Annotated in this window: 108 protein-coding genes (2 of these 108 cut by a window edge); 34 read left to right on the top strand and 74 right to left on the bottom strand. The window is 61.8% G+C overall.

All coding sequences use genetic code 11. The features are described 5' to 3' along the window. From GC425_RS05875 to hisD, 17 genes are all read right to left on the bottom strand, one after another. A protein-coding gene (locus tag GC425_RS05875) for a hypothetical protein (protein WP_151844345.1) crosses the window boundary here: on the bottom strand, position 1 shows a 1-nt sliver of it. Its footprint begins 308 nt before the window's first position; only 1 of the gene's 309 nt is visible here; its start codon straddles the left edge of the window (only 1 of its three bases is visible, at position 1); the stop codon falls past the left edge of the window. Position 2: 1 nt separating this feature from the next. Further along, positions 3-1,424, bottom strand: coding sequence for a pyruvate kinase (pyk, locus tag GC425_RS05880; RefSeq protein ID WP_192930400.1), 1,422 nt, complete (start codon positions 1,422-1,424; stop codon positions 3-5). Between the two features lie 10 nt (positions 1,425-1,434). Further along, positions 1,435-2,301: a prolipoprotein diacylglyceryl transferase gene (lgt, locus tag GC425_RS05885; protein ID WP_151844347.1), complete on the bottom strand. Its 867-nt coding sequence runs from the start codon at positions 2,299-2,301 to the stop codon at positions 1,435-1,437. 1 nt (position 2,302) lies between these two features. Next, positions 2,303-3,079 (bottom strand): tryptophan synthase subunit alpha, encoded by a 777-nt coding sequence (trpA, locus tag GC425_RS05890; RefSeq protein WP_151844348.1) that lies wholly within the window; start codon positions 3,077-3,079, stop codon positions 2,303-2,305. After that, the gene (gene trpB, locus GC425_RS05895) at positions 3,079-4,332 is read right to left on the bottom strand and encodes a tryptophan synthase subunit beta (protein ID WP_151843123.1); all 1,254 of its coding nucleotides are present in this window, start codon (positions 4,330-4,332) and stop codon (positions 3,079-3,081) included. The genes trpA and trpB overlap by 1 nt, the downstream gene beginning before the upstream one ends. Positions 4,333-4,368: 36 nt before the next feature. Further along, a complete protein-coding gene (gene trpC / locus GC425_RS05900; RefSeq protein WP_151843122.1) occupies positions 4,369-5,181 on the bottom strand; it encodes an indole-3-glycerol phosphate synthase TrpC in 813 nt (270 codons plus the stop codon). A gap of 37 nt (positions 5,182-5,218) precedes the next feature. After that, positions 5,219-5,902 carry a TIGR02234 family membrane protein gene (locus GC425_RS05905; protein ID WP_192930401.1) on the bottom strand — a complete coding sequence of 228 codons (684 nt, stop codon included), beginning with the start codon at positions 5,900-5,902 and terminating at the stop codon, positions 5,219-5,221. A gap of 27 nt (positions 5,903-5,929) precedes the next feature. Beyond that, positions 5,930-7,435 (bottom strand): anthranilate synthase component I, encoded by a 1,506-nt coding sequence (locus tag GC425_RS05910; protein WP_151844350.1) that lies wholly within the window; start codon positions 7,433-7,435, stop codon positions 5,930-5,932. Positions 7,436-7,457: 22 nt separating this feature from the next. After that, positions 7,458-7,826, bottom strand: a complete 369-nt coding sequence (gene hisI / locus GC425_RS05915; RefSeq protein ID WP_151844351.1) for a phosphoribosyl-AMP cyclohydrolase — start codon at positions 7,824-7,826, stop codon at positions 7,458-7,460. Beyond that, on the bottom strand, positions 7,823-8,587 hold the full coding sequence (gene hisF / locus GC425_RS05920) for an imidazole glycerol phosphate synthase subunit HisF (protein ID WP_257822485.1): 765 nt from the start codon (positions 8,585-8,587) through the stop codon (positions 7,823-7,825). The genes hisI and hisF overlap by 4 nt, the downstream gene beginning before the upstream one ends. Then, a complete protein-coding gene (locus GC425_RS05925; RefSeq protein WP_151843117.1) occupies positions 8,584-9,528 on the bottom strand; it encodes an inositol monophosphatase in 945 nt (314 codons plus the stop codon). Before GC425_RS05925 ends, hisF begins: the two co-directional genes overlap by 4 nt. Next, positions 9,525-10,277, bottom strand: coding sequence for a bifunctional 1-(5-phosphoribosyl)-5-((5-phosphoribosylamino)methylideneamino)imidazole-4-carboxamide isomerase/phosphoribosylanthranilate isomerase PriA (gene priA, locus GC425_RS05930; protein ID WP_151843116.1), 753 nt, complete (start codon positions 10,275-10,277; stop codon positions 9,525-9,527). The genes GC425_RS05925 and priA overlap by 4 nt, the downstream gene beginning before the upstream one ends. 63 nt (positions 10,278-10,340) lie before the next feature. Further along, positions 10,341-10,997: an imidazole glycerol phosphate synthase subunit HisH gene (gene hisH, locus GC425_RS05935; protein ID WP_225723595.1), complete on the bottom strand. Its 657-nt coding sequence runs from the start codon at positions 10,995-10,997 to the stop codon at positions 10,341-10,343. A 10-nt stretch (positions 10,998-11,007) separates the two neighbouring features. Further along, a complete protein-coding gene (locus tag GC425_RS05940) occupies positions 11,008-12,108 on the bottom strand; it encodes an MFS transporter (protein ID WP_231699743.1) in 1,101 nt (366 codons plus the stop codon). 41 nt (positions 12,109-12,149) lie between these two features. Next, positions 12,150-12,749: an imidazoleglycerol-phosphate dehydratase HisB gene (hisB, locus tag GC425_RS05945; protein WP_151843113.1), complete on the bottom strand. Its 600-nt coding sequence runs from the start codon at positions 12,747-12,749 to the stop codon at positions 12,150-12,152. A 3-nt stretch (positions 12,750-12,752) separates the two neighbouring features. Further along, on the bottom strand, positions 12,753-13,847 hold the full coding sequence (locus GC425_RS05950; protein ID WP_257822489.1) for a histidinol-phosphate transaminase: 1,095 nt from the start codon (positions 13,845-13,847) through the stop codon (positions 12,753-12,755). Between the two features lie 9 nt (positions 13,848-13,856). After that, the gene (gene hisD / locus GC425_RS05955) at positions 13,857-15,164 is read right to left on the bottom strand and encodes a histidinol dehydrogenase (RefSeq protein WP_257822491.1); all 1,308 of its coding nucleotides are present in this window, start codon (positions 15,162-15,164) and stop codon (positions 13,857-13,859) included. Positions 15,165-15,194: 30 nt separating this feature from the next. On the opposite strand from hisD, the gene GC425_RS05960 reads away from it, so the two are divergent. Continuing rightward, the gene (locus GC425_RS05960; protein WP_257822493.1) at positions 15,195-16,589 is read left to right on the top strand and encodes a hypothetical protein; all 1,395 of its coding nucleotides are present in this window, start codon (positions 15,195-15,197) and stop codon (positions 16,587-16,589) included. Between the two features lie 48 nt (positions 16,590-16,637). On the opposite strand, the gene GC425_RS05965 is transcribed toward GC425_RS05960, so the two are convergent. After that, positions 16,638-17,120 carry a hypothetical protein gene (locus GC425_RS05965; RefSeq protein WP_257822495.1) on the bottom strand — a complete coding sequence of 161 codons (483 nt, stop codon included), beginning with the start codon at positions 17,118-17,120 and terminating at the stop codon, positions 16,638-16,640. 16 nt (positions 17,121-17,136) lie between these two features. Beyond that, positions 17,137-17,808: a hypothetical protein gene (locus GC425_RS05970; RefSeq protein WP_257822496.1), complete on the bottom strand. Its 672-nt coding sequence runs from the start codon at positions 17,806-17,808 to the stop codon at positions 17,137-17,139. A 23-nt stretch (positions 17,809-17,831) separates the two neighbouring features. On the opposite strand from GC425_RS05970, the gene GC425_RS05975 reads away from it, so the two are divergent. The 4 genes from GC425_RS05975 to GC425_RS05990 are packed head-to-tail and all read left to right on the top strand — an operon-like array spanning position 17,832 to position 20,457. Continuing rightward, entirely contained in the window at positions 17,832-18,293 is a 462-nt protein-coding gene (locus GC425_RS05975) for a TetR/AcrR family transcriptional regulator (RefSeq protein ID WP_151844361.1), read from the top strand. 10 nt (positions 18,294-18,303) lie between these two features. Next, positions 18,304-19,035 (top strand): BRCT domain-containing protein, encoded by a 732-nt coding sequence (locus GC425_RS05980; protein WP_151844362.1) that lies wholly within the window; start codon positions 18,304-18,306, stop codon positions 19,033-19,035. A gap of 32 nt (positions 19,036-19,067) precedes the next feature. Then, positions 19,068-19,544, top strand: a complete 477-nt coding sequence (locus tag GC425_RS05985; protein WP_151843105.1) for a hypothetical protein — start codon at positions 19,068-19,070, stop codon at positions 19,542-19,544. Beyond that, a complete protein-coding gene (locus GC425_RS05990) occupies positions 19,522-20,457 on the top strand; it encodes a hypothetical protein (protein ID WP_308240243.1) in 936 nt (311 codons plus the stop codon). Before GC425_RS05985 ends, GC425_RS05990 begins: the two co-directional genes overlap by 23 nt. On the opposite strand, the gene GC425_RS05995 is transcribed toward GC425_RS05990, so the two are convergent. From GC425_RS05995 to dnaE, 4 genes are read right to left on the bottom strand one after another with little or no spacing between them, the layout of a single operon-like run. After that, positions 20,447-20,794: an RNA-binding S4 domain-containing protein gene (locus GC425_RS05995; RefSeq protein ID WP_257822500.1), complete on the bottom strand. Its 348-nt coding sequence runs from the start codon at positions 20,792-20,794 to the stop codon at positions 20,447-20,449. The genes GC425_RS05990 and GC425_RS05995 overlap by 11 nt on opposite strands. Next, positions 20,791-21,021, bottom strand: a complete 231-nt coding sequence (locus GC425_RS06000) for a hypothetical protein (protein ID WP_151843102.1) — start codon at positions 21,019-21,021, stop codon at positions 20,791-20,793. The genes GC425_RS05995 and GC425_RS06000 overlap by 4 nt, the downstream gene beginning before the upstream one ends. 10 nt (positions 21,022-21,031) lie before the next feature. Further along, complete coding sequence (locus GC425_RS06005; RefSeq protein WP_257822502.1) at positions 21,032-21,649, bottom strand: YigZ family protein; 618 nt, start codon at positions 21,647-21,649, stop codon at positions 21,032-21,034. After that, a complete protein-coding gene (gene dnaE, locus GC425_RS06010; protein WP_257822504.1) occupies positions 21,649-25,218 on the bottom strand; it encodes a DNA polymerase III subunit alpha in 3,570 nt (1,189 codons plus the stop codon). The genes GC425_RS06005 and dnaE overlap by 1 nt, the downstream gene beginning before the upstream one ends. 77 nt (positions 25,219-25,295) lie before the next feature. Between dnaE and GC425_RS06015 the strand changes: the two genes are divergently transcribed. Next, a complete protein-coding gene (locus GC425_RS06015; protein ID WP_151843099.1) occupies positions 25,296-26,453 on the top strand; it encodes an amino acid deaminase/aldolase in 1,158 nt (385 codons plus the stop codon). Here the strand turns inward: GC425_RS06015 and rarD are convergent. Genes rarD through lspA form a run of 4 tightly spaced genes read right to left on the bottom strand, consistent with a single transcriptional unit; the run spans position 26,446 to position 29,372 of the window. Further along, on the bottom strand, positions 26,446-27,324 hold the full coding sequence (rarD, locus tag GC425_RS06020; protein ID WP_151844368.1) for an EamA family transporter RarD: 879 nt from the start codon (positions 27,322-27,324) through the stop codon (positions 26,446-26,448). The genes GC425_RS06015 and rarD overlap by 8 nt on opposite strands. Continuing rightward, positions 27,321-27,944 (bottom strand): hypothetical protein, encoded by a 624-nt coding sequence (locus GC425_RS06025; protein WP_151844369.1) that lies wholly within the window; start codon positions 27,942-27,944, stop codon positions 27,321-27,323. Before GC425_RS06025 ends, rarD begins: the two co-directional genes overlap by 4 nt. Then, positions 27,937-28,854, bottom strand: a complete 918-nt coding sequence (locus tag GC425_RS06030; RefSeq protein ID WP_151843181.1) for an RluA family pseudouridine synthase — start codon at positions 28,852-28,854, stop codon at positions 27,937-27,939. Before GC425_RS06030 ends, GC425_RS06025 begins: the two co-directional genes overlap by 8 nt. Before the next feature lie 20 nt (positions 28,855-28,874). Continuing rightward, entirely contained in the window at positions 28,875-29,372 is a 498-nt protein-coding gene (lspA, locus tag GC425_RS06035; protein ID WP_374707635.1) for a signal peptidase II, read from the bottom strand. A 40-nt stretch (positions 29,373-29,412) separates the two neighbouring features. On the opposite strand from lspA, the gene GC425_RS06040 reads away from it, so the two are divergent. Further along, complete coding sequence (locus tag GC425_RS06040) at positions 29,413-30,333, top strand: DUF6263 family protein (RefSeq protein WP_231699744.1); 921 nt, start codon at positions 29,413-29,415, stop codon at positions 30,331-30,333. Positions 30,334-30,351: 18 nt separating this feature from the next. On the opposite strand, the gene GC425_RS06045 is transcribed toward GC425_RS06040, so the two are convergent. Then, positions 30,352-31,008, bottom strand: coding sequence for a hypothetical protein (locus GC425_RS06045; protein ID WP_151844372.1), 657 nt, complete (start codon positions 31,006-31,008; stop codon positions 30,352-30,354). A 74-nt stretch (positions 31,009-31,082) separates the two neighbouring features. On the opposite strand from GC425_RS06045, the gene GC425_RS06050 reads away from it, so the two are divergent. Next, complete coding sequence (locus GC425_RS06050) at positions 31,083-32,090, top strand: asparaginase (protein ID WP_151844373.1); 1,008 nt, start codon at positions 31,083-31,085, stop codon at positions 32,088-32,090. On the opposite strand, the gene GC425_RS06055 is transcribed toward GC425_RS06050, so the two are convergent. The 22 genes from GC425_RS06055 to GC425_RS06160 all read right to left on the bottom strand — a co-directional run bounded on the left by GC425_RS06055 (position 32,062) and on the right by GC425_RS06160 (position 58,589). Continuing rightward, positions 32,062-33,336, bottom strand: coding sequence for a DNA polymerase IV (locus GC425_RS06055; protein WP_231699745.1), 1,275 nt, complete (start codon positions 33,334-33,336; stop codon positions 32,062-32,064). The genes GC425_RS06050 and GC425_RS06055 overlap by 29 nt on opposite strands. Before the next feature lie 34 nt (positions 33,337-33,370). Continuing rightward, complete coding sequence (ileS, locus tag GC425_RS06060) at positions 33,371-36,553, bottom strand: isoleucine--tRNA ligase (protein WP_151844375.1); 3,183 nt, start codon at positions 36,551-36,553, stop codon at positions 33,371-33,373. A gap of 238 nt (positions 36,554-36,791) precedes the next feature. Continuing rightward, positions 36,792-37,868 (bottom strand): DivIVA domain-containing protein, encoded by a 1,077-nt coding sequence (locus GC425_RS06065; RefSeq protein WP_151844376.1) that lies wholly within the window; start codon positions 37,866-37,868, stop codon positions 36,792-36,794. Between the two features lie 296 nt (positions 37,869-38,164). Further along, positions 38,165-38,461: a YggT family protein gene (locus GC425_RS06070; protein ID WP_151843090.1), complete on the bottom strand. Its 297-nt coding sequence runs from the start codon at positions 38,459-38,461 to the stop codon at positions 38,165-38,167. Between the two features lie 3 nt (positions 38,462-38,464). Beyond that, the gene (gene sepF / locus GC425_RS06075) at positions 38,465-39,001 is read right to left on the bottom strand and encodes a cell division protein SepF (RefSeq protein ID WP_151844377.1); all 537 of its coding nucleotides are present in this window, start codon (positions 38,999-39,001) and stop codon (positions 38,465-38,467) included. A gap of 58 nt (positions 39,002-39,059) precedes the next feature. After that, positions 39,060-39,767 carry a YggS family pyridoxal phosphate-dependent enzyme gene (locus GC425_RS06080; protein ID WP_151844378.1) on the bottom strand — a complete coding sequence of 236 codons (708 nt, stop codon included), beginning with the start codon at positions 39,765-39,767 and terminating at the stop codon, positions 39,060-39,062. Then, a complete protein-coding gene (pgeF, locus tag GC425_RS06085; RefSeq protein WP_225723591.1) occupies positions 39,764-40,498 on the bottom strand; it encodes a peptidoglycan editing factor PgeF in 735 nt (244 codons plus the stop codon). Before pgeF ends, GC425_RS06080 begins: the two co-directional genes overlap by 4 nt. Before the next feature lie 62 nt (positions 40,499-40,560). Further along, positions 40,561-41,817: a cell division protein FtsZ gene (ftsZ, locus tag GC425_RS06090; protein ID WP_151844379.1), complete on the bottom strand. Its 1,257-nt coding sequence runs from the start codon at positions 41,815-41,817 to the stop codon at positions 40,561-40,563. Positions 41,818-41,934: 117 nt separating this feature from the next. Further along, positions 41,935-42,612, bottom strand: a complete 678-nt coding sequence (locus GC425_RS06095) for a cell division protein FtsQ/DivIB (protein ID WP_151844380.1) — start codon at positions 42,610-42,612, stop codon at positions 41,935-41,937. After that, the gene (gene murC, locus GC425_RS06100; protein ID WP_151843084.1) at positions 42,613-44,064 is read right to left on the bottom strand and encodes a UDP-N-acetylmuramate--L-alanine ligase; all 1,452 of its coding nucleotides are present in this window, start codon (positions 44,062-44,064) and stop codon (positions 42,613-42,615) included. A 50-nt stretch (positions 44,065-44,114) separates the two neighbouring features. Then, a complete protein-coding gene (murG, locus tag GC425_RS06105; protein ID WP_151844381.1) occupies positions 44,115-45,227 on the bottom strand; it encodes an undecaprenyldiphospho-muramoylpentapeptide beta-N-acetylglucosaminyltransferase in 1,113 nt (370 codons plus the stop codon). A gap of 3 nt (positions 45,228-45,230) precedes the next feature. Next, positions 45,231-46,688 carry a putative lipid II flippase FtsW gene (gene ftsW, locus GC425_RS06110; protein ID WP_257822532.1) on the bottom strand — a complete coding sequence of 486 codons (1,458 nt, stop codon included), beginning with the start codon at positions 46,686-46,688 and terminating at the stop codon, positions 45,231-45,233. Between the two features lie 134 nt (positions 46,689-46,822). Then, positions 46,823-48,304, bottom strand: coding sequence for a UDP-N-acetylmuramoyl-L-alanine--D-glutamate ligase (murD, locus tag GC425_RS06115; RefSeq protein ID WP_151844383.1), 1,482 nt, complete (start codon positions 48,302-48,304; stop codon positions 46,823-46,825). A gap of 30 nt (positions 48,305-48,334) precedes the next feature. After that, the gene (gene mraY, locus GC425_RS06120) at positions 48,335-49,435 is read right to left on the bottom strand and encodes a phospho-N-acetylmuramoyl-pentapeptide-transferase (RefSeq protein WP_151844384.1); all 1,101 of its coding nucleotides are present in this window, start codon (positions 49,433-49,435) and stop codon (positions 48,335-48,337) included. A 17-nt stretch (positions 49,436-49,452) separates the two neighbouring features. Then, positions 49,453-50,952, bottom strand: a complete 1,500-nt coding sequence (murF, locus tag GC425_RS06125) for a UDP-N-acetylmuramoyl-tripeptide--D-alanyl-D-alanine ligase (RefSeq protein ID WP_151844385.1) — start codon at positions 50,950-50,952, stop codon at positions 49,453-49,455. Beyond that, entirely contained in the window at positions 50,949-52,541 is a 1,593-nt protein-coding gene (locus GC425_RS06130) for a UDP-N-acetylmuramoyl-L-alanyl-D-glutamate--2,6-diaminopimelate ligase (RefSeq protein ID WP_151843078.1), read from the bottom strand. Before GC425_RS06130 ends, murF begins: the two co-directional genes overlap by 4 nt. Positions 52,542-52,622: 81 nt before the next feature. Beyond that, entirely contained in the window at positions 52,623-54,377 is a 1,755-nt protein-coding gene (locus GC425_RS06135) for a penicillin-binding protein 2 (protein ID WP_151844555.1), read from the bottom strand. A gap of 245 nt (positions 54,378-54,622) precedes the next feature. Then, on the bottom strand, positions 54,623-55,510 hold the full coding sequence (locus GC425_RS06140) for a hypothetical protein (protein WP_192930402.1): 888 nt from the start codon (positions 55,508-55,510) through the stop codon (positions 54,623-54,625). Positions 55,511-55,543: 33 nt separating this feature from the next. After that, positions 55,544-56,596, bottom strand: a complete 1,053-nt coding sequence (gene rsmH / locus GC425_RS06145) for a 16S rRNA (cytosine(1402)-N(4))-methyltransferase RsmH (protein ID WP_151844386.1) — start codon at positions 56,594-56,596, stop codon at positions 55,544-55,546. 206 nt (positions 56,597-56,802) lie between these two features. Beyond that, complete coding sequence (gene mraZ / locus GC425_RS06150; RefSeq protein WP_151843076.1) at positions 56,803-57,234, bottom strand: division/cell wall cluster transcriptional repressor MraZ; 432 nt, start codon at positions 57,232-57,234, stop codon at positions 56,803-56,805. Positions 57,235-57,619: 385 nt separating this feature from the next. Continuing rightward, the gene (locus GC425_RS06155; RefSeq protein ID WP_151844387.1) at positions 57,620-58,012 is read right to left on the bottom strand and encodes a DUF3040 domain-containing protein; all 393 of its coding nucleotides are present in this window, start codon (positions 58,010-58,012) and stop codon (positions 57,620-57,622) included. A 172-nt stretch (positions 58,013-58,184) separates the two neighbouring features. Further along, the gene (locus GC425_RS06160) at positions 58,185-58,589 is read right to left on the bottom strand and encodes an SAV_6107 family HEPN domain-containing protein (RefSeq protein ID WP_151844388.1); all 405 of its coding nucleotides are present in this window, start codon (positions 58,587-58,589) and stop codon (positions 58,185-58,187) included. Positions 58,590-58,818: 229 nt separating this feature from the next. Here GC425_RS06160 and GC425_RS06165 point away from each other — a divergent pair, with 229 nt between their 5' ends. Further along, the gene (locus tag GC425_RS06165) at positions 58,819-59,439 is read left to right on the top strand and encodes an N-acetyltransferase (RefSeq protein ID WP_151844389.1); all 621 of its coding nucleotides are present in this window, start codon (positions 58,819-58,821) and stop codon (positions 59,437-59,439) included. Here GC425_RS06165 and GC425_RS06170 read toward each other — a convergent pair. After that, positions 59,421-60,389, bottom strand: a complete 969-nt coding sequence (locus GC425_RS06170) for a methylenetetrahydrofolate reductase (RefSeq protein WP_151844390.1) — start codon at positions 60,387-60,389, stop codon at positions 59,421-59,423. The two genes, GC425_RS06165 and GC425_RS06170, sit on opposite strands and share 19 nt — an antisense overlap. 108 nt (positions 60,390-60,497) lie before the next feature. On the opposite strand from GC425_RS06170, the gene GC425_RS06175 reads away from it, so the two are divergent. From GC425_RS06175 to GC425_RS06185, 3 genes are all read left to right on the top strand, one after another. Beyond that, positions 60,498-61,652, top strand: coding sequence for a polyprenyl synthetase family protein (locus tag GC425_RS06175; protein WP_151843071.1), 1,155 nt, complete (start codon positions 60,498-60,500; stop codon positions 61,650-61,652). Between the two features lie 72 nt (positions 61,653-61,724). Then, positions 61,725-63,407: a phytoene desaturase family protein gene (gene crtI, locus GC425_RS06180; protein ID WP_151844391.1), complete on the top strand. Its 1,683-nt coding sequence runs from the start codon at positions 61,725-61,727 to the stop codon at positions 63,405-63,407. Next, complete coding sequence (locus GC425_RS06185; RefSeq protein ID WP_151843069.1) at positions 63,404-65,026, top strand: alpha-(1->6)-mannopyranosyltransferase A; 1,623 nt, start codon at positions 63,404-63,406, stop codon at positions 65,024-65,026. Before crtI ends, GC425_RS06185 begins: the two co-directional genes overlap by 4 nt. Here the strand turns inward: GC425_RS06185 and GC425_RS06190 are convergent. Continuing rightward, positions 64,929-65,297: an Rv2175c family DNA-binding protein gene (locus GC425_RS06190; protein ID WP_225723604.1), complete on the bottom strand. Its 369-nt coding sequence runs from the start codon at positions 65,295-65,297 to the stop codon at positions 64,929-64,931. The genes GC425_RS06185 and GC425_RS06190 overlap by 98 nt on opposite strands. A gap of 188 nt (positions 65,298-65,485) precedes the next feature. On the opposite strand from GC425_RS06190, the gene GC425_RS06195 reads away from it, so the two are divergent. Continuing rightward, entirely contained in the window at positions 65,486-67,606 is a 2,121-nt protein-coding gene (locus GC425_RS06195; RefSeq protein ID WP_151844392.1) for a Stk1 family PASTA domain-containing Ser/Thr kinase, read from the top strand. A 35-nt stretch (positions 67,607-67,641) separates the two neighbouring features. On the opposite strand, the gene GC425_RS06200 is transcribed toward GC425_RS06195, so the two are convergent. The 7 genes from GC425_RS06200 to GC425_RS06230 form a co-directional block, all read right to left on the bottom strand. Continuing rightward, positions 67,642-69,030 carry a class II 3-deoxy-7-phosphoheptulonate synthase gene (locus GC425_RS06200; protein WP_151843067.1) on the bottom strand — a complete coding sequence of 463 codons (1,389 nt, stop codon included), beginning with the start codon at positions 69,028-69,030 and terminating at the stop codon, positions 67,642-67,644. Positions 69,031-69,120: 90 nt separating this feature from the next. Continuing rightward, positions 69,121-69,642 carry a polyadenylate-specific 3'-exoribonuclease AS gene (locus GC425_RS06205; RefSeq protein ID WP_151844393.1) on the bottom strand — a complete coding sequence of 174 codons (522 nt, stop codon included), beginning with the start codon at positions 69,640-69,642 and terminating at the stop codon, positions 69,121-69,123. A gap of 5 nt (positions 69,643-69,647) precedes the next feature. After that, positions 69,648-70,376: a 1-acyl-sn-glycerol-3-phosphate acyltransferase gene (locus GC425_RS06210; RefSeq protein ID WP_151844394.1), complete on the bottom strand. Its 729-nt coding sequence runs from the start codon at positions 70,374-70,376 to the stop codon at positions 69,648-69,650. 9 nt (positions 70,377-70,385) lie between these two features. Then, positions 70,386-71,387 (bottom strand): ROK family protein, encoded by a 1,002-nt coding sequence (locus GC425_RS06215; RefSeq protein WP_231699747.1) that lies wholly within the window; start codon positions 71,385-71,387, stop codon positions 70,386-70,388. Between the two features lie 66 nt (positions 71,388-71,453). After that, positions 71,454-72,671, bottom strand: coding sequence for a glycosyltransferase family 4 protein (locus GC425_RS06220; protein WP_151844395.1), 1,218 nt, complete (start codon positions 72,669-72,671; stop codon positions 71,454-71,456). A gap of 16 nt (positions 72,672-72,687) precedes the next feature. Beyond that, positions 72,688-73,821 (bottom strand): NlpC/P60 family protein, encoded by a 1,134-nt coding sequence (locus tag GC425_RS06225; RefSeq protein WP_231699748.1) that lies wholly within the window; start codon positions 73,819-73,821, stop codon positions 72,688-72,690. 160 nt (positions 73,822-73,981) lie between these two features. Further along, on the bottom strand, positions 73,982-74,590 hold the full coding sequence (locus GC425_RS06230) for an NlpC/P60 family protein (RefSeq protein WP_151844396.1): 609 nt from the start codon (positions 74,588-74,590) through the stop codon (positions 73,982-73,984). A 459-nt stretch (positions 74,591-75,049) separates the two neighbouring features. Here GC425_RS06230 and GC425_RS06235 point away from each other — a divergent pair, with 459 nt between their 5' ends. Next, the gene (locus tag GC425_RS06235) at positions 75,050-75,697 is read left to right on the top strand and encodes a PolC-type DNA polymerase III (protein WP_231699749.1); all 648 of its coding nucleotides are present in this window, start codon (positions 75,050-75,052) and stop codon (positions 75,695-75,697) included. 129 nt (positions 75,698-75,826) lie between these two features. Here GC425_RS06235 and GC425_RS06240 read toward each other — a convergent pair whose 3' ends face one another. The 4 genes from GC425_RS06240 to GC425_RS06255 form a co-directional block, all read right to left on the bottom strand. Continuing rightward, positions 75,827-77,461, bottom strand: coding sequence for a cytochrome bc complex cytochrome b subunit (locus GC425_RS06240; RefSeq protein ID WP_151843061.1), 1,635 nt, complete (start codon positions 77,459-77,461; stop codon positions 75,827-75,829). Further along, positions 77,458-78,663 carry a ubiquinol-cytochrome c reductase iron-sulfur subunit gene (locus GC425_RS06245; RefSeq protein ID WP_151844397.1) on the bottom strand — a complete coding sequence of 402 codons (1,206 nt, stop codon included), beginning with the start codon at positions 78,661-78,663 and terminating at the stop codon, positions 77,458-77,460. Before GC425_RS06245 ends, GC425_RS06240 begins: the two co-directional genes overlap by 4 nt. After that, positions 78,660-79,556, bottom strand: coding sequence for a c-type cytochrome (locus GC425_RS06250; RefSeq protein WP_151844398.1), 897 nt, complete (start codon positions 79,554-79,556; stop codon positions 78,660-78,662). Before GC425_RS06250 ends, GC425_RS06245 begins: the two co-directional genes overlap by 4 nt. An 82-nt stretch (positions 79,557-79,638) precedes the next feature. After that, positions 79,639-80,250 (bottom strand): heme-copper oxidase subunit III, encoded by a 612-nt coding sequence (locus GC425_RS06255; protein ID WP_151843058.1) that lies wholly within the window; start codon positions 80,248-80,250, stop codon positions 79,639-79,641. A gap of 250 nt (positions 80,251-80,500) precedes the next feature. On the opposite strand from GC425_RS06255, the gene trpD reads away from it, so the two are divergent. Further along, entirely contained in the window at positions 80,501-81,601 is a 1,101-nt protein-coding gene (gene trpD / locus GC425_RS06260) for an anthranilate phosphoribosyltransferase (protein WP_151843057.1), read from the top strand. Positions 81,602-81,745: 144 nt separating this feature from the next. Here the strand turns inward: trpD and GC425_RS06265 are convergent, their stop codons facing one another. Continuing rightward, positions 81,746-82,177, bottom strand: coding sequence for a cytochrome c oxidase subunit 4 (locus GC425_RS06265; protein ID WP_151843056.1), 432 nt, complete (start codon positions 82,175-82,177; stop codon positions 81,746-81,748). 32 nt (positions 82,178-82,209) lie between these two features. Further along, a complete protein-coding gene (locus tag GC425_RS06270; RefSeq protein WP_151843055.1) occupies positions 82,210-83,301 on the bottom strand; it encodes a cytochrome c oxidase subunit II in 1,092 nt (363 codons plus the stop codon). A gap of 363 nt (positions 83,302-83,664) precedes the next feature. On the opposite strand from GC425_RS06270, the gene asnB reads away from it, so the two are divergent. Beyond that, the gene (gene asnB / locus GC425_RS06275) at positions 83,665-85,602 is read left to right on the top strand and encodes an asparagine synthase (glutamine-hydrolyzing) (RefSeq protein WP_151844399.1); all 1,938 of its coding nucleotides are present in this window, start codon (positions 83,665-83,667) and stop codon (positions 85,600-85,602) included. A 132-nt stretch (positions 85,603-85,734) separates the two neighbouring features. Here asnB and GC425_RS06280 read toward each other — a convergent pair whose 3' ends face one another. Next, the gene (locus GC425_RS06280) at positions 85,735-86,079 is read right to left on the bottom strand and encodes an iron-sulfur cluster assembly accessory protein (RefSeq protein ID WP_151843053.1); all 345 of its coding nucleotides are present in this window, start codon (positions 86,077-86,079) and stop codon (positions 85,735-85,737) included. Positions 86,080-86,300: 221 nt separating this feature from the next. On the opposite strand from GC425_RS06280, the gene GC425_RS06285 reads away from it, so the two are divergent. Beyond that, positions 86,301-87,023: a DUF3043 domain-containing protein gene (locus tag GC425_RS06285; RefSeq protein WP_151843052.1), complete on the top strand. Its 723-nt coding sequence runs from the start codon at positions 86,301-86,303 to the stop codon at positions 87,021-87,023. A 12-nt stretch (positions 87,024-87,035) separates the two neighbouring features. Continuing rightward, positions 87,036-88,028, top strand: a complete 993-nt coding sequence (locus GC425_RS06290) for a nicotinate-nucleotide--dimethylbenzimidazole phosphoribosyltransferase (RefSeq protein ID WP_257822581.1) — start codon at positions 87,036-87,038, stop codon at positions 88,026-88,028. A gap of 79 nt (positions 88,029-88,107) precedes the next feature. Here the strand turns inward: GC425_RS06290 and GC425_RS06295 are convergent, their stop codons facing one another. Then, positions 88,108-89,226, bottom strand: coding sequence for a branched-chain amino acid aminotransferase (locus tag GC425_RS06295; protein ID WP_151844401.1), 1,119 nt, complete (start codon positions 89,224-89,226; stop codon positions 88,108-88,110). A gap of 60 nt (positions 89,227-89,286) precedes the next feature. Here GC425_RS06295 and GC425_RS06300 point away from each other — a divergent pair, with 60 nt between their 5' ends. Further along, positions 89,287-90,951 (top strand): leucyl aminopeptidase, encoded by a 1,665-nt coding sequence (locus tag GC425_RS06300; RefSeq protein ID WP_374707637.1) that lies wholly within the window; start codon positions 89,287-89,289, stop codon positions 90,949-90,951. Between the two features lie 57 nt (positions 90,952-91,008). Here the strand turns inward: GC425_RS06300 and GC425_RS06305 are convergent, their stop codons facing one another. Beyond that, positions 91,009-91,404, bottom strand: coding sequence for an oxidoreductase (locus GC425_RS06305; protein WP_151844403.1), 396 nt, complete (start codon positions 91,402-91,404; stop codon positions 91,009-91,011). Positions 91,405-91,764: 360 nt separating this feature from the next. Here GC425_RS06305 and sucB point away from each other — a divergent pair, with 360 nt between their 5' ends. The 5 genes from sucB to GC425_RS06330 all read left to right on the top strand — a co-directional run bounded on the left by sucB (position 91,765) and on the right by GC425_RS06330 (position 97,073). Continuing rightward, positions 91,765-93,594, top strand: a complete 1,830-nt coding sequence (gene sucB, locus GC425_RS06310) for a 2-oxoglutarate dehydrogenase, E2 component, dihydrolipoamide succinyltransferase (RefSeq protein WP_151844404.1) — start codon at positions 91,765-91,767, stop codon at positions 93,592-93,594. Positions 93,595-93,698: 104 nt separating this feature from the next. Beyond that, entirely contained in the window at positions 93,699-94,412 is a 714-nt protein-coding gene (gene lipB, locus GC425_RS06315; RefSeq protein WP_151843046.1) for a lipoyl(octanoyl) transferase LipB, read from the top strand. A 106-nt stretch (positions 94,413-94,518) separates the two neighbouring features. Beyond that, a complete protein-coding gene (gene lipA / locus GC425_RS06320; protein WP_151843045.1) occupies positions 94,519-95,562 on the top strand; it encodes a lipoyl synthase in 1,044 nt (347 codons plus the stop codon). 23 nt (positions 95,563-95,585) lie between these two features. Continuing rightward, on the top strand, positions 95,586-96,359 hold the full coding sequence (locus GC425_RS06325) for a DUF4191 domain-containing protein (protein ID WP_151843044.1): 774 nt from the start codon (positions 95,586-95,588) through the stop codon (positions 96,357-96,359). Between the two features lie 57 nt (positions 96,360-96,416). Further along, the gene (locus GC425_RS06330; RefSeq protein ID WP_151844405.1) at positions 96,417-97,073 is read left to right on the top strand and encodes a LysE family translocator; all 657 of its coding nucleotides are present in this window, start codon (positions 96,417-96,419) and stop codon (positions 97,071-97,073) included. 30 nt (positions 97,074-97,103) lie between these two features. On the opposite strand, the gene GC425_RS06335 is transcribed toward GC425_RS06330, so the two are convergent. Continuing rightward, positions 97,104-97,637, bottom strand: coding sequence for an RDD family protein (locus tag GC425_RS06335; RefSeq protein ID WP_151844406.1), 534 nt, complete (start codon positions 97,635-97,637; stop codon positions 97,104-97,106). A gap of 275 nt (positions 97,638-97,912) precedes the next feature. Between GC425_RS06335 and glnA the strand changes: the two genes are divergently transcribed. The 3 genes from glnA (at position 97,913) to GC425_RS06350 (ending at position 102,103) form a co-directional block, all read left to right on the top strand. After that, positions 97,913-99,349: a type I glutamate--ammonia ligase gene (gene glnA / locus GC425_RS06340; RefSeq protein WP_151843041.1), complete on the top strand. Its 1,437-nt coding sequence runs from the start codon at positions 97,913-97,915 to the stop codon at positions 99,347-99,349. A 107-nt stretch (positions 99,350-99,456) separates the two neighbouring features. After that, positions 99,457-100,656 carry a hypothetical protein gene (locus GC425_RS06345; RefSeq protein WP_231699751.1) on the top strand — a complete coding sequence of 400 codons (1,200 nt, stop codon included), beginning with the start codon at positions 99,457-99,459 and terminating at the stop codon, positions 100,654-100,656. A 7-nt stretch (positions 100,657-100,663) separates the two neighbouring features. After that, positions 100,664-102,103: a multicopper oxidase domain-containing protein gene (locus GC425_RS06350; protein WP_151844407.1), complete on the top strand. Its 1,440-nt coding sequence runs from the start codon at positions 100,664-100,666 to the stop codon at positions 102,101-102,103. 39 nt (positions 102,104-102,142) lie between these two features. Here the strand turns inward: GC425_RS06350 and GC425_RS06355 are convergent, their stop codons facing one another. The 3 genes from GC425_RS06355 to GC425_RS06365 all read right to left on the bottom strand — a co-directional run bounded on the left by GC425_RS06355 (position 102,143) and on the right by GC425_RS06365 (position 106,058). Further along, complete coding sequence (locus GC425_RS06355) at positions 102,143-103,345, bottom strand: hypothetical protein (RefSeq protein ID WP_151843039.1); 1,203 nt, start codon at positions 103,343-103,345, stop codon at positions 102,143-102,145. Positions 103,346-103,411: 66 nt separating this feature from the next. Continuing rightward, positions 103,412-104,869, bottom strand: a complete 1,458-nt coding sequence (gene thrC, locus GC425_RS06360; protein WP_151844408.1) for a threonine synthase — start codon at positions 104,867-104,869, stop codon at positions 103,412-103,414. A 412-nt stretch (positions 104,870-105,281) separates the two neighbouring features. Next, positions 105,282-106,058, bottom strand: a complete 777-nt coding sequence (locus tag GC425_RS06365) for a hypothetical protein (protein WP_151844409.1) — start codon at positions 106,056-106,058, stop codon at positions 105,282-105,284. 372 nt (positions 106,059-106,430) lie between these two features. Between GC425_RS06365 and GC425_RS06370 the strand changes: the two genes are divergently transcribed. Next, a complete protein-coding gene (locus tag GC425_RS06370) occupies positions 106,431-107,282 on the top strand; it encodes an ATP-binding cassette domain-containing protein (RefSeq protein WP_151844410.1) in 852 nt (283 codons plus the stop codon). A gap of 3 nt (positions 107,283-107,285) precedes the next feature. Beyond that, positions 107,286-109,292, top strand: coding sequence for a YhgE/Pip domain-containing protein (locus tag GC425_RS06375; protein ID WP_151844411.1), 2,007 nt, complete (start codon positions 107,286-107,288; stop codon positions 109,290-109,292). A 44-nt stretch (positions 109,293-109,336) separates the two neighbouring features. On the opposite strand, the gene GC425_RS06380 is transcribed toward GC425_RS06375, so the two are convergent. Continuing rightward, positions 109,337-109,597, bottom strand: coding sequence for a DUF2249 domain-containing protein (locus GC425_RS06380; protein WP_151843035.1), 261 nt, complete (start codon positions 109,595-109,597; stop codon positions 109,337-109,339). Positions 109,598-109,857: 260 nt separating this feature from the next. On the opposite strand from GC425_RS06380, the gene GC425_RS06385 reads away from it, so the two are divergent. Both GC425_RS06385 and GC425_RS06390 read left to right on the top strand, forming a co-directional pair. Further along, entirely contained in the window at positions 109,858-110,340 is a 483-nt protein-coding gene (locus tag GC425_RS06385) for an SRPBCC family protein (RefSeq protein ID WP_231699752.1), read from the top strand. After that, a complete protein-coding gene (locus tag GC425_RS06390) occupies positions 110,337-111,581 on the top strand; it encodes a hypothetical protein (protein WP_151844412.1) in 1,245 nt (414 codons plus the stop codon). The genes GC425_RS06385 and GC425_RS06390 overlap by 4 nt, the downstream gene beginning before the upstream one ends. A gap of 43 nt (positions 111,582-111,624) precedes the next feature. Here the strand turns inward: GC425_RS06390 and GC425_RS06395 are convergent, their stop codons facing one another. After that, entirely contained in the window at positions 111,625-112,053 is a 429-nt protein-coding gene (locus GC425_RS06395; RefSeq protein WP_151844413.1) for a hypothetical protein, read from the bottom strand. A 161-nt stretch (positions 112,054-112,214) separates the two neighbouring features. On the opposite strand from GC425_RS06395, the gene GC425_RS06400 reads away from it, so the two are divergent. From GC425_RS06400 to GC425_RS06410, 3 genes are all read left to right on the top strand, one after another. Beyond that, complete coding sequence (locus tag GC425_RS06400; RefSeq protein ID WP_151844414.1) at positions 112,215-114,029, top strand: HtaA domain-containing protein; 1,815 nt, start codon at positions 112,215-112,217, stop codon at positions 114,027-114,029. 64 nt (positions 114,030-114,093) lie between these two features. Then, positions 114,094-115,164 (top strand): hemin ABC transporter substrate-binding protein, encoded by a 1,071-nt coding sequence (locus GC425_RS06405; RefSeq protein ID WP_374707643.1) that lies wholly within the window; start codon positions 114,094-114,096, stop codon positions 115,162-115,164. A gap of 41 nt (positions 115,165-115,205) precedes the next feature. Then, on the top strand, positions 115,206-115,343 hold the 5' portion of the coding sequence (locus GC425_RS06410) for an HtaA domain-containing protein (protein ID WP_151844415.1). It continues 963 nt past the right edge of the window; 138 of the gene's 1,101 nt are visible here — the first part of the coding sequence; it begins with the start codon at positions 115,206-115,208; its stop codon lies off the right edge, out of view.

The raw sequence follows: 115,343 nt of genomic DNA on the forward strand, positions 1-115,343 counted from the left end.
AGTTAGATCCGCTTGCGCTCGGCACCCAGCAGGTGAACCTGGATCATGTTGGTGTTGCCCTGGATGCCCGGCGGGGAACCGGCCACCACAACCATCATGTCGTCGCGCTTGTACTCCGACTGCGCCAGGAGCATCTTATCCACGGTCTCAATCATCTGGTCCGTGGACTTCACATCAGGGGTGTGGAACGTCTCCACGCCCCACGTCAGGGCGAGTTGGCGGCGCACCTCCTCGTTCGGGGTGAACACCACCATCGGGATATGCGAACGCAGCCGTGCCACGCGCTTGGCCGTATCGCCGGAGGAGGTGAACGCCACCAGGGCCTTCGCGTTGAGGCGCTCTCCGATGTCCTTCGCGGCATAGGAGATCACGCCGCGGCGAGTGCGTGGGCGGTGCGTCAGCGGCGGAACCTCGCCGTCGATCTCGGCAGCCTGCACGATGCGCGCCATGGTCTCCACCGTCTGGAGAGGATACTTACCCACGGATGTCTCACCCGAAAGCATCACGGCATCCGCGCCGTCCAGCACAGCGTTAGCCACATCGGACGCCTCGGCACGGGTGGGGCGAGAGTTCTCGATCATGGAATCCAGCATCTGGGTGGCCACGATCACGGGCTTCGCATTCTCGCGGGCAATTTGGATGGCGCGCTTTTGCACCAGGGGGACGTCCTCCAGCGGAACTTCCACGCCCAGGTCGCCGCGTGCGACCATGACAGCGTCGAAGGCAAGAATGACGGGCTCCAGGGCATCCACGGCCTCCGGCTTTTCCAGCTTCGCGATCACGGGAACGCGGCGGCCCTCTTCCTCCATGATGTCGTACACCAGCTCCACGTCGGAGGGGGAACGCACAAAGGACAACGCGATGAAGTCCACGCCCAGCTTCAGGGCGAAGCGAAGATCGCGGATATCCTTCTCACTCAGCGCAGGAACGGAAATATTCATGCCCGGCAGAGACACGCCCTTGTTGTTGGACACGGGGCCACCTTCGGTGACCTCGCACACCACGTCGTTGCCATCGACTTCCTTGCACACCAGTGCAACTTTGCCGTCGTCCACCAGCAGGCGGTCCCCCGGGCGGGCATCCCGCGCCAGCTGCTTGTAGGTGGTGGACACACGATCATGCGTGCCCTGAATATCGTCTACGGTAATGCGAATGGTCTCGCCGGTGGCCCACACCGTGGCGCCCTCAGCAAAACGCCCCAAGCGGATCTTGGGGCCCTGAAGATCGGCGAGGATTCCCACTGCCCTGCCGGTTTCTTCCGACGCCTGGCGTACCCACGTGTAATTCTGCTCATGGTCAGCATGCTCGCCGTGGGAAAAATTCAAACGGGCGACGTTCATTCCCGCGTCAACCAGGCCACGGATCTTATCCTTGGACGCTACCGCGGGGCCGAGAGTACAGACGATCTTTGTTCTTCTAGTCACCCGCCCCATCTTATTCCCTTTGCGGAGACGCTGCCACGCGGGGCTGCTTACGGCCGGTCCACACGAGCAACGCCACGGCGCTCAGGAAGATCACCGCGGACACCACAGAGTTGATGCGGATGCTGCCGAACACGAGCGTGGCCTCGTCCGTGCGCAGGAGTTCGATGAAGAAACGCCCCAGGGTGTAGCCCGCCACGTAGAGCATGAACAGGCGGTGCCCCTCCAGGGAGAAACGCTTCTCCGCCCAGACCAGGAACGCTGCGAGTGCGAGGCAGAAAAGGAGTTCATAGAGGAACGTGGGTTGAACGCTCGCGATGACCTCGCCGGTGGAGCGTCCCGCCAGCTGGTCCGTGTAGCCGTTCTCATCCACGCGGCGATAAATCTCCAGTGCCCAGGGCTTGTCCGAAGGGCCGCCGTAGATTTCCTGGTTGAACCAGTTACCCAGGCGCCCGATGGCCTGCGCCACGGGAAGGGCGGGCGCCACCGCACCCGCGAACATCGGCACGGACACCTTCTTCACCTTGAGCAGCGCATACACGGCGAGACTGCCCACAATAATGCCACCCCAAATGCCGAGGCCCCCGTTGGTGATCTTGAAAATATCCGCCGGGTTGCGCCCCTCGCCGAAGTACTTCTGGTGATCGGTGAGCACGTGATACGCACGGGCACCGATAATGCCGGCGGGCAGGCCCACCAGCAGGGCGTCCATGACCACGTCTGGATCGCCGCCGCGCTCCTGATACCGCTTCTTAGTCCACAGGTAGGCCACCACCACCCCTGTCAGGATGCACAGAGCGTAGGCGCGCAGTGGGAAGCCACCAAGGTGCCACACACCCTGCGGCGGGGACGGAATCGCAGCGAGAACAGTCGTGGTCATCTTAGGCTCCCTTTCGCACTCCCGCTGCCAGCTCTTCGGCGAGCTGCTCCAGGTGACCTTCGTCCGCGGCCTGGATGAGGGCGGAGCCCACAATCACGCCATCGGCGAAGGCCGCGATGCTGGCGGCCTGCTCACCGTTGCGCACGCCCAGGCCCACGGCCACCGGAAGATCCGTCGCCTGGCGCACGCGGGCGACCAACTCCTCAGCGGAGCTGGACACCGACTCCTGCGCACCCGTCACACCCATGTGGGACGCGGCGTACACGAATCCGTCTCCGGCAGACACGGTGGTGACCATCCGCTCCGCAGTGGTGGACGGCGCCACCAGGTACACCGGCGACAGATCATGCTTCTGGCACGCCGCGGCCCAGCGGTCCGCCTCTTCAGGCAGCAGGTCCGGGATGATGCTTCCCAAGCCACCGGCCGCGGCCAACTCCTCGGCGAACTTCTCCGGCCCATATTGCAGAATCGGATTCCAGTAGGACATCACCACTGCATTGGAGCCGGCCTCCACGACGGCGCGCACGGCGTCGAAGGTATCCTTCACGCGGAAACCCGCATCCAGCGCAGTATCCGCAGCAGCTTGAATGGTCGGTCCATCCATCATCGGATCGGAAAAAGGAATGCCCACCTCCACCAGATCGGCGTGGCGCGCGAGCGCGGTCATGAGCTCACGGGATTGCTCGTTGGTGGGGAAACCCGCGGGGAGATAACCGACGAAGGCAGCGCGTCCCTCGGCGCGGGCATCGAGGAAAACCTGTGCTAGACGTGATGGCATTACTGATCCTCTCCCTCTGTCAGGCCGAACCATTCATTGGCAGTGGCCACATCCTTATCGCCACGGCCTGAAATATTAACGATGATGGTGCTTCCAGGCTCCCGCTTCGCCACCTTCACCGCCGCAGCCACAGCGTGCGCCGATTCGATGGCAGGGATGATCCCTTCCGTCATGGACAGCTGCCGGAAGGCATCCATCGCCTCCGTGTCCGTGATGGGCAGGTACTCGGCCCGCCCCTCGCTGTGCAGCCGGGAGTGCTCCGGCCCCACGCCGGGGTAGTCCAGGCCGGCAGAGATGGAGTGGGACTCGATGATCTGGCCGTCCTCGTTTTGCATCAGGTCAGCATAGGCGCCCTGGAACACTCCCCTGCTGCCCACGGTAATGGGTGCGGCATGGCGGCCGGTCTCCACTCCGTCGCCAGCAGCTTCCGCACCGATGAGCTTCACGCCCTCATCGCTGATGAAACGGTGGAACAAGCCAATGGCATTAGAGCCACCACCCACGCAGGCGATGACGGAATCCGGAAGTTTTCCTGTTTCGTCCAGGATCTGCTGGCGAGCCTCCACACCGATGATGCGCTGCAGATCGCGGACCATCTGCGGGAACGGGTGCGGACCGGCGGCCGTGCCGAAAGCGTAGTACGTGTCATCCGCGTGAGAAACCCAGTAACGCATGGCCTCGTTGATCGCGTCCTTCAGCGTGCGCGAACCGATCTTCACGACCTCCACCGTGGCGCCCAGCAGGCGCATGCGCGCAATGTTCAGCGCCTGGCGATTGGCGTCTACCTCGCCCATGTAAATGCGGCAGTCCAAGTCTAGGAGCGCACACGCCGTGGCGGTGGCCACACCGTGCTGGCCGGCGCCCGTCTCCGCGATCACCTGGCGCTTGCCCATGCGCTTGGCCAGCAGCACCTGGCCCAGCACGTTGTTGATCTTGTGGGATCCGGTGTGATTCAAGTCCTCACGCTTGAGCCACACTTTCGCGCCCACCTCCGAGGAGAAATTCGGAGCGAAATACAGTGGGGATGGTCGGCCGGTGTATGTCCGGTGCAGCTCATCGAGCTGATCCAGATAAGTCTGATCGGACTTCGCCTTGTTCCATGCATCGGTAATCTCGTCGATGACGGCCATCAAGGCCTCGGGTACATAACGACCGCCGAACTCTCCCCAATGGCCCCGGTCATCGGGTTCGTGGTGAGTTGGGGTGGCGAGAACCTCGCCCACGGTAGGTAATGTCACAGACTCGTTATTCACAAGTCTCGATAGTACCTGCCAGCGTAGACATCACGTTTAGTCACCCTTGTTTGGACACGAGGGATGTTGCCCTGCAGCCACCAGTGCCTTGCAGGCAGCGCCCGGGTTACCGGCAGTGACCAAACCTTCGCCCACCAAAATAGCGTCCGCTCCAGCGCCAGCGTAGGCCAGCAGATCCCGCTTATCGCGCACTCCGGACTCCGCCACCTTAATGACATCATTCGGCAAGGAAGGGGCGATCTCGGAGAACACGTTCATGTTAACCTCCAGGGTCTTCAGGTTTCGGGCGTTTACGCCGATCACCTTCGCCCCGGCCTCCACGGCTCGCTGTGCTTCCTCTTCGGTGTGGACCTCCACCAAGGCGGTCATGCCCAGGGACTCCACGCGGTCCATGAGGGAGACCAGACGCTCCTGCTCGAGCGCCGCCACGATCAACAGCACCACATCGGCACCGTGCGCACGCGCCTCGTGAATCTGATACGGGTTCACGATGAAGTCCTTGCGCAGCAGCGGAATGTTCACCGCCGCGCGGACCTTGTCGAAGTCCTCCAGGGAACCGCGGAAGCGTCGCTGCTCTGTCAGGCAGGAGATCACGCTGGCACCGTTCGCGTCATAGGCCGCGGCGAGCACTTCCGGCTCCGCGATCTCAGCAAGGTGTCCCTTGGAAGGGCTTGCGCGCTTGACCTCAGCGATGACCTTCACATTGGGGCCAGACAACGCCGCATAAGCATCGAGCGCCGGAGGGGCGTCTAAAGACATGGCTTTGATCTCCGCATAGGGAATCTTGGCCTCGCGCTGCGCTTGATCCTCAAGCACTCCCGCGATGATCTCGTCCAACACACTGCTCATGCTGTCTTGTCCTCCTCAAGTAACGTTCCACTAAAGGTTAGCGACGGGATGTCTTTGAGGGAAAATCACCATCATCCGTGGGGTCGACATCCGTGGGGTCTACCCCCGAATCCAACGCGTCCCACAGCACGCGCGTGGAGTCCGGGTTCTGGCGCAGGTCCTCCTCTACCCCCTCGCGGCGGGCCTCCGGGGTTTCGTAGCGGCTATGGCCGCGCGAGCTCTCCCCCGGCTTCATCATGATGAGCACTCCTCCACACACTCCACACGCTGCCGCCGCAATGGCCAAGGCGACGGGGAAGGCGTGCACGTGGGCGTCGGTCACCATGGCCCACCCGGATACCTGCAACGGGTCGGATTGCTTTTGCGTTCCCACCCCCGAGGTCAGGATGTCGTGGGCGCGCCGCAGGTCCACCTCGGTGGTGAGCAGTTGCACGGAACGGAAGCTCGCGGTGCCGGCCAGTACGGCGATGATCACGCCGAGCACACGGCGAAGCACCACAGGCACCGCCAGCATGGCGATCAAGGACGCCAGCATCGCCAGCGCCAGCGGAGTAGCAGCTGGATCCCACACGGATCCCACCAGGTCCTTCACAGAGTCCCCGGCCTTGTCGTCCGAAATGTCCACCGTGAGGTAGGTCATTCGGCCAGCCAACCACAGGCCTGCAGCAGACAGCACCACCAGCGCCAAGGCCACGGCGCGTACAGAGCGCGTGTTCTTCATCAGTTCACCTTTTACTTGTCACAGCGGTCAGTACAGGGTCTCTGCCGCAGCCACGGCGCGCAGCACCGCCGCGGCCTTGTTGCGGGTCTCGAGGTCCTCCGCATCCGGATCGGAATCAGCGACAATTCCCCCGCCGGCTTGGACATACACGGTCCCGTCTTTGTACACGCCCGAGCGGATGGCAATAGCCTGGTCCGTGTTGCCCGCGAAGTCGAAGTAGCCCACGGTTCCGCCGTACACGCCGCGCCGGGAATCCTCGAGCTCGTCAATGATCTTCATCGCCGACGGCTTCGGCGCGCCAGACAGCGTTCCGGCCGGGAACGTTGCGGCAAAAGCATCCACCGCGGTCTTACCCTCGGCCAGGTACCCGGACACGCCCGAGACCAGGTGCATGATCGCCGAATAGCGCTCCACATGCCGGAAGTCGTGTACCTCCACCGTGCCGGGCACGCTCACACGCCCCAAGTCATTGCGCCCCAGATCCACCAGCATCAGGTGCTCCGAGTTTTCCTTCTCATCGCCCACCAGCTCCTTTTCCAGCAGCTGGTCCTCCTCCACGTTCGCGCCGCGCGGCCGCGATCCCGCGATCGGGAAGGTCGTCACCTGGCGGTCACGCACCTGTACCAAGGACTCCGGGGAGGAACCCACGATCTGAAAAGCCGTCTCGCTGAAATCCTCATTCGGCACGTTCAGCAGGAACATGTACGGGCTGGGGTTGGAATGCCGCAGCATGCGGTAGATGTCCAGCGCAGGCACGGTAGTGTCCACCTCAAAACGCTGGCTGAGCACAATCTGGAAGGCATCCCCCGCGCGGATGTGTTCCTTGGTTTCTTCGATGCGTCGTTTGTGGTCGTCCAGGCTACGCTGGCGGCGTGGCTGCGGTGCAGGCGTCTCAAAATCTTCGACGCCCACCGCCAGCGACTCACCCAATCGCGCGACCATGGCGTTGATGCGTTCCACGGCCTCGTCGTAGACCTCGTTCGCCCGCGCCTCGGAATTATCCCAGTTGATGGCGTTGGCGATGAGAATGATCGTCCCCTCATGGTGATCGACGACCGCCATGTCCTCCACCAGCAGCTGCACCATATCCGGGATGTCCAGATCATCCACGCAAGTGTTGGGGAGATCCTCGATGTAGCGCACCATGTCGTAGGCCATGTACCCCACCAAGCCGCTGGTGAGCGGAGGCAGCTCCGGATCGCGTTGCGTATGCAGCGCCTGCAGGGTGTTGGTGACCGCTTCCAAGGGGCTGTCACCCAGATCGATGTCCACCGGCGGGGTGCCGATCCACCGCGCCGGGGAGTCCTTCGCCACGAGCGCGCAGCGCGCGCCCGTGCCGATGAAGGAATAGCGGTCCCAGGATTGTCCGTGGGCCGCGGACTCCAGCAGGAATGTGCCCGGCCGTCCGGCGGCTAGTTTTCGGTAGGCGCTCAGTGCAGTTTCGTGGTCTGCCAAGACTGTGCGCACCACCGGTACTACTCGGTGGGTTCGTGCGCGTCGCAGGAAGTCGTCACGACTGGTTACCGTAGTCATGCCGTCTATTGTGCCACGGCCGCTACTCGAGCAGACCGTCGGCGTCGAAACAGGTCCACGTCCCGGTGTGGCACGCCGCGCCACGCTGCTCCACCTTCAGCAAAATGGTGTCCCCGTCGCAGTCCAGCCGCACGTCAACGACCTTTTGAGTGTGCCCGCTGGTTTCTCCCTTGATCCAATAGGATTCGCGGGAGCGCGACCAGTAGGTTCCCTTGCGGGTGGCCAGGGTGTGTGCCAGCGCATGGTCGTTCATCCACGCCATCATCAGGACGTCTCCGCTGGTGGCATCTTGCACCACCGCGGGCACCAGCCCTGCCTCATTGCGCTTCAGGCGTGCTGCAATGGCGGGGTCCAAAGGGTAGTCTGCTGGGGATTCCCCGGCCGAGCTCATAGGCGCACCTCGCTGCCGGCTTCGGCCATGGCCTGCTTGACGTCCTTAATCTCCACCTCACCGAAGTGGAAAATGGACGCCGCCAGCACCGCGTCGGCACCCGCCGCAACCGCCGGTGGGAAGTCCTTGGCGGCACCCGCGCCGCCCGAAGCGATGACGGGAATCGTCACCACGGCTCGCACCGCCTCGATCAGTTCGATATCGAAGCCCTGCTTCGTGCCATCCCCATCCATGGAGTTCAGAAGGATTTCGCCCACGCCCAGCGCTTCGCCCTGCTTGGCCCACTCGATGGCATCCACGCCAGCGGATTTCGTTCCACCATGGGTGGTGACTTCGAAGCCGGAGGGGTAGCCCTCGGCGCGGCGGGCGTCGATGGACAACACGATGCACTGCGCGCCGAAACGCTGGGACAGCTCCCGCAGCAACTCCGGGCGGGCAATGGCCGAGGAGTTCAAGGACACCTTGTCCGCGCCAGCGCGCAGCAATGCATCCACGTCCTCTTCGCTGCGCACTCCCCCGCCCACAGTCAGCGGGATGAACACCTGATCGGCGGTGCGACGCACCACGTCCAGAATCGTGCCGCGCCCATCCTTCGACGCCGAGACGTCCAGAAACGTCAGCTCGTCAGCCCCCTCGCGATCGTAGCGCTGGGCCAGCTCCACGGGATCACCCGCATCGCGCAGCCCTTCGAAGTTCACGCCCTTGACCACTCGGCCGTTATCGACGTCCAGGCAGGGAATCACCCGCACGGTCACGCTCATCGAATGCCTCCTCGGTCCCTAATATCCTGCAGGTTTCTAGCGGCGGTTCCAATTGGAACCGCCTGGATGTGCTGAAGCAAGGTGGAATGAACCTCCGGCTCACCCGCCACCAAGCCGGACACCCCAGGGCGCCATGGATTGCCGGCGAAGTCCGTGGCGATGCCGCCGTTTTCTTCCACGGCCAGGATGCCCGCGGCGTTGTCCCACAAGTTCGGGCTGAAGGTCACCGTGCCACCAAACACACCGGCGGCGGTGAACGCCAAGTCAATGCCCACCGAGCCCGTCACACGCATGCGCGGGTAGGACTTACCGATTTCGTTAAGCATGTCCTGCCGGTAACTGATCGGCAGGTTTCCGCGACGCTGCGAGAGAATCGAGCCGAAGCTGATCTGCGTCACACCAGGATCGGAGTGCGGCATGGGGCGTGCAGGCATGCCGTCCACGCTCACGCCGTGGCCCTGGCGTGCGGTAATGCGCTTGCCCAGCAGAGGCATTTCCGTGACCGAGAGCAGCGTCTGCCCGCGGTGCACCAAGGACACCAAGATGCAGGCGAAGGGGTTGCCCACCGCGTAGTTGGCGGTGCCGTCAATCGGATCGACCACCCAAAACGTCTCGGGCAGATCATTGTTGCGCGGTGGGGCCGCGAGCTGTCGACGGGGGCCGTCCAGACCGTCCGCCAGGGCGTCGTTGGCATTATGCTCCACAACCTGGCCGGGCATGACGGTCCCGAACTCCTCGCCATGAACGGGCAAGCCCGTGTACTGGGACAGCAAGGTGCGCAGGTGGCGCTCCACGTTCAGGTCCGCTTCCGTGGCGAAATCGCCGGGAGCTTTCATGACCTCCGGCTGGGCGCCGACCGCGGCAGTGAAGATGGTTTCGGCTTCATCGACCACTGCCTCGGCGATCGCCAGCAGTGACCTTGTATCTAATTCGTCGTTCATGGTCGGGACGCCTCCAAGGCTTCTTCCAACGTGAACTTGCCGGCATACAGCGCCTTGCCCAGAATCGCAGAATCCACGCCTTCGTGGACCACCGCAGCCAGAGCGCGGATGTCATCCAGGCTGGAGATGCCGCCGGAGGCCACGACTGGTGCCGACGTTGCAGCGGCCACGTCACGAAGAAGATCAATGTTGGGGCCGGTGAGCATGCCATCACGGGACACGTCAGTCACCACCAAACGAGATACGCCCTGGGAATCCAGGCGCTCCAGAACCTCCCACAGCTCGCCGCCATCGGACGTCCAGCCGCGGCCGCGCAGGCGCCACTCGCCATCCACCTCGCGTGTATCCAGGCCGATGGCCACGCGATCCCCGTAGCGCTGGATGACGGATTCGCACCACTCGGGATCCTCCAGCGCGGCCGTGCCGATGTTCACGCGGCGGCAGCCCGTGGACAGTGCGCGCTGCAGGGACTCGTCGTCACGGATACCTCCGGAGAGCTCCACATTCACGTCCAGCGTGCCGGTGACCTCCTTGAGCAGCTCAAAGTTGGATCCACGGCCGAAGGCCGCGTCCAGGTCCACCAAGTGCACCCACTCGGCGCCGGCGTTCTGCCAGGCCAGGGCCGCGTCCAGTGGAGCGCCGTAGCTGGTTTCGGTTCCCGCTGCACCCTGTACGAGGCGCACGGCCTGACCATCGGCCACGTCAACGGCGGGGAGAAGGGTCAAGGGCTGCGATGCGGAAGAGGTCATGTCCGAAATCCTAACGTGAAGTGATTCTTTAACTAGTAATCAGAATAAATGAGGGCGCGTGGTTTACAGGGTAGAGACCCAGTTGCGGAGCAGTGCCGCGCCGGCGTCGCCGGACTTTTCCGGGTGGAATTGGGTGGCCCACAACGGCCCGTTTTCTACCGCTGCGACAAAACGCGAGCGCCCGTGCTCTGCCCAGTGTACTTTCGGCGCTTCGGTGCGACCATCAGTGAAGAGCTCCCATTCGCGCACACCATAGGAGTGCACGAAGTAGAAGCGTTCCTGCTCCACGCCGGCAAACATGGTGCTACCGTCCTGGACTTCCACCGTGTTCCAGCCCATGTGCGGCAGAACATCGGCATCCAGCTTGTCCACGGTTCCCGGCCATTCACCACAGCCGTCGGTGCTGCCGTGGTCACCGTGGTCTGCGAACTCCACACCGTGCTCGAACATGATCTGCATTCCGACGCAGATGCCCAGCACCGGGCGGCCACCGGCGAGCATCTGGCCGATCATGCGGTCGCCGTGCACCTCTTTCAGCCCCTTCATGCACGCTGCGAACGCACCGACGCCCGGCACCAACAGACCATCGGCCTTCAGAACAACCGTGGGGTCATTCGTCACGATAACCTGCGCACCGGCGCGCTCGACAGCGCGCTGTGCGGAACGAACATTACCGCTGCCGTAATCCAGCAGCGCAACCGTGGGTTGAGTCTCAGCCATAGGTGACATATTACTTCCCTACCTTTGAGAATGCCGCTGCACCCAACGCTAAGACGATAATGAGGCCGGATGCCAGGAACGCTCCCTGGTAGGCGAAGCTGGTGGCCACCACGCCGAGCAGCAGTGCACCTGCGCCGGTTCCGGAGTCGAAACTCATGTTCCACACAGCCGAGGCCACGCTGGCCTTCGAGCGTGGCAGGCGGTGGAACATGAGCAGCAACGCCTCGTTTTGCACCGCACCGAAACCGGAACCGAACAGGGCTGCTGCCAGGATCGCCAGTGCCCAGGAGTGCTGCCCGTTGACGATCATCCAGGTGGCCACGCCCACGCCGGCCGCGCACAGGACGAGCGCCGGGACCAGGGCCTTGCCCGGGTAGCCCACCCGGTCCGCCAAAGTTCCCGCCACCAGGCGCGAGCCCATTTGCATACCACCCAGCACAGACAGGACAACGCCACTGATAGCAGCCGACGTCGCCGGGGCCATAAACGTGGAAAAAGCAGCGAAGCCGGTCGCCGCGGCACCGATGGCCACGCCGGGTAGCAACAAAAGCCTCCACGTGCTCGTGCCTTCGGAGGAGCGCTTCTCCCGATCCGCGGCCTTGATGGACGGCAGCCCCAGTGCGGCCACGGCTCCGACCACAGCTCCGATCACCGCAATCCAGAACACGGCGTCACCGAAGGCCGAATGGACCCATAATCCCACAGGAAAGGCGAGAAGCTGGCTGGATCCCACCGCCAGCCCGTACACGCCTGAGGACCGACCGATCAACTCCGGTGGCACCAGCTCTGAGATCAATGCCGCCTCAGTCACCGTCACCGCACCAAAACCGACGCCGCGCACGATCGCCACGGCCAGCACCACCCAGGGTTCAAAGCTCAGCAGGTGCATGGCCGCCGGGAGGCCCAGCATCAATCCACTCAGCATCAGCACTGGCCTGAATCCGACGGTGCGCAGCAACCACGGCGTGAACGCCTGCGTGATCACAGTGGACGCCATGAACACAGCGGTCGAGAGCCCCGCCAGGGAATCCGAACCGCCATTGTCGATAATCGCCAGCGGGATCACAGGCAGGAGCAGTGACCAGCCGCCAAAAGCACAGAAAACCGCCACGAGCGTGGCGGGTAGTCCGGGGGTCTTCAGTAATTCCTTGATTACAGGCTTCCTTTCGTCGATGGGATTCCAGCCACCCGCGGATCGTCTTCCACCGCCTCGCGCAGTGCACGGGCAACTGCCTTAAACTCCGCCTCGGTGATGTGGTGAGGATCCCGACCATACAGGCAGCGCACGTGCAGCGCGATGCGAGCGTTGAAGGCCAGGGACTCGAAAAAGTGCTGATTAATCACCGTGGCATAGTGGCCACCGATCACAGCGTTGATCATGCTGTCCGGCTCACCGGTACCAACGTAATAAGGACGGCCGGACACATCAACAATGGCGTGCGCCAGGGTCTCATCCATCGGAATATATGCGTCGCCGAAACGGCGCACTCCGCGCTTATCCCCCAGCGCTTCTGCCAGGGCCTGCCCCATCACAATCGCGGTGTCCTCCACCGTGTGATGCGCGTCGATCTCCACATCTCCTGTGGCGTGCACCGTCAAATCAAAACTGCCGTGGGCGCCGAGTGCGGTGAGCATGTGGTCGAAAAACGGCAGGCCCGTGTGGATGTCGGTCTTTCCCGTTCCATCGAGATTCCATTCCACCGTAATGTCAGATTCCCGAGTGGTGCGGGTGACTTTTCCAATGCGACTCATCCGTTATGTCTCCTTAAAAATCTTTGCCGTGGCCGCCAGGAATGCGTCATTTTCCTGTGGGAGCCCAATAGTGGCGCGCAGCCACCCCGGAACACCTACGTCGCGAATGAGCACGTCGTGATCCAAATACTGCTGCCAGATAGCGGCGGCATCGTCCACAGGGCCGAAGAAAATAAAATTCGAATGGCTATCGATCACGCGGATTCCCGCGGCACGCAGCTCCGCGACCACACGATCGCGTTCCGCCGCCAGCGTCGCGACCGTCGCCAGGGTATCCTCGCTGTGCCTCAGCGCCACCCGCGCCGCAGCCTGGCTCAGGGTGGACAGGTGATACGGCAAACGCACCAGCATCACAGCTTCAATAAAAGCGGGGTCGGCCACGAAATAGCCCAGTCGGCCGCCGGCGAAATCAAATGCCTTGGACATCGTCCGGGAGACCACCAGCTTATTTGGGAACTCCTCCAACAGCGTTAATGCGCTCGGAGAATCGGTGAACTCCGCATAGGCCTCATCCACAATCACGATGCCAGGGGCAGCCTTCGTCACCGCGCGAATATCATCCAGAGGAGTGAGGTTTCCGGTCGGGTTGTTGGGCGTCGTAATAAAAACGACATCCGGCGAGTGCCTGTCGATTTCCTGCAACGCCGCAGCCACGTCAATGGCAAAATCGTCCGATTCCTGGCGCTCCACCGCAATGAATTCCGTGTGCGTACCCGCGCACAAAATCGGGTGCATCGAATAACTCGGGACAAATCCCATCGCGGAGCGCCCCGGCCCACCGAAAGCCTGCAGCAGCTGCTGCAGCACCTCGTTGGATCCGTTGGCGGCCCACACCATCGATGCATCGACGGTCACGCCCGTCTGCCGGCTCACGTACGCCGCAAGGTCCTCTCGCAGATCCACGCAATCGCGCTCCGGGTAACGGTTCAAGGTGCGCCCCAGCCGCGCCACTTCCTGGGCGATATCGTCAACGATCGCCTCCGATGGAGCAAAAGGGTTTTCGTTCGTGTTCAGCTGGTTTGCTACGTGCAGCTGGGGTGCGCCATAGGCGGATTGTCCCCGCAGCTCGTCGCGCAGGGGTAGATCGTGCAATGCCATAACTACTCCTTAGTGTTCTTCGAAGCGTGCCTTGATGGCCTCGCCGTGTGCGGGCAGTCGCTCGGCCTGGGAGAGCGTGATGACTGTCTCGGAAATCTCGCGCAGGGCGTCCTTGGTGTAGTTCACCACGTGTACCGATTTGAGGAACGTGTGGGTGGACAGGCCGGAGGAATGGCGGGCCGTGCCGCTGGTGGGCAGCACATGGTTGCTGCCCGCGGCGTAGTCACCGAGGGGGACGGGGCTGTAGCGACCCACGAAAATTGCGCCTGCGTTGGTGATGCCCGCTGCGTCGCGCTGCGCATTCGCCGTGTGCACCTCCAGATGTTCTGCCGCGTACGCATCTGCCACCCGACGCCCAGCCTCCATGTCATCGACCATCACAATGCCTGACTGCTGCCCGTTGAGCGCTTCCGCTACGCGGTCTGCATTGAGAGTCTGCTCATAGCGTGCTGCGATTTCCTTCTCCACGGCATCTGCGAGCTCGGTGGAATCGGTGATCAGCACGCTTGCGGCCATGGGATCGTGCTCGGCCTGACTGATGAGGTCATAGGCAACCTCCACGGGGTCCGCCGTCTTATCGGCCAGGATGGCGATCTCCGTGGGGCCGGCCTCCGAGTCAATCCCCACCACCGAGCGGACCAGGCGCTTAGCCGCCGTGACGAAGATATTGCCGGGGCCGGTGATGATGTCGACCGGCTCCAGGTCCTCATCGCCGTAGGCCATGAGGGCCACGGCCTGGGCGCCGCCCACGGCCCAGACTTCATCCACTCCGAGGAGCTTGCAGGCAGCCAGCACAGTGGTGTGCGGCCACCCGGTGTCCTGCGGCGGGCTGGAAACCACCAGGGACTGCACGCCAGCTTCCTGGGCGGGCACAACATTCATAATCACCGACGATGGGTACACGGCCTTACCGCCCGGCACGTACAACCCCACGCGCTGGATCGGGATCCAGCGCTCGGACACCACGCCGCCCGGCGCGATCTCCACGTCGTGGTCTTGGGGAACCTGGGTAGCGTGGAAGGCGCGGACTCGGCGAATGGCCTCCTCCAGGGCGGTGATTTCGGCGGCTGGGAGTGCGTCGACGGCGGCGTCGATAATAGACTGCGGCACCTGGATGGCTTCGGGGCGCACGCCATCGAACGTCTCGCCGTAGTCCAGTGCGGCGGCGGCTCCGCGCTCCCTCACCGCATCCACCACAGGTGCTACCTGGGGAATCACAGAATCCACATCCGTTCCCCCTCGGGGTAATACTCGACGGAGCTGGGAGGTGGACGGGACGTTTCCGCGAAGATCGGTGCGACGCAACTGGATAGACATGCCTAAAGTCTAATCTCTAAAGTGTAATTTATGCACACTACCCTGGAGTCGCTCCTTCGCTCGTCAGCCCAGGCCGCCAAGGATGGCCGGACTGCTGAGAGCTGGCGCATCATGCACCAGTACGCCACACAGTTCTGGTTGGAGGAGCCCACGGAGCCGCTGGGTGAGTTTTATTCTCTGCGCGCCGGCGCCGCCGACTGCCTGGGTATGGCCGATGAGGCAGTACACGCGCTGCAGGAGATGCAGTCCTGGGCCGAGACCCACGATCCGGCGGTTGCTCTCATCGCTCGGGCGCACCTCGCCTATCAATCGATCAACGGAGAAACCCAAACCGTCGAGCTTCCCGACGCCGGCGCGATGTTGGAGGAGTTGGCTCAAGACCTAACGGAGTATGCGAATTCTGAGTGGGATAGCACCACGGCGGGCAAGCTGGTGCTGGCGAGTACCACGGCCTACACCGTGGCATCCAACATCGAGGGCGCGGCCCTGGCTCCCCAGTTTGCCGAGTTCGTGCGAACGTTTGGCACGCGGGCGCCCTCCGAAGCCGATCGTCAGTTATGGTTCGCGCAGGAGGCGTGGACCCAAGGCCAACCAGAGAAGGCCAGAGCACTGGCTGAGGAGATTCTTCAGAAGTTTCCGGACAATGCGATCACGCGTTTCGAGGCCTATGACATGCTCGCGCACTTCGATCTGATGGAGTGCTTGGCGAACGAGGATACGTACTCGGAGTCCATCGCGGAACACTGGGAGACCTGCGCATACATCGCCTGCGAGCTGAACGCCCCACTGATCGCGCTGCGCCGCACGGAGCTTGCCTGCCGGGGCTTCATGGCCTGCGGCAAGGAGGAGAGGGCCTACCGCCTGGCCCGCACCATGCTGGATGAGATGGAGGCTGCACCGATAGCGCCGGCGATTCTTGAGCTCAGCGCGGCCTGCGCCGAGGCGGCCTACGAGATCGAGGACTTCAACTATGCGCTCACACTAGCCCGAGGCACTGCCGAGTGGTGCGAGATGAACGGCGACTTAGATAATGCGGTGCAATGCTACACCGTCGCGTCCCTGTCGAGCATGTATCTGGGTGAGCCCACCGTCGAACTCCAGGAACGACGAGCCGCGGTGCTGGTTCGGCTGGAAAACTACATCGCGGCAGCTCAGGCTTATTTCGCACTGGCCATCGACTCGAACGACATTGAGTATGCCCACAAAGGCTGGGACATCCTGCGCAAGGATCCTGCTCACCCGGATTACCTCTGGGTAGTTGCCGAGGCACACCTCACGAACGCGACCGTTTTCTTGAATAATCGAGAACTGGAGTTCACCGATAAAGCACTCGACATCGCCGAGGACCTGGTCACGGCTCTGCCGGATGCAGAAGATCTTGAGGTGATGTTGCAGGAGCTCAAGCAGCGGCGCGACGAACTCTAGTCGGCGTCGCCGACATCGAACTCTAGTAGGCGACGCCGGCAACGAACTCTAGTCGGCGTCGTTGGGGTTCCCGGCCATCATCACGTTCGCTGAGATCCAATAGCAGCACAGCGCAATCGTGGGGGCAGCCAACAAACCAACGGAAGGGCGCACCAGGGTGGCGACCTCCACCACGGTCCCCGGAGCGGGCTTTCCCTCCACGAGTGGGTGGAACACATCCACCAAGTACGAACCGAAGAACAGGAACCACCAGGTGGCAAACGCCACCACCAGCGTGGTCCACAGCATCGGCCACACACCACGCCTCTGGGATCTAAACACCCACAGCGCAGTGCCCAGCCCTAACACCGTGGTTGCGACAACGAAGCGGACAAACGCGGAAAAGCCCGCTCCTTCGGTCCCGGGGATGCTCTCCGCACCATGGGAAGGCGTCACCAGAACCTCAGTAAGCGGGTAGGTCCACGCCCACACTGCAGCGCCGAGGCTAAACACCACGCAGGTAACCCACAGCACCAACGCACTTTGTTTCATGGACACCTAGCGTTGTTTAGGAGGATGGGCAGAGCTTCCACTGCCCATTTTCACGGGCGAACGGAAGATTGTCCGACGCTCCAGCGGCGGAGACGTTCGCTGTCGCGTGATCACCGTTGACCTGAATGTCATTGACGGCGAGTTTCGGCATGTTGCTATTCACCTCGACGAACTGTTGGTTTGCAGACGCGGCAGCAATCGACTGCTTCACTGCTCCGATACCACCATTGCGCTCCAGGAACGGGGTGCAGGCGTTATCCGCGGCGGCGTTCAAGTAGTTCTCCACGGTGCCGCCGCCCAGCTTGTCCACCACTGCCGTGATTTGCTGCCGATCTTCATCGTTTGCAGGCTGACCACCCTCAATGGGCTTCACCACGCCGCCACCGATCGCTGGAAGGGCAGGTCCTCCCGGTGCCGTCTCCTCCCCTTCTGCAGGGCGTGGCTGCCCCTCAGCAGGCTGCTCGCCCTCGGCCTTCTTCGCGTCTTCAGCCTTTTTCGCTTCGTCTGCCTTCTTGGCTTCCTCGTCCTGCTTGGCCTTGTCTCCCTCTGGAGCGTCTGTAGACGACGTAGAGGCAGAACTGCTCTGCTTCATCGAGGCATTCTGGTCGGCCTCATCATCGGAACCACAGGCGGTCAACAACATCGGGACCGCCAGAACAGCGGCAACTAAAGACTTGCGATAATTCATGTTCCTAAGACTACCCTTAAAGAGTGCAATTACACAGAGCTTTGATCCTCGAAACCGCCACGGGTATCCTCCGCGAGTACGGTTTGGCCGATCTCACGATGCGCCGCCTAGCCCGTCAGCTCGGGGTGGCACCGGGCGCCCTCTACTGGCATTTCCCCAGCAAGCAGGCACTTTTGGGGGCAATAGCAGACACGCTCATCCAAGGAATTAACCACACCGAAGAGGATCTCGAGACATATTGCGTGGCGCTATTCACCGCTCTGTGTTCACTCCCGTCCGGGGCTGAAATCACACTCGCCGCATCGGCCTCGGGAACGTTGGAGCACGATCCCAGCAACCACCTTCCCCCGGCAGTGTGGCATTACGTCCTCGGCGCGGCGATGGATCACCAAGCACGCGAGGAAGCCGCGCAACGGCTGGGCGTCGACGAACCACACAGGATCGACGTGATACCCGGCGTGCGCGCATTGTTGAGCAACCACTAGGCTGGGGCACATGCACGCGCGCGGAGCAGACATCCAGATCACACCCGACCACATCAAGGTCACACGCACGGGGCTGGCGAACAGCCTGTGGGATAGCGCCACGATTCCGGCGTCTTCACTGATCGGCTGGTATAAAAAAGCACCGGATACCCACTCCCCCGGCCACATCGACCTGCTGCACGACGGGGATCCGGTGCGCATCAATTTCTCGGCAGGTCGCGCAGATGACTTTCGTGTGATCGATGGGCGACTGACCGCGCTGCAGGCGGGCTATCCTCTCGACGAGGTTCCTGGCGACCCGGCGTCGGTAGGATCAGACTCCGCACGGCCTGACTCCACTGGACCTAACACTGCTGGCCCCAGCGCCGAGGAATGGGTGGCGGAGGCAACAGAGTCCGGCAGCTCGCGCACCTCGAAGACCCCCACGCGAGCCCCATGGTCGAAGGTCGCCACCCCAGACGTGGTGCCTGAAACCAACACGGACGCGGACATCGACGGGCAGATCTACGGCCAGGTGGTGTGCGTCACCGGCGACGTGGAACCCTACTCCAAGGGTGACGTGTGGAACATGATTGCCCAGGCCGGAGGTAAGGTCTCCAAGTCCGTCACGAAGAAAACCACGATGCTAGTCGTCGGCGAATGGGCCAGCGTGACCTCCAAAGAAAAGCGCGCCAGGGAGCTCAAAGACAAGGGTCAAGAGATAAATATCGTCAGCTTCGCAGATTTTTTGACGATGGTGTGAACCTTTTCAGGCGCCGCGGAGTCTAACAATGCATGTTAAGACTCACTGACGCACCCTTTGACCTCTTCACCCTGCCGCCCCGCGTGGGTATCGGCGACGACCTCAACGTGGAGATCCCCGACGGCGCCGGAATGCTGCGCGACCGCTGGGATGTCGCCGCAGACAAGCTCTTCGAGACGCTCATTAGCCTCGCGGACGATGGGCAGTATCTCCAGTACGCATGGCTGGATGATCACACCACCGCCCGCGTACGCATCATCAACGACGCGTATCCCGCAACGCACACGCTCACCCATCCCAAGCTCATCCGTTTCTTGCGCACCTCCCTCACCGCCCTGTTCGGCTGCGAGCCCGTGATTTACGTCCAGGGTGATTTGATCTGCGCTCGGCCTCAATACCTGGCCGGAACCATCAAGGAGTGGAAGGGCCCCTATGAGATCTCCACCGGGTATTGCCTGCAACCCCCGCAATGCAATAATGACAAGAATGAAGCATCTCCACGACTATGATGCCTGGATCGCCACTCATCGTGACTATGTAGAGCACCTGCGCCGCCGCGTCATTGACGAGTTGGACGACGCCGGCCTCGCTTTCGACCAGGTGACCATCCGCATCAAGGATCGCGAGAGCTATGCCAAGAAGATCGCCAATCCTGCGCTGCCCGACTACAAGGACTTCCGTAGTGCCCACGACATCATCGGAATCCGTGTCATTACGTTCCACTCTTCCCAGATCCCGCAGCTGGTGGATGTGTTGAGCGACCTCTTTGATGTGGTCTCTGTGATTGATAAGGCCGCCGAAACGGCGAAGGAAGGCCGCTTTGGCTACGCCTCACAGCACCTCATTGTGCAGGAGGACGGGCAGCTCATCGAGATTCAGCTGCGCACGGTACTTCAACACGCGTGGGCGGAGTTCGAGCACGACGTGCGCTATAAGAACCCACAGCACGATGATCCCCAGATCGCGCGCGCCTTTACGCTGGCTGCGGGCTTGATTGAGTTGGCGGATCAGCAGTTCGACAAGGTCGCCGACATCGTGGAATCCGTGCGCGATGGCCGCGCGAGCGGAACGTTGGAAGCCTCCCACCTGCCGAAGCAGATCACCCGGCTGGTCGGCGAGGACTACCCGATGTCGCGGGCGGATTATTACACTTATGCCATCGACATGTTGGCGGCCCACGACCTCACCACCGTGGATGACCTCGCTGATCTCCTCGCGCCGGAGAACATCACGCAGCTCACCACAGCGATGGGCTACCGCTTCAAACCGGGCCAGGTGCGCCTGGTCGATGACATGCTGCTGTTCACCTACGGCCGGGAGCACATCCGCAAGACCGTGCACATTGGGGAGACCACTGCCAGCCGGCCGGGGCGTCTGGGCACTCGCTGGCAGCAGCTAGGCCAGCGGACGATTAACGAATAAACTTCTCCAGCTGCCGGCGCTCGCGCTTCGTCGGCCGTCCCGCACCGCGGTCGCGTCGAGGCATCGAGGGGATCAACGGCGGTGGCGGCGAGTGGTCAATGTACGCCGCCCGGGCCAGGGGCGCGCCCACGCGCTTACTCAGAAGCTGGGTAACTTCCAGAACGTACTCGCGGTGGTGGGCCCACACCCGCACCCTGTCCCCCACCACAACGGACTGCGAGGGCTTCACCGTCACATCGTTGATCTTCACATGCCCGGCGCGGCACGCTTCGGCGGCGGCGGTGCGAGTTTTGAAGATCCTCACCGACCAGACCCAGGCGTCGATCCGGGTGCTCACCACTCGTCCTTGTGAGAAGCGATGGCACGGATCTTAAAGTAGCCCACGCCGCATACGGCCACGGCGATGAGCGGAACGATGAAGAGAAGGAAGTTGTTGCTCATCACAGCTCCGGCGATGAGGGAGGCCACGGCCACCACGATGGTCACCAGGCTCACCCGTGCGTACTTGCGCACCTCCGCCTTGCGTTGTGCAATGATGTCGCCGTTGTAGTTATCCATGCTCATGCCGGTTAGTCTAGTCAATCCAGACTGTGGCATCACCACGCACATCCACCGTTCCGCCTGTGGCTTGTGCCACCACAGCCTCCAGCGCCTCCGGTGCCGTGGTAGCGACCGTCATCGTGACATGTTCCGCATAGTCCACGTTCGTGATGGTATGCCCCGCGTTGCGGATCTCCGCCTCCAGTTTCCCGGCCTGTGCGTGATCGACGTCGATGAAGCGCTCATGAACTGAGCGGCGCGTGGTGATCGTGGCGGTGTCCAGTGCGGCCTTGGTGGCGTCGTGATAGGCCCGGACCAGCCCGCCGGTGCCCAAAAGCACGCCACCGAAGTAGCGGACCACCACGGCGGTAATATCCATGTATCCGCGCAGCACATCCAGCATCGGCTGCCCGGCGGTGCCGGCGGGTTCGCCGTCATCGCTGGAGCGTTCGATCGGCTGCGCATCGTCCTGGTGGATGATGAAGGCACTGCAGTGATGCCGGGCGTCCGGGTAGCGCGCGCGAATGTCCTGGATGAACTGCCTGGCTTCGTCCTCCGTTTCGGTCCTGCGGATAAAACCGAGGAATTGCGAGCGTTTAATCTCCAGTTCGGCGCTGTATTCTTCCGGGCCGGGGCGTCGGTAGCTCTCCATTAGGACAGCACGCCTTCCCAGGTGGATGCCTTCAGCGCACCAATGAGGCCGGAGGATTTATCCACACGCATCTCTGGCGCCAGGAGGAATTGGACGGTTTCGTCGCCATCAAGCAAAGTCAAATACACGTCGGAATCGCCCTTATGCTGGCTCAGCACACGCTTGAGGCGTTCCATATTCGCCGGCGTGGCCTGCTCCACGCGAATATTCAGCCGCAGCGGAATACCGGATCCCGCGCCCACGCTGAGCTCCGCGGAACGGAGATCTTCGCAAAACAGGCTCATGCGATCATCTTTGTAATTCACGCGCGCCTTGGCCAGCACAATATTGTCCTCGACAATCTGCGGCGCGACCATTTGATAGGTCTTCGCGAACACGAGGAGCTCCACCTGCGCGCCGTGCTGGTCCTCCAGCGTGGCGATCACCCAGGTTTGTCCGTTGCGGTCCACGCGCCGGTCCACGCCGCTGATAATGCCGCCGATTTTCACTTCCTTCTTGTTCGGAAGTTCGCGGGAAAGCACCGCGGTCAGCGGCGTATCCACCTGCGCGTCCAGGGCATCCTCAAAACCATCCAGCGGGTGGCCGGAGACGTACAGCCCCAGCATGTCGCGTTCCAGGGACAGCTGATGCTTGCGCTCCCATTCCTGTTCCGGGACGTCCACGCGGAATGCCTCCGACGCCGCCGCGTCGTCCCCCAGGCCACTAAACAGGTCGAACTGTCCCTTCGCGGCAGCTTTTTTGGTGCTGATGACGGAGTCCACAGCTTCCTCGTGGACGAGCATCAGCCCCTTGCGAGAGTGCCCCAAAGAGTCGAAGGCGCCAGCCTTGATGAGGGATTCCGTGACGCGTTTAGAAGCGGCGACCACATCGATTTTGTCCAGGTAGTCGGAGAAGTCCTTGAAGTGGCCGTGCTTCTTGCGAGAGGCGATGATGGATTGCACCACGTCTTCGCCGACGTTGCGCACAGCACCCAGTCCGAAGCGGATGTCCTCCCCCACGGATTGAAAGGTGTAGGCGGATTCGTTGACATCGGGCGAGAGCACCTTGATACCCAGGTGACGGCAGTCTGCCAGATAAATGGCGGATTTATCCTTCTTATCGGACACGGAAGTCAGCAGAGCCGCCATGTATTCCGGCGCGTAATTCGCCTTCAGGTAGGCCGTCCAGAAGGACACCAATCCGTAGCCTGCCGCGTGGGATTTGTTAAATGCATATCCGGCGAAGGGAAGAATGGTTTCCCACAGGGTGTTAATAGCCTCAGTCGAGTAGCCATTGGCCTTCATGCCGGACTCGAAGGTCACGAATTCTTTTTCCAGCACCTCGGGCTTCTTTTTACCCATGGCTTTGCGGAATCCGTCTGCCTGACCGGCAGTGTAGTTCGCGACCTTTTGAGAGATCCTCATGATCTGCTCCTGGTACACGATCAGACCATAGGTTTCCTCCAGAATGTCCTTGAGGGGCTCCTCCAATTCTGGGTGGATCGGAACAATGGGTTTGCGGCCATTTTTGCGGTCGGCGTATTCCCAGTGCGCGCCCACGCCCATGGGGCCTGGGCGGTAGAGGGCCAGTGCGGCGACGATGTCGTTGAACTCGGTGGGCTGCATGCGGGTCAGCAGCTCCTGCATACCGCCGGAGTCCAGCTGGAACACCCCCAGGGTCTCGCCGCGGGCCAGCAGTTCATAGGTGGGCTTGTCGACGATGTCCAGGCCCTCGAGGTCCAGTTCGAAGTCCCTGTTGCTCTTGATGTTATCCAGGCAGTCGCCAATTACCGTGAGGTTTCGGAGGCCCAGGAAGTCCATCTTCAGCAGGCCGATGGCCTCGCAGGCAGGGTATGGCCAGCCGGTGATGAGGGCACCGTCGTTGGGGCGCTTCCACATCGGGATGCAATCCATCAGTGGCACGGAGGCCATAATCACGGCGCAGGCGTGCACGCCGGCTTGGCGGATCACGCCTTCGAGCCCCAGCGCGTCCTTGTACACCTTGGCGACGTCGGGGTCCGTTTCGATCAGTTGGCGGACCTCAGCGGCTTCGTTGTAGCGCTCGTGCTTCGGGTCGGTGATGCCGGCCAGGGGGATGTCCTTGGCCATGATCGCCGGCGGCAGCGCCTTCGTGATGCGGTCGGCCAGCTGGAAGCCCGCCTGGCCGTAGTGGGCACGCGCGGCGTCCTTCAGGGCCTGCTTCGTTTTCACGGTACCGAAGGTGATCACCTGGGCGATCTTGTCTTCACCCCACCGGTCGGAGGCATATTTGATCATTTCGGAACGGCGGCGATCATCGAAGTCGATATCGATATCGGGTGCGGACGGGCGCTCGGGGTTCAGGAAGCGCTCGAACAGTAGCCCGTGTTCGATCGGGTCGATGTTGGTGATCGTCAGCGCATAGGCCACGAGCGCACCTGCGGCGGATCCACGGCCGGGGCCCACGCGGATGCCGATGCTGCGGGCGTGCTTGATGAGCTCCGCCACGATCAGGAAGTAAGAGGGGTATCCCTTCATGTCGATCACGCCGATTTCGTATTCGGCGCGGTCGATGTACTCCTGGGGAACCTCGCGGCCCGGGAAGCGCTCTTCCAGGCCAGCCATCACTTCGTGGGTGAGCCAGGACGTCGGCGTGTGTCCTTCGGGAACGTCGGCGATCGGCATGCGGTCCAGCGGGTGCTCTTCCCACACCTCGCCGTAATCCTGGACGCGCTCGGCAACCCAGAGGGTGTTGTCGCAGCCCTTCGGCACCACTTTGTCCCATTGCGCGCGGATGTCCTCAGCGGAGCGCAGGTAGTAGCCGGTGCCGGAAAAGGCGAAACGCTTGCCGCCTTCGTCCAGGGTCGGTTCATCCATGGTGGCGCCGGTTTGCACGCACAGCATCACCTCGTGTTGTGGCGCCTGCTGCTCCAGCACATAGTGGCAGTCGTTGGTGACCAACGGCGGCAGGTTGAGCCGCTTGCCCACTTCCAGAAGATCGTCGCGGACGCGCTTTTCGATCTCCAGCCCGTGGTCCATCAGCTCCAGGAAGAAGTTGTCCTTACCGTAGATGTCCTGCCACGTGGCGGCGGCCTCCAAGGCTTTATCGAACTGGCCCAAGCGCAAGCGGGTTTGTACGTCTCCGGAGGGGCAGCCGGTAGTGGCGATGATCCCCTCGGCGTGCTGCGCGATCAGGTCCGCGTCCATACGGGGCCACTTGCCCAGCTGCCCTTCGTAGGAGGCGTAGGAGCTCAACTTGAACAGGTTGCGCAGTCCCGTGGCGTTTTCCGCGACCATGGTCTGGTGAAGGTAAGCGCCGGAGGCGGACACGTCGTCGCGTTTTTGTTCGGGGCGTCCCCAGCGAACGCGGTCCATATTGAAGCGGGAATCGGGCGCGATGTAGGCCTCGATACCGATGATGGGCTTCACGCCCGCGGCGGTCATCGCGCGGTAGAAGGCGTCCGCGCCGAACATGTTCCCGTGGTCGGTCATGCCCACGGCGGGCATTCCCTGGCGTACCACTTCCTTCGCCAGCAAGTCCACGTTGGCCATTCCGTCCAGCATGGAGTATTCGGTGTGGTTGTGGAGGTGGACGAAGGAAGAGCCGCTCATGCGCCGTAGCCTAACATAGCTTGAAAATTAAGGCGATTGTCCTGCATAGATGGGGCTGCTCAGATTATGCTTTTGGTATGAAAGCTGAAGTTCGTCAGGCAGTTGCGCACCTCGAGGCTCCGTTTTCGGTACTGGACCTGGATGCTGCCGTAGCCAATGCTGTAGATATGACCGTCCGCGCCCAGGGAACGCCGATCCGTTTGGCGTCGAAATCGATTCGCATCCCTGAGCTGATGAAGCGGATCTTGGAGCTGGACGGGTTCCACGGGATCCTTGCCTATAACCTCAATGAAGCCATCTGGCTGGTCCGCGAACACGAGTGTTCGGACATCGTGGTGGCCTACCCCACGGCAAACAAGGATGCGCTGAAGGAGCTCAATGCGTGCGACACGCTGCGCGCGCAGATCACGCTCATGGTGGATTCCGCGGAGCACCTGGATTTCATCGACGAACATGTGCCCGGCCATGAGGAGTTGCGGGTGTGCCTGGATGTCGATGCCAGCCTGGAGTTCGGGCCGGTGCATATCGGTGCGTTGCGTTCCCCCGTCCGCACGCCGCAGGACGCCGCAACCATCACCCGTGATATTGTCCGACGCCCAGGTTTCACGTTGGTTGGAGTGATGGCCTATGAGGGGCAGATTGCTGGCACCACGGATTCCTCCCCTGCCATTGCGGTGATGAAGTCGCTGTCGACGCGGGAGTTGGCGGCACGTCGCCGCAAGGTGGTTCAGGCGGTGACGGACATCGCCGGGCCGCTGGAGTTCGTCAATGGTGGTGGCACGGGCTCGATCGAGACCACGAGTCAGGAGAAGGTCATTACGGAGATCGGCGCGGGCTCGGGTGTGATCGGGCCGGCGTTGTTCGATCACTACAGGACCTTCACCCCGGAGCCCGCCGAGTGGTTCGTGCTGCCGGTGGTGCGTCGCCCCTCGCCGCAGACAGTAACGATCGCTGGCGGTGGACGTGTGGCCTCGGGCGCGATGGGCAAGGATCGCCTGCCGGTGGTGGATTGGCCCTCGGGGCTGCAGATGTCCCCGCTGGAGGGCCCGGGTGAAGTACAGACTCCGCTGACGGGATCCAGCGCGCGCAATCTCCGGTTGGGTGACCACGTGTGGTTCCGGCACGCGAAGGCGGGTGAGCAATGTGAGTTCGCCGAGTCCGTGGTGGTGGTCTCCGAGGGGCAGATCTACGACGAATGGCTCACCTACCGAGGCGCCGGGTTCAGCTTCACCTAGCCCGGCGGAGGGTACCGCGTCGGTTCTTGTGGGTGTTCAGCACCAGGTCGATCACGAACACGGTCACCGCGACCCAAATGATGCTGAAGCCCACCCAGCGAGCCGGAGCGATGTGTTCGTTAACCACGAACACGGCCCAGAGCATCTGCATGATCGGCGTGAGGTACTGGATCATGCCGAGGCTGGTGAGCGTCATCTCCTTGGCCGCACGCGCGAAGCACAGCAGCGGCAAGGCGGTGATCACGCCCGCCATCATCAGCAAGCCCGCGTGCGCCGGACCTTCGGTGGTGAAGGTGTTGGCTCCCGTGAACTCCAGGAACAGGATGTACAGCAGGCCCAGCGGGGCCAGGACCAGCGTCTCCGCCGTGAGGGACTGCATGGGTGACAGCGGAACCCGCTTCTTCACCAGGCCGTAGAGGCCGAAGGACACAGCCAGGCCGAGAGAGATGACCGGTGGTTGGCCCAGGGCGATCGTCAAAATGACCACCGCGACCGTCGCAATGGCCACCGACAGTGTTTGCAGCGGGCGCAGACGCTCCCTCAAGAACACCACGCCCAGCACCACGCTCACCAGCGGGTTGATGAAATACCCCAAAGCCGCGTCCGCCACGTGCCCGGAGTTCACGGCCACGATGTACAGCCCCCAGTTAAAGCTGATGAGCACTGCCGCCAGCGTCACCAAGCCCCACACGCGAAGGCTCATTCCCCGAAGGGTGCCCATCTTCCGCAGGACGAGCAGCACGATCACCATGAACACCAGCGTCCACAGAAAACGGTGCGCCAAAATCTCCAGGGGCTCCGCCGGAATCAGCAACGGAAAAAACGCGGGAAAAAATCCCCACATCAGGTAGCACAGTATTCCCCAGATCATGAATTCATCGGCCTAATTCCTATACGTCCATACGCCGCCCCCACCGGGGCGGGCTCCACCACAGCGCGCTCCCCCAGCTCCTTCAGGCGCTCGGGTGCACCGTAGACAAGCACGCTCGTGATCGTGATGTCCTCGGGCTGCACTTGCGCCCGCGAGCCCCACAGCGTAACCGCCTGCATCAACACGTCCTTCCTGGTATGCCCCGGCACCGGCTCCGGAATGACCCATTGCGCGCCGGGCGCGAAGTACAGGGTGCTCACGCGACCGGGGAAATCTCCCAGCACGTCGGCCAGCTGCTGGGCATTCCACGCGTCCTGAGAGGAGACCAACGCCCACCGGGCGTCTGTTCCCTCCATGGAGTCCAGCTCCCGGCGCGCGTAGTCTGCATAGTCCTGCCCTTGGTAGTCAATGGGGCCCAGCTGATCGCCGTTGATGAGTTGGGCCTTGCTCACGCGATCCGACGTCGACAGGATCACCAAACCGACTATTAAGGCCACCAAGCACAGGCCGCCCACCCAGGCCACCCACGCTGGGCGTCGGGTATCTTCCCATTCCAGCTGGCGTACCCGCTTTTTGTTCTTGGCGATCACCGTGGGGGCTCGTCGCGAGTAATCAGGCATTGTTCACCTCCCGCAGGGTGCTGAGCGCCTGGTCCAGATCCTCCGGGTACGGCGACTGGACGGTCATCCACTGCCCGTCGGGGTGTGGGAATCCCAGCTCCACGGCGTGCAGCCACTGGCGGATCAGCCCCAAACGCTTCGCAAGCTGTGGGTCGCTGCCGTACATGGGATCGCCTACCAGGGGATGGTGCAGGCTGGAAAAGTGCACGCGGATCTGGTGGGTGCGGCCCGTTTCCAACTTCACTTTCAGCAGGCTGGCCTGGCGGTGAGCCTCCAGGGTTTCGTAGTGGGTGACGGCGCGCTTGCCGTCGTCCCTCACTGCGAAGCGCCACCCGGCAGAGGGATGGCGGGCGATCGGCGCGTCGATCGTGCCGCTGGTGGGATCGGGGTGACCTTGAACTAGCGCGTGATACGTCTTCGAGACCTCCCTGTTCCGGAAGGCTCTTTTCAGCACCGTATAGGCGCGTTCCGATTGCGCCACAATCATCGCACCGGAGGTTCCCACGTCCAAGCGCTGCACGATTCCTTTTCGCTCAGGTGGCCCCGAGGTGGAGATGCGGTAGCCCGCAGCAGCCAGGCCCGCGGTCACGGTGGGCCCCTCCCATCCCAGCGTGGGGTGCGCGGCAACGCCCACGGGCTTATCCACCACCACCACGTCATCGTCGGCGTAAAGGATCCCCATCCCCTCCACAATCTGCGGAGGCTCCGCCGCCAGATCCCGCGGCGGTTCGGGGAGGGTCACATCCAGCCACGCCCCGGCCACCAGCCGGTCGGACTTTCCCACCGTGACGTGATCCTGCGTGATGGATCCAGCCGCCGCCATGTCCGCCACCACGGTGCGCGAGAGGCCGAGGAGTTTCGAGAGCCCGGCGTCGACCCTCATCCCGGCCAATCCATCTGGAACGGGCATGGAACGGGTGTCGCGCGCGGTCACGGTTGTGGCTCCTCTCGCTTCGGGTCGATGAAGATCACGTAGCACATATACAGTGCCACGCCGACGGTAATTCCCACGTCAGCGACATTGAAGATCGCGAAATCCCAGAAACTGAAGAAATCCACAACATGGCCATGCAGCCCGCCCGGCGCACGGAACACACGGTCGATGAAGTTGCCGGCGGCCCCGCCACCGATCAACGCGATCGGCCAGATGGCGAAGCGGGTACGGATGCGGAAGGACAAGACAATGCAGGCCACAGCGGCGCAGAGCTGCAGGATGGCCAGCACCGGGGTGAGATCCGTGCCGAAGGAAAAGGCCGCGCCTGAGTTGCGGATGAGATACAGCCGGAACCAATCGCCCAGCACTGGGTAGGCCGTGGCCGGTTCAAGGTTCTCCACCACCCACCACTTGCTCAGCTGGTCAAGCGCGATCCATCCGGCCATGAGAGGCAGAGAAAACGTAGCGATCCGTGCGGTGGGTTGTGATGTCACAAGAAAAGAGTTTAGCGCTGGCCTGTTAGTGTGTGAACTTGTGGGTAATTCGAAACGTGTAGCACTGTTCACTGCGACCTGTGCCTCCGTCCTGTCTGCGGCGCTGACCCTCAGCGCGTGCGGCTCCGATGATGCCGATCAGGCGGCCGTGGAGCAGCCGGCGGCGGTGGCGGTGGCGCAGACGCCTGTCACGCTAGTGTCTGCGGGAGCCGAGCCCCGGGAGTCCCTGGCGTGGTTCAGCGACTCCGGGGAGCAGAAGGTCACGTTCAAAGCCACCCAAGGGCTGGAGCAGCACACCGAAGGCGGCACGGGCGAGGACCTGCCCTATGAGGATGTGACGATGACATTGCCGCTGTCTGCCTCGGTGGATACCGACGGAGAAAAGCGCACCACGTCGGTCACGGTCGGCCGGCCGAGCGGGACGAATCACGAGCGCAATGAAGATATCGCCAGCGCCGAGGGCTTCCAGATGACCACGGTGCATACCGCCGATGGCCAGGCTGTGGAGCGGACGATGGCTGCTCCCGAGGGGGCGTCCGATGCGGCGCGCGCGTCCGTGGAATCCGCGCTGACGCAGATGAATGACTTTCCGGTGGTGTTCCCCAGCGAGAAGGTGGGCATCGGCGCCCGCTGGACCGTCTCCACCAAGGTGGATGCGGGCGTGTCCATGTTCCAGGACATTACGTACACCCTCGCTGCGCGCCAGGGCAAGGATGTCACGCTGAAAATCTCTGTTGATCGACGCCCAGCGGTCACCTCCTACGGCCGCACGAACCTGACGGTGTTGGATTCGTCCACTGAGTCGCGCGGGCAGGTGAAGGTGGACTTAACGCGGGCGCTTCCGGTGTCTGGGCAGCTGTCCGTCACGACTGCGTTGACCTTGGGTGATGGTGAACAGAAGGATTCTGGCACGAAGGTCATACAAAAAGCCACCACCCGTGGGCAGTGGCTTTCTGAGTAGTTTTAAGCCGCAGGAGCTTTACGGCGCAGGTGCCGGTGCTGGCGGCTCGCCTTCCGGCGCAGGTGCTGGGGCAGGAGCCGGTGCTGGTGGCTCACCCTCCGGTGCTGGCGCAGGAGCCGGCGCCTCGCCTTCTGGCGCGGGTGCTGGAGCGGGAGCCTCACCGTCTGGCGCTGGCTGCACCGGATCGCCACACATCGGTGGCACGTTGTCCGGCATCACGTTTTGGATCAGGGTACATGCCCAGCGCTGGTCGAGTTTCCACTGCTCAGCGTCGTAGACAAACAGCACATCGCTGATGATGACTGGTTCCTGCTCCGGCAGGGTCAGCTCCACGGTGGCCTGTGCCTGGGTGGGGATGATCTGCAGCACGGGGTCGACAACCCGCATCTCGGCGCCTGATTCGGCGCGCATGTGGGTCAGGGAGTCGAAGATTTCTGGGGCGGTCTCGCCACCGACGACGGTGGCGGCCTTTTCTTCCGTGGGAAGTTCAGGATCCACGGCGCGGTGGAGGACGTTGGTGAGCTCCTCGGTGGTCGGAGCTGGGATGGACTCCGAGGACGGTGCTGCGGAGCTGGAAGTGTTGTCAGATTTGCTGTCATCGTCCGAACCACATGCGGCCAAGGTGAGGCCGGTGGTCAAGGCGACGGATACGGCGAATGCCTTCTTCATCTTCATATCGACCATGGTACACAAGCCCCGATCTGCAAGCCGTGGGGCGCAAGTGACCCCAGGGCACTACTGTGGTAGCCATGCATTCTCCTTCCCTCTCCACCGGCGAGCATCCCGCGCCTGACCGCGGCCCCGTCATCGTCCTCGGAACGGGCGGCACCATCAGCTGCACGCACGGCCCGAGCGGCGACCTGGTCCCCACGCTCAGCACCGCAGATCTCGTCGCCCGCGCCGGCATTCCCGCCGAGGCGCGTGACATCCTCCACCTGGATTCCTCCAACCTCACCCTGGAGGATATCGACGCCCTCCTTCACGCCATTAACAGCGCCATCGAGGACGGCGCTGGTGGCATCATTCTGTTGCACGGGACAGACACGATGGAAGAAACCGCGATGGCTGTGGATTTCTTCTTCGCGGGCACTGTCCCCATCGTCCTCACCGGCGCGCAGAGGCCCGCCGATGATTCTCAACCGGATGGGCCGGATAACATCCGTCGCGCATACCAGGCTCTCGGCCGTAGCGCACACTCCGGCGAGCACAGTCCTGCGGACTCCGGCTCAGAGTCTCCCGCGAGGCCTGCCGCGAGTTCCCTGGCCCCGGCGAGCGTGTCCATCGCATTCGGCCCCGACGTCCTTCCCGCATACGGCGCCACCAAGCGGCACACCACGGATGATCGCGCGTTTAGCAACGCGTCTGCCAGCGCCAGCCACAGCGCCACCCCCAGCACGAGGCCGCTCCCCCGCCCCCAGCGCGCACCGCTTAAGGGGTTGAATGTCCCCATCGTCACGATGTTCGCCGGCGCCACGGCAGACCTGGTTCCCCAGAACATCGACGGGCTCGTGGTGGAGGCTCTCGGCAGCGGCAACGTTCCCGCCGCCGTCGCCGAACGGCTGTCCGAGCTCACCTGCCCCGTCATCATCTGCACCCGCGTGCCGGAGGGCGAGGTGCACTTCGTCTATGGCGGCCCCGGCGGAGGTGCCTCCCTGCAGCGGGCCGGCGTACGCTCCGGCGGCTTTTTGCGCCCCAGCCAGGCGCGCATCGAGCTGCTCTGCGAGCTGGCTACCAGTCGAGACTGTCCACAGGGCTAGCCGGGTGCAGGGCGGGATCATCCACCTTCATGGTCTTGGTAAAGCCCGGCCCCGTGGTCCTCGTTTCAAAGCGCACCGTCACCACGTCCAGCCCGGTGCCCTGAACCCACCCATGGCCCCACGTGTCGTGGCGGACGTCCTGTGTGGGATACCACCCGCCGATCGCCAGCGGCTCCGGAGCTTCCTCGTGCACAACCTCCACGCGCGGGGCGGGCCGATCCTCAGTACGGTCCAGCTCGGGGAAGAGAACCTGCTGGCGATCGTGGGACAGGCCGGACAGCCCCACCCCCACCAAGCGCACGGCGCCTGATTCCTCTGGTCTGAGCAGCACTCTGCGTGCCGTGGACACAATGACGTCCAACTCGTCCGTCGGCGCGGCCAGCGTGGCCGAGCGCGTGTGAATCTGGAAATCTGCCGTCCGCGTTTTCACCGTCACGGTCCGGGCGGCACGCCCGTCCTTCAGCAGGCGACGGTGCGCGCCCTCGGCAGCCCGCTGCAGAAACGGCAGCAAGGCCTCGGTGGAGGTCACATCGCGCTCCAACGTGTGCTCGGCACTGATCTGCTTGGCTGGTCCGCGCGGCGCAACCTCGCGAGGGTCGTGGCCAGCGGCCATCGTATGCACCTCCACACCCACGTTCCCCAACAGCGCCTGCACATCCTTCGGATCCATCGCCACGAACTGGGCGATGGTATCCACCCCCACGTCGTGAAGCTTGCCCTGAGCCACCCGCCCAATGCCCCATATGTCGGACACGGGCCGCGGCCCGAACACCTTCATCCGCCGGTCGTGCTCAATCACGCACACCCCGTGAGGTTTCGCGAGGTCACTGGCCATTTTCGCATCCAGCTTCGTGGCGGCCATCCCCACGCTCGAGGACAGGCCGGTCGCCTCCTCCACGGCCCGCCGCAGCTCCTGCGCCCACCCCTCGGGATCGTCCGTCTCCGCGGTCGCGAATCCCTCGTCCACGGAGAGCTGCTCCACCACTCCTGCCTTGTCACGCAGGACATCGAAAATTTTTTCCGACGCCAGCTTGTAGATCTCAGAGCGCGGTCGAACAACGACGGCCCGGCGTCGGCACAGCGTGATCGCCTGGTGCATCGGCATGGCCGAACGGGCGCCATACGCGCGAGCCTCGTAGGAGGCTCCCGCGACCACGCCGCGGCCGCTCACGCCGCCCACAAGCACGGGCCTGCCGCGCAACGTGGGACGGGTGAGCTGCTCCACGGATGCGAAAAACGCATCCATGTCGATATGAGCAACCCATCGACGGCCCATGGTTCTAGCGCGTGATCTGAGCCGTGCAGCCGTCTGCGATGTCGTGCTCCAGGGCCTGGTCCGTGACGACCTCGATCTCGGTGGCAAGCACTTCCCGCGCGATCGCGGCGGCGTGGCGCTCGGCCCACTCCCGCTTGTCCTCCGGAACAGAGAGGGTCACCTGGATGCGGTCGCTGATCTCCAGGCCGGAGTTCTTACGCGCCTCCTGCAGGCCACGCACGCGGTCGGCGGCCCAACCCTCGGCCTGAAGCTCCTCGGTGATCGTGGTGTCCAGAACCACCAGGCCGGAGTGGCCGGTGACCTCGGCGGTGTTGTCCGGGTCCTGCGCCACGAGCTTGCGGCTGTACTCGCCGTCCTGCAACTCGATGCCGTCGGCGACGACCGTGCCCTCGCCGTTGACCTCGTAGTTGCCCGACTTCACAGCCTTGATCACGCGCTGGACATCCTTGCCCAGGCGTGGTCCGGCCGCGCGGGCGTTGACGACCACCTCGAAGGTTCCCACACTGGATACATCGTCCGTCAAGATAACTTCCTTGACGTTCACCTCGTCAGCAATGATCTGCGTGAAGTCCTCCAGCGTGGAGGCTTCAGGTACAGCGATGGTGAGCTTCGGCAACGGCAAGCGGTTGCGCAGCTTGTGCGCCTTACGCAACGAGCTCGTCGCAGAGCTGATCGCGCGGACGGAATCCATAGCGCGGACGAGGTCGGCGTCGGACGGCAAAACGGAGGCATCCGGGAAATCGGTCAGATGAACGGAGCGCTCACCCGTCAGGCCACGCCAGATCACCTCGGTGGTCATCGGCAGCAACGGCGCAGCCACACGGCACAGGGTCTCCAGCACGGTATAGAGCGTGTTGAACGCCTCAGGGTGCACCTGGTCGCCGGCCCAGAAACGCTCGCGGGAACGACGCACGTACCAGTTGGTCAACGCATCGCAGAACCAACGGACCTCGTCGCAGGCGGTGGCGATGTCCGTATTCTCCAGGGCCTTGTTCACCGCGGCCACCGTCTCGTGCAGCTTGGCCAAGATGTAGCGATCCAGCACATGGGTGGACTGGGTGTTCCACTCCGCAGGCTGGGAGGCGTACAGGCGCAGGAAGGAGTACGCGTTCCACATCGGCAGCATCGCCTGGCGCACGCCCTCGCGGATGCCCTGCTCCGTGACGATCAGGTTGCCGCCCCTCAAGATCGGGCTGGACATCAAGAACCAGCGCATGGCATCCGAACCATCGCGGTCGAACACCTCGTTCACATCGGGGTAATTGCCCTTGGACTTGGACATCTTCAGCCCATCGTCACCCAGCACGATGCCGTGGGCCACCACCTTCTTGAAGGCAGGACGGTCGAACAGCGCCGTGGCCAGCACATGCATGGTGTAGAACCAGCCGCGGGTCTGGCCGGAGTACTCCACGATAAAGTCCGCAGGTGAGTGGGTATCGAACCACTCCTTGTTCTCGAACGGGTAGTGCTTCTGGGCAAACGGCATCGAGCCGGACTCGAACCAGCAGTCCAGCACCTCAGGCACGCGGCGCATGGTGGACTTACCCGTCGGATCATCGGGGTTCGGGCGGGTCAGTTCGTCGATGTCCGGGCGGTGCAGCGAGCGAGGACGCTCGCCGAAGTCACGCTCCAGCTCCTCCAGGGAACCGTAGACGTCCATGCGCGGGTAGTTCTCGTCGTCAGAGACCCACACAGGGATCGGCGCACCCCAGTAACGGTTTCGAGAGATGTTCCAATCGCGGGCGCCCTCCAGCCACTTGCCGAACTGGCCGTCGCGGATGTGCGCAGGGATCCATTCGATCTGCTCGTGGTTTAGCTCCACCATGCGATCGCGGAACTTCGTCACCGCCACGAACCAGGATGGCAGGGCCATGTAGATCAGCGGCTCACCAGAACGCCAGGAGTGTGGGTAGGAGTGCTCGATTGTCTGGTGGCGGAACACGCGCCCAGCTGCCTTGAGGTCCTTGATGATGTCCTTGTTCGCATCGAACACCAGCTGCCCCTCGTAGGGGGCGGCCTGGCTGGTGAACTTGCCATCCATGTCCACGGGGATGACCAGCTCGATATCGGCCTGCTGGCAGGTGTTCATATCGTCCTCACCAAAGGCCGGAGCCTGGTGCACCACGCCGGTACCGTCTTCGGTGGTGACGTAGTCCGCCGCGAGGATCTGGAAGCCATTCTTCAACTCCGGGAAGAAGTCGAACACTGGCGTGTAGGTAAAGCCCACCAGCTTCTCACCGGGGAAGGTGGCGAGAACCTCGCGGTCTTCGCCCAGCTCCTTGGCGTAGGCGTCCACCAGGGCTTCCGCCAGCACCAGCTTCTGGCCGGCAAATCCGTCTGCGCCGGACTCCCCCACCTTCACCAGGGCGTAGGTGACCTGAGGGTTCACCGCCAACGCAGAGTTCGAGGGAAGGGTCCACGGCGTGGTGGTCCATGCGATCGCGGCGGCGTCGTTCAGTTCGGGGATCTCCGCCAGCGTAGTCTCAGCGGCCGAGCCCGGCTTCGCTCCATTGAACGGCATGGTCACGGTCAGGGTGGGGTCCTGACGCATCTTGTAGGAATCGTCCAGGCGGGTTTCCTGGTTGGACAGTGGGGTGTGCTCGGCCCAGGAATAGGGCAGGACGCGGAAGCCCTGGTAGATGAGACCCTTGTCGTACAAGGTCTTGAAGGCCCACATCACGGACTCCATGAAGTCCGGGTCCATGGTCTTGTAGCCGTTATCGAAATCGACCCAGCGGGCCTGGCGGGTGACGTAGTTCTTCCACTCATCGGTGTAGCGCAGCACCGAGGTGGCGCAGTACTCGTTGAAGGCCTGCATGCCCATCTTCTCGATACCGGCGCGGTCGGTGATGCCGAGCTGCTTTTCCGCCTCCAGCTCTGCAGGGAGACCGTGGCAGTCCCAGCCAAAGACACGGGCAACCTTCTTGCCCTTCATGGTCTGGAAGCGCGGGACGATGTCCTTCACATAGCCGGTCAGCAGGTGACCGTAGTGAGGAAGGCCGTTGGCGAAGGGAGGGCCGTCATAGAAGACGTATTCTTCCGCTCCCTCGCGCTGGCTGAGGGACTGCTCAAACGTCTTATCGGTAGCCCAGTAGTGAAGGACTTCCTTCTCCAGGCTAGGAAAGTCCGTGGGGCCACCGTTGGACATATCTTGGCGGGGGTATGCGCCGCCAGCAGGGGTGTTCATCGCTCGTCAGGTTCCTTTGTGTATCGAGATTGTTTTTCGCTTTATTTTCTAGATACACAGGGGCGCTTCTAGACCTGCGCGGTACCACCCTGATTTTTCACTTGTTCTTACAGCGTCTCGTGCTGTGAGCCCGCCCGGTTCTACTGAGCTGAGCACCTCATCGTATCGATGAGGTGCGCGGCTGTTCTTCCGGTGACGCTCCCCGGTGATGGCCGGATCGTTGCGATTTATCCTTACCTTAGCGGCGATCGCCGTTGGACTCAATGCTGCCGTTGTGAGGCGCAGCGGTACCACGGCTGTTCAGCTCTTCCAGCTGAGACTCCAGGAAGGTCTTCAGGCGAGTACGGTACTCACGCTCGTAGGTACGCAGCTCTTCGATGCGTGCCTCCAGAGCAGCCTGCTGCTTCTTCACGGTGGTCATGATCTCCGTGTGCTTGCGCTCGGCATCCTGCTGCAGCTGGGTTGCCTTGTCCTGAGCGGAGCGGATCTGAGCCTGAGACTGAGCATTCGCATCAGAGATCAGGGTCTCGGACTTCTGCTTCGCATCGGCCAGCATCTTCTCCGAACGGGTCTTCGCATCAGCCAGCTGGGACTCGGACTTCTGCTTAGCATCCGCCAGAGTGGACTTGGAGCTTGCGTCCGCGTCATCGACGGTCTTCTTGGCTGCAGCCCGAGCCTCAGACAGCATGGACTCAGACTGAGCCTTCGCATCACCGGTCAAGCGATCAGCCATCTCCTGAGCCAGGGACAACACGCGAGCTGCCTGCATGTGGGTCTCAGGGGTAGCCGCTCCGTCAGCAGCCTCAGAGGTGGTTGCAGAGGATGGGGATGCGGCAGCTGCAGGCTGGGCGGAGTTCTTCTTCGCCTGAGCCAGCTCAGCCTCAAGCTTCTTGGCCTTGTCCTCAGCAGCGGTAGCACGAGCGTCGGCATCCTTGATGCGGGACTCGTAGCTGTCCTTCAGCTTGTCCTGGGCAGCAGAATCCTGCTCGGAGGTGGACTGTGCGCGCTGAGCCTTGTCGAGCTTGGCGCTGTACTCGCGCTCAACCTCTGCGCGAACCTCGGATTCGATGGAGCGACGCAGCTGAGCCTCGTCAACGGAGGAGGCTGCAGGCGCAGCAGTGGATGCAGAGTCACCCGTGCCAGAGGACAGGTCCTCGACCTGCTGCCTCAGATCGGCGTTTTCATCCTGCAGTTCAGCGAGAGTGTCCTCGATCAGGTCCAAGAACTGGTCAACTTCATCCTCGTTATAACCACGCTTGCCAATGGGAGGCTTGCTGAAGGCTACGTTGTGCACGTCTGCTGGAGTCAGCGGCATGGGGTCTACCTTTCCTAGTTAAATTAGAAACTGGCTCACAGCATACCAGCGGTTCGGCAAAAACACTCAACCTTATCTGAAGATTCAAGAATAAAACTTAAAAATTCTTCTTTTTGGGGGTCTCCCCGATGCTTCAGCCCTATCCCCCGCCGTCTTAAGCCCTGTCACCACGTCCACTCATCCCCACGACCTCACAGGCCCACGCGCCCTAGGCCCGCTCCCGAAAAACCACGAGGTGCCCCGAAGGCACCTCGTCACAGAAACTTACCGGGCTAGAAACCGAACTCGATACCGGGCTAGAACGCCCCAATCATCGCCGTCAAAATCATAATGAGAATCTGCAGGCCAAAGAACAGGACCAGGACAGACACATCCAGCGCCACGCCACCCAACTGGATGGGTGGAATAAGGCGACGCAACGCCCGCACCGGAGGATCAGTCACCTTAAAAATGGGCTCGGCCACAATAGAAAACCACCGTGGTGGCCGCCAGTTACGGGAGAAGCTCTGGATCATCTCCACGACAATCCGCACGAGCAGAAGGAAAATATAGAGCCTGATCAGGTAGATCAGCAATAACAGGAACTCAGTCATGAACTACAGCTCTTGCGCCAAGCTCTCCAGCTGATCGGAACTCAGCACCACACCCTGAGGGATCAGAATATAGTTACGCACACCGCTCAGCTTCTTCAAGTCGGCATCCAGGGCACGGCGCGCGCCGGAAATGAAATCCAGCGCACGTGCAGCCTCGCTGCGCTCCACACCGGACAGAGTGAACACCACAACGTCACCCGTCTTGGCCACATCCACAACCTCGGTCGCGTCCTTGTACGCGCTCAAGTGCAGCGGAACGTACTTAGGGTCCTGTGGCACGCGGCGCTGTGGCTGGGATCCGTAGTGGGACTCACCATAACGGTACGGCTCGCGAGCCGAGGACTCGTAACGGGACGCCCTGCCGCCGTCACGGTCGTAGCCACGAGAGGCGCGAGGAGATACATAATCGTCCACGTCATCCCGATGAGTCCGCCCGGAACGGGTCTCCGAAAGCTCAGCCTCCGTATCGTAGTTATCGACAGGGCCGAAACCGAAAAATTCCTTGATCTTGTCCATGATTGTTTGAAAAGTTTCCTTCACGTTCGGGGACGCTTCCTTCTAGTTTCCACTAGCCCTAGTTTCCACTAGCCACTAGTGTTCAAGCTACTGGTCGTGTCCCCATGATATCTGTTCCGACACGCACCAGCGTGGAGCCTTCAGCGATGGCGATCTCCAAATCGCCACTCATACCTGCACTGTACACAGGCGCGCCCAGAACCCGGTCGGAGATACGCTCCAGGATCCGACGGCCGTCCGCAAAGACCGCCGCGGCGTCGGATTCAAGAGGGGGAACGGTCATCAACCCGCGCAGCTCCAGGTGCTCCAGCGACGCAATATGGTCGGCCAAGGCATCCACGTCCTCGGCGACGATCCCACCGCGAGCGGGGTCACCATCGGCAGACAGCTGCACCAACACGGGCAGACGGTCGCTGCGCTGCCCCCGCTCCTGAGCCAGCGCCACGCCACGGTCCAACGCATCGGCGAGCTTCACAGAATCCACCGTATGCACCGCCGCAGCCCAGCGCGCCACGTGGTTCGCCTTCTTCGTCTGCACCTGTCCCACCATGTGAATCGCCATGGATTCGCCCAAAGCCTCAGCCTTGGAGCGAGCCTCCTGCTCCCGGTTCTCCCCCACGGCGTGCACGCCCAGCTCCGCCAACAGCGCCACGTCCTCCACGGGGTGGAACTTGGTGATGGGCAGCAGGTCTGCGCCACCGGCCACGGCAATCCGCTGGCGAACGAGCCGCAGACGCTCGGCCAGCTGCGCGCGTCGGTCATCCTGTAAGTTCGTCGATGAATTCGTCATGGCATCCATATAACTCCTGCTTGGCGCCCGGTGACGCCCTCACGTCGGTAGGAAAAGAACTCGGGCGTGTCGATGGTGCACCGCGGGTCGGCGTCGATCTGGCGCACGCCGAGCCTCAGCAGCTGGCGCGTGAGCCCCTGACGGATATCCAGCCCGCACGTGCCCTGTCGAGTCCGGGTGCGGGAACCGGGGAGCTTGGATTCCACGTCCGCGGCCATCTCGGCCGGTACTTCATAATTCTCCCCCGACGCCGCCGGGCCCATCAACGCGTGAATGTGCGCGGGCAGCGCCCCGAGCTCACACATGCGCTCCACCGTGCGCGCTACGATGCCGTTGCGGGCACCCATGCGGCCGGCGTGTACGGCTGCCACCACCCCGGCCGTCTCATCGGCCAACAGAACGGGCACGCAGTCGGCCACCAGCACAGCCAGGCCCACGCCGCGCAGGGTGGTGACCAGGGCATCGGTGGCTTCCACGGGGCCGTCGAGGGTCTCCAGGAGATCGGCGGTGACCTCCGTGACCGTCGGCGAGTGGATTTGCTCCATGTACACCATGCGGTCCAGGTCCAGGACTCGCGCGAGGCGCGCCCGGTTCTCAGCCACGGCCGCCGGGTCATCGCCAACGTGGTCGCCCAGGTTGAAGCTTCCGTAGGGCTCAACGGACACGCCCCCGTTCCGGTTGGTGAATACCTTCCGGACCGGGGGCTGAACAGCATGAGAAGTGTCGCTCATGTGCGGCATACGTCCTTTGTTGGTTTTAGGCCTTGCGATCATAGGCCTTGTGGTCTGAGGCCTTAGAAGTCAGGCAGGTCCAGGTCGTCTTCGTCCTGCACAGGCTCTGGCTGACGGCTGGTGAACAGTCCGCCCTGGGTCTGAGTCTGCTGACGCTGGCTAAAGCTCGACGGCTGCTGCACCGGCTGAGCTGGCTGTACCGGCTGCGCCTGCTGGTAGGACGGCTGTGCGGGCTGCTGCACGGGCTGTGCAAGCTGCTGTACCGGTTGCTGCGGTGCTGCGTCGGTTCCACCGAAGATCGCCGGGTTCTGCGGCGCCTGCTCCTCCGCGGCCGCGTGACGACCGGAACGAGCGATGGTGGACTCAGCGTTCGGGGAATCATCGAAGCCGGTAGCGATAACAGTGACGCGCACCTCGTCGCCCAGCTGGTCGTCGATGATGGTACCGAAGATGATGTTGGCATCCTCATCAGCCAACTCTTCTACGATGTTCGCGGCCTCGGAGACCTCCATCAGGCCCAGGTCGGAACCGCCAGCGAAGGACAGAAGCACGCCCTTCGCACCCTTCATGGTGGACTCCAACAGTGGGGAGTTAATAGCAGTCTCGATAGCCTTCTTCGCGCGATCTTCACCCCGAGCGGTACCAATGCCCATCAAAGCGGAGCCGGCATCAGTCATCACGGAACGCACGTCGGCGAAGTCCACGTTAATCACACCAGGGGTGGTGATCAGCTTGGTGATACCTTCAACACCCTGCAGCAGCACCTCATCTGCCTTGTGGAAGGCGTCCATCATGGACATCTGTTCATCGCTGAGCTTCAGCAGCGCGTCATTCGGAATAACGATCAGCGTGTCACACACTTCGCGGAGTGCATCGATGCCCGCGTCAGCCTGCTTGGTCCGGCGCTTGCCCTCAAAGGTGAACGGACGAGTCACAACGCCCACGGTCAGCGCACCCTGGCGCTTCGCCACGGATGCCACCACCGGAGCGGCACCGGTTCCCGTTCCGCCGCCCTCGCCGGCGGTGACAAACACCATGTCGGCGTCGGAGAGCATCTCTTCGATCTGCTCTTTGTGGTCCTCGGCGGACTTACGGCCAACCTCAGGGTTTGCACCTGCACCCAGTCCGCGGGTTTCCTCACGTCCGATGTCCAGCTTCAGGTCTGCGTCGGTGAGCATCAGGGCCTGGGCGTCCGTATTGATCGCCAGGAACTCCACGCCCTGCAGCTTTTCATCGATCATGCGGTTCACGGCATTCACGCCGCCGCCGCCCACACCGACCACCTTGATGATCGCGAGGTGGTTTCCTGGATTCGTCATGTGCTTGTTTCTCCGCTGTGTTGAGGTTGAATTTCTCTAACCATCTTCGTTGACCATGGTGAAAAATTCCCGCACATTTTTCGTCGCGTGTCGTATCCCTAAAGTTCTACTTTAGGCTTAAGGGGCAGGTGGAGGGCTATAGTCACGCACCGTCGTCATCGACGGGTTGGACACGTTCCACCGCGTCCCCTCCTTGCCCAACACGATGCGCGTGGCCTCCGCTTTCTCCTCGGCCCGGTCCGCGCTACCCCAGAACACCTCACGGCCCTCGGGGAAAAACATCGCAATGGAATCCGCGTCTGGCGCCTCAACCCGCTCCAGGGAATCCTTGAGTTCCTGCGGCAAGGCACTCACCGCGGTGGCCGCGGCGTGGATCGCTGCGGCGTCGTCCGATTTCGTCCGCTCAAACTCTGGCACACCCTCCGGCTGCAGCCCCGACAGGAAAATCGCACCCTGGGTGTTCACCGCCAGCGGGGTCGAGCCCTTCTTCACAAATCCCGCCGCCACGTGCTCCTCAATGGTGATGGTGATCGTGCGTGGCCACGTGCGCGAGACAGTGACCTTGTCCACCCACGGGACGTGGGATATACCCGACGCCGCCGCCGCGGTGTCCACCCGAAGCATATTGCTCCCCGTGGTCACTCCGGAGGCTTCCTTCACGGCGGTCTCGTCGGCATGCACGGCGCCCGTGACCTCCACCGTGCTCACAGTGAGGATGGGGAAAAACCACGCTGCTGCCGAAGCCACTGCTCCCAGCAGTAGCACGGACAGGACCACGATCACGGCCTTTTTCATTTACGCCAGCTCCCGCAGGATTTCATCGGCCAGCATCGTCACCGTGCCAGCACCCACGGTCAGCACCATGTCACCCGGCTGCGCGATCTCCGCGATGGCGGCGGGCACGGCGCTGAACTCGGGAACGAAGCGCCAATCGGACGTGACGTGCTCGCCAATGATCCGACTGTCCACTCCTTCCACCGGGTTTTCTCGGGCCCCGAAAATGTCCAGGAGAACCACCTGATCGGCCAGGCTCAGCGCCTCGGCGAACTCGTGCGCGAAATTGATCGTGCGGGAATACAGGTGAGGCTGGAACGCCACCACCACACGGCCGTTGTCTCGGGTGGCCAGGCGCTCGCGCGCGGCGGTCAGCACCGCGGTGACCTCGGTGGGATGGTGGGCATAGTCGTCGAAGACCTCCACGCCTCCGGCGGAGCCGTGGTATTCAAAGCGGCGGCGCACGCCGTCGAACTCGCCCACGCCATCGACGAGGCTCTCCAGGTCCTCGCCCAGAAGGTAGCCGCCCAAGACCGCTGCCGTGGCGTTCAAAACCATGTGGGCACCAGGGATGCCCACATGCAGCTGGGTCGCGTGGCCGTCCACCTCAATCTCGGCGATGGTTCCCTTGGTGGTGATGGTTGTGGACGTGATGATCGCTAGTGCAGGCACCTGCGGGTGGGCCTTTACGGCGTCTGCGGTTCCATAGCCCACCACGGTGACAGACGCAGACTCGTCGGCGACCAGCTGCTCTGCCAGTGCCGCGGCACCAGGATCGTCCAGGCACACCACAAGGTGCCCGTCGGCCGTCACGCGGTCGGCAAAGTCACGGAAGACCTGGCGATAGGCCTTTTCCGTTCCGAAAAAGTCCAAGTGATCGGGTTCGATATTGGTGATCACGGCCACGGTTGGTTGATAGGTCAGGAAGGAGCCATCCGATTCATCGGCCTCGGCCACGAAGATGTCCCCGGTGCCGTGGTGCGCGTTAGTTCCCGCGCGGTTTAGCTGGCCACCAATGGCAAAGGACGGGTCGCTGCCCGCCTTCTGCAGGGCGGCCACGGCCATCGAGGTGGTGGAGGTCTTCCCGTGGGTTCCTGCCAACAAGAAGGAACGGTAGCCAAGCATCAGCGCGCCCAGAACATCTGAGCGGCGCACCACCGGGATTCCGCATTCCTTCGCGCGCGCCAGCTCCGGGTTATCCTGCGGAATCGCCGCGAAGCTCGTCACCACCACTGTGGGCAGCTCGCCCGAGAGCTCCAGGTTCTCCGCTGCGTGTCCGATGGCGATACTCGCTCCCGCCGTGCGCAGGGCGAACACAGATTGGGAGTCCTTCATGTCCGAACCGCTCACCACGCTGTCGCGAGCCAGGAGAATACGGGCGATGCCGGACATGCCGGCACCCCCAATGCCCACCATGTGGACGCGGGACAGATCTATCGACGTGAGATCAACGTGTTGGTCAAGGTGTGTCATGTCTCTTCTATCCTTATGTCAAAAAGTCCGTGGGGTATCAACGGGGGAATCTATCGGCGACCGGCTCGGCTGGTAGCCACCGCAACAGCTAATGCTTCAGCGATGGTGTGCGCGGCATTCCGGTGGCCGGAGCCACGGGCGGCTGCAGAGGCGGCGGCTAGGCGGTCTGGATCGTTGAGGACGGGAACAACCTTCTCCACAATCGCGCGTCCGCTCAAGTCCGCATCCTTGACGATGACTCCGCCGCCTGCCTCCACGATAGGCAGTGCATTGAGTTCCTGTTCGCCGTTACCGTGTGGCAGCGGCACGTACACGGCCGGCAGGCCCACTGCGGAGACCTCGGCCACCGTCATCGCACCGGAGCGGCACACGATAGCGTCGGCGGCCGCCAGTGCCAAGTCCATGCGCTCGATGTAGGGAACGGCCCGGTAGGTTCCGGTGTCCGGCTGCTGGAACTCGTTCTTCTTACCGTAGGCATGCAGCACCTGAATACCTGCATCGTGCAGGTCCGGAGCGGCCTCGGCGATGGCCTTGTTGATCGACTGAGCTCCCTGGGAGCCACCCGTGACCAGCAGCACCGGCCCCTCCTGATTCAAGGAAAAATACTCCCGCGCCTCAGCGCGCTGGGCGCTGCGATCAAGATTCACGATCGATTGCTTCACAGGGATTCCCACCACGCGGGCAGGCAGACCCGAGCCGTCCACGGCTGCGAGCCCGTGGCCGCCGAGCTTCACACCCAGCTTGTTAGCCATCCCGGCTCGGGCGTTCGCCTCGTGCACGAAAAACGGCAGGCGTTGGGCCTTTGCCGCCAAATACGCCGGTGCGGAAACATAGCCACCAAAGCCAATCACTACGTCTGCTTCGACCTCGCGGAGGATCTTTCGGGTTTCCTTCAGCGCGGCGCGAAGACGCAGCGGCAAGGTAGCCAGATCCTTGTTGGGTTTCCGCGGCACAGGCACCGGCGGGATCATCCGCAGATCAAATCCGCGGGCCGGAACAATGGAAGATTCCAGGCCCCGTTCTGTCCCTAGGGCCGTGATGCGTGCGTTGGGGTACGCGGCACGAACCGCCTCAGCGACAGCCAGCGCGGGCTCGATGTGGCCTGCGGTGCCACCGCCGGCGACAACCACGCTGAAAGATGAATGGTGGGGCATGCTCGTCATGGATCAAGGCCTCCTGTGGGAACGAGATGTACGGCCGCTAGGCCTCTGTGGCAAATCTTGCCGTCGTATTCGATCGTAGCGCCGTGGCTGCTGATGCACCCCAGCGCGCTTCAGGGCCTGCTCGCGGCGCTCTTGTTCGCGCCGGACGTCCTGGCTGGCGTGCGCGTCCCGTCCGCGTTGCGTTACCGGCTGCCCATAGGTCCGGGTGGTGGAGCGCCTCTTTTCGCGGCGCTGTTCACCAATCTTGTACGGGCGTGGTTCGGGCAGCATCAGCAAGCGGTCGAACAGCGGGCGGCCTTCGTGCTGCATGGAGCTGATCGTCGCGGGCTCGTGGCGCGCGCAATTGGCCAGGAGGCCCAGGGTAATCAGGGTAATGATGGCCGAGGATCCACCCGCCGAGATCAGTGGCAACTGGATACCCGTGACGGGCAGGAAGCCCACCACATAGCCCATGTTGAAGAAGGCCTGGACCACAATACCGATGGTCAGCGTGGCCGCCATCATCTTCAGGAAGGGATCCCGCTGTGCGCGTGCGGTACGAATGCCGAACCAGCCCAGCAGAGCAAAGAGCAGAACCACGATGCCGGCGCCCACGAAGCCCAACTCTTCACCCACCACGGCGAAGATGAAGTCATTCTTAGCCTCGGGGAGGTAGAACCACTTGGAGCGCGACTGGCCCAAACCGGTTCCCAGCAGCCCACCATCGGACAGAGACAGAATGCCCTGGTAGGACTGGTAGGCATCTCCCTTCGTGGTGTGGTCCGAGAAGCTCAGCGTGAGCGCATCAAGCCAGGTGGTGATGCGTGCCGAACGGAAACTCTGCGCCGTAATACCGATCACGCCGACCACGCTCACAGCTCCGACGAGGACCCCCATCACGCGTGTGGGCATTCCGCTGAAGAACATCAGGGCGAACACCACGATGCCCACGGCGAACATCATACCCAGGTCTCGTTGGCCAACCACCAGAACCAGAACCACTCCCGCGGCCACCAAGAACCGTCCCAGGGCACCTCTTACGGTGGGATTTTGTCGCATTCTGTCCGCTACCTCGGCTGAACCCCACACTGCCAGGGCCAACTTTGCCACCTCGGAGGGCTGCACACCAATGGGGCCGAAGCGAATCCATGAATTGGATCCCACCTCATCGGCACCCACGCCGACAGATGGAATCAGAACCAGCACCAACAGGACGAGCGCGAAGGCCAAGAGCGCCCAGGCGTACTTTTTCACGGTCTGCGCTTCCATCCGCAGAGCACACCACATGCCCACCAGTCCCATCACCACCACGGACGCCTGCTTCAAAAACTCCTTCCACACGGAGTTCTGGCTGGCATAGGAATCCACCATGGATGCGGACAGCACCATCGTCAATCCGATAAACGTGAGGATTAACGTGATGGAGCAGATCACGATGTAGTTCAGCTGAGGGGTGGCCAGGAGTGCCTGCACCTTCGCCATGAGGCTCTGGCTGGCAGAATCGTTCGACTCCACTCGTCCGCGCTGATCATTCCGATCACGCTGATCCAACCGACCGCGCCCGTCGTTTCGTCTGCGCGGATCACGTCGATCACGCGGTTCATAGCAAGTACTCATCAGCTCTCCCCTTCCTCCACTGAGCTCTGGGAGACGTACTCGGCGAAGAGATCACCGCGCTGGCTCATGCCGGTGTACATGTCCAAGGACGCGGCGGCCGGCGCCAGAATCACGCGGTCCCCAGGGGCCGCCAATCCGCGGGCAACACGCACCACTTCCTGCATCGCGACGAGCGGATCCGTAGAATCCACGGACACACACGTCACCTCCGGCACTTGCCGCGCCAGCTCCGCAACGATGTCCTTGCGGTCCACGCCCAGGACAACGGCAGCCTTCAGCGACGGGGCAATCGAGGTAATCAAGTCAGATACGCTGGCTCCCTTCAACTGGCCGCCAGCCACCCAAATCACATTCTCCTGTCCGCGCAGCGCAGCCTCCGCAGCATGAGGATTCGTGGCCTTCGAATTATCAATCCACGTCACCCCGTCGCCCTCGAACACCACTTGCCCGCGGTGGGCTTGGACGGTGAACGTGCCCAACGCAGACGCAATAGCCTGTGCAGACACACCGACGCTGCGCGCCATCGCCGCGGCCGCCGCAGCATCCGCCACACCCGCAGGTCCCGGAGGGCTGATCCCCTCAGCCGGTGCCAGAACCGTGCTGCTCACCCCTTGCGGTGTGGTCAACAGCTCAAGAATCTGTCCCTCGTGCACGCCCACACGTTGGACGAACTCCTCTCCGGACAGCTCGGACGGATCCTGCAGAGTGTAGGCCGCCGGTGCCGATTCGGAACGCGGCAGGCCGCGCACCACCGCGTCGTCCACGGCAATCACCGGATGCTCCGCACGCAAGACTGCAGCCTTGTCTGCCGCATAGTTCTCAAAGGAGCCGTGCCAGTCCAGGTGATCCTCCGCCAGATTCAGCACGCACCCCACCGTGGGCGTGAACGTGGGCGCCCAGTGCAACTGAAAACTGGAGACTTCCGCCACCAGCACCTCCGCGCGCATCTCCCCGCGCTGTTCCGCGGTCAAGGCCACCGCCGGCGACACACCGATATTGCCCACCGCCACCGCACCGCGACCATCTGCCACCAACATCGACGCCAGCATGGCCGTCGTGGTGGTCTTCCCATTCGTGCCCGTCACCGCCAACCACGTCCGCGGCCGCCCGAAAGCTCCTGCCTGGTCCGCGAGCCACGCAGCCTCAATATCCCCGATCACGGGGATTCCCGCCTGCTTCGCAGCCTGAAGTAGCGGCGAGTTCGGGGACCATCCGGGAGAGGTGATGACCAATTCTGGAATGAGGCCGGCGTCGGTATTGTTCAGAAGATTCACGGCATCAGAAACGGACAACGTGGCCAGGTCAGAATGGTCATCGGCAATGGCTATATTGCTATTCTCCGCAGCATTATCCACCCCGGTAAGCGCGCACAGCATAGAGATCACCCCGCGGCCAGCGACCCCCGCCCCGGCAATAAGAATGGGGCGAGAGCGCATGATCTGCACCGCCTGCGTGGGAGTCAGCGTATTGGTCGTACTCATCGTGCGGACCTTTCGATCAAGGTGGAGGAATTAAAAGTGGACAGAGGACAGCCACTCGCTATAGAACAGGGCAAAACCGGACATGGCGGCCAAACCAGCAACCAACCAGAAACGAATAACTACGGTAGTTTCCGCCCAGCCGCCATTTTCGAAGTGGTGGTGAAGTGGCGCCATGCGGAATACTCGCTTTCCGGTGGATTTAAAGGACACAACCTGAATCACCACAGAGGCGGCCTCGGCCACGAAAATCACACCGACGATAATCATCAGCAATTCCGTCTGGGAGGTAATGGACAATCCTGCCACTAAACCACCCAGGGCCAGGGATCCGGTATCACCCATGAAAATCTTCGCGGGAGCGGCATTCCACCACAAGAAGCCCAAACATGCGCCCAGGCCAGCCGACGCGAGGATGGCCAAATCGAGCGGATCGCGCACCGAATAGCATCCAGCCGTCGCACCATTGGAGCAGGAGTTCCGGAACTGCCAGAACGTGATCAGCACGTACGTTCCCATGACCATCGCGGTCACGCCACCGGCCAGGCCGTCCAAGCCATCGGTAAGGTTCACGCCATTGGACCAAGCGGAAATCACAATGTAGATGAAGATCAGGAACAAAATCGTTCCGATAACAGCCCCGCCTACCGCGATATCAAATACCTTGATGTCGCGCAGGAAAGACAAGTGCGTGGACCCAGGGGTAATGCCGCGCGCATTGGGGAACTGCAGAATCAGGAAACCAAACACAACGGCAATCACCAATTGGCAGACCAGTTTTGCCTTGGCATTCAGCCCAAGGTTTCGACCCATCACCAACTTGATGTAGTCATCGGCAAAGCCCACGGCACCCAGCGCTAAGGTCAGCCCCAGAACCAGCCAGCCCGATACTCCGGGGCCCGAGCCCACGGACACGTAGCCATACACCACGGCCATTAGATAACCGATGGTGATACCCGCCAAAATGGCAATACCACCCATGGTGGGCGTGCCACGCTTCTTAAAGTGAGACTTCGGCCCTTCTTCACGAATCTCTTGACCGAGCCCCTCGGCGGAGAACTTCTTAATCAGAAAAGGTGTGAAGAACACGGTCACCAGGAACGCAATAGCTCCCGAGATAAAAATCTGCATCATTGTTCTTACACGTCCTTTTACTTATCTTTTCCAGGGTCCACAATGGTTTCGCCCATCAGCAAACCATCCGCGACTTCCCACAGGGCATCGGAGTAACTAGCCTTCACCAACACCACGTCGTCTTCCTGCACTTCCAGGTCCACATAGTTGATCGCCGCGTCAGTGCTTTCAACGGTCGTGGTCTTCACACCAGCGGCATCGGCGGCCTCGGCCAGAGCCAGTTGATTAACTCCCGTGCCCACCACAACCAGGTTCTGGATTCCGAACTCGGCCACCGCACGGCCCAGGGCTTCGTGCTCTTCCGTGGCTTCATCGCCCAGCTCACCCATCTGGCCCAGCACGGCCCAGCTATGGCCGTTGTCACGGTGGGACGTGGTGAATGCCAAGGCATGCAGCCCAGCGCGCATCGATTCCGGGTTGGCGTTGTAGGAGTCATTAATCACGGTCACGCGGTCGCGTGCGCGCGTCTTCACATCCATCCGACGCTCGCTCGTGGCCGTATGCCCGGACACCGCGCGCGCCACATCCTCGGCGGACAACCCGGCTTCCATGCCCACGGCAATCGCGGCCAGGGCGTTGGAGACCTGGTGTTCTCCGTGCACGGACAGCGTAATGTCCACAACCCCGTCCGGGTGGTGGAGGCTAAAGGACGGGCGAGTCATGTCATCCAGGACCACGTTCGCGGCGTAGTAGGTGGCGTCGGTACGTCCCTCGGCGGAAAACGTCACCACGCGAGCCGTGGTGCGCTCCTGCATAGCCAGCACCTTCGGATCATCCGCATTGAGGATCGCCACACCGGTTTCCGGCAGAGCTTCCACCAATTCGCCCTTGGCCTGCGCGATCGCCTCGCGCGAGCCGAACTCACCCAGGTGCGCGGTGCCCACATTCAGCACCACGCCGATATTGGGCGGGGTGACCTGCGTCAGATGCTTGATGTGCCCCACCCCGCGGGCGCTCATCTCCAGCACCAAAAAGCGCGTGGACTCCGTGGCCCGCAGCGCGGTGTAGGGCAAGCCGATCTCATTGTTGAAGCTGCCCGGAGGGGCCACAATGTCGCCGGCCAGCTCCAGAACCGACCCCAGAAAATCCTTCGTGGAGGTCTTGCCCGCAGAGCCGGTAACCGCCACCACGGACATGCCCTTGTCCTTCAAGTGGTCCGTGTTGTAGCGCGCCAGAGCGTCGATTGCCGCAATGACGGCGGCGCCGTGGCCTTCCGAGTCATACTCAAACGCCGAGGCGTTCGATGCCTCGTCACTCAAGGCGACGGGCTCGGCCACCAACGCGGGCGCATCCACGGTGCGACCCACCAGCGCCAGAGCCGCACCGGACTCCAGAGCCTTCGGCACAAAGTCGTGGCCGTCCACGCTGGCGCCCGGCAGCGCCATGAAGATGCTTCCCTGGGACACCTTGCGCGAATCGAATTCGACAGGCCCCTGAACGGGCTGCTGTAGATCCACGCCACCGATGGGTGACGCGCCGGTGATGTCGGCGATCTCGCCGATCGTGAGCTCAATCATTTCGCGTTGTGTCCCTTAATATCTTGTCGTTGTTCCAGCGCCGCGGTGAGTTCGGCCACGTCATTAAATTCATAAACGACGCCGGCGATCTCCTGACCAGTCTCATGCCCCTTACCGGCAATGACAACGGCATCACCCGGCTGAGCCCAGGCGACCGCCTCCCGTATGGCCTCCCTACGGTCGGCGATGTTCCGCACGGTCACCTCCCGGCCACTGGCGGCCACGGCATCGCGCGCGCCCTCCTCCACTGCGGCGCGAATCATCGCAGGATCCTCGTCGCGTGGGTTGTCATCGGTGACGAAGACAGCGTGGGCGATGCGCGCAGCTTCGTAGCCCATCTTTGGCCGCTTGTCGTGATCCCTATTGCCGCCGGCGCCGAGCACCACACCGATGCGTCCGTGTGACTGGGGTAGATAATCCGCCAAGGTGTTCACCACGGCAGCAACTGCACCGGGCTTGTGGGCGTAATCCACCATCGCCAGGAAGTCCTGACCGGCATCCACGGCCTGCATCCTGCCGGGAACCTGCACGGTCTTCAGCGCCTGTGCCGCGGTGGCGGGCGCCAGGCCCGCCGCCGTGGCACACGCAATAGCCAGCACGCTATTGGCAACATTGAAGTTCCCGGCTAGGCTGATGCTGTAGTCCAGGACCTCTCCCCCGACATCCACGCTCACGTCCTGGCGTCCCGTCAGGGCGACCGACACCGAACGCAGCGACCAGCTGTCACCACCGCTGTAGAAATCGGCGGCGGAGCGAGCTGCCTCGCCCTCAGCCGCAGTGGAAATCAGGGTCACATCACACCCAGCTTGGGCGGCGACCCCCGCCATCTGCTCCCCCCAGGAATCGTCCACACAGATCACGGCGCGGGGCGTCGTCCCATCTTGAACGCGGGTAAACAGCAACGTCTTCGCACGGAAGTATGCGTCCATTGTGGGATGGAAATCCAGGTGATCCTGGCTCAAGTTCGTAAAAGCGGCGACGTCGAAACCGATGCCCTTCACGCGACCCAACTCCAGGGCGTGGGAGGACACCTCCATCACCACGTGGGTCACCCCCTCGTCGCGCATCCGGGCGAGCAGCGCCTGCATCGTCGGCGCCTCCGGGGTGGTGAGCTTCGTGGGCACGGGGTTGCCGTTGATCCGGGTACCCGTGGTGCCGATCAGGCCCACGTGGAACTCGGTCATCAGGGCGCGCTCGATCAAGTAACTGGTGGTGGTCTTACCCGAGGTGCCCGTGATGCCGATGATCGTCAGCTCACGGGATGGGTGATCGTAGATCTCCGCGGCCACATCCCCCATGCAACTGCGCACATCCTCGACAATCACGCGCGGTAGATCAGGGGCCTGCTCGTCCAGAATGGACTGCCCCGCGGCGTCCGTCACCACTGCGGCGGCAGAGCTGGACGCGGCATAGGTCGCGCCATGCACGCGCGTCCCCGGAACGGCGAAAAACAATCCACCAGGCTGAACATCGGACGAGCCGATGGCGGCGGAGGTCACCGTCACGTCGGCATGCTCTGGTGCCACGTGTCCGCCGGTGAGGCTCGCGATGTCCGCCAAGCTGGTTGGGGTTCCTTGAGGGATGGCCATGGGAACTCCTCCTTATACCTTCAGTGTTGGTCGATTGTCTGCGTGGTTGCCTGTGCTCATTATCCTAATCTGCCGCCCCTACTATGGTGTCTCCAGCAACAGCTGCGGGCCAGGATCTGCAGACAGTGGCACGTTGTAGTAGTTCAGCAGCCACGTTCCCAGCACATGGAACAGCGGGGCCGCGGATCCGCCGGCGCCGCCATCGGTTCCTCGCTGCGGATTATCCAGGGAAATACCGATCACGAATCGCGGATCATCGGCCGGGGCAATACCTGCGAAATTGATCCAATACTTAGACATCGAATACGCGCCCGTCTCCGGATCAATTTGCTGCGCCGTACCGGTCTTTCCGGAGACTTGGTAGCCCTCAATCTGAGCGGGAGCACCGCTACCCTGTTGTACGCCCGCCGGGTCGGACTGGGTGATGGCGCGGAACATATCCACCACGGTCTTGGCCGTCTTTTCGGACACCACCCGGGTCTTCTTCGACTCATCCACCGGCACGTCCGAACCGTCCGCGGAATTGATCTTCTCAATCAGGGTCGGCTCCACGCGCACACCACCATTGGCCATGGCCTGGTAAATGGAGGTCATCTGCACCAGGTTCATGGACATGCCCTGGCCGATCGGCAGGTTGGCGAAGGTTCCGCCGGACCATTGGGACAGCTCCGGCATATAGCCTGAGGTCTCATAGGGAAGACCCAGATCCACGGCCTGTCCGATGCCGAATTTCCGGAAGTAGTCGTACATCTTTTCCTCACCCACGCGATCGGCCAGCATCAACGTACCCACATTGGAGGACTTACCGAACACACCCGTGGTGGTGAAGCCGGTGGTGCCGTGCTCCCACGCGTCTTTGACCGTCACGCCGGCCATGTCGATGGAGCCCGGAACCTGCAGCACCTCATCCGGGGTGGTCTTGCCCTCTTCCAAGGAGGCGGCGGCCGTCATGATCTTCGCCACCGAACCCGGCTCGAAGGAATCCGCGGTGGTGCGGTCACCAAAGACCTTGCCCTTATCCAGCTGTTTTTTGATGTCGCCATTTGGGTCAACGGAATCCGAGGATCCCATGGCGATAATCTCGCCAGTCTTCACATCCATCACCACTGCAGAGGCGGACTTGGCGCCCGACTTCTCCCGCGCGGTTTGCAGCTGCTGCTGCACATAGGTCTGGACGTTCATGTCCAACGTCAGTTGGTACTGGTCCCCATCCACGGCGGGCTGCTGATCGCGGGTGGATCCAGGAATCAAGTATCCATCACCGGCAACATCCACGGTGCGGGAGCCGTTAATACCCTGCAGTCGGGAATCCTGCGACAATTCCAAACCAAATTGGCCCTGATTATCCGTAGAAATCTTGCCAATCACGTTCGCCCCCACCGCACCATTGGGGTACTGGCGCAAATCCTGACGCTCGGAGGTAATCTCCGGGAACTCTTCCGCGACCTTTTGAGCCACATCCGGATCGACGTTACGCACCAGAACCTCGTAGGTGTTGTCGGAGGTCAGCTTCTTCAGCAAGTCCTCTTCCTTGATGTCGTCACCTTCGTCGTGAATCATCTTCGGCAGAGTCTTGGCGATATCTTTGATGCGCTGCTGCGGCTCTGGAACGTCATCCGGGTACAGCCGGTGGCGTTCCGCGATGTACTCCTCCAGCCGCGTGGGGTTCACCGACAGGGAGCGCGCCTCCATCGTGTAGGCCATGACCTGACCATTGCGGTCGATGATCTTCCCGCGGTGCGCAGGGTCAGTGATGATGGCAGTGCGCTGGGATTGCGCCTGGATCGACAGTTGAGGCCCCTGGATCAGCTGCACCCACATGAGGCGCAGGATCATCGCGACGAGCAGAATCAGGATCACACCGATGACGAACTGAACGCGTTGGTTGAAGCGGGCTCCGGACGTGTCCAGAATATTCCACGAGTTGCCTTCAACGGCGCGGGGATGCGTCCTTCGGCGATCGCCTGACTCAGAGCTCAACGCTTCCAGCCTCCTTTTTCACGTTCGTATTGTCCCCTGTTTTAACGCAGGACACCGGGTCATTTGCACCCGGCGTGTCCTATTTCTGCTCGTGGTGGCCTTTACGCTGGTGGCGCGGCGGGAGCAGGTGGGGCTGGGTGACCCGCAGCTGGCGCAGGAGCAGCTGGGGCGGGTGCGGCAGGAGCTGGAGCCGGTGCAGGTGGTGCAGGGTTGGCTGCCTCTGGGCCGCGCGGTGCCGTGCGGTTGTCGTAGGGCAGTCCGCCCGTGTTGGAGGCGATGTGAGCGCCCACGCCGGCAACCACAGCTTCCTGCGGAGCCAGTCCCTCCACGTTCGCCGTCTTATCGGGGTTGGAGGTGGCGCCGCGAGGACGTGCGTCGCTGTTGACGTCCGTAATCTCCTTATCCTTTCCGACGCCGGGCTCGCGTACCGTCGCAGCCTCTGCACCCTGGGCGTCGATCACACCGGCTTGGTCGGGTGCGACCATTCCCAGCTTCGCTGCTTCCTTCGCGATCGTGGCGCCGGACTTGGCCACTTCTGCGTCGCGCTCCAGGCTTTCAATTTCGTTGGCCAGTGTGGTCGAGTGCTTCTGAGCGGCGGACAACTGGAAGGACTGGGCTGTCGCCAAACCGGAAATCCACATCACCACACCGATGCCAAGCACGAACGCCAGCACAGGAAGCGCCACGAGCTTCACCAGACGCGAGTTGTCCTTCACCGCCGTGACACGCCGGCCACGGACGGATACCTGCTGGCGGGAGCCCAGACGGCTAGAGCGGCTGCGCGTGGGGCGCCTCAGCGCTTCGGCGTTCCTCGAGGTGCCGGTGCGCCTAGGGGAATCGATACGAGTGTCCGCATGCGTTGTGTGAGTCCGTACGCTCCGGGCAGAAGGACGGTCGTAGGCGGCGCGGTCAACAGAGCGGCGCAGCGGTCGGCCGGTGGTCTCTGCAGCGCCCCTGCGGGTTGCTTCTGGGGTCACAGTTGCTGCCATAGTGTAGTCCTCACGGTGTGTTGTTGTAGTGGTTTACGTGTGTGCGTTGCCGTCGTCGATAGGGAATGTTGTGTGCCCTCCGTCGCTGATGCGCCTTACAGCGCGCACGCGTACCGGGGCGGCACGAGAGTTTCGGTCGATTTCCTCCTCGGAGGCCTTTTCGGCCCCTCGGGTGAGGAACTCGAACGGCGCCTCAGTTCCCGGAAGTTCCATGGGAAGGCCTTGGGGAGATCGCGAGGTACTCAGGTCCTTAAGTCCCTTTTTGACTAGCTTGTCCTCGAGCGATTGGTAGCTCATGAACACGCCCACGCCGCCGGTGTGCAACCACCCGGTGGCGTTGGGGATGGCGTGTTCAATGGCGTCCAGCTCCGCGTTCACTTCGATGCGCAATGCCTGGAATGTCCGCTTGGCGGGGTGTCCCCCGCTGCGTCGGGATGCGGCGGGAATGGTGGCATAGAGCAGCTCGACGAGCCGGCCCGAATGGGTGAAGGGTTCCTTCTCCCGTTCGCGCAAGACCGCAGAGGCGATCTTCCCGGCGAACCTCTCATCACCGTAGGTTTTGAGGATGCGAGCCAGATCGCCGTGGGAGTAGGTGTTCAGAATCTCCGCTGCGGTCAGGCTGATCTGCGGGTCCATGCGCATGTCCAGCGGGGAATCCACGCTGTAGGAAAACCCACGGGGAGCCTGGTCCAACTGCATGGAGGACACTCCGAGGTCGTAGAGGAAGCCGGAGACTCCGGTGTGTAGTACCTGCTCACTCAGTTGCCCCGCGTCCACGAGTCCATGCAGCGCTTCGCTGACGTTGTCGAAACGTGTGTGGTAGCTGCAGAACCTGTCGCCAAAAGGCTCGAGACGTTCGCTCGCTTCCGCCAGGGCGTGTGGATCTCGGTCCAAGCCCACCACGATCGCGTCAGGAAACGCTGTCAGGAATGCTTCAGAGTGACCGCCGGATCCGAGGGTTCCGTCGATAATGACGGGGGATTCTGGAGCAGTCGCTGCGCGCAGGCCGTGGCCCACCAGCTCGACCATGCGATCGCGCATCACGGGAACATGCCCGTGGTGCGGGTCTTGGCGCTGTGGGGCCATGGCGTTGCCCTCCTTTCTGCACTGGTCTCCGATGGGCGGGATAAGCGGAGGCGTGTACTACGAGTGAGTTACTTTTCTGTAAGCGAGAGTGCTCAGAGTGTGGACAGGGCCTCACCAGCCTGGGTGTGGGCTTGATATTGGGGAAGAAAACCAAGCGTCACGTCGTCCATGCGGGTGAGGGCCTGAGCACACTCTTCGAGCTGCATTTAGAGGAACTCGGCAAAGGATTCGTCATCTCCTGCGGAGAAATCCTCTTCATGAGCCTCGCTGTACTCAGCCCACGCGTTGCTATCCCAGATTTCAACGAAGTCCACGTTGCCGATGACCACGCAGTCCTTTTCCAGCCCGGCGTATGCCCGGTGAGGAATGGAGACTGAGATCCTCCCCTGAGAGTCCAAGGTCTGCTCATCGGCACTCGCTGCCAAGTTGCGCACGAAGGCTCGGGCACGGGGGTTGGTGCGGGAGGCCGCCGAGGCCTTTTTCGCACGGCGGAGGAATTGCTCCCTGGGGTACACAGCCAGTGAACGGTCTTGCCCCTTCACCACCATGAGCCCATCGGAGAGTTCTTCGCGGAACTTCGCCGGAAGCGTCAGCCTGCCTTTGTCATCCAACTTGGGCGTGAAAGTACCGAAGAACACGTGGGGTTCTCCTTTCCTCACCCGGGCGACGATAAGCACACCAACAACTAATGCATCTCGCTCTATGAAGTTTTCACTGCGTTGCCACCATCCGCAGCAACGTGCCCCACTTTACCCCACCTAGTCGACCTAAAGCCACCATACAGCGGCGTTTCTCAAGGTTTTTCCGGAAGGGCTCGCAAGCTAAAAACGTTCATGAGCTGCCTCAAGAGTACATGATTGAGTTCGTGGGGGAAAGTGGGGAATTTTTCCTAGCCTGTGGGGCCACTGTCAGGATCGCAGACTCCACCAGCACGGAGCGCAGCAAAAAACCTCCCGGTATAGACCGGGAGGTTTTCTGTGGATACCGTTCTAGAGTTCGGCTCTAACTTTCTAGAGTTCGGCCCTACCTATCGAAGCGGCGGCGGAAGCTATCTTCCATCTTGTCTCCGAAACCACCTTTCTTGCCTGAGGCGGAGAGGTTCAGCTTTGCTTGTGGTGCGGAGGCCTTCTTCTGAGACGAGGTCGATGGGCGTCCGAATGCCAGCAGCCCTCCTGCGAACATAATCAGGAAGCCAAGAATGCTGATGGAGACGAACCAGAGAGAGTTCTGTGCCAAGGCAATGCCGCCGATCAGGCCGAGCAGCCCCAGCATCATAAGGGCGATGGATTGAATACTGAAGTTAAAGCTGGACTCGTTGTGAGCTTTGGTCGCCTGTCGAGCAAGCCGCGGATCTTCAGCAATGAGCGCTTTCTCGATCTCCGCGAGCATGCGCTGTTCTTGCTCAGAAAGAGCCATCGCCTACCTCCTTTGATATCGTTTCGCCTACCGCAGTGCCGATCATGTGCACCGTCGGTGTGTATGGCAGCAGCCTCTGCATTATCTAACGGTGAGGCCACTTATTTTGTTCCCCGCTGCGGGGGTAACTGCGCAGGAACCGCACTAACGCCCAGCCTACAGCACCGCGCACTTATGCGACGTTCGGCAAGTACTTCACGTTCCCCCTGGCCACATCCACAAACGCACACACCCGAACATAGATGGAGTGGGCCACCTCTGGGGAAATACCTTTTTCTAGCCCCATGTCCGCGCGCGAGGATAAGCGGGCCAGTGTGCGAAACTCCTCTACCCACGGCTGCATTTCCGGATCTAGTTTGGACAACTTATCCCATGCGCTCCCCTGAGGGATTCGTTGTCGATCCTGCGCCGCCCACTGGATCAAGGCACCGGCGGCGCGCAGCGCCGCGCGATAGGAGTAGACCACCGACTGATCACAACGCAGCTCGGCACGCGCCAACTCCAGCTGACGTTCTGCATCCTCCACAAATGCTCGAGCTGAAGCCATGCGTGCCCGCGCACTCATCCGAGTAGCCATTGTGATCACTCCTTACCTTTCGCTGTACACCATGCGCTCTGTACTTTTTCGCAACTCGCTCCGGTCAGCCTTACTGAATGTTCTGCCGTTCAGAAGCGTTACCCATACGCTAGAGCTCAGCCCCTACACTCCTCCTCACTTAATCCACATAAATAGAACACTTGTTCGATAGTTTATATTTCAGCAATCCTTGGTGGCACATCACAGAGATTTGGCACTATAGACAACTATGACCCCACCCGATCTGGACGCCTCCGTCACCGTCTCCATCGTCACGGCTGACGCACGCCACTTCATCCATCGCATTGATGAATTGATCGACATCCATCTCCAGGCCATGCGCTACCCCTCCAGCGCACACCTGTCTCGCAGAAACCTGTGGATCGCCAATGCCCACCGCGAAGACTTCACCTGCAGCATGGCGCTCATCCACCACAGCACCTCCGCACCCGACATCACCGATCCGCGGCAACGCGTCGCCGGAGTGGCCTACTGCTTTAAGGGAACTCCCGATTCGTGGTGGTACCAGCAGGTCGCACGCGGCTTATCAATCCACGGCCACTCCCCCGAAGCCGTAGCGAAGGAGCTCAGCGACTACGCCGAGCTGTCCGAAATCCACGTGCGCCCCACCGCACAACACCGAGGTATCGGCGAAGCTCTCCTCCACGACGTCCTAACCCGAACTCCCCAGGACACCGTCATGCTCTCCACCCCGGAAGTACCCCGAGAGGATAACGCCGCCTGGAAGCTCTACCGCAAACTAGGTTTCCAGGACGTCCTCAGGGATTTCTATTTCCCTTCGGACCCTCGCCCATTCGGCATTCTTCGGCGCTACCGCACCGCGTCGTGACCGAGATCCGGCCCCCACGCCGGTGCCATGCCCAGGTTGTGCAGCACGTCCTGGGTGGCGTGAACATTATTCATCGTCATGAAGTGGAGATCCGGCGCACCTTCACTGATCAAACGTTCGGCCATCGCCGTAGTGATCTCGATACCCACCTCGCGCACCGCCGCAGCATTGCCCACTTCATCGCCCGCCGCAGCCTTCATCAGCCTCTCCTCCAGCGGCTTCGGCAGCGAGCACCCAGCAAGCTCCATTTGCCGACGCACACCACGGATAGACGTAATAGGCATGAGCCCCGGGATGATCGGTTTGGTTCCAAACTCCGGATCTGCCGCAGCCAGGCGATCCCTCAGGCGCAGGTAGTCATCAACATCAAAGAACATCTGGGTGATGGAATACTCCGCTCCCGCGCGCAGCTTCTCCAGCGTGTATTTCGTGTCATGCTCCAGGTCAATCGCACGGTAGTGCCCCTGGGGGAAGCTGGCGATGCCGATGTCGAAATGCTGCGTAGCCTCAGTCTGTTTCACCAGCTCGATGAGCTCGACTGCGTGCGTGAATCCGCCTTCCGTCGGAATCCAATCGGCATTCGGATCCCCCGGCGGGTCACCACGCAATGCCAGCAGATTCGACAGGCCTTCCTTGGCGAACGTTTCAATTAGCTCCACGAGCTCGTCACGGCGGTGCCCCACCAACGTCATATGCATGAGGGTCGTCAGTGGCTTGGCCGCCAACTGCGATGCCACGCGCAGGGTGCGCTCCTGGGTAGATCCTCCAGCTCCGTAGGTGATGGAACAAAAGCTCACACCCAAATCGTGGAAGGCTTCCGCGCAATTCCACAAACGCTCTTCCGCCGCGTCATCTCGGGGCGGCATGAACTCCACGGAAAAGGGAATACGGCCCGGCACCTGGGACGATATGGCTTGAGAGACTGCTACTTGTCTACTTACTGGAGGCATACCCACAGATCTTAGCTGAACAGAGCTGTCTAGTGGCGTTAGGCTGGCACCACACCATGTCGTGAGGGGTTCTACAGTTGTCACCCAAGACCACTAGAATCACTAAGCATGAGCACTCTTGGAGAGAACTGGACACTTCAATCACCACTGCAGGACGTTCCGCAGGCAGTGAATACGCGCCTCCATCAGTACTTTGTCGATTCTCACGAAGAGTTTTCCTACATCAACCCCCTGGTCTCCCAGGCCATCACTGTACTCAGCGATTTCGTCACCTCTGGGGGTAAGCGCGTCCGCCCCACCTTCGCTTGGGCGGGCGTCAAAGCGGGTCTAGAAGCCGGCGGTCACACCCCGTCCGCCTCTCCAGGAGCCCCATCCACCGCAGACAACACGCTCACCGCAGACAGTGCTTTGACCGCAATTTCCTCTCTGGAGTTCATCCAGGCCTGCGCCCTGATTCACGATGACATCATCGATAAATCTGATACCCGGCGCGGCCACCCCACCGCCCACCGCACTTTCGAGCGTCAGCATTCCAGCGACGGCTGGCTGGGCGACTCTGCACATTACGGCATCAGCCAAGCCATCCTTATCGGCGATCTGGCCCTGGCCTGGGCTGATGACATGTTCACGACCTCCGGCATCGGCGCAGAGGCCCTGCGCCGTTCCCTCGGCCCATGGCGTGCCATGCGCACCGAGGTGATCTCGGGCCAAATGCTCGACATCGCGCTCGAGGCCAACGGCAGCGAGTTCGTGGAGGATTCCATGGACGTCATCACGTATAAGACCGCGTCCTATACCGTGGCGCGTCCACTGCACATCGGGGCGTCGATCGCCGGCGCCCCGGACGAGCTCATCACCCGGCTCCGCCGGATCGGCCACGACATCGGCGTGGCCTTCCAGCTCCGCGATGACCAGCTGGGTGTGTTCGGGGACCCCGATGTCACCGGCAAGCCCTCCGGCGACGACCTACGCTCCGGCAAGCGCACCACCCTCATCAACTTCGCGCTCGAGCAGGCAACGCCAGAGCAAGAACGCACCTTGCGCGCTCACCTCGGAACGATTCCTGCGGGCGACGCCGGCGAGGACAGCGTCAATGCCCTGCGCCAGATCATCCATGACACGGGCGCTGCCTCCCGAGTGGAAAGCCTCATCGACCAGCATTCCTCCCGAGCCATCGAGCTGATCAACACCGCCAGCCTGTCCGATGAGCTCACCCAGGAACTGTCGCGTTTTGCCCGAACACTCACCCATCGAACGTTCTAAACCTACTAGCTCTGCTAGCCCTTCACCCCCTTCTAGCCGTGAAGCACTGACACACCAAGGACCGCGCCCGCCATGCCTAAGTCTTCCCCCGTTTCCGATCGCCGGCACCTGAAGCTCCCTCGCCCGTTGATCCCGATGACCCGCGCAACCACCCGTAAACGTATTAACGACGCCAACAGTGTGCTCATCATCGGCGCCGGCCTTTCGGGACTTTCCGCTGGTCTCAGGCTTCGGGCCGCGGGAAAGGACGTCACCATCGTGGAGGCAGCTTCCGGTGTGGGAGGTCGATGCCGAACCGAACACCTCACTTCCGCCCATGGAGACTTCTATGCTGATACCGGCGCGACCGTTCTCACCATGCCTCAGCTGGAGGAATCGGCCATCGCGTCCGCCGGTATCAACCCTCGCGACCTGGTGCTGGATAACGGCACCCGATGGGGGCACACTCGCCTGGCGCCCGCGTACCGGGGAGAGTTCGCCTCGGGCCGCCACATCACCCTCTTTTCCGACCCGGACAGCATGCACAAGGAGCTGCGGCGCTTCGCCACCGACAAGTTCCAGTGCCGTGAGACTGCCCCGGACGTCACACGTCTGATCGACGGCTATGACACGCACCGCGCCTGGGCCGAGTCCATGTTCACCCTGGCCTACGAGCATTTTCTTGCCTCGGACTTCGATAGCCTCCTGGATGTAGTCGCCACGCCGGCGTCTGCCTCCTCGATGCTGCGGCTGCTCTCCGCCGGCGCGTTCGGCCGGCTGGGCCACGCGTGCGCGCAGCAACTCCAGGACCCCGAGCTGGAACGAATGTTTACCTTCCAGGCTCTCTATGTGGGCACCGCCCCCAGCAAGGCCTTGGCCGTGTACTCCGTCATCTCGCACATGGACACGTCCATGGGCGTGTATTACCCGTCCTTCTCCATTGGAGATACCGCCGAGTTCCTCGCCAAGGCATTCACCACGGCTGGGGGAACGTTGCGTCTCAACTCTCCTGTCGCACGGCTTCACACAGATAGTGTGAGCGTAACGAACGTGGAGTTGGCGTCGGGGGAAAAAATTGCAACGGACGCCGTGATTTCCACGGTCGATCTCCCCATCACGGCGGGGTGGCTGGGGCGCCAGGATGCGCTGAAGAAGATCACGTACTCGCCGTCGGCGGTGGTTATTCAGGCGACGATCCCCACGGAGGTCAGCGAGCAGTGGGCGTCCCAGCAGCACCACACGATCAGTTTCGGTGAGCAGTGGGATCAGACATTTGAGGAGCTGACCGCGAAGAATGGGGCGGGAAAGATCATGTCCGATCCCTCCTTGCTGATCACGCGTCCGGCCTGCACGGTGCCTGAGCGCGTGGAGACGAACAACGGTGTGCGCTATGAGCCGATCAGCATTCTGGCGCCGGCGCCCAATCTGCAGTCCGCCTCCATCGACTGGGATGTGCTGCAGCAGCACTATGTGCGCGAGATTCTGGACGTGCTGGAGCAGCGCGGCTACCACGGCATTGCAGACAACATCGCCATCGCCCGCGTGGACACCCCCACCAGCTACGCCCGGGAGCACCAGTACGGTGCGGGCACGCCGTTTGCCGCGGCGCATACCCTGCTCCAAACTGGCCCGTTTAGGTCCAAGAACTACCCCGCGTTTGGCTACAACAACCTGGTGGTCGCCGGGTCCAGCACCACCCCGGGCGTGGGCGTGCCAACGGCGATTATCTCGGGCGCGCTGGCAGCACGCCGCATCACAGGAGGTGGAGTGCGATGAGCACAAGCACGTCCACAAGCACATCCTTCACCCGTGCGCTGCTGGACCACTGGGCGCACAGATTCCGTGCGATCAGTTACGACTCAGCCATCACCATCGGGCTGGTCGGCAGCATCATCATCGCGCTGTGCTCGCATGCGGTCGGCGCCCCGCGCATCCGCGGTGGCATCATGCACCTGCTGGGGCTCACGTCCTTCACCAGCGGCCACATGCAGGGCATTTTAACGGTGGTGTTCTGGATCGCCATCGCCCTACTGATCGTCAGCTGGATCAGCGTGGGCGGCCACATGTGGCGCGACGGCGCTCCCCTTCGACGCCGCGCGGTGGCCAGCTGGGTGATCCCGTTCCTCTTCGCCGGCCCCATGATGTCCCGCGATGTGTACTCTTACCTGATGCAGGGGACGCTGGCCCGCGATGGGATCGACGCCTACACGCACGGCGCAGCCGCCAACCCCGGCCCGATGCTGTTCGAGGTCAGCGCGGACTGGCGCAATACCACCACGCCGTACGGGCCCCTGCACCTGTGGATTGGTGAGCTCATCACCCGTGTGACGGGCGATAACATCACCGCGGGAGTCCTGGCGTTCAAGCTGCTGTCCCTGGCCAGCGTGGCGGTGATGGTGTGGGCGGTGGCTCGGCTGGCTGAGCACATGGGCGCCCGCGCTGACCTTGCAGTGTGGATTGGTGTGCTCAATCCGCTGTGCCTGATCCATCTTCTGGGCGGCATGCACAACGAAAATCTGATGATGGCGCTGGTACTCACCGGCTACGTGGTGGCGCTGACCTGGAAACCCGTGCCGGGGCTGGTGGCGGGTGCCGCGCTGATTGCGGTGGGAACGGCGTTGAAGGCGACCGCGATCATTGCCCTGCCGTTCCTGGTGTGGATCACGGTCGCGCGCATCGCCGGGTCCCTCCCCGCGCCCGGCGCGCTGCGTCAGCGTGCAGTGGTGGACACGGGCCGACGCCTACTCACCCTTGTATGGACTGGCGTGCTCGCCGTGGTGGTCACCGTTGCCGTGATGGCTGCCATCACGGCGGCCTCCGGTCAATCCTGGGGCTGGGTCACGCAGGTCACGGGCAATACCAAGGTCATTAACCCGTTGGCGCTTCCAAGCTTCCTCGCGTCCACTGCGCAGGTACTCTTGTCTCCGTTTGAGACGGGGCTGACGTTCAACGTGATCGTGGATGCGTTGCGCCCCATCTCCACCGCCATCATGCTGGTGGGGCTGGTGGTCGTGTGGTGGTTGTTCCGCCACGATCCCCTGCGGGCGATTCAGGGTGTCACGCTGGCGTACATGGTCACGTGCGTGTTCAACACCGTGACCTTGCCGTGGTACTACGCTGCGGCCCTGGCCTTCGTGGGCCTATGGGTGCGTGAGGCACGGGGCCTGTACGTGGTTGCCGTGTTCGTGATGTGGCTGAGCATGATGTTCGACGGCGGCGGCAACAACCGCCTGTATACCCTGTGGTGGGTGCTGCTCATGCTCGTGGTGATGGGGTGGCTGGCCGCTGCGGCGTTTGTTACAAAGCCATGGCCTGAGCGCGGCGCATCACTTCGCGGGCAAGGTGGCCGTGCAGGGCGTCCACTGGGCGACCGGGAAGCGAGTCGTCGTCGGTAAAGAGGTAATCCAGAATTTCCTGATTGTTGTAGCCACCATCGGAAAGCAAGGCGATGGCACCGGGTACAAACTTGTTGACCTCCCCGGACTCATTGAAAAAGGCCTCAGGAATGTAGCGGACATCCTGGATGCGCACAGCAATCAGTTGCTTGTTGCGCAGCATGTCGAACAGGCGGGTGACGACGATCCCGGCCTTCTCCGCGGCGTCCGGCAACGCCAGCAGACGCGTTCCTTCAGGGATGCCGCCCACTGCCGCGGTGGAGACCACCACGTTCGAGCCTTCGACCGGTGCGACGGACGCCCGAGGAGCCTCAGCTGCCGAGCTAGCGGTTGGGTTTGAGTCAGTTTCATTGTTCACGGCTGTCACATTAGTGCATGTATCCTTGATATTCATCACCCCTGTCCCCAGGAATGTCCCCAGAAAGCGCACAAAGCTAGAAAGGATCGGCGACTCACCTCGTGTCTACCCTGTACCCCGGCGATCTCTTGGACGGCCGTTACCGTATTGCCACAGCTATCGCACAAGGCGGCATGTCCACCGTGTATGCGGCTATCGATACACGCCTAGACCGCGAGGTTGCCGTCAAGGTCATGGACAGTGCGCTGGCTCATGACAACACCTTCCGGACCCGCTTCGAACGCGAAGCACGCGCCGTGGCGCGCTTGTCCCACCCGTCCTTGGTGAATGTGTTCGACCAAGGCGTGGACACCACGCTCATCGAGGAGCGTCGCGGAGCGCATTCCGCGGAGAACTCTGATGGCTCTGCGGAGGAATTGGTGTTCCTGGTCATGGAGCTGGTCCAAGGCGGATCGCTGCGCGAGCTGCTCCGGGAGCGCGGCCCCATGCCACCGCACGCGGTAGTGGCTGTGATGAAACCGGTCCTCACGGCACTCGCGGTGGCCCATTCCACGGGAATGATCCACCGCGACCTCAAGCCGGACAACGTCCTCATCGGCGAGGATCACGATGTGAAGCTCGCCGACTTCGGGCTGGTCCGTGCCATTGGCACGTCCACGGACACGTCCCACGGGCAGGTCATCGGAACGGCCGCGTACCTCTCCCCTGAGCAGGTACAGGGCAAGCACCTCACGCAGGCCTCCGACGTCTACTCGGCCGGCGTGTTGATGTTCGAGCTCATGACGGGCACAACCCCCTTTAATGGCACCAACCCTATTGATACCGCCACGGCGCGTCTCCACAACGACGTCCCGCTGCCCTCCACCCTGGCAGAAGGAATTCCGCAGGAATTCGACGACATTGTTGCCACGGCCTGCCACCAGGATCCAGAGCAGCGCTATGTGGATGGCCAGGAGTTCTTAGAGGATCTCCTGGAGGTTGCAGAAGAACTAGAGATCCCACCGTTTAAGGTTCCCGTGCCGCGGCATTCCAGGGTGGCCGAAGCGCTCTCCCGCGCGGATTTCGGTGAACGCAAGTCCTGGGATGACGCGTCCATGGCCACACGCACGTTGACCATCCCTTCCGAGGATCAGGAGCCGGACTCAGACGACGACCAGGATCCGCCCGCCGGAGACCCCTACGAACGCTACGAAACGCGCCAATGGGTCGCACCCACGCCTCAGCAGGACACAGCCGCGGCTCCCGCGGCCTCCCCTGCCCCACTGGCGCAGCCGCACCAGCCTGTGCCCGCGCAGACCCCGGTGCCTCCGTCGCCACGGCCTGCCAATGCACCCGCCTCGCGCCCGCTCACGAATCGCTCGACCGCCCGCACGGTCGTGTGGCTGCTCGTGGTCATCGCGCTGGTGGTCAGCATGGCCCTCGGCGCCTGGTGGCTCACCAGCGGACGCTACGGCGAAGTGCCCTCGGTTCTGGGGATGGACCGGGTGGCCGCCACCTCTTCCCTGGAGCAAGAGGGCTTCCACACCACCGTCACCGAACAGTATTCGGATGATGTCCCCCTCGGCGCCGTCATCAAAACCGAGCCGCCGTTTGGCCATCGCGTCCTTCAGGGCAGCGATGTGGTGATGCTGGTGTCTCTCGGCCAGCCCATTGTGCCGGAGCTGAACGAAGACGAGACTGCGGCGTCGTATATCTCACGGCTCAACCGGCTCACCCTCAACGGGGCCACGGGCGACGATGAATACTCGGATTCGGTCCCGTCGGGCAGCATCGTCCGCGTGGAACCCTCCCCCGGCACGGCGGTGAAAACTCAGTCCTCCGTGACGGTGCATGTCAGCAAGGGTCCGCAGCCCATCGAGGTTCCTGATGTGGCAGGCGAATCGGAATCCTCCGCATCCGCCGCGATCCAGGACGCCGGACTAAAGGTGGACAAGGTGAAGGAAGAAGAAGGTGGCTCGGTGGAACCCGGTCACGTGATCCGCACCGACCCACCAGCAGGAACCCGGCTGAGCAAGGGTGACAAGGTCACCGTCTACGTATCCGGCGAAGCCACCGTCCCCTTCGTGCTGGGCATGACCGGTGAGTACGCCAAGAAGAAGCTCAAGGAACAGGGCTTCAAGGTAGACATCGACGGCAAGAAGAGCGGCATTGTCTACTCGCAGTCCCCTGGTCCGATGTCGAAGACGTCCAAGGGGGCTACGGTCACGATCAAGACGCTGTAGCCAGCGGCCGGCTTCCGCTCGCCGGTCAACTATCGCTAGCCGCGCAGCATCTCCGCCACGAGGAACGCCAGCTCCAGCGACTGCTGGGTGTTGAGTCGAGGATCCACCGTGGTGGCGTAGCGGGACGCAAGGTCGGAATCGGTGATGGACTGGCCGCCGCCCACAACCTCGGTCACGTCCTCGCCGGTCAACTCCACGTGGATTCCACCAGGGTGGGAACCGATGGCGCGGTGAACCTCGAAGAATCCCTGAACCTCGTCGATGATCTTGTCGAAGTCGCGGGTCTTGTAACCGGAGTTCGCGGTGTAGGTGTTGCCGTGCATCGGGTCGCACTGCCAGATCACCTTGTGGCCGGTTGCCTCCACAGCCTCCACGATCGCGGGAAGCACGCTGCGGATCTTGTCGTGACCCATGCGGGTAATGAGGGTCAGTCGACCAGGATCGTTGTTCGGATCCAGCTTGTGCACGTATGCCACGGCCTCTTCCGGCGTGGTGGTTGGGCCAATCTTCACACCCACCGGGTTACCGATGAGGGAGGCAAACTGGATGTGTGCGTCTTCTAATCCACGGGTGCGCTCACCGATCCACACCTGGTGTGCGGACAGGTTGTACAGCGCGTCTTCGCCGTGCTCGTCGTGGCCGAGGCGCAGCATAGAGCGCTCGTAATCCAGCACCAGCGCCTCGTGGGAGGCGAAGATCTCCGCCGTGCGCAGGATGGAGTCGGACACACCACAGGCGGTCATGAACTCCAGTCCGCGGTCGATCTCCTGGGCCAGCGCCTCGTAGCGTGCTCCAGCTGGGGATTCCGCCACGAACTCGCGGTTCCACTCGTGCAGCTTGTACAGGTCAGCGGTACCGGAGGTGGTCAGCGCGCGCACCAGGTTCATGGCCGCCGACGCATTCGCGTAGGCGCGAACCATACGCGATGGGTCGTGCTTGCGGGCTTCCTCGGTGGCTTCCACGCCGTTGACCAGGTCACCGCGGTAGCTCAGCAGACCGGAGGAATCACGGTCCGCGGAGCGGGGCTTTGCGTACTGCCCCGCGATGCGTCCCATCTTCACCACGGGGGTGGAGGCGCCGTAGGTCAGCACCACAGCCATCTGCAGAAGGGTCTTCACATTGCCGCGGATGTGCGGCTCCGTGTTCGCTTCGAAGGTTTCAGCACAATCGCCACCTTGCAGGAGGAATGCCTTACCCAGTGCGACCTCGGCAAGCTGTTCCTTCAGGCGGCGGATTTCTGGTGCTACAACGATCGGCGGTACCGATTCCAGGATGCGGCGCACGCGCGATGCGTGGTCTTTATCCCAACTGGGCTGCTGGAGGGCTTGACGAGACAAAGCGTCTGTCAGGCGCTCCGCAATAGAGTCCGGCAACGGTGGCAGATCAGGGAGTTCTTCTAGGGGTGCGTCAATAGTCCAAGCCATATGCCAAGCATACGGGACTGCCCCTACATATGCCGCGATAAGGTTGACGTAATCTCACCGTCCGTCGCCGCCGTCGCCTGCTTCGCGTTCTTATCCTTTTTTACGACGCCAGCTTTCCATACACGCACGATATTTCACCACGTTGAAACGTGCGTCGGCCAGGGCGTCGTGCGCGTTCGTCGGGGGCTCTGGCAGCGTGGGCGACCCGGCCATTTCCCAGAGCTGTTTCAGCTCTCGGGTAAAGCGCGGGAGCTCCTGGGGCAGGCCTGTCATGTCACCCCAGAGTTGGGCAAGGGCCACGTGATCGTAGGCACCCACCCATGCCCACAACTCAGGCCGTTCGTTCGCGTGGAGGCGCCGGCCTTCGACATGGTGAGGCACCAGGAACTCAAACAGTTGTGCCTTCAAGGTTGTCCGGTCCATCCATGCGGGATTGCTGCGCGGCGGCAGTTGGGGCAGGACGTGCTTTTTCACCCAGGGGTTAGCACGTGTTTCATCGAATTCGGTGGAGATGGCGTAGAACTCGCGACCGTCCTCGCAGACCACGCCGATGGATACGAGGTCGATGATGGTGCCGTCTTCGATGAATTCAGTGTCGTAAAAGTATTTCATGATGCCTAACGCCGCGGTTCGGACCCTGCTGGGTAGCCGTGGCCGGCTTCCAGGCTCTTCTTCACGTCCGCCGCGTAGAAGTCCGCCACATACTCCTGGCCGGACAGTGCGGCGAGCTCCTCCATAATGCGGTCGGTCAGCGCTCGGGCCTGGGCGTACTCATCGCCCTGGTCGGCGAAGTCGGCAGGGTCGATGGGATCTCCCACGATCATCCCGCAACGCAATGGACGCGGAATCCAGCTGCCGATGGGGTTGACCTTGTGGGTGTTGATCATGGCCACGGGGTAGACCGGCACGCCAGTCTGCAGCGCGATGCGAGCCAGGCCCGTCTTTCCGCGGTACAGGCGACCATCCGGGGAGCGGGTGCCTTCGGGGTACATGCCCAGCGGGTCACCCTTCTTGAGGACCTCCAGGGCCGTAGCCATGGCGGCATCCTGGGAGTCCTTATCGGCGCGGTCAATGGGGACCTGCCCCACGGAGCTGAAGAACCACTTCTGGATACCTCCCACGAATCCAGGGGTGGTGAAGTATTCCTTCTTCGCCAGGAAGGTCAGCTGGCGGGGAGCCATCAGCGGCAGGTAAAAACTGTCCATCACCGCCAGGTGATTGGAGGCGAGGATCACTGGACCGTCCGAGGGGATCTTGTCCATTCCCCGGGCAAATGGCCTATTCCAGACATGCAGGAAAGGACCAATGAAAACATGCTTCAGCCACCAATACGTTCGATTCTGCATTGTTCTTTGTTATGTTCCCTCGTGACGCCGATGTGTACGCTCGCCAGCCTCCTGGCGGGCCAATAAAGCTACGCCTATCATACCCGCATCACCCCCCAGCTGTGCCGCTGCCACGCGCGATACGGGCCGGTAGCCCGAGCCCACAATGCTGCTCCCCAACTCCGCTGTCGCCGTGTCCATGAACAGGTCGGCCTCTGTGCTCAGTCCCCCACCGATCACGATCAGCTCGGGATCGAAGATGTCTTGCACCAGGCCCAAGCCCTGTCCCAGCCACGTGGCCACCTCGTCCACGGCCTCTTGCGCCAGGGCGTCGCCGTGCCGTGCGGCATCCACGATGACCCGCCCGGTGAGCTCCTCGGCCTTATTCGCATAGGCGTCCACCAGTCGGGACGCGGAGTAGCGCCGCGTGGCCATGAGGTCCTGCGCCGCCAGCGCCAGGGCCGACCCGGAGCAATAACGCTCCAGGCATCCGCGCTTGCCGCAGGGACATGCTCGCCCTTTTGGCATCACCGTCAAGTGGCCGAACTCTGGAGCCGTGCCAAACGCGCCCCGGTAGATCCGTCCGTTGATCATCACGGCACCGCCAATGCCCGTCCCGAGCGCGAACAGAACCCAATTATCCACCCCTTGTGCCGCACCGAAGGCGTGCTCCCCGATGGCGGCGGAGTTGGCGTCGTGCTCCAACACCACAGGAAGACCGAGACGGGCGCTGAGGCGCTGAACAATCTCCTGATGGCGCCACGGCAGGTGCGGCGCGAAACGCACGCGCGTGCGGGTTTCGTCGATGAAACCAGCGACAGCCAGGCCCACCGACACCACAGACGGGTGGCGCCCACGAAGCTCCGCGATCGCCAACTCGAGGGCCTCTTCCAGCGCGGACACGCTCGACGGCGTGGGCAGCTGCTCAGTATCGAGGATCGTCCCCTCGGCGTCTACCACAGCAGCGCGGAAGTTCGTTCCTCCGATATCCACGCCGATTGTCAGTTCGTCCGTCACATTACCCTCGATCACTACTCGCTTCTCCCCCGCGGCCTGCCCTGCGTTACAGGTCCGTCGGCGGGTAACCAAACGATCCTATCAGTCGCGTGTCACAGGTGCCGAACCGAGCGTGTCGCCCGCTGCATTCCAGCTGTGCCGCGGCGGAATGCCTCCGTCCCCGGCGATCACCGCGCGAAGTTGAGCCCCCAGCGCGTCCCACGTCCACGCGTGGTTCACCGCCGTCACGCCACGGTCAGCTAGTTGATGCCGCATCTCAGGGTTGTTCAGCAGGTCGGCCAGTGTGTCAGCCACGCGCTCAGGGTTGCGGCCATCCACAACCAGCCCGGTCGATCCATCAATCACAGTCTCCGGCGCTCCCCCGCCGTTGCCCGCCACCGTGGCCACCCCGCAGGCCTGAGCCTCCAGGAACACGATGCCGAGCCCCTCGACGCTCAGGCCCCCCAGCTGCGTGCGCACGGGCAGGGCAAAAACGTCCCCCGCGCCGTAGTACCCGGCCAATTCTGCGAAATCGACCGGGCCTGTCATCGTCACATGATCCTCGACGCCCAGCGTCACAGCCAGACGGCGCAGCGCCGAGCGATAGTCCCCCGGCCCCACCAGCAGCAGATGCGCGTTGGGCACGCGCTTCACAATGGTAGGCAGTGCCTTGATCAGCGTGTCCTGCCCTTTTCGAGGCACCAGCCTAGATACGGCCACGATCACCGAGGCATCTTCCAGCCCGTGGCGGCGGCGTAGCTGTGCCGACAGCTCCGGTTGCGGCCGGAACACCGTGGTGTCCACCCCGCCGGGCATGGGCTCCCAGCCCACGTCAGGCCCAAAGGCTCCGGCGAAGCGGTTCCGGGCATAGCGGGAGACATAAGTGAGCGTGTCCACGTGGCGCCCGATATAGCGCAAAACCTGCCGGGCGCCCGGCAGCATGGACCAGCCGACCTCGTGCCCGTGGGTGGAGGCGATGATGCGGCGAGCGCCTGCGCGCCGCGCCTGGGGCGCCAACACCGCCAGCGGAGCCGCCGCGCCGAACCACACGGTGTGAATGTCGTGTTCGCGGATGAGCTGCATCATCCGGCGGGCCACGGCGGGTGTTGGAAGCATCACTGTCCGTGGCCACCGCACCACGGTGTATGCGCGCTCGGCGTCGAATATCGTGGCGGCATCCCCGTCCTGCGTGGAGGCAAACACGACCACGCGGGAGGGATCCAACGTCGCCACATAGTCACGCAGGTAGCTCTGGATCCCGCCGACGGTCGGCGGGAAATCGTTGGTGACAACCAGGACGCGGGGATGGCTAGCGGGCATAGAGGAACAGGGCAGCCTAGTAGCGGGAAATACCCACGATCGGCATGGAATCCAGCGGAACAACCTGGACAGGGATTCCATAGTCCGACGCGTGGACGATCTTGCCATCGCCGATGTACATGCCCACGTGCGTGGCGCCTGGGTAGTAGGCCACGATGTCGCCAGGCTGGATGGAGTCACGGCTCACGGACTGGCCACCGTTCAGCTGCGCCTGGGAAGTGCGAGGGATGGTCTTGCCCTGCTGCTGATAGGACCAGTACATCAGGCCGGAGCAGTCGAAAGCGTCCGGGCCTGCAGCACCCCAGCTGTAGGGGCTGCCGAGCTTGGACAGTGCCGCGCCGACCACGCCCTGGGCGTACGCGGAGGCCGCGGGGCTGCCGCCAGCCTTCAGACGGGAGAGGAACTCGTCCACGTTCACGTCGATGGGGCCGTTTTGAGCGACCCAGCGTTCGCGGTCAGCCGGGCTCAGGTTGTCCACGGCCTTCATGACGGTGCGCTTCAGCTCCTCCAGCTGCGCGGAGCGGGACTCCAGCTCTGCCTGCTGGCGAGCCACGTGGCGCTGCTCGGCTTGAGCCTTCGCGCGGGCAAGGGCTGCATCATTGCGCGCGTCCACGATACCCTTGAGGTCCTCCTCCGCGGCCTTGATGGCAAAGGAGTTGTGGTTGGCGATGGATTCCAGGTACGCGGTCTTCTCCACTGCCTCGCGGGGGTCAGCGGAACCAGAGATCGCCGAGAGCTCCGACGCCGTGCCACCGTTGTAGAGAGCACGGGAGACATCCTCTACGCGCCCCTTGGACACCTCCAGCTCAGCGACCCGCTGATCGCTGCGCTGCTGCGCCTCGTCAATACGAGCGTTAGCCTCCTCGATGCGCTTCTGGGACTCAGCCAGCTCGACCTTGAGCGCTTCCACCTGATCGTTGGTTTCCCCGGCAAGGCGGGAGACCTCGCCCACGTGCTTGAGCAGCGCATCCACGTCGGTGGGGATGGGCTTATCCAACAGAGCTTGAATTTCAGCCGCGCGATCCCCCGGTGTGGCGGGAGCGTGCGCTGGTGCATCCTGAGCAACCGCAGCGGGAATGGTCAAGACCGTGGCGGAGCTTCCTAGGGCTACGACAACCGCAGCGGTGCGGAGGGCGGAATTCAACTTCACGAGGTGGTGTCGCTTTCTTGATAACGCTCAGGGCCTATGGGTACAGGCACAAGTGAATGGAGTGAACACAGTGGCTGAAGTGAAAAGCACTGTAACCACCAATGGTCCCGCCTTGATTACTCAAGACGGGACCGGTATGTCCGAATAGTTATATCGTAGCCTAGAAACGCACCACGGAGTTAACTGGCATGTAGTTCATGTCGGTAACCTTCACTGGGGTGCCGGAGTTGATGGCGTGCACAACCTTGCCGTCACCGATGTAGATGGCCACGTGGGAGTTGCCGCCGTAGTAGCCCACAACGTCACCCACCTGAATGTTGGACAGGCTCACAGGGCTTCCGCCGGCGATCTGAGCGGAAGAGGTGCGTGGGATCTTCTTGCCGTGCTGTGCGAATGCCCACTGAACCAGACCGGAGCAGTCGAAGCCAGCTGGGGAGGTTCCACCCCACTGGTATGGAGCGCCCACCTGAGACAGTGCGGAGTCCGCAACCTTCTGGTTGCCAGCGACAGGAGCAGCGATCTTTTCAGCCAGAGGAGACACAGCAGCCTGCTGAGCCACACCGTTCAGCTGCACGCCGGCCTGAGCCAGGTGAGGCTGAGCCTGGGCGGCGAACTCATCTGGAATGTCGAAGGAGAAGCCGGAAGGGATGTGTACAGCTTGAGCGGCCTGCGCGGAGGCTGGCGCCAACACAGCCGCACTGACCCCCACAGCAGCGATGACTGCGGAGTTACGTACGGTGCGATTCGCCTTTACAGAGTGCTTGCCCATGGGGAAGAAAAACCTTTCGAGTGTGCTTGCGTACTGTCAACCCTCCACGCACCGTCTGTGCGTAGTCAGGAACGTCGACGCTCATTGGGAGCGCCAAAGACTTTCCAAAGATTACGAAACGTTATCAACGTTGTCCAATTCGTTGTCAAAATCCGGGCGCTTGAGGCTCAAGATCACGAAGCGTTACCAAACGGACCTTCTCAGGAAACTGCCCGACTGTATCCGATCCACAGAGCCAAGAAGTGCCCCATGAACTGCCCTAACCGATCACACTGAGCAACATCAAAACCTGAGAGAATTACTTCCCATTCACTCTCAAAACTTCTAATGTGATGTGCGTCACATTCCCCAAAAGAGGGGCGCTACAGCCGTTATATAACGTTCTGAGAGGCGACGCACAGCACGAGAAACGTGCGTGCAGACTACGGTCTGTAGGGCCTGCCGACTACACTCACACACGTGAGCCCAACACAGCAAGAGATCATTCAGAAGCTTCAGAGCGCCAAGAACAACAGCGTCACAATCGATATCGAGACCACTGGCCTTGATCCACACTCAGATAGAATCATTGAGATCGCTGCCACACGCATTGTTAACGGTCGCGTGACTGAGAACTTCCACACGCTTGTTAATCCCGCTGTGCGTCTCTCCCCTTTTATTACGGATCTCACGGGCTTAAGTGATGGTCTCCTCGCCACAGCGCCGCGCTTTGAGGAGATTACGGACGAACTCACAGCGTTCCTCCACCTTGATACTGGCACCATCGGGGGCACGGCCCCTGCCGAGGACTTCTACCCCGCCCAGGATTCGGCTATTGACACGTTGGTGGGACACAATGTCCAATTCGATTACGCCTTTTTACAAAGCGAACTCGTTCGCGCCGCCCTGGCTACAGACCAGGCGTACCGGCCATACACGCCTCGGCTTCTCTGTACAGCCGAGGCGGCACGCGCGCTCATCCCCCGTGAGAAGGTTGGCAGGTACCGCCTCGACCGCCTTGCAGAGCTCCTAAACACCCCTCATAAGCCACGGCACCGCGCGCAGGCTGATGTGGCGGCAACCATCGACCTTGTGGCGGAGCTGTCCAAGCTCCCCATCGATGTGTAAAAGAACCACAAGCACAAGAATAAAGGCCCCGGCCACTGTAAGGGAACAGTGTCCGGGGCCTTTATTAATTCTGTGAGCGCAGAGAGAGTACGTGTTCCTAGCCGTTTGGGCTAGGAACCTTGTACCTATTTACTTATCGTCACCCTCAAGCTCGATGCGGTTGCGCTGCTGCAACTTCTCGAACATTTCCTTCTGCTCCAGGTGGTTGCGGTGCTCGATGTCCTCAACCTTGGAGACGATGTCCTGTGGGTCCGCCTTGAAGAAGGAACCACGGGCTGGGTGACCACCGAAGCCAAGTTCGTTCATGGTCTTCGGAACGGCAGCACCCTGGTACTCCAGAGGGATAGCGTGGCCGTGCTCGTCCACAGGGCCCAGTGGCTGGTGAACTTCGATGAACTCACCGCTAGCCAGCTGGCGGATGGTACCGGTCTCGATACCATGCTCCAGAACCTCGCGGTCATTGCGCTGCAGGCTGATGCACAGACGGTAGGTGATGAAGTACGCGATCGGTGGCAGCAGGACCAGGCCGATGCGACCAACCCAGGTCATGGCGTTCAGGGAGATCTGGAAGTGGTACGCAACCAGGTCGTTACCACCGGAGATCGTCAGCAGAACGTAGAACACGATAGCCATCACACCGATAGCGGTGCGGGTAGGCACGTCGCGTGGACGCTGCAGAAGATTGTGGTGGGCGGTGTCGCCCGTCATCTTCTGCTCGATCCATGGGTAGGCGAACAGCAGGGCCACCAGGATTCCGAGGAGCAGGGCTACCCAGAACACGGCGGGGATGGTGTAGTTACCCAGGTAGAGCTCCCACGCTGGCATAACACGTGCTGCACCATCCGTCCACAACATGTAAATATCAGGCTGGGAACCGGCGGACACCTGAGATGGGTTGTATGGACCCAGGTTCCAGATGGCGTTGATCTGGAACAGACCACTCAGCAGTGCGATCACACCAAAGGTGAACAGACCGAAGGATGCGGCCTTGATACCGAACACCGGCAGGATTCGGATACCCACAACGTTGTTCTCGATGCGGCCCGGTCCAGGAAACTGGGTGTGCTTCTGGTACCAGACCAGAGCAACGTGGGCAGCAATCAGAGCCAGCAGGATGCCTGGGATCAGCAGAACGTGTGCGATGTACAGGCGAGGAATGATGATCTCGCCTGGGAAGTCGCCAGCGAACATGATCCAGTGCAGCCAGGTACCAACGATTGGCAGGGCCACAACGATGGCGGACATAATGCGCAGACCAACACCGGACAGCAGGTCGTCTGGCAGGGAGTAGCCGAAGAAGCCTTCTGCCACAGACAGGAGCAGCAGCAAGCAGCCGATGACCCAGTTCGCCTCACGTGGCTTACGGAACGCACCCGTGAAGAAGATGCGGAACATGTGCACCATGATGGAGATGGCGAACAACAGTGCCGCCCAGTGGTGGACCTGGCGGATGAAGAGTCCGCCACGCACCTCAAAGGAAATGTTCAGCGCAGTGTGGTATGCCGCGGACATTTCCACACCGTTCAGTGGTGCGTAGGCACCGTCGTAGATCACCTTGCTCATCGAAGGATCGAAGAACAGGGTGAGGTACACACCTGACAGGATCAGGATGATGAAGGCGTACAACGCGATCTCGCCCAGCATGAAGGACCAGTGCGTTGGGAACACCTTGTTGATGTTTGGGCGGATAATGCCGGAGGCAGTGTACCGCTCGTCGATGTTGTTAGCCGCGAGTGCTGCGCGGTTTACTTTAGTTTTACTCATGAACGACGCTCCCAGAATGCAGGGCCGACAGGCTCAATGAAGTCACCCTTGGCGATAAGGTAGCCCTCTTTGTCCACGGTGATCGGCAGCTGTGGCAATGCACGTGCAGCGGGGCCGAAGACTGGCTTACCGTACTGCAAGGCATCGAACTGCGACTGGTGGCATGGGCAGAGGATGCGGTTGGTCTGCTGCTCGTACAGGGACGTAGGGCAGCCGATGTGGGTACAAATCTTGGAGTATGCGAAGTAGTCACCGTAGTGGAAGTCTTCCTGACCTTCACGTGGGATAGCCTTCAGGGCGTCTGCGTGGCGCAGGCGGATCAGCATCACGGCGTTACGTGGGCCGTGAATGGAGTGCATGTGCTCCTCGTAGACATCCCGGTTAGCATCGTAGACATCGCCGTCGTTGATCATGTCCTCGGTCATAGGGAAGACCGTTTCCATGGCTCCGGCGTCCAGGTCCTCAGCACGCATACGTACCAAGCGGGACACGCCCTTGGTGCTGTAGTGGCCGTCGTGCTTCTCAGCGATAGCAGCGGTGTCGCGGCCCAAGTAGACGGTCTCGCCCTGGGAGGCAAGGGTCCATCCGGTGGTCCACAGGGTGCCGTCACCCTGGATGCCCATTGCCTTAGGCTTCCATGGGTTCTTCACGATGCCGCCCAGTGGCAGGATGATGCTGATTCCAGCCAACACCGCACCAGCACCGGCCAGACCGGCGATCACCGGACGACGGCCAAGGGTGGAGGTCTGCCAAGAGTCATTCAGCAGAGCCACCAGCGTACGGCGGTCAACCTCATCGGACGGACCGTCGTGGCGGGTCTGCACGGAGATCTCTTCAGGAATGAAGGTCTTGGTGTAGGACGCGATACCGATACCCATGAACACCAGAGCCAGGCCACCGGTCACGCCCAGCAGTGGGGTGTACAGGGTGTAGGTCCACAGACCTTCCTGCTCCATGTGCTTGTAGGTCCATGGCCAGAAGAGGTAGACCGCGATGAACGCGATGCCCATCAGCACGGACAGTGCAAAGAAGGTTGCGACCTTGCGCTCAGCGCGCTTTTCAGCTGGGTCGCCAGCAACTGGGAAGCGTTCCTTGCGGTAGGCAACGGTAACGCCGTCGAGCTCAGTTCCGAGACGGGCAAGCTCATCATTGCTCATCTTGTCGAGCTCTTCGTTTGTGTAGTTACGATTCACATCACTCATGAGCGAGATCCAATCCACATTGCGAAGGCGATCATAATAACGATGCCGAAGAACCACATCAGCATGCCCTCAGTCACTGGACCGATTCCGCCCAGTCCGTAACCACCTTGGTTAGGGGTCTCCTTAGAAGACTTGATGAAAGCGATGATGTCCTTCTTCTCATCAGCGGTCAGCTGGCGATCGGAGAACTTAGGCATGTTCTGTGGACCGGTCAGCATAGCCTGGTAGATTTCCTGCTCGTTTGCTGGGTCCAGAACCGGTGCGTACTTACCGCCAGACAGTGCTCCACCACGGCCGGTGAAGTTGTGGCAGGATGCACAGTTCAAACGGAACAGATCGGAACCGCGAGCTACGTCAGCTGGGTCAATCTTGCCGTTCTGGTTGTTCTTTCCGCGCAGGGACTCCATGGAGATGGTGCCGTCCTCGTCGCGAACGATTCCTGGGCCGCCACCATTAGCGTTGACGTATGCGGCCAGAGCCAGGGTCTGCTGCTCGGAGTAGCGTGGCTGCTTGCGAGCGGCCTGTGCTTCGTTGCGGAGCATCGGCATGCGGCCGGAGTGCACCTGGAAGTACACGGCACCTTCGCCAACACCGACCAGAGAAGGTCCACGATCCTTCACACCTTGAAGGTTGGCACCGTGGCAGGTGATACAAGCAATCTCGTAGATCTCCTTACCCTGCTCCACCAAAGCGGTCTCGTCCTGGCGAGCCACTGCGGTCTGAGCGTCAGGAGTTAATGCGTTGGCCAGGAATCCGGCACCGGTCAATGCGAAAGCCAACGCCAAGGCACTCGCCAGAGCCTTACGGATCCTGCGCCGCCGACGAGCGGTCGCACCGCTCGTGGCACCGCTAGCCTGCTGGCTAGCGTCTGCGTGTGTGGAATGTGTTTCCATCTTGTTCCCTCTAAAGATTCGTCAATGGAAGTTTGATGGGCTGTAGGCCGTTCGGGTGTTTACACCCAGCGACCGTTACGGCCTACTGGATGAAGTAAATGGTGATCCACAGTGCAATCCAGACCACGTCGACGAAGTGCCAGTAGTAAGACACAACAACGGCAGCGGTTGCCTGCGCTGGGGTGAACTTAGATTTAGCGGTTCGCAGCAGCACCACACCGAAGGCCAGGACACCCGCGAGAACGTGGGCACCGTGGAAGCCGGTGGTGATGTAGAAGGCGGAGCCGTACACGGAACCTGGGATGGTGGTGCCGTGCTGCACGAGGTGTGCGTACTCGTAGCCCTGTCCGATGAGGAACACAAGTCCCATCAGAGCAGAGATTGCGTACCACTTACGCAATCCGAATACGTCTCCCCTCTCCGCTGCGAACACGCCAAACTGTGCGGTCACGGAGGACGCCACCAGGATGATGGTGATTCCCGCCGCGAATGGCACATTCAGCTCGGTCGGTTCGGAGGGCCAATTCCCTCCGGAGTTGGCCTTGGACACGAAGTACATCGCGAACAGACCAGCAAAGAACATTAATTCTTGAGACAGGAACACAATCGTGCCGACACTGACCATATTTGGACGGTTCAATGTCGCAACACGCTGTGGTGCTGCCATACCTGGGTTTTCAACTGCGCTCGTCACGCTTATTAGTATGACGGTTCGAGGGGTGTAAGTCGATTCATCGGGGGCGTTTTCTTGCAGCTTTCTGTAAAAATGCAGGTAAAACCTTGGGGGAAGCTGTCAAACCCACCCCTTTGGGGCTAGTGGAAAAATCTCTTGGGATTGTTGGGAACTTTCTTTGATTGATATCCGACGCCCAGCCTCACGCCCCTCCTGCCTCACGTGCAACCCCAGTATCACGACCCAAAAGCATGCTGACTACCATGGTGGCATGAACCACATCAACATCAACTCAGATACCGCCGATACACCGGCATCTCGCTCTTCTCAGGACTGGTCCTGGCCCGGAGTGTTGAACCTGATCGGCTCTGGCGACGCTCTTCCCGACGCGGCGGTGCACTGGGCAATGTCTCAGATTATGGGCGGAGAGGCTACGCCCGCCCAGATTTCCGCCTTTGCGTTCGGAATCAAGGTCAAGGGCATTACGCCTGAGGAATTGGCCGCAGCCGCGGAGACGATGAGCAGCTTCGCCCAAACGGTAGACACCGGGGACATCACGGATGCCGTGGACATCGTCGGCACGGGCGGCGATGGCCACCACACGGTCAATATCTCCACCATGGCGAGCTTCGTGCTGGCGGGACTGGGGACCACTGTGGTCAAGCACGGTAACCGTGCAGCCAGCTCCAAGTGCGGCGGCGCGGATCTTCTGGAGCAATTGGGCTACCGCATTGAGCGCACGCCCGAGGAGATCGTCAAGGACATGGCCCGTACACACTTTGGGTTCATGTTCGCCAAGACCTATCACCCTGCGATGCGTTTCGCAGGCCCCGTGCGCTCGGAGCTCAAGGTGCCCACGCTATTTAACCTTCTGGGACCGCTCACCAACCCTGCTCAGCCGCGCTACGGGCTGATTGGCTGCGCGTTTGAGGACCAGCAGGAGGTCATGGCTCGCGCCTTTGCTCAGCGCGGCGATAGGGTTCTGGTGGTTCGTGGACACGACGGCATGGACGAGATCACCATCTCCGGCCCCACCCACGTAGTCGCCACCAATTCCGACGGAAGCATCACCCACTTCGACCTCTCCCCCGAGGACTATGGTTTCGAGACCGCGTCGCTTGAGTCCCTCCGTGGCGGCGATGCAGCGTTCAACGCCACCGTTGCCCAGCAGCTCTTCGCCGGGGAATTGGACGGCCCGGTCAAGGCTGCGGTCTTAATGAATGCGGCGGCAGCGCGCGCGACCGTCACGGGCTGGGGAGACGCCACCGACGCGGACTCCATCAAGGAAGCGATCCTTCAGCAGCTGCCGTTCGTGCGTGAGTCTCTGGAGTCTGGCGCGGCACAGAAGGCTCTGCTCACCGCCACGTCCTAATACACTCACTGCCACCACGTAACAGGCTCGGCGCCACCCGCTGAGCCACGAACCGGCCGCTGAGCTACGAAAAGGGTGGGCTAGGAATCCTTAATCAGGATTCCTAGCCCACCCTTTTAGGTAATGAGGGTAGTCAGCGCGTGACTAGTGCTTCTCTGGTGGAAGACCGTACTGCAGGTTCAGCATCGTTGCGGTGTAGATCAGGCACACAGCGCCGGCCACGATCAGCCAGTAGTGCCAAAAGCCAATGCCGAGTCCCAGGATCACGATGGACACGGTCATTGCGAAAGGCCAGATGGAGCTTGCAGAGAAGAAGCCCAAAACGCCCTCTCCGTCCTCGATCTCTGCTTCTTCCCAGTCAGCAGGTCCGATGTCGGACTTGGACTCGGTGAGGTGCAGGTACACAGCCAGCATCAATGCCAGCAGGCCACCCAGGGTCATGCCGACCACGCCGGACCACTCGATGCCCTTCAGTGCCGCGGAGTGGTCCACGGTGATGGTTCCGATGATGTAGACCGTGGTGACGATAGCGAAGAACAGTGCGATACCGTAGAAGAGTTTTGCGCCTGAAGCCATGTCAGATTCTCTCTTTCCTGAAGTATTTTCTACTACGCCGCGTTGCGGTCGGTGTAGTTTTCATTGGCGGTACGGGTACCCGCACGCTCGGTCTCGAATGGGTGAGTGGAGGTTGCGTATGGAGCTTCGTTGATCTCCTTCAGTGCCGCGGAGTTCGGTGCATCTGGGTTCTGCTTACGGAACTCGATGTACTGCTTGAACTTCTCAGGGGACACAACGCGGATCTCGAAGTTCATCATCGCGTGGTAGGTACCACACATCTCAGCACAACGGCCGACGAATGCGCCTTCCTTGTTGATCTCGCGCACCTGGAAGCGACGCTCCTGCTGGTTCGCCTCAGGGTGGTTGTACACATCGCGCTTGAAGAGGAACTCAGGAACCCAGAAGGCGTGGGACACGTCAGCGGATGCCAGGTCGAACTCGATGGCGGTGTTGGAAGGAAGAACCAGAACTGGGATCTCTTCGGTGGTGCCGGTGGTCTCAATCTTGCTGAAACGCAGGTGGCTGTAGTCATCCTTAGACTTGCCGTGGATTGGTCCTGGGATTGGGTGGCCGTGCTTATCCACGCCCAGATCCTCGTACTTGGACTCCTCAGCTGCCTTCTGTGCAGCCTCGTCGGTCAGCTTCTCACCGTAGACATTGGCGTAGCCGAACTTCCAGTTCCACTGGAATGCGGTCACGTCCACGGTCACCTCTGGGTCCTTGTCCAGTGCGGTGGCCTCATCCTGAGCCTGAACGTTGAAGAAGAACAGGGTCAGAACGGTCAGCACTGGCATCAGGGTCAGAACCAACTCAAGTGGCACGTTGTAGGCGGTCTGACGAGGGAACTCCTCGTGATCACCACGGCGGGTGCGAGCCTTGTCGTTGTAGCGTGCCATCACAAAGAACATCAGGCCCCACATGATGAAGCCGATGATCCAGGCAGCTACCCAGACCCACACCCAGAAGTTGCCCAGCTGCTGGGCCTCTGGGGTGATGCCCTTCGGCCAACCGAAACGCAGCAGTTCAAAGAACTTATTCTCTGGTGGATTTACGGTACAACCAGCCAGGGCAAGGCCACTGAAGCCCAGTACGCCTGCCAAGCCAAGACGGCGAGTCAAACCGTGTACTTTTCGCTGTTCCACGCGATTATTGCCTTCCTCATTAACACGTCGTTTGGTGCTGGTATCGCCGGCTTGTGAAAACCTGTCGCTATCTGCAGTACATAGCGTGAAGCAAAACCAGACCACTTCAACGAATGACTTTAGTGCATTTATCCTCACTTGCCATCATCACATCCATTCAAACCCCACATTTCCGGGGTATCGTCCCCCTATTTGCCCCCAACTGGGGCACGGGCGTGATCTATCCCACTTTTTTGCGAGACCCCGGTTGCGCTCGCACGCCAGAGAAAAGCGCGCCAGGCGTCGGATATAGAGGCAGATCTCCACCGGCCTCACAGCGTGGCAGGTGGTTAGCACACGGTTCACAGCGTAAAGTGCGATCTCATGTGTGGATTGCTAGGTTTCATTGCCGCCGACGGCTCAGCAGATCAATACGTCAACGCCGTGGAAGCGGCCCTCCCGTGCATGCATCATCGCGGCCCGGATGACAGTGGCACGTGGCACGACGACAACGTGGTGTTCGGATTCAACCGTCTGTCCATCATTGACATTGATCACTCGCACCAGCCTCTGCAATGGGGACCAGAGGGTGACGACAAGCGCTACACCTTGACCTTCAACGGTGAGATCTACAATTACCTGGAGCTACGCGAGGAGCTTCAGGCCGAAGGCTACACCTTTAATACTGAAGGTGATGGCGAGCCGATCGTGGTGGGATTCCACCACTGGGGCCCCGACGTGGTGCACCACCTGCGCGGCATGTTTGCCTTCGCCGTGTGGGATTCGGCCGAGCAATCCCTGTTCATCGCCCGTGACCAATTCGGCATTAAGCCAATGTTCGTGGCGACCACCTCCGCGGGCACGGCCTTTGGCTCCGAGAAGAAGTGCATCCTGTCCATGGCGGACGCGATCGGCCTGTCCGAGGAGCTCGACATCCGCGCCATCGCCCACTACACCGACCTCCAATACGTGCCCGAGCCGGAGACCCTTCATCGTGGAATCCGACGCCTGGAGTCCGGTTCCTACGGCATCATTACCCCTGGCGGCACGCTGCAGGAGACTCGATGGTTCGAGCCGACGTTTCCAGTTCGCCCCGTATCGTCCGGTTCGGAGACGCAGGTCTTTAAGAAGATCGCCGAGGCTCTGGAAGATTCCGTGGAGAAGCACATGCGCGCGGATGTGACCGTGGGCTCCTTCCTGTCCGGCGGTATCGACTCCACCGCCATCGCCACCCTGGCGAAGCGTCACAACCCGAACCTGCTGACGTTCACCACCGGCTTCGAGCGAGAGGGCTACTCGGAGATCGACGTGGCGGCGGAATCCGCCGCGGCGATCGGCGTGGAGCACATCGTCAAGGTGGTCTCCCCCGAGGAATTCGCGGCTGCTATCCCGCAGATCATCTGGTACTTGGACGATCCCGTAGCGGACCCTGCGCTGGTGCCGCTGCACTTCGTGGCCGCCGAGGCACGTAAGCACGTGAAGGTCGTCCTGTCGGGCGAGGGTGCCGATGAGCTCTTCGGTGGCTACACGATCTACAAGGAGCCACTGTCCCTGGCGCCGTTCGATAAGGTTCCCTCTCCCCTGAAGAAGGTCCTGGCGAAGGTGGGCGACGCCATGCCAGAGGGCGTGCGCGGAAAGTCCCTGCTGCAGCGCGGCACCATGAGCATGGAGGACCGCTACTACGGCAACGCTCGGTCCTTTAACTACCAGCAGCTCGAGCGCGTGCTGCGAGAAATCCGCCCGGAGTGGGACCACCGTGAAGTCACCGCCCCAATCTATGCGAAGTCCACGTCCATGGACCCCGTGGCACGCATGCAGCACCTGGACCTGTTCACGTGGATGCGCGGCGACATCCTGGTGAAGGCCGACAAGATCAACATGGCCAACTCGCTGGAGCTGCGCGTTCCGTTCCTGGACAAGGTGGTCTTCGAGGTTGCCGAGACTTTGCCTCACGAGCTGAAGGTCTCCCACGGCACCACCAAGTACGCGCTGCGCAAGGCCATGGAGTTCATCGTTCCGGAGCACGTGTTGAACCGGAAGAAGCTCGGCTTCCCTGTTCCGCTGCGCCACTGGTTGGCCGGCGATGAGCTCTACGGCTGGGCCAAGGAGAACATCGAGGCATCCCAGACCGACCATATCTTCAACAAGGCCGAGGTCCTGGCGATGCTGGACGAGCACAGGACGGCCATGAACTCCGGTTCCGGCCCAGATCACTCCCGCCGTATTTGGACGGTACTGTGCTTCATGATCTGGCACGGTATCTTCGTGGAGCACCGGATCACGCCGGACATCGACCAGCGGGACTACCCGGTACGCCTCTAGGCGTCCTCCTCTGAGTGCCCTCCCCTGGGTCCTCCACACATCACAGAAGGTCCCCACCCGTCACGGGTGGGGACCTTCGTAGTACTAGAAGCCGACAAGCCTCCCAGCGGCTTCTGCTCAATCACGCTGGAATCAGGAGAAGGAGTCACCGCAGGCGCAGGAGCCGGTGGCGTTGGGGTTGTCGATGGTGAAGCCCTGGGACTCGATGGTGTCCGCGAAGTCAATCTTCGCGCCGGTGAGGTATGGGGAAGACATGCGGTCAACCACCAGGTTCACTCCGTCGAAGTGGTCAACAATGTCGCCGTCCAGCTGACGATCATCGAAGAACAGCTGGTAGCGCAGGCCGGCGCATCCACCGGGCTGAACTGCAATGCGCAAGGCCAGGTCGTCACGGCCTTCCTGAGCCAGCAACGCTGCGGCCTTTTCCTGAGCTGCTGGGGTCAGCTCAACACCCGTCAAAGATTCTGGAGCAGTCATGTGCGTCCTCTACTTTCCTTATGTCTGAACCCCACGATCACTCCTATTACGAGCTCACGAGATCCCAAGGATATCGGGACACTCCCGATAGGTCTACCCCTCATAAACTACACCCTGGTCTGAACCTATGCCACTAAGGTCTGAACCTATGCCACTAGGCCCGCTCCCCTTCCCGCGTGCCTTTATAGACTAAAGATTCTCGCTGCTCTAACCTGTTAAGCGTGAAAAAGCCGAAATCGTCCGAAAAGTCCACCGCCGCTGCCGAGGCGAACTCCACTCACGCGAACTCCGCAGAACCTAACTCCGCAGAGTCCACCGACTCTTCCGCGCCTACCCGCAGCGCCGCGTTCACTCCGAAAAAGGGCAAGCCCACGCCCAAGCGCAACGAGGTTGAGCGCCAAGCGGGCGTTCGTCGTACATCCTTCGAAGCTCCGACCACCCCAGCCGAGGCGCGCAAGCGCCGCAAGGAACTGAAGCAGTCGATGTCCAAGGAAGAGTACAAGGCGATGAAGCAGCGTCAGCGCGATGAGGCCGCGCGGGAGCGCCGCAAGGCCAACGAGCGCATGATGGCGGGCGATGAGAAGTACTTGATGGAGCGCGATAAGGGCCGCGAGAAGCGCCTGGTGCGTGACTTCATTGACTCCCGGCGGTTCATCATGAACATCTTCCTGCCGCTGACCCTGGTGGTCGTGCTGGTGATGCTGGTGGGCACGCGCAATCCTCAAATTGCCAACCTCGCGTCCCTGGTGATGATGGCCATCTTCCTGATCCTTCTGCTGGAAGGCATCTGGGTGGGCCGCCGGGTCAATAGGCTGGTCAATGAGCGTTACCCGGACAACCCCTTCGGGAAGTTCCACTTGGGTATGTATGCGTTTACCCGCGCCACGATGCTGCGCCGTTTCCGCACTCCTGCTCCGCAGAAGAATATCGGCGATTCCGTCTAGGAACGTGTCCCGATGACTTCTATCGTGTTTCCGCAGGTCACACCACCGGACAACGCCGCACGTGACGCGATGCGCGAACAATGGACGCGCCGGCGTCGAATTCATTCATCATCCACCGCGACCGTCAACCCGGGCGATGGCCTCGGCTCCATTGCCCTGTGGCTCGCGGGATGCATGCCGGCGAAGGACGCCCACGCCGATGCGGGGCTGGAGAACGTGCGCCACATTGTGGTCGCTGGCAATCACCCCGTGGGTGAGGCGATCCCGGAAATCTCCCATGTGTCTGCGGGCCAGGCGGGGTTGGACGAATCCCTGGAGCTGACCGCCGATGATGTCCATGTTGAATCGTTATGGGTCGACGCCCAGCGTCACGCCCCACAGGCCCACCCCGCAGATCGGGGCGATGCTTTGACGGAGGAGGAGTTCGACTCTGCCGTGCGGGCTGGGATGGATCTTGCGGACGCCCAGGCCGATTCGGGGGTCTCCCTGTTGTTGGTCGGCGATCATGGACGCGGCCTCACGTCCACTGCCGCAGTGGTGGTAGGCAGCCTCTGCACGGTGGAACCCGTGCGCGTGGTGGGGCGCGGCTCGGGCATAGATGACAGCGCGTGGCGACAGAAGGTCACCTATATCCGCGATGCGATGTACCGCGTCCGGGACGATCGTGCCGCGGCGCAGCGCGTGCTGCGCAAGGCTGGGAGCGCGGATCTTGCGGTGCTGGTGGGACTGTTGGCGCAGGCCGCGGTGCGCCGCACCCCTGTGGTGTTCGATGGCGCCGGGGTGGCTGCTGCGGCCCTGGTGGCACACGCGATGGTGCCTGGTGCAAGTGAGTGGTGGGCGGCTGCGTCGGCGGGGACGGAGCCGGCGACCCGGGAGGCGTTGGCGTACCTGGATCTGACGCCACTGTTGGATCTGTCTCTAGACACAGATCAGGGCACCTGCGCGTTGCTCGCCCTGCCGATCATTCGGCATGCGTGGCGCACGGTGCCCCGGGTAACTGACTAGCGGTCACTACCAAGTGTTTGGCTCACGGTGGCTGTTGATTGAGTCCGTGAGCCGTGAGGCCATACGCTGTTGCGGACGGTTAGTCCTTCAGCGTGACCATCCAGCCGTGAACATCCTCCACGGATCCGCGCTGGATTCCGGTGAGGTGCTCGCGAAGCTTCATGGTGATCTCGCCGGCCTCGCCGCCGTTAACCTGGAACTCGCCGCCCTTGTGCTTCACCACACCGACGGGTGTGACCACAGCGGCGGTGCCGCAGGCGAAGGCCTCCGTCATCTCTCCGCTGGTGGCTGCGCGCTCCCACTCTTCAGTGGAGATCAGACGCTCTTCCACGGTGTACCCCAGGTCCTCAGCAATATCCAGCAGCGAGGAACGCGTCACGCCCGGCAGCAGGGATCCCGTGAGCTCCGGTGTCACCAGGGTGACGTTGTCGCCGGAGCCGTAGACGAAGGCAAGGTTCATGCCTCCCATTTCCTCCACGTACTTGTGCTCCACGGCGTCCAACCACACCACCTGGTCGCAGCCCTGCTGCTCTGCGAAGGACTGGGCGATGAGGGAGGCGGCGTAGTTGCCCGCGAACTTGGCGGCACCGGTGCCACCGCGCACCGCGCGGACGTACTCGGTGGCCAACCACACGGACACGGGCTTCACGCCACCCTTAAAGTACGCACCGGCCGGGGAGGCGATCACGCAGAAGGTGTAGGAGTTCGCCGGGTGCACGCCCAGGCCCACCTCTTGGGAGATCATAAAAGGCCGGTAGTACAGGGCTTCCTCGCCACCGGCCGCAGGGACCCAGCGGTGATCCACGGCGGTGAGCTGCTTGAGGGATTCAATGAACAGCTCCTCGGGGAGCTTCGGCATGGCCAGACGCTCGGCGGAGTCCTGGAAGCGAGCGGCGTTGCGCTCCGGGCGGAACGTTTGGATGGATCCGTCTTCCTGGCGGTAGCCCTTCAGGCCCTCGAAGATTGCCTGTCCGTAATGCAGCACGGACGTGGCGGGATCCAGTTGCAGTGGCGCGTAGGGAACCACGCGTGCGTCGTGCCAGCCAGCATCCGCATCCCAATCAATCAGCACCATGTGATCGGTGAAGTACGTACCGAAGCCCGGCTGGGCCAAAATTTCCGCTACCCTCTCGTCGCTTGCCGCGTTGTCGTTGAGGGTAACGGAGAAGGAGTCTTTAGTAGCTGGCACATAAGTCATGTCCTTATCGTACAACTCACCTCCCACACGTGTACCGCTCCCCTCGGCTTTGTTCGGGGTATGGTGGTGAGCGTTGTCACTAAAACATGTGAAAAGGTGGTTTCTCTCGTGTCCCAGCCCGCTGTCACTCCGTCCAACTTGTCCCGCGGTCATGTGCCGGAACTATCCATCGCACCGTTGGGCGCCGATGCTCACGATTCACTCACGGCCGACGTCCTCATCGTGCCCGTGTTCCACGGCGAGAACGGACTTGAACTGGCCGGGAGCCTAGGAGGCGCGTGGGGCCGAGGCCTCGAGATCACTCTGTGGAAGCTGCTTGTATCCCTGGGCGCCCAGGGCACACCAGGCGAAGTCACTACTGTTCCCGCAGCCTCTATTTTCTCCCACGATGACGAGTCAGAAGAGGCCGGCGCAGACTCCACTAAAGAGTCTTCCCCCTTCACCACCATCATCGCCATCGGCTTGGGCGATAGCGATGAGCTGACCGCCGAAACCATCCGCGAGGGTGCCGGCACCGCCATTCGTGCAGTACAGCGCACCAAGGATCAGGAACCGGCCTCCGTGGTATCCATGCTGGGCATCTTCGATCCCGAGGCCGCGGTGATCGGCCACGCCTTGGGCGCCTACACTTACGCCGGTTTTAAGGAAGCGAAGCCCTCCGTGGCCACGGTGAGTGTGGTGACCCCTCCTGCCACCGAGGAGGACAACAGTGCCGACGAGATCCTGCAGCATGCCCGGGTGCTGGTGGACAGTGTTGCGCTGGCCCGCGACCTGGTCAACGCTCCCGCCAATGTGCTCTACCCGGAGTCCTATGCCTCCTTCATTAAGAACGCGGCTGAGGCTGAGGGCCTGGAGGTGGAGATTCTCAAGGAATCCCAGCTGGAGGAGCAAGGCTATGGTGGCATCCTCGGCGTAGGACAGGGCTCTGCCCGCCCGCCCCGTTTGGTGCGTGTGAGCTACAACAAGGACGCTCAGGACACCCCACTGGTGGCTCTGGTGGGCAAGGGAATCACCTTCGATACCGGCGGCATCTCCCTGAAGCCTGGGGCCAACATGTGGAACATGATCTCGGACATGGGCGGCTCGGCGGCCGTGGTGGGATCCATCATCGCCGCCGCACGCCTGGGCCTGAACCTGCGGGTCACCGCCACCATTCCACTCGCGGAGAACATGCCTGGCGACAAGGCCACGCGCCCCGGCGACATCATTGTGCATTACGGCGGGTTGAGCTCCGAGGTTCTTAATACCGACGCCGAAGGTCGCCTTGTCCTGGCCGATGCGATCGCCCGCGCGTGTGAGGATGAGCCGGCCTTCCTCATTGAAACGGCTACCCTCACGGGAGCTCAGATGGTGGCTTTGGGTGAGCGCACGCCTGGCATCATGGGATCCATCGAGTTCCGTGATCGCGTGTCCATGATTTCCCAGAATGTGGGTGAGAATGCGTGGCCTATGCCACTGCCGAAGGAGCTGGCGAAGGAAAACACCAGCGATGTGGCCGATCTGAAGAACATCTCTACCTCCCGCTGGGGCGGCATGAGTGTGGCCGGGCACTACCTGTCCAAGTTCGTGGCCGAGGGCGTTCAGTGGGTGCACATGGATGTGGCCGGGCCGGCCTACAACACGGGTTCCGCGCACGGATACACCCCGAAGCGCGGAACGGGTGTTCCAGTTCGCACGATCGTGGCCAGCTTGGAGGCCATCGCGCGTGGCGAGGTCGATCACTAGGCAGCGCGCAGCCGACAGTCTGACGTGCGCTAGAGAAGCGCACGCAGGACCGGTCGCTTAGGAGCAGTCCGCGTCCTTCTGGGCCTGCCGGGCGGCGCGGCGCTGCCGCTGCTCCTCGCGGGCTTTGAGCAGCCGATCGCGCTCAATTTTTTCGCGCATGCGTTGCGGGTAACCGGTCTCTTCCGCGAAATAGAGAGGGATTCCCACACCGCGCGCCACGGCGTCGATCCCCTTCGGGCCACCAATGGCGCGGCGCGTCCACTCCCCTGCGGCGTCCACCAGCACCACGGACATCTCATTGACCAGCGTTTCGGGTTCCACAAACCCCTCTACCCCGGTGCGTCCGGACGTCCACCGCTTGAGGTAGTCCAGATCTTTCGCGCGCACGGTCTGCCCCGGCGCCCGCGGAGGTGTGGCGCCTTTGTTCTTCGAACGTCCGAAAAGATTAAACACAGGAACTCATTTTACGGCAGGATGCGCTCATCTTTTTCGGAACAGTTAACTACTGCCCCATAATCCTTCTAGTTCCATAATCTTTAGGCGGCGTGGTGAACCGTAGGCTGCGGCGTCCCCGAGGCGGAGCTGGGGACCTTTCGGGGTGGACACTCGGCGTCGAATATCTCTGGGAGCACACAGGACGACCCACTGTCACCAGCAGATACGGGCACAGACAGTGGGTGTGCACGCACGTATTGAGCACCGCCGCGGTTGTGCTGCAGCGGGCATTATGCGACCTCGCGTGAAGAACACCTCGTGTTTGAGTAGGCTTGAGACCGTTAATCGCAGCTTTAAACCTTGAGGAGCTTCACAGATATGGCGCACAACGTCGAAATGCCCGAACTGGGCGAGTCCGTCACCGAGGGCACGATTACCCAGTGGCTGAAGAAGGTCGGCGACACCGTGGAGGTCGACGAGCCTCTCCTGGAAGTTTCCACCGACAAGGTCGATACCGAGATCCCTTCCCCCGTCGCCGGAGTGCTGCTCGAGATCAAGGCTGATGAGGACGAGACCATCGACGTCGGTGACGTCATTGCTGTGATCGGTGACGAGGATGAGGCGTCTGACTCTTCGGACGACGCCGACGATGCTGACGCTGATGATGCAGATGGCGCTGATGAGGCGGACGATCAGGACGACGCCGCTGACGATGCTGACGACGAGGATGCCGACGACGCCGACGAGTCCTCCGATGACGAAGATGATGAGGACGACGAAGCAGACGATGAGGACGCTGCCGCCGAGTCCGGTGACGCTGAAGATGTGACCATGCCAGAGTTGGGCGAGTCCGTCACCGAGGGAACCATCACCCAGTGGCTGAAGAAGGTCGGCGACTCCGTGGAGGTCGACGAGCCACTGCTGGAGGTCTCCACGGACAAGGTGGACACGGAGATTCCTTCCCCAGTGGCGGGCACCCTGGTGGAGATCGTGGCTGACGAGGATGACACCGTGGATGTGGGCGACGTCATCGCGCGCATCGGCGACGGTTCTGCACCCAAGAAGTCCTCGAAGAAGTCCAAGGACTCCGAGAAGTCTGAGAAGTCTGACGACAAGGACGAGAAGAAGTCTGAGAAGTCCGAGGACACGAAGGCTGACGAGTCCAAGGAGGATAAGAAGGCCGAGAAGTCTGAAGACAAGGACGAGAAGAAGTCCGCCGGCGAGCCGTCCGAGGACAACCTCCCCTATGTCACCCCACTGGTCCGCAAGCTGGCCGAGAAGCACAGCGTGGACCTGTCCACCGTGTCCGGAACGGGCGTGGGTGGCCGCATCCGCAAGCAGGATGTTCTGGCCGCAGCGGACAAGACCTCCGAAGACACGACCTCTGGCTCTGACGAGTCTGGCTCTGCCACGTCTGAGACCTCCCAGTCCTCCGGCAACGCCGGTTCCCGCGCCTCCACGCACAAGGTGGATCCTCGCAAGGAAGAGCTGCGCGGAAGCACCCAGCGCATCAACCGCGTCCGCGAGGTGACTGCCTCCAAGACCTTGGAGTCCCTGCACTCCTCTGCACAGCTCACCCAGGTTCACGAGGTGGATGTCACCGGCATCACCAACCTGATCGCAGCACACGAGGAGGCTTACGCAGACAAGCACGGTGCGGAGCTCACTGTTGTTCCGTTCTTCGCGAAGGCCATCGTCGAGGCTCTGGTGTCCCACCCGAACATCAACGCGTCCTACAACGCGGAGACGAAGGAAGTCACCTACCACGAGTCCGTGAACCTGAGCGTCACCGTGGACACGGAGGAGGGCCAGCTCAGCCCTGTAATCGCGGATGCACAGAAGCTGTCTCTGCCGGAGCTGGCTCAGGCCATCGTTGATGTGGCCGATCGCGCGCGCAACTCCCAGCTCAAGCCAAACGACCTGGCTGATGGCACCTTCACTCTGACCGACATCGGTTCCGAAGGCGCCCTCACCGATACGCCAATCCTCACTCCTCCGCAGGCTGCGCTGGTGGCCACCGGCCGCATTGTGCGCCGCCCGGTCATCATGGAGGAGGACGGCAGCGAGGCCATCGCTATCCGTTCCATGGTGTTCCTGCCGATCACCTACGATCACCGCATTATCGACAGTGCCGACGCTGGACGCTTCCTGTCCACCGTCCGTGATCGCCTGGAGAAGGCCGACTTTGAGGCGGACCTGGAGCTCTAAGCCCTCAGGCGCCTGCGGCACGTCCCGCACCTCGCACCCCTGGAGCCTCGAGATCCTCGAGGTTCCGGGGGTGCGTGCTTTCTACGGCGAGTACACTATCCCCCATGGGTTTCCAAGAAGGAAGTATTCGGCGGAACAGCGATCCAATCCAGGTGGAGTGGCTCGGCCAGGTGGACTATGCGGACACCTGGCAGCGTCAGGCGCAGATGGCCGCGGAGATTGCCGACGGCACGCGCCCGGACACCGTCTTGTTGCTGGAGCATCCCCCCACATACACGGCGGGCAAGCGCACGGAGGATTCCGATCGCCCCACCAATGGCCTTCCCGTGGTGGATGTGGATCGCGGCGGCCGGATCACGTGGCATGGCCCTGGCCAGTTGGTGGCCTACCCGCTCATTAAGCTCGCCGATCCAGTGGATGTGGTGGATTATGTCCGCCGCATGGAGGAGGCGTTGATCGCCACCTGCCGGGACTTCGGTGTGAACAACGTGGGCCGCGTGGAGGGCCGTTCTGGCGTGTGGCTGCCGGCTGGGGTGGTTGATGGCCAGCTGCTTCCGGCTCGGAAGATCGCGGCGATTGGCATCCGCGTGACCCGTGGTGTGACGATGCATGGCGTGTCCTTGAATTGCGATAACACGCTGGAGTACTACGACCACATTGTGCCGTGTGGTCTGTCCGATGCGGGCGTGGCCACGTTGTCGCGCGAACTCGGCCGTGATATTCGTGTGTCCGACGCCGAGCCTCACCTGCGCCAACACATCATCGATGCCCTGAACGGTGACTTGCATGTGGAGAAGCACGAACTGCCAGAACAATAGGTCACACATCCAGAAGACAAGGCCCACGCGTCGTGCTCTACGCAGCTCCCGAGTGCCCCTACTTGCTAGTCGCGCACGCGCCCGAAAAGCGCGTAGGGTGGTGGGCATGACTGTGAACGCTGAAGGCCGTCGAATGCTTCGGATCGAAGCGAAGAACTCGCAGACTCCGATCGAGTCTAAGCCACGTTGGATCCGCACCACCGCAAAGATGGGTCCTGAGTTTCGTGATATGAAAAACCGTGTGTCTGGCGCGAGCCTGCACACTGTCTGCCAGGAGGCGGGGTGCCCCAATATTCACGAGTGTTGGGAGGATCGCGAAGCTACCTTTCTCATCGGTGGGGATACCTGCTCCCGCCGATGCGATTTCTGCCAGATTAAGTCCGGTCGCCCCTCCCCCTTGGATCTCGACGAACCGCGTCGTGTGGCCGAGAATATTCGGGAGATGGGTCTGCGCTACGCCACGATCACGGGTGTGACGCGTGATGATCTGGATGATGAGGGCGCCTGGTTGTACGCGGAGGTCGTGCGCAAGATCCACGAGCTGAACCCGAACACGGGCGTGGAAAACCTCACGCCCGACTTCTCTAACCGCCCCGAGCTGCTCAAGATTGTCTTCGAGTCCGAGCCTGAGGTATTTGCGCACAACCTGGAGACGGTTCCCCGTATCTTTAAGCGCATCCGTCCGGCGTTTAAGTACGACCGTTCCCTGGAGGTTATTCAGGCCGCGCATGACTATGGTCTGGTCACCAAGTCCAACCTGATTTTGGGCATGGGTGAAACCGCTGAGGAGGTTCGGGATGCGATCAAGGATCTCGCCGCAGCAGGCACGGATATTCTCACCATTACGCAGTACTTGCGCCCGTCCTCCATGCACCACCCCATTGAGCGCTGGGTGAAGCCGGAGGAGTTTATGGAGCATTCGGACTTCGCCTACGAGGCAGGTATTAAGGCCGTCATGTCTGGTCCTTTGGTGCGCTCCTCGTACCGTGCGGGCCGGTTGTATGCTCAGGCGAAGCACGCTCGCGGAGAGGCTATCCCTGACAACCTGCAGCACCTGGAGGCCACGTTGGACAGCACCACGTCCCAGGAAGCGTCCTCCTTGCTGAAGAAGTACGGTTCTTCTACCGAGACCCCAGTTACTGCTCGTTAGTTCTGTGCTCTATCCTTAAACGCATGGCGAAGGACATCCGCGAAAAGGAAAACAAGAAGGCAGAAAAGGCCGCGAAGAAGCAGGCCCGTCGCACTCAGTACTCCCAGATGTGGCAGGCGTTCAAGCTTCAGAAGCAGCGCGATAAGGCGCTGGTCCCCTGGATGATTGTGGCTTTTCTGGCTCCAATCATTCTGCTGGGTCTGTTGTCTCTCGTGTGGGGCTACTGGTTCCTGAATATTCCCGTGGGCATTGTGCTGGGTGCCATGCTGGCCTTGGTGGTCTTTAACCGCCGTCTGCAAAAGGGTGTCTATGACCAGATCGAGGGTGAGGCCGGCGCCGCCGCGTGGGCGTTGCAGAACATGCGCGATGGTGTGGGCATGAAGTGGATCACGGAGGCAGGAGTTGCCTCCAACACCCACATGGATGCTGTTCACCGTGTGGTCGGCACCCCTGGAATTGTCCTGGTGGGTGAGGGTGCGCCTCACCGTCTGAAGCCGATGATGGCTCAGGAGCGCAAGAAGTTGGCCCGCATCGTGGGAGCCACGCCGATCTACGACGTGGTGGTGGGCAACGAGGAGGGCCAGGTGCCCGTCAAGAAGCTCCAGCGCCACCTCATGCGCATGCCTCGCAATGTCAAGAAGAACGAGGTGGACGCCCTGAACGGCCGCGTGGAATCGATTTCCCGCCTGACGAACGCACAGCGCGGCATCCCGAAGGGTCCGCTGCCGAAGGGCGGTCAGATTTCCGGCATGGGGCGCCGTGCGCGCCGTGCCGCTGAGCGTGGCAAGAAGAAGTAGAACGTGCCCCTCGCAGGTATCCTTCTAGACCCTCGCCATAGTTAAGCGGTCTCCGCCATGGATGTACAGGCTCTCCTGACCATTCTCGCCATCAATGTGGTGGGCATTTACTCACCGGGTCCGGATGTGTTCCTCATCATGCGTCTGGCCACGAAATCCCGACGCCACGCGCTCGCCGCGGTCGCCGGCATTTCCACGGCCGTGGCGCTCTGGGTGGCACTCACCGTCTTTGGTGTCGCCACACTTCTCTCCACTGCACCAGAGGCCATGGGCATCATTCAGCTCGTGGGCGGCCTATGGCTGGCCTACATGGCCTATGGCATGGCACGCTCGGCTCGTGTTCAATGGGGCCAGTCGGTCGAGGAGCTGGGCGTCGATGATCACAGCAATATCCTCGGGTCGCTGGGGCATTCCTACCGCGCGGGACTATTGACCAACCTTGCTAACCCCAAGGCGGTGTTGTATTTCGCGGCGATTATGGCGCCGCTGATGCCCACGCAGGCGCCGCTGTGGGTGTCCGTGGTGCTGGTGATCGTCATCGTTGTCGAAGTGGCACTGTGTCACGGCCTGATCGCCGTGACAGTCAGCACCGAGCGCATCAAGCGCAGGCTGCTGGGAGCGGGCGCGTATATCGACGCCGCAGCCGCCGCCATCTTCGGCCTGTTCGCCCTGGCCTTGTTCATCAAGGGAGTGTCTGCGCTGGTGGGTGCATAGGAGAGCGGGGATCGCTCGCGCCGCCGCACGCTAGCGGACACGGATCACAGCGGTGCCGGTGGCGCGGTCGTGCATACCGCGGCCATCGGTATCCTGAATGACCGGCGGGAACAGGAAGACCGTCAGCAGGGTGCGCACCACCGAGCGCCACGGGCCCACGCGCTTGGAGCCATCGTCGATGCGCGCCACACCCAGCCCCAGGAATGCATGTCCCGGAGATTGGGCAAACAGCCACACGGTGACGATGCGCCACACGATGAAGGTGAACATCGCGACGGTTGCGTAGTCTCCCAATGCATCAGTCATGCGGGTAATGAAGAACGCCATGGCATAGCACATCAGCCAATCGATCAGCAGGGCTGCCATGCGGGGGAAGAGCCCCGCCAGCGATCCCGGACCGGATTGTGGCAGACCTAGGTTCTCGCCGGCATAGGTGCTGGGTGCAGCGGGATCCTCGTACTGTCCCGGAACTTCAGGACCCTCCAACCACGAACGACGGGGCTTCGGTTGGGCGCGCCGGTGTGTGCTCGTGGGCTTGTTGTTTTTTGGCTGCTCTTTACTCATGATGCTTCAAAGATTATCCGCACCCCCTCCCCCAATGCACATTGACCCGCAGGATTCAGTACAGTTGAAGGCATTGGGTTTGTTAGCGAGTGCACGGTGAACCTTGCAGTGTGGTTCACGACATATCACTAGTTAACATTCTCGAAACACTAAAGTGACAGTTAAGCAACAACGCTTTTCTACACTGTGTGACTACGAGGTTCTAGTTTCCCGAGTAGGACGTTTGGCCTAGGGCCTGCAGGAAATAATTCCCACATAAAGGAATGGAAGAGATCATGTCATTTAAGACCGCTGAAGACATCGTCAAGTACATCAAGGACAACGAGATTGAGTTCGTTGACGTTCGCTTCACCGATGTGCCAGGTATCGAGCAGCACTTCACCATCCCCGCTGCAATGTTCGACGAAGACCTCGCAGAGGAGGGCTTGGCATTCGACGGTTCTTCCATCCGTGGCTTCACCACCATCGAAGAGTCGGACATGAACCTGCTGCCGGACTTCGAGACCGCGCAGATCGACCCATTCCGCAAGGCGAAGACCCTCAACATCAAGTTCTTCGTCCACGACCCATTCACCCGCGAGCCTTTCTCCCGCGACCCACGCAACGTTGCCCGCAAGGCCGAGCAGTACCTGGCCTCCACGGGCATCGCGGACACCTGCTTCTTTGGTGCAGAGGCAGAGTTCTACCTGTTCGATTCCGTTCGTTACTCCACGGACATCAACAGCAGCTTCTTCGAGGTGGACTCCGATGAGGGCTGGTGGAACCGTGGCGAAGAGTTCAACCTGGATGGCTCCTACAACCTGGGCTCCAAGACCCGCCTGAAGGGTGGCTACTTCCCTGTCGCGCCATACGACCAGACCCAGGAAGTCCGCGACGCCATGACCAAGAACCTCCAGGCCGCTGGTTTCGAGATCGAGCGTTTCCACCACGAGGTGGGAACCGGTGGACAGCAGGAGATCAACTACAAGTTCAACACCCTGTTGAAGGCAGCCGATGACCTGCAGACCTTCAAGTACCTCATCAAGAACACTGCTGTATCCCACGGCAAGGCTGCAACCTTCATGCCGAAGCCTCTTGCAGGCGACAACGGCTCCGGTATGCACGCCCACCAGTCCCTGTGGAAGAACGGCGAGCCTCTGTTCTACGACGAGAACGGCTACGCAGGCCTGTCCGACATCGCGCGCTACTACATCGGCGGTATCCTGAAGCACGCCGGCGCGGTTCTGGCCTTCACCAACCCAACCCTGAACTCCTACCACCGTCTGGTTCCGGGCTTCGAGGCTCCAATCAACCTGGTGTACTCGCAGCGTAACCGCTCTGCTGCCATCCGTATTCCAATTACCGGTTCCAACGCCAAGGCCAAGCGCATCGAGTTCCGCGCTCCGGACCCATCCGGAAACCCATACTTCGGTTTCGCGGCCATGATGATGGCTGGTCTGGACGGCATCAAGAACCGCATCGAGCCTCACGCTCCTGTGGACAAGGACCTCTACGAGCTCCCACCAGAGGAGGCCAAGGACATCCCACAGGCGCCAACCAGCCTGGAGGCCTCCCTGAAGGCTCTGGAGGAGGACTCCGAGTTCCTGACCGAGGGTGGCGTGTTCACCGAGGACCTGATCGATACCTACATCGGTTACAAGTACGACAACGAAATTGCTCCCGTGCGCCTGCGTCCTACCCCGCAGGAGTTCGAGATGTACTTCGACTGCTAAACGCTGCACGAATCCTCATCGCTGCATGAGCCTGCCCCAACCGGGGCAGGCTCATTAGCTTTTAATGATGCTTTTTAAATACATCTTTATTGCCTAGACTGATAGCTGTGACAGCGTCTCTCCGCGATACCCGTCGTCGTCCACCAGTGTGGCCCCGCTACATCTTCCTGCTCTTCGCAGGTGTCTCCCTTCTTCTGGGCCTCATCACCGCATTGAGCCGGCTGGGCGTGACCACCAACGATCTCAGCACCACACTGTCCGGGATCCACGGCCCCCTCATGGTCTTCGGGTTCATCGGCGGAGCCATCGGCCTGGAACGCGCCGTGTCCGTAGTCAACAGCTCCCCTACCCACACCCTCTGGCCGTGGGCGGGACCGGGCTTCCACGCCCTGGGAGTCATCACGCTCATCGGTGCCGCCTCGCAGCCCACGTTCGCTCCACCATTCATCACCGAGCATCCGCAGGCCATCGCGGGCATCATGTTCACCCTCAGCCAGGGTGTGCTCGGCGCGCTCTACTACAGCATCTACCGGCGCCAGCCCAGCCTGGCGGTTCTCATCCAGGCCTGTGGCGTGATCGGCGGCGCATCGGCCACCGCCCTGTTCGCCAGCGGCGCGGCCTTTGCGGACATCCTCCCGCTCACCGCCGTCTTCGTGGTCGCCACCATCATCGGTGAGCGCTGTGAGCTCGCCCGGGTGTCCATCGCCGGTGCGAACGCCGAAACCCACCTGACGGCGTTGATCTGCGCGGTGACGGCGGCGTCGATTATCTATATCGCCGCACCACAGCTGGGCTACCCACTGATCGGCGCACTGCTGATCGTCACCGCCGTGGCCACCGCACGCGTGGATATCGCCCGCCACATGCTGAAGTCCACCGGCCTGCCTCGTTTTAGTGCTGTGGCGATGATGCTGGCCTACGCCTGGCTGAGCATCACGGGCCTGGTGTGGCTCGCCTTCGGGCAGTCCAGCGCCGGATTTGCCTACGACGCAGCCGTGCACACCCTGTTCATCGGGTTCACGATGTCCATGATCCTGGCGCACGCGCCGATCATTTTAACTGGGGTCATCCGCAGGCCGCTCCCCTACCATCCAGTCATGTATGTGGCACTCGTGCTGCTCCACACGGGCCTCGCCGCCCGCGTGATCAGTGCCGCCCGGCAAGCCACGGGCCCCTGGCAGGTAGCTGGCGTGGTGACCGTGCTTGCTGTGGTGGTGTTCCTGCTGGTCTCTGTCACGCTCACCGTGCGGGGCGGCTCTATGCATGCCACCATCTCCCACCAACACACCCCACGAGTGGAGGTTTAACACTGTCATGACTGGTGTCACTCTTGGTTCGTCGAACGGCCCGACCGACCCGAAAGACCAGAACGATACGAATGGCCAGGGCGGCTCCTGGGCAACCAGGCTGGTGGTGGGGCTTGCCATCGCAGCCATCGTGATGGTGACGTTCACCATGTTCCACGGTGGAATCCCCACGCAGGATCGGGATAGCGCGGCGGTGGGGGCGTCGGATACATCAGGGGCGATGGATCAGCAGCACGTGGTTCCCACGGGTGAGGTCGTCACGAAGGACATCAGTATCACGGGGATGAGTTACTCGCCGAGCGTGATCGAGGTGCCGCGCGGCGCCACGTTGATCGTGAACGTCACGAACAAGGGTACGATGCAGCACGACCTGACGCTCAACGGTCAGACCACTAAGATGCTCTCCCCGGGGCAGAGCGACCGGCTGGACGCCGGTGTGATCGGGCAGGATAGCGAGGGGTGGTGCACGGTGGCAGGGCACCGCCAAGCGGGGATGGTACTGCAGGTCACGGTGGTTGACAGTGATCATGCCTCGCAGCACTCGCATGGCCCAGGACAATCACACAGTGCGCGTGGCGAATCCTCGGAGCATAAGGTTCGCGACGCGCGGCTGCCGGCGGCGAAGAAGACCGCAGTGCACGAACTCACGATGGTGATGACCGAGGAAGTGCGGGAGGTCGCGCCCGGCAAGAAACAGATGCAGTGGCTGTTTAACGGCCAGGCGCCGGGCCCCGTACTCCGAGGTACTGTGGGCGATCGCTTCCGCATCACGCTGAAAAATGAGGGCTCCATGGGGCACTCGGTGGACTTCCACGCCGGCGAGGTGAGCCCGGATGCCACGATGGCAACCATCCAACCGGGCGAAGAGCTGGTCTACGAGTTCACGGCGCGCAGAGCCGGCGCATGGATGTACCACTGCGGCACGAATCCCATGAGCCTGCACATCGCCAACGGGATGGCCGGCATGATGGTCATCGACCCCGCGCCAGGCTCCGAGTTAGCACTGGATCCCGTGGACCACGAGTTCGCCCTAGCGGCACACGAGGTGTTCCTCGGCGATGAGAAGACCGGTGCGGATGCTGCGAAGGTGCGCGACGACCGCTACGACCTAGCCGCATTCAATGGCTATCCGAATCAGTACGCCGATGAGCCGCTGCGTGTGAAGGTGGGCGAGCGCGTGCGGATCTGGGTGGTGAACCTAGGCCCCACCCAGGCGTTGAGCTTCCACGTGGTGGGAGCTGTGTTCGATACGGTGTTCAGTGAGGGGAATTACAGCCTGCGGCACGGGATACAGCAGAACACGGGTGCTCAGGTGCTGCCGTTGCTGGCGGCACAGGGAGGGTTTGTAGAAATAGAATTCGCTGAGGCGGGCACCTATACGATGGTGAACCACGCCACAGCGATGATGGAGAAGGGCCAGATGGGCCGCATCATTGTGGAGAAATAGCCGCGGGGAGAACTAGCCCCCGGGCTAGCCGCGCAGGGACTAGTCGTCAAGCTTGTCCTTGACTTCCCCATCGATAACTTCGGCCAACTGCTCTTCGTCAATGTGGGATTCGGAGAGGTGCTTGTCCAGCTCGCGCTCCTCCTTAGCGCTGAAGTCCTCCTCGGGATCCTCACGGTGGGTAGTCAGCTCGTGGATGCGGTCACGACGCTTGGACTCGCGAGCAATGCGAGCGCGGGACTTGATCCACCACGCCACGAGTGCCGCGATCATCAGCAGACCCACGTAACCGATCACTGGGTAGACCTTGGCCATGAGAGACTCGAAGCCCACGAAGCTCACGGCGTAGCCCACCAGGGTGGCGCCAATAAGCGCTGGGCGGAAGGAGAACTTCGTGCTGGCGGTCACGCGCCGCGCGAGGGCGTAGAACATACCGATGGCCGTGTTGAAGATCATCACGAAGATGATGAAGGCCATGATGATACCCAGCGTTGGGTGGATCTGGTTGATGATCTCCAGCATCGGCACCGAGGTGCCCTGAACGTCCTCCATGTTGAGGTACAGCGTGATCGCAGAGATGAACAGCATGATGGTGTAGATAGCACCACCGATGATGCCGCCCATGCCCGCCTGACGAGGCGAGGCGTAGTTTCCGCCGATCACCAACGTCATGGACACACCCAGCAGCAACGCCAGGCCGTCATAGTTCAGGGCGGACAGCCACCACGGAGACACCGGAGACTCCTCGGCCTGGGCCAGAGCCTCCGCAGTGGAGGTGTCCGGCATGTTCATCATCGTGTAGACGAACGCGAAGATCACCGCGATGATGATCAACGGGGTCAGGCCACCGATCACGCGGCTGACCTTGTCAACGTCCAGCATGCCGGTGAGGATCACGATCACTGTCATGATCAACGCGCCGATCCAGGCGGGCAGGTCGAACTGCTGTTCCAGGTTCGATCCAGCGCCTGCCAGCATCACAAAACCGATGCAGAACAGCGTCAGTGTTACGGAGATGTCCAGGAATCGGGACACGATCGGGTGGGAGGTCTTTTTGAACACCATGTTGTGTTCATCCGCCAGGAAGTAGCTACCGATCTGCAAAAAGACCGCGCCGCTGATGGTCACAACCAATCCAGCGATGGCCACTCCCCACAGCCCGACCAGGCCGAAGGACATGAAATATTGGATAACTTCTTTACCTGTGGCAAAGCCGGCACCCACAGTGAGTCCGACAAATGCCATAGCGATGGATACTGTCTTTTTCACTCTAACGAGGATACACACCTGCAGCTGCAGTGCCAGTGGAGCTTAGTGCTCGATCTCCTCAGTCTGGGCGATAGACTCCTCAATAAACCGCTGAACCTCGGCCACGTCATTAGGCAAATCGGTGACGTGACGATCGGCCTCCATGATGCCCGCGAAGCGAGCCGGAATCTCTGGTTCCTGCCCGATCGCCTCGCGGATCGTGTCCGCAAACTTCACGGGCAGCGCGGTCTCCAGCACCACGATCGGGGTGTGCACCTGATCGGACACCTCCCGGGCGGCCTTCACACCATCGGCCGTGTGTGGGTCGATAAGCGTGTCGAGACGAGAGTGGGCGTCGGAAATAATGGAGACACGATCAGCGTGGGTGGAGGAGGCGGACAGGAAACCGTACGTCCCTGCGGCCTCTGGGAAGGCGGGGTCGTCGCTGAGGCTGAAGCCGCCCTCCTTGACCTTCGTGCCGAACAGCTCGTTGACGCGCTCGGCGTCCCGGCCGAGAAGGTCGAAGATGAAGCGCTCGAAGTTGGATGCGCGGGAAATGTCCATGGAGGGGCTGGACGTTTCGTACGTATCGGCGGAGCTGCGCACGCGGTAGTCGCCAGTGCGGAAGAACTCGTCCAGCACATCGTTTTCGTTGGTGGCGACGATGAGCCGATCGATGGGCAGCCCCATCTGCCGGGCGATGTGACCTGCGCAAATGTCGCCGAAGTTTCCGGTTGGCACGGAGAAGCTGACCTGCTGATCGTTGGAGTCCGTGACGCGGATCCAGCAGCTGATGTAGTACACGATCTGGGCCATCAGGCGGGCCCAGTTGATGGAGTTCACCGCGCCGATTTTGTGGGTGGCTTTGAACTCCGCATCGGCGCTGACGGCCTTGACGATGTCCTGGCAATCGTCGAACACGCCGTCCAGGGCGATATTGAAGATGTTCGGGTCATCGAGTCCGAACATTTGTGCCTGCTGGAAGGGGGTCATGCGGCCTGCCGGTGTCAGCATGAACACGCGGATTCCCTGGCGGCCGCGCATGGCGTATTCTGCACTTGACCCGGTATCGCCGCTGGTGGCGCCAAGGATGTTTAATGTTTCTCCCCGACGCCCAAGCTCATATTCAAACAGCTCACCCAGAAGCTGCATGGCCATGTCTTTGAAGGCTGCCGTGGGCCCTTCGGACAGGTGGCCGATGTAGATGTTGTCTTCTAAATGGGTGACGGGCACGATGTCCGGGTGGGCGAACTTCGGGGTGTTGTACGCCCTGTGTGCGATAGCATCCAGCTCCTCGGCGGGGATGTCATCGATAAAGAGCGCGAGGACCTCGGCAACGAGGGCTGGATAGCCGCGGGATTCATCGGCGAGCAACGCGCGCCAGCGGGTGAGCATGTCGTTTGTAATGCTCGGATACTCTGCGGGCAGGTACAGGCCGCCGTCTGGGGCGAGGCCGCCGAGGAGAATATCGGTGAACTTAGCTGGGGTCTGTTGGGGGTTGCGCGTTGAGATGTATTCCACGTGTGACAGCTTAGTGGAGTGTTGCTGTGGTTCCTACCTGTGGGGTAATCATGTGCGGTCCGCCTCATCAACTCTCAAGGGCCTCCAGAATGTGCTTTGCCTGTGACAGCGTGACCTCAGGGTGCTTTCGGCGCAGCTGGCGTGCGGCGCTCACCAACCCTCCGCTCTCCAGTTCGCCCCGTAGGGACTGTTTCTCACTCTCAGTCAGACGGACCGCCCTGGGCGTGTTCTGTCGTTGAGTGAAAGCAGCAACAGCTCCGACCACGGCAAGCGCAAGACACACAAAGCCACTCACTGCAGACCACGAGGACGGGCCATCCGATAATGCGATGAGCAAGCAGCCTATAACTAGCAGGCACACTGATGATGCGCACAGTTTTTCGAACATGGAGCCTCCTCTACTACTAAGCGCCTAGCAATTATCCTTAATAGCAGCAATTCCCAAGAGCTCGGAAGCCGTAGCACCAGCAGCCGAGAGCGCGCCGTCTAACTTTTCCGCATTAGTTGTTGCTCCTACTAGCAACTGAATTGCCTCCTTCACATTGCCAATCGCCTTCACGAACTTGGCCAGCTTGACAACCGCCCCAGCAGGAACAGCGATCGCGGCAGTAACCGCGGCCACACACTTAGTCCCCCCCCAGGCTCCATCAGGATCAGCTGTCACTGGATACTGAAGGTCCGAGCTTAGATCTACCTTTTGAACAAGACGATTACCCTGTACGTCAAAGTAAGTATCAACTTGTTTTCCCTTCGCATCGACCGCCCAAGGCGTTTTAATACGCCCTGCAGCCTCGCCATTGCTTGAACGGAAAAAAACACCACCATCGGGAGCCTCTTCAAGCGTAAACCCTGCAGGAAGGGCGAAATCGAAGACATAGGCGTCAGGGGAGGTGACACTATCAATAGTGACCACCTGGGAAAAGGAGTCTCCATCTTCCGTAGATTTAATAGAATGCCCGCCCAGCGAATCTACAGCGAAGGCTCCACCTGACAATCCTCGCGACGTTGGAGCAATACCTCTTCCAGTTATAGTGATTACACCATAATGAGAATCATGAACTGCTGAAATCGCAGACCCCATCGCCGCTGGGCCACCAGCAGGAGCAGCAACTGCTTGGCCAACCAACGCTAGCGACAGCATGACTGTTGCAGAAGCGACCACCACTCCCTTGAAGTTGTTGACACTCATGGAAATCCTCCTTACGTGATGAACAAGTCAACTTTTGTTGACTAATTAATACTTAACATGCCATGCGCTCGTTGTCTGCGATTTGGAAAACTTAATAGCTGTACAAACATACATACCTTGGCATGTGCAAGAGGCTACGAACGAAATTTCGACGAATTTGATTGGCCATGCCGATAATCCCGAGCTGAAGTGCATCCCACATATAGTCACTTGGTGGAGTGTTGCCGTAATTCCTGCTTGTGGGGTAATGTCAACAAGATATTTTCTGACGATTTCGTCATTACACGACGTTATGACATGACGTTGATGTGTGACGATGGGGCGTAACCACACGAACCCAGACGGCCCCTCCCACAGGAAGAGTAAAACATCATGTCTTTCGCTATGCGCGCGCACGACATTGAATTAGTTGGTGACGAAGGCCCCGTCTTCGGCCCCGTCTCCTTCGACGTTCCAGCAACGGGCATCACCAGCCTCGTGGGCCCCTCCGGCTCCGGACGCACTGCCCTCACCCTCGTCCTCTCAGGACGCATGAAGCCCACACAGGGAACGCTCGAGGTTCTCGGGCACACGGACATCGCCACCATTCAAAAAATCACCGCACTGGCGGGCGTGGAGCAAATCGATCTTCTGGACCGATCCGTCACAGTCAAAGAGGTCCTGACGGAGAACAAAGCCTGGGCCTCACCCTGGTACAAACCTCGCTCGCGCGTCACCGACGCCGACCTCGAGTACTACTGCAGGCGCATCTTCGGCGACCGTGATCTTCCCCCACTGAACGCCTACATCTCTCAACTAGCGGGCATCGACAAGCTCCTGCTGCGCATGAGCCTGGCCATGCACCCCGCCCATCAGACACCAGCGGAGATCCTTTTGGTGGACGACCTGGAACAGGTTCCTGAACTGGCCACACGGATGTACCTCATCGACCGGCTAGTCGCCTTGTCCGAAGAGATTCCTGTGGTGGTCACGTCGGTGAACCCGATCAACCAGCTCACACGGCTCGCACACTCCCCTGCCGTCCCGTTGGCCGCGGAAATCCAGCTCAATACGGACGCCGGTCACGTCATCCCAGAGCACACCGGAATCACCTGGAACGCTGACCGCACGATCGATGCGATGACCGCCATTGCCCCGCACCCCTTTAGTACCCGCAGCGACATGGGACGCACGGCACGCCCTCACGCCCCACACACTCACAACACAGACGACGCGGAGGTTTAAGACATGATTGCGCTGTTTAACCCTAATAGCCAGATTCGTAGTTTCAAACGCTCCAGGCTCACGCGCCTTGCGATCATCTCCCTGATCCTCATGCCCCTGCTCTACTCCGCGGTTTACCTGTGGGCGTTCTGGGATCCCTTCAACAACGTCAATTCACTTCCCATCGCGTTGGTTAACAACGATAAGGGCACCACAACCACGGACAAGGACGGCAAGACCAGCTCCGTCAATGCCGGTGATGTGATCGTCCAAGGTCTCCACGACAACGACCGGATCACGTGGATCGATACCTCCACGGAAGGAGCACAACAAGGGGTGAAAAACGGTACCTACTACTTCTCCCTGGAGATCCCCGAGAACTTCAGTGAGGCAGTGACCTCCCCCTCCACCGACAGCCCTGAAAAAGCACGGCTGATCACCACCATGAACGATACCAATGGTTACCTTTCCACCATCATTGGTAACAACGTCATGAAGGAAGTGCTCACCACCGTCAGCAACAAAATCTCCACCCAAGCCGTGGACAAGATCCTGGTGGGCGTGATGGATTCCGGTGGCGGCGTTCAGCGCGCCGCGGTCGGCGCCAAGCAGATAGCAAACGGCACCGCCCAGCTCAAAGACGGCACCGCCCAGCTCAACGACGGGGCACGCCAGCTGGAAGAGGGGCTAGGCCGCAGCAAGGACGGCTCCGCCCAACTCGCAGACGGCTCAAGGAAGCTCGACAATGGATTGGGTGAGCTCAGCAACGGTGCGGGACGGCTCAGCGCTGGAACGGCCGAGCTGAATTCCCGGGTGAGCGCGGCGTCGGAAAATATTAAGGCCTCGGCGGACACCGTGGATCAACTGCGCGCCAACGCCGATCAGCTCGCCGGTCGGGCAGCGCAGATCAACGGGGTGGTGCAGCAGCTCAACCGGGTGGCCGATGCCCTGCCGCCCGAGCAACGAGAGCAGTTGAATCAGCTGGCGCGGGACACGGGCGATCTGGATTACCAGCTCAACAATCCGTCCTCCCCGCTGAAGGCGGGCCTGGGACAGGCTGGGTCGCTCACGGGCCAACTCGACCAGCTGACCGACGGGGTGCGCCAGATCAACGACGGTGCGCAGCAGCTGGACGCGGGGTTGAAGACGGCCAAGGATGGCTCGTCCCGACTCGCCACGGGAAGCAGGGAGCTCGACGAGGGTAACGCCAAGTTGCTCGACGGAGCCCACCGCCTGTCCGAGGGAACCCACAAGGCCGCCGAGGGCAGCACCAAACTGGACAAGGGAGCCCACCAGCTCTACACCGGCCTGGATAACGGCTCGAAGCAAATTCCGCGGTGGAACGCGCAGCAAACGCAGAATGCCGCGGACACCATCGGTAACCCCGTGGAGCTGAATAGTTTCAACGACGCCGGCGATCACGCCTTCGGCCCAGGCCTTGCGCCGTTCTTCCTTAGCCTGTCCTTGTACATCGGCGGGATCGTGATCTTCTTTATCCTCCGCCCGCTGCAGACTCGCACCGTGAACTCCGGTATCAGTGCCTGGCGGGCAGCCTTTGACGGCTACTTCCCAGGGCTCGTGATCGGCATGCTGCAGGCGGTTGTCATGATCGCCACCACCGTGTGGGTGGTGGGACTAGAGCCGGTGAATCTGGTGGGTACCTTTGCCTTCGCGATCTTGGCGTCCGCGATGTTCATCGCGCAGCTTCAGATGTTCATCGCGGTGTTGGGCATCGGACCCGGCCGCGTGGTGTCCATGGCGGTGTTGATTCTGGAGATGATCTCCTCCGGTGGTTTGTATCCGGTGGAGACTCAAAACAAGGTCATTCAGATGCTGCATCACTTCAACCCGATGACCTACACGGTTAACGGATACCGCCAGGTCATTTACGGTGCCTACGATGAGCGCTTGGCGATTGCCATCGTGGTGCTGCTGTGCCTGATCGCGCTGTTCCTGACAATAACGACGCTTACGGCGCGCAGCCAACGCACCTGGACGATGAAGAGGCTGCATCCAGCGCTCAATGTGTAAGCGCGCGGGCTGTCAACGTATAAACGTGCAGAGTGCGGTCAGGCCTACGCCGTGCGGGTGAACTTGATGTGCCAGTCCTCGGGTCCTTCCTGGATGTACTCCAGGTCGAAGGTCTCGGGACGAGCCTCTACCTCCCGCAACAGGGGCACGGGGTTGTGCGGGGCGATGAGGATCATCGCCTCGCCCACCTGACGTGTGCCGAGTGCGCCGTGGATGGCGCCGTGTCGCAGTGCATGGGGGATCGCGCTGGCGTTCAGCGCTGGAATCTCTTGGGGCTTTCCTGCCTCGTGGATGGGGAGTTGCATGTGTGATTCCTTTCGGTCACGATGTCGGTTCATACTTCAGTGATGAGTCGGCAGCAATTCGGCCACTACTCCGAACTGAAGAATCATCATTAAAGATGCATTCAATATACCGCTTTTAGCTAGGCTCCCTCAAGAGCACCAACGCCAGCAACTCCACCCATAGCCACCACTCCCCCAAAAAGAGCACATCCCGCAAACATTGAGGAAAAATTCCCCTCATTACCGCAGCACACGGTGCGCGTCGGTTATGATCTTGGTTCATGAGCATCGCTTCCCCTCGACTGTCAGCACAGTGCACGATCAACGCACCCGCAGCCGTAGTGTGGGATAAGCTCAGCGATCTATCCGCCATGGGCGCCCGCAGCCCCCAGTGCATGAAGATGATCAGCTTCGGCTCCCCCAACAACATGGTGGGAAGCCTCACCCTCAACCTGAACCGGCGTGGGCCCTTGTGGTGGCCCACGTTTTCGGTCATCACCGAGTGGTTCGAACCCCGTGTCCTCGAGTTCCGCATCCCCATTAACGGAACCCGATGGCGCTACACACTGACGGAGGACACCACCCCTGACGGACAGACGGTCACCCACGTGACCCATGAGCGCCTGGTTCAGGGCGATACCACAAAGCTCTCCCGGGCACTGGTCGCCATCGCCATGGGCGGCAACGAATCCTTCGAACAGGAGCTTATTAACGGCATGAATCAGACCCTGGCCGCCCTCACACAGGATTCCGAACAGCTGTGAACACGGACGCCAGGAAACCCTGGATCCTCTGGTGCGTAGCCCAAGTCATCAACCTCGGGGTGACTGGTCTGTGGGGGCTCAGCGTGGACGACGTGCACTACTATCACCGCGGGCTGAACGACCCCTGGCACGGGAGTCTCTCCGAGTACCCGGACGCTAGCCTGTGGCCCCTGCGTCTGCTCGAGATGATGAGCAACCACAGCACCTCCACATTTACGTGGCTCTTCCTACTGTTTAACGTGGGAATCTCCGGCCTGTTCATGCTCTATTTTTCCAAGCACCCTTCCCGGGACGGCGCCTTGCGCGCGGCCTGGTTCTGGGCCGCTTTCAACGTGTGCATGGGCCCCCTCATCCTGACGCGCTTGGATCTTGCTGTGGGGCTGGTTGTCGCATGCTTCATCGCGATGCTCAGCACACGGTGGGGATCCTTCGCCCCGGCACTGCTGGCCTACGCCACCATGATGAAGCTCTCCCCTGGTGTGATCGCCGTGAGCCTGGTGGGACGGATGACGGAGTCCAAGACATGGATGCGCGTGGGGGTATTCGTCGCAAGCCTTGGAGCCATCGCAGCACTGACCCTGAGCCACGCCGACGTCGACCGCCTGCTCTCCCCCTTGAGTTACCAGGATGTTCGCGGTTTGCAGGTGGAGTCCGTGGCCGCTACCCCCTTCGTCCTAGCTGCGGCACTGACGGATGGCCAGTGGACGGTCGCGTGGTCCCCGTCGAAGAGCTATGAGATCACCGGCCCCGGCGTGACCACTGCTCTGGCGTTCACGAATGCCCTGATGCTACTGACGATCGTGGCCGCGCTAGTACTGGCGTTGGCCCAGTTTTTCCGTTCGGCGAACTCCCGGATGCGCGGCTGGTCGGTGGACTACGTCATGCACGCCACCTTGAGCATCATGATGGCGTTGCTGGTGGCGAATAAGGTCTTTTCGCCGCAGTACCTGATGTGGGTGGCCCCCATTGTGGCGCTGCTCCTGGCGCGGGAGAATCGCCCCCGCCTCGCACGAGGGTTCCTGGGCACCGCGCTGCTGTCTGCGGTGATCTTCCCGTATGCGTATCTGGAGCTCACGGACGGGCCGGCTCTGTGGATCGCGCTCGTGCTCTGTGTGCGCAACGCGCTGGTGGTGTACACGTGTTACGTGTGCGTGCGCAATCTGCTTGCGTTTATGTTTCCTGACTCCCGTACAATCCCCTTCGACGCCGAGCCTCACCCCCGCCCGGCCACCGTCTCCTAGTCGGCGTCCCTACCCTCGCGCGTGAGCGTGGTGCAGGGACACACTACTGAGATTCCAGGCGCCTAAACGTCGGAAGGTAGAACACCGCTGCCGCTGCGAGGCACCCTAGAAGCACAGCTGCCACGAGCTGAACCTGTCCCCACCTGTCGAGCGCGATGTTGATGGCCAGCGCCGCAATCATGACGACGGCGAACGTGATGACGCTGTTGAGCGCGTCCTTCTTCTCCGCGAGGTCGTATTCCGCCCAGGGCTCGTCCGGGTAGAGTTTCATGGCGCTTCGGCGCCGGGAGCGATCCTCCCGGAACACCATCAGGCCCAGGCACGCGAGGGTGCACACGCTGGCGATCATCACGATCAAGCCTTCTCCCAGCCCTAGCCCCACGGCCAGCGCCGCGATACTCAGGGAGATCACGATTTTCTCCACGGGGGAGACCACAATTACCCGTGTTGGATCCACTCCAGAAATGTCCATTGTCCTGCACTTTCTTATCCAGAAGCCATCTCATACGGGTGGCTTCATATTGTCTTTCGGGGGTACTCACACACAGTGGAAGCAAGATCAGCCTACCCTAAATTAAATCCATAGTGTTAGGCTACCCTTGGCTTATTCATGATAAGGAAGGCTAACTTAAGATGCAGCATAGGTCTTCGCTGGCTGTGGGCGCCCGCACAGCAGCCAGCGCCCTAGCCCTCGGCACCGCACTCACCATCGGTGGAGGGCTCCTCGGGTCGGCAGCACCCGGCGCATACCTGCCCGAGGCCTCCGCCCAATCCTGCTCCACTCCCCACCAGAGGCTCCAGGGGCAACTGGATTGGGCCGTAAAGGACTCGTTCCTGAATTACATCAAGGGACCCATTGCGAAGGGTTCCTGGACCACCCGTGGCGCGAAGGACAATGGATCAGGCTTCAGCTTCACCGTATCCAAGGGCTACGTCGATGCTGACGGACTCGGCTTCGCCGCAGGCGCCGGTAACGTGACCTTTACGGGTCACGGTGGACTCCTCAAGACGTCCATCTCGGATCCCACCCTGAAGTTCACTGGAGGCAACACCGCACAGTTGCTGGTGATCATGAGCTCTCAGGATGCCGACGGCAATGAGATCCAGGGTCTGGATGGCTGGGTTCACCTGGCTGATGTGACCTTCACCTCTCCTGTCACCGGCGGCGGCAACTACACTGGAACCCCCGTCCTAACCAGCACCGGAGCAGCAGCCTTCGCCGACTTCTACGACGAAGGCACCGAGCTGGCGGACATCAACCTCAGTGTTCAAGCATCCCAATCCTGTGGCTCTCTCCCCACACTCGATGGGCTGGACTCGGTGTCCACCAATACTCAAGCCGCCACGCCGCGTCCACACAAACCTGCAAACGGAAACTCTGGAGCATCCGGTGCCAAGCCTGCACCTGCTGGCCGCCCGGCCTCCGGCACGAAACCCGCCCCCGCAGCAGGCGGCAAAGCAAGCGCAGCCCCAGCTCGCACGCAATCCGGCGGCTCCCAGGGAGGAGCCGGCGCACCGAAGGCTGCCACGGGCGGCGGCTCTGGATCGGGTACTGCCGAGCAGTGCACCGCCGTCACTTCGAGCCAGATTTCCTGGGGTGTGAAGCAATCCTTCCGCACCTACATCAGCGGCTCCATCGCCAAGGGCGGCTGGGAAGGCGACGGAGTGGGTGACTCCGGAAACGCCTTCGTCTTCTCCGGCGGCTCCGGCTCCGTGGATGCGAACTCCAAGGTCGGTTCTGTCAATACCTCCGGTACCCTGCGCTTCTACGGCCACAACGGCAAATTGAACCTGGTCATCTCCAACCTGCGCGCCACCTTCTCCGGCAACAGCGGACAACTCATCGCCGACGTGCAGTCTTCCGATGTGGAAGGCACGCCGAAGAACTTCGGCACGGTCGCGCTGGGAGATCTTTCCTATAGCTCCTTGGACGTCAGCAGCTCCTCCGTGTCCGGATCTGCCGAGGTCTCCCTCACCGCCGCTGGTGCGGACGCTTTCGCCGGTTTCTACGAGCCCGGCACTCGGCTGGATCCGATCTCTATCGGCGCAAGCTTGGGCGGCTCTGCCGACTGCGCAAGCGCCACCAGCGGCGCCTCGAGCGCCTCCGATGGAACGGCTGCCGCAGCATCCGGTGCTGCAGCCGCCCTGAAGGGGGGCGGCGGCAGCGGCAGTGGCTCCTCGGCAGGTGGCGCGAAGTCCGGCCAGGGCGCCAACGCCTCCAGTGGGGACGCGAAATCCAAGTTCGGCCAGAAGGGCTCCGGCCTGCTCTCCTTCCACAACGGTGAAGGCGAGGACGACGGAAGTGGCATCCTCTCGGCAGGACTCAGCGGCGCGAACATGGGCCCTGTTCAGCTCATCGCAGTGCTCGCCGTGTTCGGCATCGCTGCCGCCTCCTGCCTCACGCTGTCCTACAAGCGCAAGCCTCTGGGCCTGGCGGAGGTGGAGTAAGCCCATGCAACTCCCCACCACCAGGAATGCACCGCACGGATCCCTCCGCAAACCCTTCAGCAAGATGGCCTTAACGGCGGTGATGCTGTCCGGGATGATGCTGTGGGCGTCGTGCGGAATCAACACAGACAACGGCGCACGGAACGCGGCGGCGGCGCAGGAAACATCCTTCGATGCCGTGATGGAGCAAACGGCGCAATGGACGAAGAAGGATCCGCGAGCCACGAAGGGCGTCTCGGAAGCAGAGTTGGTCGGCGATGTCACGCCCATCAGCGACGCTGTCACCCCCACCCTGCCCGTCTCCCTGACCGACGCCGACGGCTACGACGTGGAGGTCACCGACGTCAGCAGGATCCTGCCGCTGGATCTCTACGGCACCACCTCCCGCACCATCGCTGGCCTGGGGCTTCGCGACAACATCGTGGGCCGCACGGTCAGCTCGATGGAGCCGAGCCTGGCCGACCTCCCCGTCGTCACCCAGGGTGGGCACAACCTCAACGTTGAGGCCATCCTGAACCTCCGGCCCTCGCTGGTGATCGTCGATCATTCGATCGGCCCCGATACGGCCATTGACCAGATCCGCGACGCCGGCGTGACCGTCGTGGTGCTCAACCCCACCCACTCCCTGGACAGCATTGGCGAGGACATCCAGAACATCGCGGGTGTGGTTGGCCTCACGAAGGAAGGCAAACAGCTAGCGGAGCGTGCCGAACGCGAACGCGACGAGGCGATCACCAAGATCAAAGAGATCGCACCCGACAACCCGCTGCGCATGGCCTTTATCTATGCGCGCGGGACCGGCGGGGTGTTCTTCATCCTCGGACCGGACAGCGGCACCGATGATCTGATTTCCTCCGTGGGCGGCGTGGACACCTCGGTGGATGCGGGCATTACCGACATGACCCCCGCAAACGCCGAAGCGCTGGCCAAGATCAATCCCGAAGTCATCGTCATGATGACCAAGGGGCTGGAGTCCGCGGGCGGCCTGGAGGGATTGCTCGCCAAACCTGGTGTGTCCGAAACGGAGGCAGGCAAAAACCAACGCATCGTCACTATTCCAGACAGCCAATCCCTAAGCTTCGGCCCGCAAACAGGCGAAATGATCCTGTCCTTCGCCAAAGCGCTCTACCAATAACCCACCATCAACCCCCCTCAAGCACGTGTGAAAGGTACACCATGACCATCAACAACAAGTCCCTGAAGAAGTCCGCACTGCGCGCACTGATCGCAACCGTCGCCACCACCAGCATTGCGATGGGTGCCGTCACCCCAATGGCCACCGCGCAGACCGACGCCGCCAGCGCCGCGACCTGC

The sequence above is a fragment of the Corynebacterium sp. zg254 genome (genome assembly GCF_024701495.1).
In the GTDB taxonomy this organism is placed as follows: domain Bacteria; phylum Actinomycetota; class Actinomycetes; order Mycobacteriales; family Mycobacteriaceae; genus Corynebacterium; species Corynebacterium zhongnanshanii.

What these genes read in the sequence shown, in the direction of transcription:
- lgt (WP_151844347.1), bottom strand. Translation starts at nt 2,301, where the DNA reads ATGACCACGACTGTTCTCGCTGCGATTCCGTCCCCGCCGCAGGGTGTG.
- trpA (WP_151844348.1), bottom strand. Translation starts at nt 3,079, where the DNA reads ATGCCATCACGTCTAGCACAGGTTTTCCTCGATGCCCGCGCCGAGGGA.
- trpC (WP_151843122.1), bottom strand. Translation starts at nt 5,181, where the DNA reads ATGAGCAGTGTGTTGGACGAGATCATCGCGGGAGTGCTTGAGGATCAA.
- GC425_RS05905 (WP_192930401.1), bottom strand. Translation starts at nt 5,902, where the DNA reads ATGAAGAACACGCGCTCTGTACGCGCCGTGGCCTTGGCGCTGGTGGTG.
- GC425_RS05910 (WP_151844350.1), bottom strand. Translation starts at nt 7,435, where the DNA reads ATGACTACGGTAACCAGTCGTGACGACTTCCTGCGACGCGCACGAACC.
- hisI (WP_151844351.1), bottom strand. Translation starts at nt 7,826, where the DNA reads ATGAGCTCGGCCGGGGAATCCCCAGCAGACTACCCTTTGGACCCCGCC.
- hisF (WP_257822485.1), bottom strand. Translation starts at nt 8,587, where the DNA reads ATGAGCGTGACCGTGCGGGTGATTCCCTGCCTGGACGTCGATAACGGC.
- GC425_RS05925 (WP_151843117.1), bottom strand. Translation starts at nt 9,528, where the DNA reads ATGAACGACGAATTAGATACAAGGTCACTGCTGGCGATCGCCGAGGCA.
- priA (WP_151843116.1), bottom strand. Translation starts at nt 10,277, where the DNA reads ATGACCTCTTCCGCATCGCAGCCCTTGACCCTTCTCCCCGCCGTTGAC.
- hisH (WP_225723595.1), bottom strand. Translation starts at nt 10,997, where the DNA reads ATGGCTGAGACTCAACCCACGGTTGCGCTGCTGGATTACGGCAGCGGT.
- hisB (WP_151843113.1), bottom strand. Translation starts at nt 12,749, where the DNA reads ATGAGTCGCATTGGAAAAGTCACCCGCACCACTCGGGAATCTGACATT.
- GC425_RS05950 (WP_257822489.1), bottom strand. Translation starts at nt 13,847, where the DNA reads ATGGCATTGCACGATCTACCCCTGCGCGACGAGCTGCGGGGACAATCC.
- hisD (WP_257822491.1), bottom strand. Translation starts at nt 15,164, where the DNA reads ATGTCTATCCAGTTGCGTCGCACCGATCTTCGCGGAAACGTCCCGTCC.
- GC425_RS05960 (WP_257822493.1), top strand. Translation starts at nt 15,195, where the DNA reads ATGCACACTACCCTGGAGTCGCTCCTTCGCTCGTCAGCCCAGGCCGCC.
- GC425_RS05965 (WP_257822495.1), bottom strand. Translation starts at nt 17,120, where the DNA reads ATGAAACAAAGTGCGTTGGTGCTGTGGGTTACCTGCGTGGTGTTTAGC.
- GC425_RS05970 (WP_257822496.1), bottom strand. Translation starts at nt 17,808, where the DNA reads ATGAATTATCGCAAGTCTTTAGTTGCCGCTGTTCTGGCGGTCCCGATG.
- GC425_RS05980 (WP_151844362.1), top strand. Translation starts at nt 18,304, where the DNA reads ATGCACGCGCGCGGAGCAGACATCCAGATCACACCCGACCACATCAAG.
- GC425_RS05985 (WP_151843105.1), top strand. Translation starts at nt 19,068, where the DNA reads ATGTTAAGACTCACTGACGCACCCTTTGACCTCTTCACCCTGCCGCCC.
- GC425_RS05990 (WP_308240243.1), top strand. Translation starts at nt 19,522, where the DNA reads ATGAAGCATCTCCACGACTATGATGCCTGGATCGCCACTCATCGTGAC.
- GC425_RS06000 (WP_151843102.1), bottom strand. Translation starts at nt 21,021, where the DNA reads ATGAGCATGGATAACTACAACGGCGACATCATTGCACAACGCAAGGCG.
- GC425_RS06005 (WP_257822502.1), bottom strand. Translation starts at nt 21,649, where the DNA reads ATGGAGAGCTACCGACGCCCCGGCCCGGAAGAATACAGCGCCGAACTG.
- dnaE (WP_257822504.1), bottom strand. Translation starts at nt 25,218, where the DNA reads ATGAGCGGCTCTTCCTTCGTCCACCTCCACAACCACACCGAATACTCC.
- GC425_RS06015 (WP_151843099.1), top strand. Translation starts at nt 25,296, where the DNA reads ATGAAAGCTGAAGTTCGTCAGGCAGTTGCGCACCTCGAGGCTCCGTTT.
- rarD (WP_151844368.1), bottom strand. Translation starts at nt 27,324, where the DNA reads ATGATCTGGGGAATACTGTGCTACCTGATGTGGGGATTTTTTCCCGCG.
- GC425_RS06025 (WP_151844369.1), bottom strand. Translation starts at nt 27,944, where the DNA reads ATGCCTGATTACTCGCGACGAGCCCCCACGGTGATCGCCAAGAACAAA.
- GC425_RS06030 (WP_151843181.1), bottom strand. Translation starts at nt 28,854, where the DNA reads ATGCCCGTTCCAGATGGATTGGCCGGGATGAGGGTCGACGCCGGGCTC.
- GC425_RS06045 (WP_151844372.1), bottom strand. Translation starts at nt 31,008, where the DNA reads ATGAAGATGAAGAAGGCATTCGCCGTATCCGTCGCCTTGACCACCGGC.
- GC425_RS06050 (WP_151844373.1), top strand. Translation starts at nt 31,083, where the DNA reads ATGCATTCTCCTTCCCTCTCCACCGGCGAGCATCCCGCGCCTGACCGC.
- GC425_RS06055 (WP_231699745.1), bottom strand. Translation starts at nt 33,336, where the DNA reads ATGGATGCGTTTTTCGCATCCGTGGAGCAGCTCACCCGTCCCACGTTG.
- ileS (WP_151844375.1), bottom strand. Translation starts at nt 36,553, where the DNA reads ATGAACACCCCTGCTGGCGGCGCATACCCCCGCCAAGATATGTCCAAC.
- GC425_RS06065 (WP_151844376.1), bottom strand. Translation starts at nt 37,868, where the DNA reads ATGCCGCTGACTCCAGCAGACGTGCACAACGTAGCCTTCAGCAAGCCT.
- GC425_RS06070 (WP_151843090.1), bottom strand. Translation starts at nt 38,461, where the DNA reads ATGACTGAGTTCCTGTTATTGCTGATCTACCTGATCAGGCTCTATATT.
- GC425_RS06080 (WP_151844378.1), bottom strand. Translation starts at nt 39,767, where the DNA reads ATGACGAATTCATCGACGAACTTACAGGATGACCGACGCGCGCAGCTG.
- pgeF (WP_225723591.1), bottom strand. Translation starts at nt 40,498, where the DNA reads ATGAGCGACACTTCTCATGCTGTTCAGCCCCCGGTCCGGAAGGTATTC.
- ftsZ (WP_151844379.1), bottom strand. Translation starts at nt 41,817, where the DNA reads ATGACGAATCCAGGAAACCACCTCGCGATCATCAAGGTGGTCGGTGTG.
- GC425_RS06095 (WP_151844380.1), bottom strand. Translation starts at nt 42,612, where the DNA reads ATGAAAAAGGCCGTGATCGTGGTCCTGTCCGTGCTACTGCTGGGAGCA.
- murC (WP_151843084.1), bottom strand. Translation starts at nt 44,064, where the DNA reads ATGACACACCTTGACCAACACGTTGATCTCACGTCGATAGATCTGTCC.
- murG (WP_151844381.1), bottom strand. Translation starts at nt 45,227, where the DNA reads ATGACGAGCATGCCCCACCATTCATCTTTCAGCGTGGTTGTCGCCGGC.
- ftsW (WP_257822532.1), bottom strand. Translation starts at nt 46,688, where the DNA reads ATGGCGAAGGTGCAGGCACTCCTGGCCACCCCTCAGCTGAACTACATC.
- murD (WP_151844383.1), bottom strand. Translation starts at nt 48,304, where the DNA reads ATGAGTACGACCAATACGCTGACTCCCACGCAGGCGGTGCAGATCATG.
- mraY (WP_151844384.1), bottom strand. Translation starts at nt 49,435, where the DNA reads ATGATGCAGATTTTTATCTCGGGAGCTATTGCGTTCCTGGTGACCGTG.
- murF (WP_151844385.1), bottom strand. Translation starts at nt 50,952, where the DNA reads ATGATTGAGCTCACGATCGGCGAGATCGCCGACATCACCGGCGCGTCA.
- GC425_RS06130 (WP_151843078.1), bottom strand. Translation starts at nt 52,541, where the DNA reads ATGGCCATCCCTCAAGGAACCCCAACCAGCTTGGCGGACATCGCGAGC.
- GC425_RS06135 (WP_151844555.1), bottom strand. Translation starts at nt 54,377, where the DNA reads ATGATCCTGCGCCTCATGTGGGTGCAGCTGATCCAGGGGCCTCAACTG.
- GC425_RS06140 (WP_192930402.1), bottom strand. Translation starts at nt 55,510, where the DNA reads ATGGCAGCAACTGTGACCCCAGAAGCAACCCGCAGGGGCGCTGCAGAG.
- rsmH (WP_151844386.1), bottom strand. Translation starts at nt 56,596, where the DNA reads ATGGCCCCACAGCGCCAAGACCCGCACCACGGGCATGTTCCCGTGATG.
- GC425_RS06155 (WP_151844387.1), bottom strand. Translation starts at nt 58,012, where the DNA reads ATGGCTCTTTCTGAGCAAGAACAGCGCATGCTCGCGGAGATCGAGAAA.
- GC425_RS06160 (WP_151844388.1), bottom strand. Translation starts at nt 58,589, where the DNA reads ATGGCTACTCGGATGAGTGCGCGGGCACGCATGGCTTCAGCTCGAGCA.
- GC425_RS06165 (WP_151844389.1), top strand. Translation starts at nt 58,819, where the DNA reads ATGACCCCACCCGATCTGGACGCCTCCGTCACCGTCTCCATCGTCACG.
- GC425_RS06170 (WP_151844390.1), bottom strand. Translation starts at nt 60,389, where the DNA reads ATGCCTCCAGTAAGTAGACAAGTAGCAGTCTCTCAAGCCATATCGTCC.
- GC425_RS06175 (WP_151843071.1), top strand. Translation starts at nt 60,498, where the DNA reads ATGAGCACTCTTGGAGAGAACTGGACACTTCAATCACCACTGCAGGAC.
- crtI (WP_151844391.1), top strand. Translation starts at nt 61,725, where the DNA reads ATGCCTAAGTCTTCCCCCGTTTCCGATCGCCGGCACCTGAAGCTCCCT.
- GC425_RS06185 (WP_151843069.1), top strand. Translation starts at nt 63,404, where the DNA reads ATGAGCACAAGCACGTCCACAAGCACATCCTTCACCCGTGCGCTGCTG.
- GC425_RS06200 (WP_151843067.1), bottom strand. Translation starts at nt 69,030, where the DNA reads ATGGCTTGGACTATTGACGCACCCCTAGAAGAACTCCCTGATCTGCCA.
- GC425_RS06205 (WP_151844393.1), bottom strand. Translation starts at nt 69,642, where the DNA reads ATGAAATACTTTTACGACACTGAATTCATCGAAGACGGCACCATCATC.
- GC425_RS06210 (WP_151844394.1), bottom strand. Translation starts at nt 70,376, where the DNA reads ATGCAGAATCGAACGTATTGGTGGCTGAAGCATGTTTTCATTGGTCCT.
- GC425_RS06220 (WP_151844395.1), bottom strand. Translation starts at nt 72,671, where the DNA reads ATGCCCGCTAGCCATCCCCGCGTCCTGGTTGTCACCAACGATTTCCCG.
- GC425_RS06230 (WP_151844396.1), bottom strand. Translation starts at nt 74,590, where the DNA reads ATGGGCAAGCACTCTGTAAAGGCGAATCGCACCGTACGTAACTCCGCA.
- GC425_RS06240 (WP_151843061.1), bottom strand. Translation starts at nt 77,461, where the DNA reads ATGAGTAAAACTAAAGTAAACCGCGCAGCACTCGCGGCTAACAACATC.
- GC425_RS06245 (WP_151844397.1), bottom strand. Translation starts at nt 78,663, where the DNA reads ATGAGTGATGTGAATCGTAACTACACAAACGAAGAGCTCGACAAGATG.
- GC425_RS06250 (WP_151844398.1), bottom strand. Translation starts at nt 79,556, where the DNA reads ATGGAAACACATTCCACACACGCAGACGCTAGCCAGCAGGCTAGCGGT.
- trpD (WP_151843057.1), top strand. Translation starts at nt 80,501, where the DNA reads ATGAACCACATCAACATCAACTCAGATACCGCCGATACACCGGCATCT.
- GC425_RS06265 (WP_151843056.1), bottom strand. Translation starts at nt 82,177, where the DNA reads ATGGCTTCAGGCGCAAAACTCTTCTACGGTATCGCACTGTTCTTCGCT.
- asnB (WP_151844399.1), top strand. Translation starts at nt 83,665, where the DNA reads ATGTGTGGATTGCTAGGTTTCATTGCCGCCGACGGCTCAGCAGATCAA.
- GC425_RS06280 (WP_151843053.1), bottom strand. Translation starts at nt 86,079, where the DNA reads ATGACTGCTCCAGAATCTTTGACGGGTGTTGAGCTGACCCCAGCAGCT.
- GC425_RS06290 (WP_257822581.1), top strand. Translation starts at nt 87,036, where the DNA reads ATGACTTCTATCGTGTTTCCGCAGGTCACACCACCGGACAACGCCGCA.
- GC425_RS06295 (WP_151844401.1), bottom strand. Translation starts at nt 89,226, where the DNA reads ATGACTTATGTGCCAGCTACTAAAGACTCCTTCTCCGTTACCCTCAAC.
- GC425_RS06300 (WP_374707637.1), top strand. Translation starts at nt 89,287, where the DNA reads ATGGTGGTGAGCGTTGTCACTAAAACATGTGAAAAGGTGGTTTCTCTC.
- sucB (WP_151844404.1), top strand. Translation starts at nt 91,765, where the DNA reads ATGGCGCACAACGTCGAAATGCCCGAACTGGGCGAGTCCGTCACCGAG.
- lipB (WP_151843046.1), top strand. Translation starts at nt 93,699, where the DNA reads ATGGGTTTCCAAGAAGGAAGTATTCGGCGGAACAGCGATCCAATCCAG.
- lipA (WP_151843045.1), top strand. Translation starts at nt 94,519, where the DNA reads ATGACTGTGAACGCTGAAGGCCGTCGAATGCTTCGGATCGAAGCGAAG.
- GC425_RS06325 (WP_151843044.1), top strand. Translation starts at nt 95,586, where the DNA reads ATGGCGAAGGACATCCGCGAAAAGGAAAACAAGAAGGCAGAAAAGGCC.
- GC425_RS06330 (WP_151844405.1), top strand. Translation starts at nt 96,417, where the DNA reads ATGGATGTACAGGCTCTCCTGACCATTCTCGCCATCAATGTGGTGGGC.
- GC425_RS06335 (WP_151844406.1), bottom strand. Translation starts at nt 97,637, where the DNA reads ATGAGTAAAGAGCAGCCAAAAAACAACAAGCCCACGAGCACACACCGG.
- glnA (WP_151843041.1), top strand. Translation starts at nt 97,913, where the DNA reads ATGTCATTTAAGACCGCTGAAGACATCGTCAAGTACATCAAGGACAAC.
- GC425_RS06350 (WP_151844407.1), top strand. Translation starts at nt 100,664, where the DNA reads ATGACTGGTGTCACTCTTGGTTCGTCGAACGGCCCGACCGACCCGAAA.
- GC425_RS06355 (WP_151843039.1), bottom strand. Translation starts at nt 103,345, where the DNA reads ATGGCATTTGTCGGACTCACTGTGGGTGCCGGCTTTGCCACAGGTAAA.
- GC425_RS06365 (WP_151844409.1), bottom strand. Translation starts at nt 106,058, where the DNA reads ATGAGTGTCAACAACTTCAAGGGAGTGGTGGTCGCTTCTGCAACAGTC.
- GC425_RS06370 (WP_151844410.1), top strand. Translation starts at nt 106,431, where the DNA reads ATGTCTTTCGCTATGCGCGCGCACGACATTGAATTAGTTGGTGACGAA.
- GC425_RS06375 (WP_151844411.1), top strand. Translation starts at nt 107,286, where the DNA reads ATGATTGCGCTGTTTAACCCTAATAGCCAGATTCGTAGTTTCAAACGC.
- GC425_RS06380 (WP_151843035.1), bottom strand. Translation starts at nt 109,597, where the DNA reads ATGCAACTCCCCATCCACGAGGCAGGAAAGCCCCAAGAGATTCCAGCG.
- GC425_RS06385 (WP_231699752.1), top strand. Translation starts at nt 109,858, where the DNA reads ATGAGCATCGCTTCCCCTCGACTGTCAGCACAGTGCACGATCAACGCA.
- GC425_RS06395 (WP_151844413.1), bottom strand. Translation starts at nt 112,053, where the DNA reads ATGGACATTTCTGGAGTGGATCCAACACGGGTAATTGTGGTCTCCCCC.
- GC425_RS06400 (WP_151844414.1), top strand. Translation starts at nt 112,215, where the DNA reads ATGCAGCATAGGTCTTCGCTGGCTGTGGGCGCCCGCACAGCAGCCAGC.
- GC425_RS06405 (WP_374707643.1), top strand. Translation starts at nt 114,094, where the DNA reads ATGGCCTTAACGGCGGTGATGCTGTCCGGGATGATGCTGTGGGCGTCG.